This is a genomic window from Bradyrhizobium japonicum USDA 6 (assembly GCF_000284375.1).
Taxonomy (GTDB): Bacteria; Pseudomonadota; Alphaproteobacteria; order Rhizobiales; family Xanthobacteraceae; genus Bradyrhizobium; species Bradyrhizobium japonicum.
The window spans coordinates 6,255,001-6,370,343 of the sequence record NC_017249.1; the positions used below are offsets into that span (position 1 = coordinate 6,255,001).

Sequence of the window (115,343 nt, forward strand, 5' to 3'; positions counted from 1 at the left end):
AGAAAGGAGGTGATCCAGCCGCAGGTTCCCCTACGGCTACCTTGTTACGACTTCACCCCAGTCGCTGACCCTACCGTGGCCGGCTGCCTCCCTTGCGGGTTAGCGCACCGTCTTCAGGTAAAACCAACTCCCATGGTGTGACGGGCGGTGTGTACAAGGCCCGGGAACGTATTCACCGTGGCGTGCTGATCCACGATTACTAGCGATTCCAACTTCATGGGCTCGAGTTGCAGAGCCCAATCCGAACTGAGACGGCTTTTTGAGATTTGCGAAGGGTCGCCCCTTAGCATCCCATTGTCACCGCCATTGTAGCACGTGTGTAGCCCAGCCCGTAAGGGCCATGAGGACTTGACGTCATCCCCACCTTCCTCGCGGCTTATCACCGGCAGTCTCCTTAGAGTGCTCAACTAAATGGTAGCAACTAAGGACGGGGGTTGCGCTCGTTGCGGGACTTAACCCAACATCTCACGACACGAGCTGACGACAGCCATGCAGCACCTGTGCTCCAGGCTCCGAAGAGAAGGTCACATCTCTGCGACCGGTCCTGGACATGTCAAGGGCTGGTAAGGTTCTGCGCGTTGCGTCGAATTAAACCACATGCTCCACCGCTTGTGCGGGCCCCCGTCAATTCCTTTGAGTTTTAATCTTGCGACCGTACTCCCCAGGCGGAATGCTTAAAGCGTTAGCTGCGCCACTAGTGAGTAAACCCACTAACGGCTGGCATTCATCGTTTACGGCGTGGACTACCAGGGTATCTAATCCTGTTTGCTCCCCACGCTTTCGTGCCTCAGCGTCAGTATCGGGCCAGTGAGCCGCCTTCGCCACTGGTGTTCTTGCGAATATCTACGAATTTCACCTCTACACTCGCAGTTCCACTCACCTCTCCCGAACTCAAGATCCTCAGTATCAAAGGCAGTTCTGGAGTTGAGCTCCAGGATTTCACCCCTGACTTAAAGACCCGCCTACGCACCCTTTACGCCCAGTGATTCCGAGCAACGCTAGCCCCCTTCGTATTACCGCGGCTGCTGGCACGAAGTTAGCCGGGGCTTATTCTTGCGGTACCGTCATTATCTTCCCGCACAAAAGAGCTTTACAACCCTAGGGCCTTCATCACTCACGCGGCATGGCTGGATCAGGGTTGCCCCCATTGTCCAATATTCCCCACTGCTGCCTCCCGTAGGAGTTTGGGCCGTGTCTCAGTCCCAATGTGGCTGATCATCCTCTCAGACCAGCTACTGATCGTCGCCTTGGTGAGCCATTACCTCACCAACTAGCTAATCAGACGCGGGCCGATCTTTCGGCGATAAATCTTTCCCCGTAAGGGCTTATCCGGTATTAGCACAAGTTTCCCTGTGTTGTTCCGAACCAAAAGGTACGTTCCCACGCGTTACTCACCCGTCTGCCGCTGACGTATTGCTACGCCCGCTCGACTTGCATGTGTTAAGCCTGCCGCCAGCGTTCGCTCTGAGCCAGGATCAAACTCTCAAGTTGGACTTGAACTTTGAACCGGCTGATCACAACGTTTGACGAGGTCCCACCATTATTTCGACAACCGAAGTCGTCGAGCTGCCCGCGATTCACATCGCTGGCAGCGATGGTGTTTCCTTTAAAACGTGTACCGCCGAAGTCTTTCGTCCGGTCTCGATCAGAAAAGCCGAAGCTTTCGAGATGCGAGACCCGCAAGGACTCCGCCGTCCACGTTTCTCTTTCTTCATCTTCACTTGTCAAACAGCCCGGGACCGGAGAGGCCCCCAACCTTCCTGAGAGGAAGGGTTCCGACACCCCTACCGACGATGGATGAACCCCAATCGACTTACGTCGATTGTTGTGTCACTCAACAAGGTGAGGAGCATCAGTGGCGCGTTCGCTCGCCCTGGTCAGTGACCCGGCGGCGCCGCGCTCAGTGGTCGGTGAGATAGACGCTCGCTCATGTGACTTCAAGCGAAAAATGAAAAAGTTCTCCACATCGCCCATTCTCTCGTCTCCGCGTAGCCGAGCCGCAAGCCTGCTCGTCCTGGTTAGCCCGGACGCTCATCGCCCTTCCACCCGCGCACTCAGATAGCCAGAACCGCAGCCCCCCTTCTCTCTCTGATCGACGCCCGGTTCACCGTGTTGCCGCGCGGTGAGGCTAGACATGCGAACGCGCGCCTTCGGTTGATCATGACCGCAGATTGAATGAGCCGCGGAAGGCCCCTGCCCGCTCAGTTCTCATCATCCAGTGCAAGCACGGCAAAGCTCGCGAGCCAGTGCTCTCCCATGTAGTGACCGGTGATATGGGGGAGGCCCGCGGCCAGATGCTCCCGCGCCGCTTCATGGGCAGCGACGCGGCGGGGTCGCCTGCCGGCAAGGCCTCGCCGAGAGAACGCCAGCACCAGGCGCGGCTGAGATTGAGCCCATCGAGATGAGCGATCTTGCCGTCGGTGCGATCGGTGACCGTCGCAGGCTTGAACAGCGTTGTCGGCCGTCGTTCGACCAGCCGCGGCAGGAACCGATCGAACCAGGGCAGGAACGCGTCCGAGGGCAACAGGCGCCGCATGCACTCGGCCTCGATAAGAGCTGAGGACTGGAAGTCGTCGCCGCTCGGCTCTCCCCAGGCGGGGCAGTCGGTGTCCTCACCATACCAGCGCTGGCCAGTCTCGTGCAGCAACCTGGCGAGCGCTTCATCCTTTTTGATGCCGGCGTAGTCTGCCGCCATCCGCAGGCCAAACGCCGTATTGAAATGGGTGCCGACGCGTACGGGATAGAACGCCAACGGCAGGAAGTCGCGAAAGCGTTGCGCGATGATGTCGGCCAGCGGCGCGAGATTGCGGCTCCAGCGGTCGTCGGTCTGGAGCGCGAGCTCGGTCGCGAGCTTCAGCAGCCAGGCCCAGCCATACGGCCGCTTGAAGCCGCGGGCAGTCGGGCGAGTGAAGTAAGCGCGCTCGGCGGCAACCTTCTCGGGCACGAACTGCGTGTCGAACAACGTGCGGATGTCAGCCGCCGCCGCGAAATCGGGAAACCGGCGCAGCAGCCGCGCCAGCATCCAGTAGCTGTGGACGCAGGAGTGCCAGTCGTAGCTGCCGTAGAAGATCGGATGCAGCTGGCTCGGCGTGCGGGCATCCGCCGGCTCGGCCAGCGCGTGGTCCACATTGTTGGGATATTCACGCCCGACATGGCCGAGCGCGATACGAGCGAAATGCTGGGCCTGTTCGGGAGTGAGACGGGGCGTGGTCACGGCTTGGCCTTTCCAGTGTTCCGGCCGATCAATGTCTCGATCAGGCGCGGCAGGAGGTAGATCGGAAATTGCGTCGCGGCGAAGTATAGCGCCATGCGTGGCGAGGCGGCAGCACCCAGCGCCGACCAGACCAGGCCGACATTGCGGTTGCCGAGGATGAGCCCGACGGTCAACCGCTGGCTCAAATTGCCCGGCAGCAGCACGACACCAGCTGTTTGAAGGGCGATATTGCAAGCGAAGGCGAGCCCGAGGCAGAGCGTGGCGGCCTGCACATCCGCCGCGATCTGCGCACGAATGTCAGCCATCGTCGCCACCGCAAAGACGAGAAGTGCCGCGACGATGATCCCGTCGACCATCCCGCCATGGGCCGCCAGCACCGGGGCTGCGTGCCGGCGGACCAGGAAAGCCACGCCTTCGGCGCCGCCGATCAACAGCGCCAGGCGAAGCGCGAGCTCGAGCGCGCTGATCTCGAGTCCGCCGAACCAGCCTGCAAGAAGCGGCACGGTGACCGGAGCCAGCACCATGGACAACACCGTCACCACGAGCGGCACCGCACCGTCGAGCCCAAGCATGCGTGCCACTGCTGCCGTTCCGCTCGATGGCGGCGCCGAGACGGCGAGCACGGCCGCAAGCGCGATCTCCGGGCCAAGGTTCAAGGCGTGACCGGCAACACCGATCACGAGCGGACAGGCCACCATGACGACGGCCGGCAAGAGCACGGAAAGCGATGGCCGTCGCAGCGTTGCGACGACGGCCTGACTGTCGATCCGCAACAGCGTTCCCAGCACGATCAGGAAGATCGTGGTTGGCATCAGGGGGCGAGCGAGGTCCGCAAGCGCCGGAAAGGCCAATCCAAGCAGGACGCCAAGCGCCAGCAATGTCGGTCCGCGCGGGATGAAGTGCAGGAGTGAGGATCGCATACGCCGCGCCCAATCATGTCGTCTTCGCCAGGAGACCACACCCCGCATCATTCTTGAAATCGATTATTACCATATCTATCATTGTTCAAATGAATTTGGCTTCCGTCGACCTCAACCTCCTGGTCGCCTTCGAGGCGCTGATGGAGGAACGCCATGTGACCCGAGCCGGCCAACGCATCGGCCTGGCGCAACCGTCCATGAGCAGCACGCTGACGCGGCTGCGGGCGCTGTTTGGCGATGAGCTGTTCGTGCGCTCGGCCTCCGGCATGCAGCCGACGGCCAAGGCGCTGGCGCTGGCGCGGCCGATCAGCGACGCTCTGGGGCAGATCAGGGGCGTGCTTGAACCCACATCGGCCTTCAATCCGGCAACAGCCCGCCATCGCCTGTCCATTGCGGCGACCGACTATGGCGACCTCGTCGTGGTGCCGCGACTGGTCGAGGCGTTGCGGCGGGAGGCGCCTGGTATCGATCTCGTGGTGCGCCCCATCATTGATCCGGCCGCGAGTGTCGCGAGCCTGGAACACGGCGATGTCGACGCGCTGATGGGTGGCCATCTTCCCGCTTCCCCGCGCATCATCCGATCTACGCTTTTCACGGAGAGATTCGTCTGCATTCGCGACGCCAAACGCGCCAAACTGAAAGCCCGTCTCACCAAGGACGATTACACGCGGCTCCCGCATGTGCTGTTCTCCTCGGCCGGCGGCGACGGACTTCCCGGCGCAATCGACACGATGCTGAGCCGGCACGGACGCAAGCGCCGGACCGCGATCACGCTTGCCCATGTCGTCGCGGTGCCGTTTGCCGTCGCCGGCACCGATCTCGTGGCAACCATGGCCGAGCGCGTCGCGCGCCGCTTCGCGACAGCCGCCGGCGTGTCTGTCGTTCCGATTCCCTACGATGTGGAGGCGTTCCCCATCGACCTTCTCCACACGCGCCGCGCCATGGCCGATCCGGCGTTGCGCTGGTTCATCGAACTGGTCAATCGCGTCTGCGGGAGGCTGTAGCGATCGGCGGGCCGGCGCCAGCCGCTATTTCCGCTCAATCAGCTGCGCGATCTCCCAGACATGGCCTGAGGGGTCGGCAAAGGACGCAGTTCGTCGCCCCCACGGACGGTCGATCGGGCCATTGAGCAGATCGACGCCAATCTCCCGCAGGGCTGAGCAGACCTGATCGACGTCGACGACCCTGATCGTCAGGAGTGCGCGCGCCCCTGCGGAGGACTGCGCGACACGCAGCGGCTCGACAAGCGGCGGTGCCTGAGACGCGTCGAGAAGATTGACCAGGAGCCCACCAAATCGAAGCACGGATGAGACCGCATCTTCCCAGACCGTCTCGGATGTGAAAACCCTGGCGTAAAACGCTTTCGACGACGCAATGTCATCGACGAACAATGTGATGACTTCAACTTCGCTCGGCAGACCATTGACCATGTCGCCCTGCTCCTCACCGTTGCGGCGGCGGCTCGCACAAATGCGATAAGCCGCCCGCTGTTATATCTCACGATGTCTGGGCGCGGCGCAATTCGGCGAGCCGGGCAACTGCCCCGCCCCGAGGTCACGATCCTAGTTGAACAGGTCCGGCTCGGCCTCGGTGATCCAGTCCCACAGGGGCTGGAAGCCGAGATAGCCGCCCGCAGCACAAAGCTCAATTTCGCGACAGCAGGGCATCACTGATCTTCTCGGCCGCCATGATCACGGGGATATTGGTATTGGCCGTCGGCAGCCGCGGCATGATCGAGGCATCCGCCACAAAGATGTTCTCGCTGCCGATCACCCTGCCCCCGGAATCGACCACCGCCATCCGGTCGGCGGGATCGCCCAGGCGACATGTCCCCACCGGATGCCAGACTCCGAACACGCTTTGCCGTACGAAGGCTTCGAGGGCACGGTCGTCTTCAAGCGTCGCTTGGAAGGCCGTGCCGTTGAGCAGCACGAGCCGGATCAGAAGCGCCCTGAGGCCCGCGGGTATGTCGAGCATCGGCCCGAGGATGGACGCAACGATGCGATTGACGGTGCCGTACCGGCTCAGCCGCTTGATACGCGGAGAAAAGGAGGCCGGGAAGAAATCGTCCGCCTCCGGGTTGAGCGCGGGATGGACGAAAAGCTTCGCGAGCACCCGGACGGCCGCGACCATCCGTTCGAGATCGCGTCGGTCGGAGATCAGGTTGAGATCGACAACAGGATGGGTTTTCGGGTCGCGGCTCGCCAGCGTGAGCGAGCCGCTCGAATACGGCCGGTTGCACCACAGAAAGTAGAGACCAAGCCGCGTGCCCAGCGCATGCCACCCGCCGCGCGCCGAGGCCGTGATGTACATGTCGGAGGCGTCGCAGCCGGGATGTTCGGACGAGAAGCGCATCGCCGCGAAATTGGGGCGCCGCCGGGCAAGCGGCAACCGCAACCGCCGCGGCAAATATTGACAGAAGGTCAACGCGGGATGATCGCGCAGATTGCTGCCGACGCCGGGGAGATCGATCGCCACGGGAATGCCGAGCGCTTGCAGCGCCGCACCCGGGCCGATGCCCGCCCGCATCAGGATCGCAGGCGATTGCACCGCGCCTGCCGTGAGAATCACGCGGCCAGCGCCAATGGTGAGCTTATGACCGCCCCGCGCGACCACCACGCCCGTCGCGCGGCGGCCATCGACCTGGAGCTGTTCGACCTCGCTGTCCGCCCAGATGGTCAGATTCGGCCGCGCGCGCGTTGCTGCGTCGAGATATCCGGCTGCGGTCGAGACGCGCCGGTCGTTGCGATTGGAGAAGGCCGGCGGAAAGATGCCGTCCTCGAACTCGCCGTTCTGGTCCTTTCGGAACGGCAGGCCGGTCGCCGACAACGCTTCGCCGACGGCGTGGCCAAACGGCGGCATCGCCTCGCGCGCGATGCGGCGGATCGGGATCGGGCCGTGCTTGCCATGCAGTGGGCCGTCGAAATCCAGGTCCGTTTCGAGCTTGAGGAAGTACGGTAGCACATCCGCCCAGCCCCAGCCCCGGGCGCCGAGATCGCGCCACTCGTCATAGTCGCGCGGCAGGCCGCGATTGGCCGATTGCACGTTGATGCTGGATCCGCCGCCCATCACCCGCCCCTGCTCGTAGGCGCGAACGACCGGCTTGCCCTCGGCGTTGCGGCCGGCCGCCGCTGACAGGCCCGGCCAGATGTATTTGTCGCCGAAGAACAGCGTCATCGGATAGCTGTCGAGGATTTCCGGCGGCGTCGCCTCCGGCGGCGTGTCCATCCCGGCTTCGATCAGAAGCACGCGGCGGCTTCCGTCTGCGGAAAGCCGATTGGCGAGCACGCAGCCCGCCGACCCGCCACCGACGATCACGTCGTCGAAATCCAGCCCATCCATTCCCGTCTCATCGCGCAATTCGATGGATCGGCGCGGCCACGAATGCGGCCGCGCCGATTTGGCTCAGCGGAAGTTACCCTTGGTCTCGGGGATCACGACCGCACCAATCAGGTAGATCACGAACACGCCGACTGCGAAGTAGGCCAGCGACATCGGGATCTCCGCCGGGCTGCCGCTCACCAGCGAGACGAAGGTCGGCATCATACCGCCCAGCGCAAAGCCGATGTTCCAGGACAGACCCGTGCCGCTCGCGCGCAGTGCGGTCGGAAAACGCTCATTGAGGAAGATCAGCACCGGCGCATAGCCGGCATTGCCGATGAAGGCGATGGCCAGCGCATAGAGCGCGATTTGCGTCGTGTCCTTGGTCGCCGCGAGATTGAGGTAGCACAGCGGCAGCAGCACCGCGGCCAGAACACCGATCAGGAGGAACGTCTTCTTCCGGCCGATACGATCGCTCAGCGCGCCGACCAGCACGGCCGAGAAGAACGCCGACACGCTCGCGCCCATCAGGATCAGCGACGAGGTCTGGTTCGGGACCGCATTGATGACTTTCAGGAAGCTCGGCAGATAGCCCGAGGTCAGGTAATAGCCGGCACCACCGCCGAAGGTGATGAGAAGGTTGACCAGCAGCACGCCGCGATATGCGCCGGAGAACACGTCCTTGACCGGTGCCTTCGAGACCTTCGCCTGCTTGTTACCCTGCTGACGCTTGAGCTCCTTGAAGTACGGCGATTCCTCGAGGTTGCGGAAAATGAACCAGCCGAGCAGCGAGCTCAGCAGCCCCGAGAAGAACATGAAGCGCCAGCCCCATACCGCGAAGGCATCACCGGGGAAGATCGAGGACGTGATCAGGAAGATGAAGGACGCGAGCAGCGCACCGATCCCGGCGCCACCGCCGCCGACCAGGCCAGACATCGCGCCGCGCCATTGCGCCGGCACCGATTCCGTGCCGATGGTGTGGGTGGAAGCCACGACGCCGCCGACGAAGATGCCCTGCACGAGGCGCAGGATCAGGAAGATGATCGGCGCGATCACGCCGACCTGGGCGATGGTCGGCAGCAAGCCGAACGCCGCCGTGCTGACGCCGACGCCGATGATGGCGATCAGCATGGCCTGCTTGCGGCCGTGCACGTCGGCATAATGCCCGAACACCGCCGAGCCGAGCGGCCGCATCAGGAGCGTCACGGCGAACGAGCCGTAGACCGCAGCCAGCGACAACGCCGGGTTGCTCGACGGAAAGAACAGTGCGCCGACGACCGGCGCCACGTAAAGCAAAATGAACAAATCGAACAGATCCAGCGCCCATCCGAGCACCGATGCGATGATCGCATTGACCATCTGCTTGTTATCCGCCGACGCTTGCGCGCCGGCGACCGGCATATCCATCTCAGCCATGTTGTTTTACCTCCCCCGTTTTGAAAGAGCCGCGGCTCGCGTCATTGCGAACCACGGCGGTTTTTGTCGCGCATCAGCGCCCGGTGAACTTCGGCGGACGCTTGGCGTTGAAGGCTTCGACGCCTTCCTTGAAGTCTTCCGACTGGCGCAGGCGGCTGTAGCAATGGCCTTCGAGTTCGATCGCGATGGCGAGCGTCGAATCCTCGGTGTCGTTGAGGAGCTTCTTGGCCGTGCGCTGCGCCAGCGGCGAGAAGGTGCGGAGCTCGTCGACCAGCTTGTCGGTCGCCTTCTCCAGCTCGGCATCGGGCACGCACTCGGTGGCGATGCCCCAGTCATAGGCCTGCTTGGCCGAGATGCGCTTGGAGCGCATCACGATGTCCTTGGTGCGGGTGATGCCGACCATTTTCTGGAGACGCGCAGAGCCGCCCGAGCCCGGGATCTGGCCGAGCTTCTGCTCCGGCAGCGCGTATTGCGTGGTCTCGGAGGCGATGCGGAAGTCGCAGGCCAGCGACAGCTCGAAGCCGACGCCGAAGCAATAGCCGCGGTTGGCTACGATCACGGGCTTGGCGCAGCGCGCGGGCGCGGCGATGTTCCAGGCGAGCTTGGATACATGCTCGGGGCTCGCCTCCATGAAGCCGCCGATATTGCCGCCGCTGGAGAAATGCTCGCCCTCGCCGCGCACCACGATCACGCGGACGCGCGGATCCTCGTCCAGCGTCTCGAAGGTCAGGCGCAGCTGGTCGCGCTGCGGCATCGCCACGACATTGTAGGGCGGCCTCCCTAAGATGATGTCGGCGCGCTCATGCACCTCGTCGATCTCGACCTTGAACCCGTCGAGTTTTGCGAGTCGGGGATCGGTAAACGTATAGGCTGACGGCATTTGTGCTTCCTTCTGTTGATGGTTATTGATCAGGCCGCGTCTGATGGCGGCAGGCGCTCGGCTTCGTATTCACCGGCGACGAGCAGTCGCCGCAGCAATTTTCCGACCGGCGATTTGGGAATGGCGTCGACGAAAACGTAGCGCCGAGGCCGCTTGAAATTGGCAAGCCCCGTGGTCCGGCAGAACTGCTCCAGCTCGACGTCCGACACAGGGCGATTGCGCTTGACGAAGGCGGCGACGACCTTGCCCCATTTCTCGTCGGCAACGCCGACCACCGCGACCTCGTCGACCGCGGGATGCAACGACAGGCAGCTCTCGATCTCCACCGGCGAGACGTTCTCACCGCCGGTGATGATCATGTCGTCGACGCGGCCGGTGACGAAGAGATCGCCGTCGGGATCGACGAAGCCGGTATCGCCGGTAAAATACCAGCCCTCGCGCAGCGACTTGGCGTCGGCCTCGGGGCGGCGCCAGTAGCCTTCGAAGGCCTCGTCACCGGCGAGCGTGGCGATGATCTCGCCCTCCTCGCCGACCGCGGCAAGCTCTGCGACCGACTTCGCGCCGATGCGCACGACCTTGACGTGCTGGTTCAGCCCCGCCTTGCCGGCCGAGCCGGGCTTTGCGGCGGCGTTCTGGTCGATCGTAAAGGTGTAGATCTCGGAGCTGCCGTAGTGATTGACGAACAACTCCGGCTTGAACGCCTCGTTCAGCTTCTTGAGAAGGCCGTCGGTCATCGAGGCGCCGGCAAAGCCGAGCTTGCGCACGCTGGAGACGTCGGTCCTGGCAAAGGCCTCGTGATGAACGAGGTCGTGATAGAGCGTGGGGACCAGATAGAGGTTGGTGATCTCCTCCTGCTCGATCAGCGTCAGCGCCTGACGGCTGTCATAGCGCGGCAAGCAGATGAAGCTGCCGCCGATCAGCGACATCGCCAGCAGCGAGCGGACGCCCATGGTGTGGTAGAGCGGCATGACGCCGAGCGTGCGCTCGCCGCGGCCGTAGAGATTTTGCGCGACATGGGCGATCGCCGCGGCGCGTTCGGCGCGATGCCGCCGCGGCACGCCCTTCGGCCGCGAGGTCGTGCCCGACGTGTAGAGCATGATCGACCAGGCATCGGTGCCGACACGCGCCTCGGCGTCCGGCGCGCTGTCCTTGATCAGATCGGCAAAGCTGGTGGCCTCCCCCGTCCCGGGATCGACGGACACACGCAGCAGCTTGGCTGCCAGCGCCGAGCCCTGCACCGCCGCCGCGGAGATGTCCTGATAGACGATCGCGCAGGCCTCGGCGTTCTCGATGCAGTAATCGAGCTCGTCAGCCTTGGCGCGCCAGTTGATCGGCGTGATCACCAGCCCTGCGAACTGGCAGGCCCAGTGCAGCGTCGCCGCCTCCCAGCGGTTTTGCAGCAGCGTGACGACGTGATCGCCGGGCTTGAGGCCAAGGCGATCGAAGGATGCCACCAGCGCGGAGATCTTGTCGTACCATTGCCGGTAAGTCAGGCGCAGATCACCGTCGACCAGCGCAATCGCATGGGGATCGCGCGCGGCGCTGGCGATGAAGCTGCTGGCGAGATCAAGCATCGGACGTCTCTTTTTTGGATGAAGCGAGTTCGGCGGCGGCTTCGAGCGCCGCCTGGATGATCGGTGTGTAGCCGGTGCAGCGGCAGATATGCCCGCTGAGGAGGTCGCGGATCTCGGCCTCGGTCGGCGCCGGGTTCTTCGCGAGATAATGGTCGAGCGACATCAAAATGCCGGCGGTGCAGAAGCCGCACTGGAGCGCGTGGTTGCGGCGGAACGCCTGCTGCAGCACGCCGAGCCGGTCCGCCGACGGTGCGAGCCCCTCGACCGTCCTGAGCTCGCAGCCATCGACCTGCGCCGCGAGCGTAAGACAAGATCGCGTCAGCATACCGTCGACGACGATGGTGCAGGCACCGCAGACGCCATGCTCGCAGCCGACATGGGTGCCGGTCGCGCCGAGCTGGTGGCGCAGAAAATCGGACAGCAATGTGCGCGGCTCGGCCTCGCCCTCGACAGGCTTGCCGTTGAGCGAGAAACGGACGGCATGACGCCGATCTGCCTCGAGGCGGGTCATTGCAGCACCTCGCCGATCAGATCGCGGCCGATCATGCGCACGAGGTCGCGGCGGTAGCGCGCGGTGGCGTGGACGTCGTCGCGCGCGCCGAGCTCGTAGGCGAAGGCATTGAGGGCATCATCGAGCGCGCTGCCCTCCAGCCGCGGCCAGTCGCGCGCGGTCGGAACGTCGGCGACACCGCCGACGGCGAGACGCACGCCCGTCGGCGTCTTCATCGCGGCGCAGGCGACGATGGCGAAGTCGCCGTGACGGCGTGCGACCTCGCGAAAGGCGAAGCGCGATCCCCTGACGGCGGGCAGCGAGATGCCCTCGATCAGTTCGTCATCGGCGCGCGCGGTCAGCATCATGCCGGCGAAGAAGTCCTTGGCGGCAACGCACCGCCGCCGCTTGGCGCTGCGCAGCAACACCTCGCCACCGAGCGCAACCAGCGTCAGCGGCATCTCGGCGCTGGGATCGGCGTGCGCGAGCGAGCCGCAGATCGTGCCGCGGCTGCGGGTCTGCATGTGCCCGACCCAGGGCAATGCCAGCGCGACCAGCGGCAGCGCCTCGGCAAGGTCAGGCCATGCCAGGAGATCGGCCTGGCGCACACCGGCACCGATGGTGACGGCATCGCCGTTCCGCTCGATCTGACGCAGCTCCCTGATGCGCATGATGTCGATCAGCAGTTTTGGCTTGGCGAGGCGCATGTTCAGCATCGCCATCAGCGACTGCCCGCCCGCGAGCACACGGGCATCGCCGCCCTGCTGCGCGAGTCCTTCGAGGACGTCGCCAAGGGTTTCGGCACGGAGATAGTCGAATGCGGGCGGCTTCATCGGCGCCCCCGAACAAGCTGGCTAGTTTTGCAAGCAGCGCGAAGAGCGAGACGCCGCCCTCCGCGCCACCACCGCCAACCTTGCGGGCTAGTGCGGTGAAGAACTGGCCGATGATGACGCGCGTCGCGCCGTCGAGCAGGCGGCCGCCGATGCTCGCCACCTTGCCGCCGATCGCGGCGTCGTAGCTGTAGGTCAGCTTTGTCCCACCCTTGCCGTCGGGCGCGAGTGTGATGCGCCCCTCGGCGTTGCCGAAGCCGAGCGCGCCGGTGGCACCGCCGCGCAAGGTGACTGCACGCGGCGGATCGAGGTCGAACAGTTCGACATCGGCGCGATAACGCCCGCTGACCGGGCCAATGCCGAGCGTGACGTCGGCGCGGAAATGCGTGTCGGTGATCTTGTCCACGCTCTGGCAGCCGGGAATGACGGATTGCAGGGTGGCGGGATCGAGCAGCATCGCCCAGACCTGCTCGGGTGCGCCCTTGACCGAGGCCTGTCCCTCACCGCGCAAACGCCGGTCGCCTTCGCGCACAGGCGCAGCAGTCGCACCGCCAGCGGGAGGCGGCGGTTCGGCACCGCGCACCAGCTCTGCAAGCCGCGCCGGCACCAGCGGCAAGGTGATATCGGCAATGCCGAGCGCATCCGCAACCGCATTGGCTATGCAGACAGGTGTGGACATGCAATTGCCCTCACCGACGCCTTTTGCGCCGAGGGGCGTGAACGGCGACGGCGTCTCCATGTGGATGATCTGCGGCTCCGGCACCTCGGTCGTGGTCGGCAGCAGATAATCGGCGAGCGTTCCCGTCAGGAAGCTGCCGTCCTCGGCGTAGGCGTATTCCTCGTAGAGCGCCGCGCCGAGCGCCTGGGTAAAGCCGCCTCGGATCTGGCCGTTGACCATGCCGGGATGCAGGATGGTGCCACAGTCGTGCATAGTGACGTAGCGATCGATCCGCGTCTCCAGCGTCGTCGGATCGATCTCGACGCCGCAGAAATCGAAGATGAAGCCGTGGCAGAGCGAGGAGTTGATGCGGTCCTCGTCGTCAGGCGGCGTCAGCTCCGGCGGTGTCCAGAACACGGTCTCGCGGATGGTCTGGCCGGCATCATCAGGCAGCGAGCCCGGCGACCAGTGGCTGAGCGCTGCGACGCGTGAGAACGCGATCCGGTTCTCCGGATTGTGCCTGGAGGCGACGAAACCTTTTGCAAACACGATGTCGGCGGCTTCGACGTTCAACTGGCTGGCGGCGATGCGGGCAAGACGGCCGGCGACGCGCTCCGCGGCGAGCTTTGCCGTGCCCGCCACGGCTGCGGCGAAACGGCTGGCGTAGTTGCCCGAGGCGATCGACCAGGCATCCTTGGCGGTGTCGATCTCGGTGTTGACGCGGATATCCCTGGGCTGGAGGCCGAAGACGTCGGCAACCACCTGCGACAGCACGGTGCGATGGCCCTGCCCCTGCGGCACGGACGCGACGTGGACGGTGACGCTGCCGACCGGATCGAGGCCGACGGTGGCCGTCGCCTGCGCGCCGTTCTTCGGACCCGCCTTGCGGCGCTCCGCCGCCGTCAGCACGGTGGTGATGTAGCCCATGTTGGAGACGCTGGGCTCGACCACCGCGGTGAAGCCGATGCCATAGAGACGCCCCTGCGCCCGCACCTCGTCGCGCTTCGCCTTCAGTTCCGCGAGCCTGCCCTGCTCGACTGCGAGCGCGACGGCGTCCTGGTAATTGCCGGAGTCGAGCAAGGCACCGGTCGCAGTGCGATAGGGAAACGCGCCGGCGTCGATCAGATTGCGCTTGATGACATCGAGCGGATCGAGGCCAAGGCCGATCGCGATCCGCTGTACCAGGCGCTCCAGCGCGAAATAGACCTGCGGGCCGCCAAAGCCCCGATTGAGACCGGTTGGCGTCTTGTTGGTGACGACGACACGGTTGCGGATGTTGACGTGGCGGATGTCGTAGGCGCCGGTCAGGTTGCCGTGCATGCGGTAGAGCGTGGCAGGCTCAGGCGCGCGCAGATGCGCGCCGCAATCCTCGACCTGGTCCCAGTCCAGCGCGAGGATCTTTCCGTCTGCTGCGACCGCCGCCGACAACGTCGTCGCGCGGTTGGTCGCCGAGACCGACGCGGTAAGATGCTCGAGCCGGTCCTCGATCCACTTCACTGGCCGACCCGTGACGCGCGCGGCCGCCGCGATCAGCACGATGTAGGGAAACACGCCCTGCTTGACGCCGAAGCTGCCGCCGGAATCCGGCGGTGTGCGCAGCCGCAACCGGTTGCCCGGCACTTTCAGCGCCCGAGCGATCACGGTGTGGATGCTGAACGGCCCCTGGAAATTGGCCAGAACCTCATAGGCATCCTCGCCGGCATCGTGCGAGGCGACGACGCCATAGGTCTCGATCGGCGTGCAGGAATTGCGGGGATAGCGGATGTCGATGGAGAAGCGATGCGGCGCGTCCGCAAAGGCTTTCTCGGGATCGCCGTAGCGGAAGGCACGGTCGCTGGCGAGATTGCCTGGAAAGCCGTCATGCAGGACGGGCGCGCCCTGCGCGAGCGTCCCGAGCGGATCGATGACGGCAGCCCGCGCGCGATACTCGACGTTGATCAGCTCGGCCGCATCCTCGGCGCGTGCACGATCAGTCGCGACGATCACAGCGACCGGCTCGCCGACATAGCGCACGCGGTCCATCGCGATCGGCCAACACTCCACCGGCGCCTTTACGCCGACGACGAGGCTCGTCGTGACGGCCTTGACGTCGCTGCCGGTCAGAACCGCGGCAATGCCCGGCAGACGCTTCGCGGCTTCAACGTCGATCGAAAGAATATCGGCATGCGCATGCGGCGAGCGCAGGATCGTCGCGTGCAGCGTGCCGGGCTGGACACCGAGATCGTCGATGAAGCGGCCGCGGCCGCTGAGCAATGCGGCATCCTCGACGCGCTCGATCGAACGCCCGACCCACGGCTCATCGCCACTTCCCGGATTTGCGGATTTGACCGCCTGCAACATGTCCCGGCATACCTCCCGACGCGTTCTTTGACGCGACGATGACGTTTGTCAGGACTGGGGGTGCGGGAGCCATACCGCCCGCTCTCACGACTTACCAAATCGTCTCATTCGAGAGCGTGCAGCGCAATATCAGCCCGAAAGACTCAACCCGCGAGACGCGAGACGTTGCGAAACTCGCGCGGGCTGACGCCGGCGTGATCGCGGAAGAAACGCGTGAAATGCGCAGGCTCCGGAAAGCCAAAACGCTCGCTGAGCTCGCCGAGCGGCGTGTCCTCGCGCATCACAGCATCGAGCGCGCGCTCCATGCGGACGACGTTGAGATAGAGCTTTGGCGAGACGCCGAGCGAGGTCTCGAACAGGCGGAAGAACTGCGCGCGCGAGAGGCCTGCGCCCTTCACGAACTGATCGACGTTGGCATAGGAATCGTGCACGCGCATCGCATCCATCGCGCGACGGATGCGCCAATCGCAGCTCACCGCGCTCATGCCGCGGATCGAGGTCGGGAAGCTGCGCCAGGGCGTGAAGCGCTCGATCACCGCGATCATGAGATCCGAGAGCGTCTGCTCGTGGGTCCGCACCGCATCCGGATTCGCCATCATTTCGGCCGCCAGATGCAGCGTGAGCTGACGGATGCGCGGCGACACCTCGCCCGACGGCCGCTCGAAAAAGCCCGGCGCGCCGCTGGCCGCCCAGCCGGGACGGAACTCCTTCAGCCATTCCGGCTCAATATAGAGCGCCATGATCAGCGTGCGCGGACGGTTGGCGTCGTGCACATAGGCATGCGGCTTCCAGCCGTCGACGAGCACGGCGGCCGTATCCGTCAGCGGCGTGACCTGGTCGCCCACCAGAAACTGCGTGTCGGAGCCCTCGACCTTGAGCAGGACGTGGCAGTGATGATGAGCGTGGCGGACGAGCGAACGGTCCATGTCGAGCAGAGCGACCCTGCCGAAAGCGCCATGAGCGATGCGCAGGGCCGTCGACATCAGTTCCTTCCTCCCGGCAGCGTTGCGCTGCAAAATGATTGCTTCGTTGGCGCGGCACTATAAGCGGCACCCGCTTCATATTCCAACGGTGCAAACCGACGCAAGTTGCTTCCGAGTGGTAATCCGCTCATGCACGCGTCTCCGAAAGAAGCCGCGCGACCGCAGCGCCGGGGTCGGCCTGCAAGGCGGTGGCGAGATCGACCTCCTCCTCGCCCTTGACGCGAATGCGCTTGAAAGCGAGCTCGGGCGCGCTGACCGGCGCGGTCGCATCGAGACCCATCTTGGCGCTGATGCCATTGTCGGTGGTCGGATCGAGCTTCGAGCCGAGCGCGCCGGCGACGACCATGAGGTCGCGGTCGGCCTGGAAGCGCGTCGCCACTGCCCATTCGATTTCCTCGGACGAGGAGATGTCGACGTCCTTGTCGACCACGACCACCTGCTTGATGTCGTAATGGGCGCCGAAGGCGCACATCATGATGTTCTTGGGCTCGCCGTCGTTCGCCTTGTCGATCTTGATCGCGAGGTGGTAGCGGCAGGTGCCGCCGCGCGTGAGGCGGACGTCGATCACGCCAGGAAAACTGCGTCGCAGATGCTGGAGCAGCGTCGCCTCGCGCGGCACGCCGCCGAGGATCAGGTGCTCAAAACCGCCGCCCACGATGGTATGGAAGATCGGCTTCGCACGATGCGTGATCGCATCGACCTCGATCACCTCGCGATTGGCGCGCGGACCATAATATTGGGGGAATTCGCCGAACGGACCTTCCGGTTCGCGCACGCCCTGAAGAATGCGTCCCTCGATGACGATCTCCGCGTGGGCGGGCACGCGGACTGAATTGGTGCGGCACTTCACGACGTCGACGGGCGCGCCGAGCAACGCACCGGCAATCGCCATCTCGTCCTCGTCAAGCGCGGCAATCGCCTGCGAGGCCAGCATCAAGGCGGGATGGGCGCCGATCACGATCGCGATCTCCAGTGCCTGGCCCAGCTCTTCCGCGAGGCGGTAGTAGGAGAAGGTGTGCCGCGGCAGCAGCAGCACGCCGATGCGGTTCTTGCCGCTGATCTGGCAGCGGTGGATCGAGACGTTCTGTACACCTGTCTTCGGGTTGCGCGCGATCAGCAGCCCTGCCGTGATGTAGGGGCCGCTGTCCCGCTCATTGTGCTTGGGCACCGGGAGTTGACGCAGCAGATCGACGTCCTCGTGGACGACGTCCTGCACCGGTCCGCTCGCGACCTCATGCGTCGGCAGCGGATGGGTTGCGGCAGCCAGGAACCGTGGCAGCAACTGGTCCTCTGTCACGCCGATGGAATCGGCGACCCAGTCACGGCCAGCAAAGAGGTTTGCGACAACAGGAATCTCGTGCCCATCGGGGCGCGGAAACAGCACCGCGCTATCGCGCTCCAGCCGCTTGGCAACGGCGGCGAGCTCGTCGGCCAGCTCAATGCCCTCGCGGGCGATCGCGAGCTTGCCGCGCTCGGCGAGAAACGCGAGCCAGGCGCGCAGATCGGCGGGCGCGTTCGCGCCTCTCCTCGCAACATTTTCCATTCGCATACGGGTCATTCCTCAGGTCTTCAGGTCAGGGCGCGATCTTGCGCAGCGGCGGTACGCGGCGCTTGAGCGCCTCGTCCTCACCCCAGCGGCGCACAACGCCGATATCGATGTCGAAAAGGTCGAGCACACGGCCGACGGTGTGCTCGACCATGTCTTCGAGGTTCTCGGGTTTTGCGTAGAAGGCCGGCACGGGCGGGGCGATGATCGCGCCCATCTCCGACAGGGCCGTCATCGTCCTGAGATGCCCGGTGTGCAGCGGGGTCTCGCGCACCATCAGCACCAGCCGCCGGCGCTCCTTGAGCACGACGTCGGCGGCGCGAGTGAGCAGCGTCGTGGTCACGCCCGAGGCGATCTCGGACATCGAGCGCATCGAGCACGGCGCCACGATCATCCCGGCGGTGCGGAACGAGCCGCTGGAGATTGCCGAGGCCATGTCGTCGATCGCATGGCAGACATTGGCGAGCTCCCTCACTTCCGCGATCTTCAAATCGGTCTCGTAGGCAAAGGTCAGCTCAGCGGTCTTCGACATCACCAGATGCGTCTCGACGCCGGCATTGCGCAGGAGCTGCAGCAGGCGCACGCCATAGGTGACGCCCGAGGCGCCGGAAATGCCGATGATCATCCGTTTGGGTGTGGCGTCCTGCATATGTCTGATTTCGCTCCCAGACGGCCCGACCCTCGAGGCCGCGCGGTCCGCCACGAGACTAGGCAATCCCGCCCATCACTACAAATAATGATTGATTATATCATCCATCATCTGTGATGATGCCAGCGAGCAGGACCGGCGAACGAAGGACAGGCCCCGTGGAACTCAGGCAGATGCAATATTTCCTATGCCTGGCGGAGGAAAAGAACGTCACCCGCGCTGCGCGCCAGCTCAACATCGTGCAGCCCGCGCTGAGCATGCAGATCGCCAAGCTCGAGGCCGAGCTCGGCCAAAAGCTGTTCGACCGCAGCGTCCAGGGCATGAATCTGACCAGCGCCGGCGAGGCGCTGGTGCGGCTGACCGCTCCGATCGTGCGCGACGCCGAGCACGCGCGGCAGGAGATGGCGCAGCTCGGCGGGCGCATTTCGGGGCGGGTCTCGGTCGGCCTCATCACGTCGGTGGCGCAGAGCACGATGGCCAGTTCGTCGGCGGCGGTCGCCAGTCGTTATCCCGAGATCACGCTGTCCGCCTGCGAGGGCTATACCGAGACGCTGGTCGACTGGGTCAACACAGGCCAGCTCGATTTCGCGCTGATCAACGTGCCGCGCCGGAAGACGCCGCTGGCCGCGCATCACATCATGGACGAGGAGATGGTGTTCGCCTGCCGCAAGGACAGCCCTATCAAGCCACCGGCAAAACTGCGGTTCGACCACATCGCGAATTTCGACCTCGTGCTGCCGTCCAAGCGCCACGGTCTGCGGCTGATCCTGGATGAGCACGCCGCCGCAATCGGCATCGACCTGCGGCCACGGCTCGAGCTCGACACCCTCCCCGCGCTGTGCGACGTGATCGCGACCACCAATTTTGCCACGGTGCTGCCGACCATCGCGCTCCGGCAATCGCTCGCGAGCGGCGCCATCCGGGCGCATCGCTTCGACCAGCAACGGATCGTGCGCTCGATTGCCTGGGTGCATCACCCGCGGCGAGCGGTGTCGGTCGCGGCCAAGGCGGTGCTCGATGTCATCAGCCACGATCTTGCGCAAGCGGCTGCCGTGGCGAGAGAGTTTGTGGAGCCTTTCATTGGCAGCACGACCTCATCGCCCCGCAAGACGCGCAGCAAGAGGCGGCGGAAAGCGTTCTCTTGAGTGCAGAATTCCTGCTCGGACAAGATGTCGCGCCCACCGCAAAATGAGACGGGTTGGTAAGTTTTGAGACCTGCAGGCATGACGGTCGTAGCAGCCTGCTAACTACGGTCCAGGCGCAGAAAATCGCGACCTGGCGCTCATCCCCGACGACTCCCGTCCCGGACGCTCCCTGGGCTCGCAGAACAAGACACAGTCGGGAGATTCAGTCCGAGATGGCACGGTTCGGTCGCAGCAAGATCACAGATGGCGCTCATCAGCAGAGCGAGGGATTTCGTCCTGACCGGAGGTCGCTGCTCTCGCTCGGTGGCGCCGCCCTGCTCGCAGCAACGGGAATGCGGCATGCAAATGCGCAAGACTATCCGACCCGCCCGGTCCAGGTGCTTGTGCCCTTCGCCGGCGGCAGCGCCAGCGACGTCATCACGCGTATTCTGCTCAACCGCATGTCGATGTCACTCGGACAGGCCTTCGTGGTCGACAATCGTCCCGGCGCCGGCGGCAATATTGGCACCGCGGCCGCGGCGCATGCCGCACCCGACGGTTACACGCTGCTTATGAGCACCTCCGGTCCGCTGGCCGCGAACAAGTCGCTGTACAAGGAGCTGCCCTATGATCCGCAGAAGGATCTCGTCCCGATCGGCCTGTTCGCGACGTTACCGAATGTCATCGTGATCAATTCGAGGCTGCCACCGAAATCGCTGAACGAGCTGATCGACTACGCCAAGGCGCATCCGCGGGAGCTGAACTACGGAACGGTCGGCGTCGGCTCGTCGCAGCATCTGGCGGCCGCCTATTTCGAGCAGCTCACGGGCACCGAGATCACGCACGTTCCCTATCGCAATATCGCCGCCTACACGCCGGACTTCATCGCGGGCCAGGTCCCGCTTGGCTTCCAGCTATTGCCGAACGTCATCAGCCTGATCAAGAGCGGCGATGCACGCCCGCTCGCGGTGGCCAGCGACAAGCGCATGACCGCGCTGCCGGATGTGCCGACCGCCGCGGAGGCGGGCCTCAAGAATTACGAGAGCGCCGCTTGGCTTGCTCTGCTCGCGCCCGCGAGCACGGGAAAGGCCGTGCTCGACAGGCTCTATGCGGCAATGGCGGAAGCCGTGAACGATCCGAAGGTGCGCGCCCTCTTCGTCGAGCAAGGCGCCGAGCCCATGGTGATGGACCCACAAGGCCTGAAGGACTTCATGACATCGGAAACGACGAAATGGGCCGCGGTCATCAAGAAGATCGGCATCGAGCCGATGTAACCTCGAAGCCGTGGCGCGGGCCAGCCGGATCAAATTGCTCCGGGACGCAGCAAATGTGCAGACGTGGCTGGCCGGCGTTCATCTAGGTCGACCAGGCATCGGCAGAGTGGTCGAAGAAGGGCAAGGATATGCGTTCATTCCGGTCGCGTAGCGGCCCATGGGCCCTCGCGACGGGCGGCGGCACCTTCGCACACGCCCTCGTCAGCGCGGGACCACGGCAGTCGCTTCGATCTCGACGCGCGCGGATGGCTCGACCAGGCGCACCACCTGCACGAGCGCCATACTGGGGTAGTGGCTGCCGACCACCTCGCGATAGGCCCTGCCGAGCGCCTTCAGATTCGCGGTGTATTCATCCATGTCGACGACATACCATGTCAGGCGCACGAGATGGTCCGGCCGGGCGCCGCCTTCCGCCAGGATCGCAACGATGTTTTCGAGCGTCTGCCGAACCTGCGCGACAAACCCGTCGGCAAACCGGCCTGCGATATCCCAGCCGACGACACCACCCGTCACAACGAGACGTCCATCGGCCATGATGCCGTTGGCATATCCCTTCGGCTGCGGCCAGCCGCTGGGCTGAAGCACTTGAAGGCCGCCAGTAGCGGCGGCTTCTGATTTCATCATTGTACTCATGCGGGGTTCTCGATCCTCTCAGCGCGGCTTCAGGAGATCGCGCGCGACAATCAGTTTCTGGACCTCGGTCGCGCCCTCGTAGATGCGCAGCGCGCGGATTTCGCGGTAGAGGCTTTCGACGATCTCACCCTTGCGCACGCCGCGGCCGCCGAACATCTGGACGGCGCGGTCGATGACGCGCTGCGCGGTCTCGGTTGCCGTCAGCTTCGCCATGGCGGCTTCGCGCGTCGTCGGAAGCTTCTGGACGTCGCGGCGCCAGGCCGCGCGGTAGGTCAGGAGCGCGGCGGCGTCAGTCTCCGTCGCCATGTCGCCGAGCGCGACCTGGGTCAGTTGAAGATCTCCCAGCGTCGCACCGAACATGTGCCGGCTGCGCGCATGCGACAGCGCTTCGTCCAGTGCCCGCCGCGCAAAGCCGAGGGCCGCGGCTGCGACCGACGCACGGAAGATATCGAGGGTCTGCATCGCGAGCTTGAAGCCGCCGCCCGGCGCGCCGAGGCGACGGCTCGCCGGAATCCGGCAATTGGTGAAGCGCAGCGTCGCCAGCGGATGCGGCGCGATGACGTCGATGCGGTCGGCGATGTCGAAGCCAGGATCATCCGGGAAAACGACAAAGGCCGAGATGCCGCGGGCGCCCGGGGCCTCGCCCGTTCGCGCAAACAGCGTGTAGACATCGGCAATACCGCCGTTGGAGATCCAGGTCTTCTCGCCATCGATGACGTAGTCATTGCCATCGGCCCGCGCCGTGCAGGACATCGCCGCGACGTCCGATCCCGCCTCCTTCTCGGACAGCGCGAAGGCCGTCAGCCATTCGCCGGCGCGAACTTTCGGCAGCACGGCCTTGCGCAGATCCGCCGAGCCGCCGAGCGCGATCGCGCCGGAGCCGAGCCCCTGCATGGCGAAGGCGAAATCGGCGAGGCCATCGGCATAGGCGAGCGACTCCCGCGACAGGCAGATCGAGCGGGAATCGATCGTCGTCGCATCGCCGTCGGGCGCCGCGACGGCGCAATCGAGCACCCCCGCCTCGCCCATCGCGCGCACCAGCTTGCGGCAGGCGCCATCGACATCAGTGTGATCGATTATGTCGAGAGCCCCCGACTGCACGAAGCGGTCGAGCGCCTCGCCGACCGCATGATGACGCGGCTCGAAAAACGGCCAGTCGAGCCAGTCGCGCCGGATCACTTTCGCCGTGGAGCTCATCTGATCTCTCCTCCGCTCATTGCCCGGCCGTAGCCGCCGCGCGCGCCAGATTGGTTTCATATTGTCCCTTGGCGGACAGATATTGCTTCGGCCACTCGACCTTGGTGATGCCGATGCGCGCGGCTTCGTGCAGCGTCCAGGCCGGGTCGGCAAGATGCGGCCGCGCGATGGCGCAGAGATCGGCGCGGCCGGCCGCGAGAATCGAATTGGCGTGATCGGCCTCGGAGATCGCACCGACTGCAATGGTCTCAATGCCGACCTCGTTGCGGATCAGGTCGGCGAACGGCGTCTGGAACAGGCGTCCATAGATCGGCCGCTCGTCCTTCCAGACCTGCCCCGACGAACAATCGATCAAGTCCGCTCCGGCCTCCTTGAACATCGCAGCGAAGACCGCCGCATCGGCCGGAATGTTACCGCCGTCGGTCCAGTCATGGCAGGACAGGCGCACAGACATCGGCCGATCGGACGGCCACACCGCGCGCATCGCTTCGAACACCTCCAGCGGAAAGCGCGCGCGGTTTTCATGGCTGCCGCCGTATTCGTCCGTGCGCCGGTTGGTCAGCGGCGACAGGAAGCTCGACAGCAGATAACCGTGCGCGCAATGGAGTTCGAGCCACTCGACGCCGGCGGCAGCGGCACGATGTGTCGCGGCGACAAAATCGTCACGCACGCGGTCCATGTCGCCGCGGTCCATCGCCCGCGGCAGCTGACCGTGCGGAAGATACGGCAAGGCCGACGCCGAGATCAGCGGCCAGTCTCCGGATTCAAGGGGTTGATCGATCCCTTCCCAGGGCACCCTGGTCGCACCCTTGCGCCCGGCATGGCCGAGCTGAATCCCCACCTTGGCATGCCCGACGCCATGGACGAGCTCGACCAGACGGCGCCACTGCGCCGCCTGTGCATCGTTCCAGAGCCCGAGGCAACCCGGCGTGATCCGCGCATCCGGGGAGACGCAGGTCATCTCGGCGAAGACCAGCCCGGCGCCGCCCATGGCGCGCGCTCCGAGATGGGCGACGTGGAAGTCGTCGATAAGCCCGTCCTGCGCCGAATACATCGCCATCGGCGAGACCATGATCCGGTTCGCAAGCGTCAGTCCCCGCACACGGTGCGGTGTCAGCATCGGCGGCGGCACCCGCTCGCCATCCTTGACCGCGATGCCCGACCGCGTGGCGAACCAGCGCTCGAAGCCTTCGAGCCAGGTACGATCCCGCAGCCGAAGGTTCTCGTGGCTGATGCGCTGTGAGCGCGTCAGCATCGAATAGAAGAATTGCGGCGGCTCGAGCGTGTCGGCATAGCGCCGGCCGACGACCTCGAACCATTCCATGGCGTTGCGCGCAGCATTCTGGATGCGCGCGACATCGACGCGGCGCACCTCCTCGTACGCGTCCAGCACGGTCTCGATGCCGGCGCGACCGTGGCCATGGCGATCGAACTGGTTGGCGAGCTCGATGGCGTCGTCGAGCGCGAGCTTGGTGCCCGATCCGATGGCGAAATGCGCGGTGTGCGCGGCATCCCCCATCAGCACGACATGAGACTTGCCGTTGAACACGCTCCATTTGCCGCAGATCAGGCGGCTGAAATTGAGCCAGGCCGAGCCGCGCAGATGGCGCGCATTGGTCAGGAGCTTCGCGCCGTCGAGCGTCTCGGCGAAGATTTTTTCGCAGAACTCGATCGAGCTCTGCTGATCGAGCTTGTCGAGCCCGTGAGCCTGGTAGGCTGCTTCCGTAGTCTCGACGATGAAGGTCGAGGTCTCCGCATCGAATTTGTAGATGTGCGCCTGAAACCAGCCGTGCTCGGTCCTCTGAAAATCGAATGTAAAGGCGTCGAATGCCTTCTTGGTGCCGAGCCAGATGAAGCGGTTGGGCCGGATCACCATGTCGGGCTGGAACTGCTCGGTATAGCGAGCGCGGATCCTGGAATTGACGCCGTCACAGGCGACGATCAGGTCGGCATCGGGAAATTCGAGATCGGACTCGACCTCGCGCTCGAAGACGAGCTCGACGCCCAGCGCTTCACAGCGCCGCTGAAGAATATTGAGCAGATGCTTGCGCCCGATACCGATGAAGCCATGGCCCGTCGTGCGCTGGCGCGTCCCCTTGAAGACGAGCTCGATGTCGTCCCAGTGATTGAAGGCGTCCTCGATCTCGGCCGCGCTCTCGGGGTCGGCAAGGCGCATCGAGGACATCATGGCATCCGAGAACACGACGCCCCAGCCGAACGTATCGTAGGGCCTGTTGCGCTCGACGACCGTGATGACATGCTCCGGGTGCCGGCGCTTCATCAGCAGACCCAGATAAAGACCGGCCGGGCCGCCGCCGATACAGACTATGCGCATGATCCCTCGCTTTCGCGCGTCGCACCGTGTGCCGAGCTTTCACCCAAATTATTTTAAGCATAAAATATTTCCTCGGCGCGCATCTTGTCAAGGTGGTTGTGCGAAGCCCCCGGCCCACGGGCTCGCCTCCGCGGCGTCGATCCTGAGATTCAGTGTAAATTGGACACATTGCAGTGCCGATTCCGAGCCGCTCGGGCGCAGCCTTGAATTTACTTTTGGCACGAACTATCTTGCAGTGACCACGACAGCTGCGCCGGCTTTCGTCAGGCCACCAAGCCCGGGAGATTCGATTGGCACTCGCGAAGGAGTCCACGCCTGTTTCAGTCAAGAATGGGGCGGATCAGGAGGCCGAGTACAGGGCTCAAACGCGGGTCTGGCTCCGGCTGCTCGCCTGCACGACCCTGATCGAAGGCGAGTTGCGGCGCCGGTTTCGCGACGAGTTCGATTTCACGATGCCCCGCTTCGATGTGCTCGCTCAGCTCGACCGCGAACCGAGCGGGCTTGTGCTGGGAGAATTGCCCAAGCGCCTGATGGTCTCGGCCGGGAACCTCACGCCGATCGTGGATCGCCTGGTCGCGGATGGATACATCACGCGCACGCCGTCGAACCTCGACCGCCGCGTGCAGATTGTCTGCATGACGGTCGAAGGCCGCAAGACCTTCAGGCGAATGGCCAAGAGCCACGGCGCGTGGCTTGCCGAGCTGCTGGCGGATTTCCCGGCGGACCGGTTCGACGGATTGATCGGCGAGCTCGACGACCTCAAGGGCGCCGTCAGGGACGCCCTGCAAAAACCCTGAGCGGACCGACAGTCAGCGCCGCACCCTCACTCCGGCCGCCTCGCGATCCCAGGTATCCGTGGTGATGCCCGCCTCGCGCAGCACGCCCTTCTTGATCTTGCCGTTCTCGGTCAACGGCATCTGGCTGAGAATGCGCACATAGCGCGGGATGGCGAAATAGGCGATCTGCCCTTCGCAATGCCTGACGATGTCGACGGGCTCCAGCGATTGGCCCGGTTCGAGCAGGATCGCAGCGGCAACCTCGTCCTCTCCCAGCTCGGACGGCAGCGGGTAGATCGCGCAGGCGGCGACCGCGGGATGGGACTGGATGGTCTGCTCGACCTCCCATGAGGATACGTTCTCGCCACGCCTGCGGATCGAATCCTTCATGCGGTCGATGAAGCGATAATGTCCGTCAGCATCCCGAACGACCCGATCGCCCGAATGGAACCACAGATTCCGCCAAGCCTCGACCGTCTTCTCCGGCATGCCGAAATAACCGGTGGCAAAGGCAAAGGGTTCTCCGGCGCGAAGCACCAGCTCGCCGGCCTGCCCGTCGGGAAGCGCTGAATCGTTTTCGTCGACGATCCGCGCCTCGATTCCGTCGGCGAGATAGCCCATCGTGCCCGGACGATCCGACGGGATCGTACCCGCGAACACGAAATTGGTCTCGGTCGACCCGTAGCCGTCGACCAGCGGCACGCCAAACCGCTCGAGGAACGGACCGTGGATTTGCGGCGGCACGCCGCCACCAAGCGCAACGCGAAGACGGTGCGCCCTGTCGTTCGCATTGTTCGGCTGCGCCAGCAGCATCGACGCCATCGCGCCGAGCAGATAGCCGACCGTCGCCTTGTGCCGTTGCGCGGCGGCCCAGAAGCCGGAGGCGGAGAATTTCGGCTCCAGCACGTAGGTGCAGCCGTTCAGGAGCGCCTGATAGAACGCATTGAGTGCGTTGGTGTGGAACAGCGGCAGTGTCGTGAACAGCACATCGCCCTCGCGGATGCCAAGCGCCCGCGCCGAATAAATGCCCCACCAGAACAGCTGCGCCTGCGGACAGCACACCCCCTTCGCTGGCCCCGTCGTGCCCGACGTGTAGAGGATCGCAACGGTATCGCCGGGACGCACGGCACCCGCCGGGGCCGCGGCTCCGAGCGCCGGCAACGGTACCGCGGAAAGCCGGGCATCGACTGCGCCGGCGGCAGCTTCGACGATCCAGGTGCGAGGTGGCAGGTCGACACCTGCCTCGACACTCTCGATCGCGTCGACGAACTGAGCCTCGACGACGAGGAGCGCGGGACGCGAGTTGCGGAAGATGTGGGACAGCTGGAAGCCGCGCAGCGCGGTATTGATCGGGACCGCAATGGCGCCAAGCCATGCGCAGCCGAGATAGACCTGCAGGAACTCCGGAAGGTTCGAACACATCAACGCGACCCGATCGCCCGGACTGATCCCGGCATCGACGAGCGCCTGGGCCGACGCGGCCGCGATCGCCGCGGTCTGCGCAAAGCTCCAGCGCGTCTCCCCCGCGACAAGCAGGACACGATCGCCATGGCGCTCGGCCTGCCGCGTGAGGATCGTTGACAGGATGCGGTCCGACGGCGGAAACGACGTCACTGCACACGCCCAGGCCGGCGTCACGTTCTCACGGCCGACCGCGTCGCTGACGTTCACCGGCGCGTTCTCCGTCACGATCAGGCTCCCGTCTCAGGGCAACAGCTTGTATTTGCCGTTCTCGATCTGCACCAGGACGCGCGAGCGATCATCTACGCCATGCCGATCCGCCGGCGTATAGGTGTAGACGCCCTGCGTCCCGACGACCTCCTTGGTCGTGAACAGCGCCTGACGAAGCGCGGTGCGGAATTCCGGCGTGCCGGGTTTGGCACCGGTTGCCATCGCGCGCTTGGCGGCATCGGCGAAGACGAGCCAGCCGTCGAAGGAATAGGACGAGAATGAATCCGTCGGCGCCTCGCCGTTCGCCTTCTCGAAGGCAGAGCGGAAATCCAGGGCCACCTTCTGGATCGGATTGCTGGACGGAAGCTGCTCCGCCGCGGTCACGGGTCCAGTCGGGCAGATGATGCCGTTGGCGGCCTTGCCGGCGAGACGCAGGAAATCGGCGCTGATCAGCCCATGATTGCCATATAGCGGCCCTTTATATCCGCGCTCGGACAAGGCGATGACCGGCAGCGCGCCGGGCGTTCCAGTGCCGCCGAGCATGATGGCGTCGGGACGTGCGGCGAGTGCGCGCAGCACCTGAGCCGTCACCGAAGAATCCGATCTGGCGTAGCGTTCGTTGGCAATGATCTTGATGTCGGTCGTCTTCACACTCTGCTCGAGCGAGTTGTACATGAGGTCGCCGAACGCATCGGAGAAGCCGATGAACGCGACGGTCTTCAGGCCCTTCGCCCTCATGTGATCGACGATGCCTTGCACGAGAAGCGGCGTCGGCTGCGGCGTCTGGACGACCCAGGGGCCGCCGTCGCCCGGCGGCACCGGCGCGATCGGTGACACCGCGATCATCGGCACCTTCATCTCGATCGCGGCGGTCGCCATCGCCAGGGTCTGCGGCGCGCCCGACGTTCCGATCAGGATATCGACCTTCTCCTGCTCGACGAGCTTGCGCGCATTGCGCGCCGAAGCGGTGGCATCGGAAGCGTCGTCGAGTTGGATGACGCGGACCTTCTCGCCGCCGATCTCACCGACATAGGCCTCTCCCGCGGCGATGCCCTTCGCATTCGGGATGCCGATCGAGGATACCGGCCCGCTGAGACCGGTGACGAAGCCGACGAGGATCTCGGCCTGCGCAAGTTGCGGGACGGCGAGAAGCATTACGGTGGAAGCCAGCAGGCTCTTGATCAAGTTCATGGCACCTGTCTTTCGTGAGGATGTCTTATTCCGATTGGCAAGCGCCATGGATTGGACTCAGGTTGACGCCACCAGCGCGATGACGCGAAGCGGACTGCCGGAGCCGTTCTGGATCTTCAGCGGCGAAGCCACGATGACCGCCCCGGTGGGTGGAAGCTGATCCAGGTTGCACAGGCATTGCAGGCCATAGCGGCCCGCGCCGTGCAGGAAGTGATGCGCCGGATAAGGCGGCTCGAAATGGCCGGCCTGCCCCGCATCCGTGCCAATGGTCTCGGTGCCGAACCCGATGACGCCGCGTTCCTCGACCAGCCACTTCATGACGGCGGAGTTCGGGCCCGGCGTGTGTGCGCCGTCATCCCTCAGATTGGAATAGTCGCGCCAGCCCTTCTTCGACCAGTCGGTCCTGAGCAGCACCCAGTTCCGCTCGGGGATCCGGCCGTGCTTTGCTTCCCAGGCCTCGACGAGCGGGACGGTCAGCAGGAAATCGGGATCCTGCGCCGCCTGCGCGGAGCAGTCGATCACGCAGGCCGGCGCGATCATGTCCTTGGCCGGCATCGTGTCGACGGCATTGTTCGGCAGGTTCTTGCCGGTGAACCAGTGGATCGGCGCGTCGAAATGCGTGCCGGTGTGCTCGCCGAACGTGACGTTGTTCCAGTACCAGGCCGGACCGCGACCATCGTATCGCGAGATTTCCTGGATGCGGACGGGGGCGGCCTGGCCGAACTCCGGCGGCAGCACGATGACCGGAAAATCCGGACTGAGCGTAAATGTCAGGTCGACGACGCGCACCGCGCCGGAAGAAACCGCACCCGCCAGCTCCAGGAGATTGTTGCTCTGCATCGTCACGTCCTCCGGCTTGGTTGAAATCCCGCTTCTCACCTGTCGAGCTCGCGCTCGAGCGCTTTCGGATTGGCCGCAAGACGTTGCCGGATCTCTTCGGCGACATCTCCGACATACACCTCCTCGAGCCCGCCTTTGAGACCCGACACGATCGCCTGCGCGATTGCGCGCGGCGCGACCTTCGGCGGCGGCACGGTCTGGAACCACTCGGTGTCGGCGGGCCCGGTGAACAGATTCATCACCCTGACGCCGCCGGGCCTGAGCTCGGCACGAAGGCAGTGCGAGAGCGACAGGCACGCCGCTTGCGAGGCCGAGTAGGCGCCAAAGGCAGGCCAGTTCGCCAGCGCATAGACCGAGAGAATGTTGACCCAGGCGGCACTGCTGTTGATGCCATCGGCACCCCGCATCCGCATGGCGGGGCCGAAGGCCTGTGCGAGGTTGATGAAGCCGAGATAGGCCTGGTCGATCTCGTCGCGCGCGATGCTCGTGCCCCTGCGGTCGAGCAGGCCGCCCGGTCGCACATATTCCGTCGTGTTGACGAGGATATCGACCTTGCCGCCGATGTCGGCTGCGAGATCGGCCGCAGATTTCTCGTCGGCAGCGTCAAGGGTCACGATCTCGATTCCGTCCTGGCCGCGCAGCAGCTGCTCGCCGGCGAAAGGCCGCCACGGTTCGGCAATGCCGACGAAGACCGTCTTGGCGCCCGCGGCCTTCAAGGCGGCGACGGCCTCCTGACCGATCACGCTCCGACCGTTGGTGACCAGCACCCGCCGGAATTTCGGATCGGCCGTCATTTCCCGCCATTGCTTGTCGTCTGCCATGTTGGGAGTCTCCCCCTCGGGATGGGCAAAGGCCACCGCCTGGCCGCTCTTGTCGAGTTGAAACGACATGCGGACGGGTGCGCCCTCCACGCAGTCGGCATGGAGGTGCGTCACAATCGTCGGACCGCAATCCATCTTCACGAGGCCGATGCGCCAGGGCGCCCGCTCGCGGAAATAGACATCGCTCGGCACGCGCGCAGTCGTTTCGGCAAGAAGAACACCTCGTCGTGGCGCATCGACGAAGGCAAGGCCGGCCGACAGGCAAGACGGACAGGCCTCCCGCGCCGGATAAGCAAAAGAACCGCAGGCGTCACAGCGTTGCAGCATGAAGCGGCCCTCGGCGGCTGCCCGCGTAAACCCATGCGACGTTCTGCTGCGCGGTCGCGGCGGCGAAGCAGGCAGCCGCGTTCGCAGCAGCGGATTCTTGCGCCGGGGCGGCTTGATCGGCTCTATCATCGCGACGGCCCTACAAAGATCGCGGCGCCCGAGGCGAGACCACGGTCATAGTTGATCATACCGAACCCCGAGGCCAAGGCGAGGCTCGCATTCCTGACCTGGGTGGGGCCTGCAGTCCCCAGAACCTGTCGAAGTCCCTCGACGAGACCGAGATAGGCGCCGGCGGCACCGGCCTGTCCGGCCGAGAGCTGTCCGCCCGACGTGTTGTGCGGAAAGTCGCCGTCGATGGTGAGATCGTGCTGGCGCACGAACTCGGCCCCCTCCCCCTTGTTGCAGAATCCGAGATCCTCGAACTGCATCATCGTGATGACGGGGTAGTCGTCATAGGTCTGCACGATATCGAGATCATCGGGCTTCACGCCGGCCATCGCATAGAGCTCGCCGACGTCCATTGCCCAGCCGCCGCGGACCTGCATCGGATCGTCGGCAAAGGCATTGTGCCGCTCGATCGTCGAAAGCAGCCGTGCTGCTGTCAGCCCGAGCGAAGCCGCGGTCTCGTCCCGCATCACCAGGAAGGCCTCGGCGCCGGCGCATGGCATCACGCAGTCGAAGAGATGGATGGGATCGGAGATCGGCCGGGCCGCCAGATACTGCTCCATCGTCAACGGCGTCTTCATCAGCGCATGCGGGTTGCGCAGGGCATTGGCGCGCTGGGCGACGGCGATCCTGCCGACATCTTCACGCGTGACGCCGAAGGTCCGCATATAGTTGCGCGCAATCAGCGCGAAGCTCGCATTGGCGCCGCCCGCGCCGTAGGGATAGACGGCGTCTTGGTTGAACCGCGAAAAGTTCTCCAGCGTCAGCCGGAAGGAATCGACATGGTTGGTGTCGCCGGCGATGCACGCCACGATGTCGGCGTCGCGCGCCTGAACCGCGCGCGCCGCCTTTCGCAAGCCTGCGATGGCGCTGGCGCCGCCGAGCGGAATCGTATCCAGCCATCGCACGCAGAGCCCGAAATGTTGCGTCAGCCCGATCCCGCTGTCGGTACCCATGGTGAAGCTGGAGACGCACAGACCGTCGATGTCGGAAGCCTTGATGCCGGCCCGCGCAACCAGCGTACTCAGTGCCCGGCCGATCCACCATTGCGCACTCTCGATGGAGTAGCGCACATAGGGAATCGTGACGGGCGCCGCAATCACGACGCCGTCGTACGGTGTGCGTAAGGAATTGGTCACCGACCGCCCGCCTCGTTCATCCGCTTCAGAGCACCGTCAGCTTCACGGCAATATTGCCGCGGGTTGCGTTCGAATAGGGGCAGCGCTCATGCGCACCCGCGACGACCTCCTCGGCCACTGATGTCTCGACACCGGGCAGATTGACCTTCAGTTCAACGGCGAGCGCATATCCGACTGGAACCGGACCCATCGCAACCTTCGCGGTCACTGACGGCTCAGCGGATGGGACGACCTTCCGGGTGCGCGCGACAAGCTTGACCGCACCGAGAAAGCACGCGGCGTAGCCGGCCGCAAAGAGCTGTTCGGGGTTGGTGCCTTCGCCCCCGGGACCGCCCAGCGATTTCGGCACGGACAGCGATACCGACAACAGGCCGTCGGCGCTGGCGGCCTTGCCGTCCCGGCCGCCGGTCGCCGTCACCTCGGTCTCGTACAGGATCTTTTCGGGAGTCATCATGATTCATTCTCCAGTCCTAGCGGCTGTCGCGAGCAAGCAGTGCGCGGAAATCGTCGCGCGCCTGGGCGCTGGCCCGCTTGAAGCTCGGCCCGCGGCTGGGCTCGGTGCCATTGAGCTGCCGGAGCTGCACCCACATCTCGGCACTTTTCAGCGCCACCGCCGCGCAATTGACCACCGGCGCGTGCCCGACTTTCAGGCCATGCTCCCTGCCGATCAGAAGGCCCGGCAGTACACCGGCGGGGATCACGACGTCGGCGCCGTGCTCGACCAGCGGGCGTGCGCAGGCGACGAAGTCCTTGATCATGCGGGCTTGCGCGGCCTGATCTCCGTCAAAGGCATCGGCGAAATCCGCCGGCTTGCAGCCAAGGCCGGTCACGTGGGCCACGCGATCGCCGAGGCCATAACGCTCGGCCTGCTCGTAGTGCCAGACCTCGAAGACGGGATCGAGGGTCACAAGGCCGAGCCTCCGGCCGAGCTGAGAGGCCGCCAGCAACGTCGCCTCGCCGGTCCCGATCACGGGAATGTCGAGCGTCGAACGCAACTCGTAGAGTCCGGGATCCTGGAAATGCCCCATCACGAAGGCGTCGAACCCGCCCTCCTCGGCTGCGATGCCGTTGTCGATCGCCTGGACGGCGCAGCGCAATTCCGCGAGCCGTCCGAACTCCCGGTCCGGCGGCGAAATGCCCTCGACGTGAACGGTCGTGCCCGATGCAGCGATGTTGTTGAGGTATTCCGACAGCCGCGCCATGTAGGGCGCGTTCACGCTCGCATCAACGAAGCTCTGCCAGAAGATGCGCATCGTCCTTCTCCTCAGGCGGTGATCGGAGGATCGGTCGTCGACGGCCGATAAATATATTTCAATCATAAACTAATTCACGCGTCAAATGCGCGCGGCGTCGCCGCCGACGGTTACCGTCGCCGCAGGGCGAGCATGGCCATTTCGTACGCTCGATGGGCACAGATGCGCCGCACTCAGGCGAAATTGTATGCAACAACATTTTTTCTGACAGGGCCGTGACACGTGTTGACGGCTCCACCAACAATACTTTAGGCTTTAAGTAATTCCTCGCCGGTCAGGGGCCGGTGGCCATAACAATGATGTTGCAGGGCACCGATTTTGAGAGACTCGATCGTGTGGACAGTCGCCGTGCTCGAACAGCCGGCAGCAACAGCATCGCCGGCCGCGCATCGCGGCCGGGCCCACGGCCTTTCGTTGCTTCGGGAAAGTCCCGCCCGCATCTGCCGATGGGCCTGTCGTTCGAGCGGCAACCAGCGCCATGGCCGCTGAGATCCGGCCGAGCAACCCCTCTTCGGTCGCGCCCGGATTTCGGCGCTGCAGCAATGCTTTCAATCGGTTCGTTCGTCGTTCGGGCTCCCCGCACGGCAGCTTCGAGGCATTCCTATCCAGCACCAACGGAGGAGAACGCGTATGCGCAAGACTCTGAGCCTACTCGCACTTGTCGCCGGACTCTTCGCGGCGCCGGCTGCGCAGGCCGACATCACCATCGGCTTCGTCACCTCGCTGAGCGGCAACGGCTCGTCGATCGGAATCCCTTATGGGCGCGGCATCAACGCCGCTTATGAGTACAAGAAGACCATCAACGGCGAGACCATTCGCCTGATCCAGCTCGACGACGGCTCCGACCCGTCGGCCGCGACCCGCAATGCGCGCAAGCTGGTCGAAGAAGAAAAGGTAGACCTCCTGATCGGCACGGCCACGGCGCCCTCGACCATCGCCATGGCGGCGGTGGCGAGCGAGCTGAAAGTGCCGATGATCGCGGTCTCGCCGATCGGCAAGCTGCCGGATACGCCGGAGCAGTGGGTGGTGTCGGTGCCGCAGCCGGCCTCTCTCCTCGTCAAGATCGTCGCCGACCGCATGAAGCGCGACGGCATGAAGAACATCGGCTATGTCGGCTTCTCCGACGCCTGGGGCGACCTCGTCTACAACGGCGCCAAGGCCGCCGAGGCCGCCGGTGACATCAGGATTCAGACCAACGAGCGCTATGCCCGCACCGACACCTCGGTCACCGCGCAGATTCTCAAGGTGATGGCCGCACGTCCCGACGCCGTGCTGGACGGCGGCTCGGGTACGCAAGGCGCGCTGCCGCTTCTCACGCTCGCCGAGCGGGGTTTCAAGGGCAACACCTACGGCACGGTGGCACTCGTCAATCCGGACTTCGTCAACGTCGGCGGCAAGGCGGCCGAAGGCATCCAGGTCTCCGCGGGTCCCGTGATCGTCGCCGAGCAGCTTCCCGACGAGCACTTCGCCAAGAAGATCGCGCTGGATTTCCGCAGCGTCTACCAGAAGACCCATAACATCCCGACCACCGACGGCTTCTCCGCCTATTCGTTCGACGCCTGGCTGATCTTCGCCAACGCTGCCGAGCGCGCGCTGAAGACCGCCAAGCCCGGAACGGCGGAATTCCGCACGGCGCTGCGGGACGCGATCCTCAGCACCAAGGAGCTGCCGGGCGTGCATGCCGTCTACAATTTCAAGCCCGGTGCGGTCACCGGCGTCGACGAGCGCTCGCTCGTCGTGGTGCGCCTGACCGGCGGCGCCTGGAAGTACGCGCCATAACCGGATCAATGGCCCCGGCATCACAGGGAGCAACGACGTCTCAATGACGAGCGACATTGCAGCCATTCTCGCGATCGACGGGATCGCCACAGGGGCCGTCTATGCCCTGGTGGCGATCGGGACCGTCCTGATCTTCACGGTGACGCGGGTCATCTTCATTCCCTTCGGCGACATCGCGGCCTTCACCGCGCTGACGCTGGCTGCCCTCGATGCGAAGCGCTTTCCGGGCACGGGAGCGCTGGTCGTGATCCTGGCCTGCCTTGCGACCCTGATCGAGATCATTTCGCTGGTGCGCTCCGGCGAACTCCGCCTGCTGCCCCGCGCGCTGTCCTTCTATCTCCTGCTTCCGCTCGCCGTGGTCGGTGCAGCCTGGCTCGTCATGCGCCTGGACCCGCCGCTTGCCGTCAGGCTCGTGCTCGCGCTGATGCTGATCACGCCGATTTCCCCGCTGCTGGATCGGATCGTGTTCCGTCCCATCGCTGACGGCACCGTGCTGCTGTTGCTGACGGTATCCGTGGCGCTGCATTTCGCGCTGGTCGGCCTTGGCCTGTTGTTCTTCGGGCCCGAAGGGGTCCGGACGGAGCCGCTGACCTCGCTCTCGACCGAGTTCGCGGGCGTGCTGATCTCGGGCCAGACCATGCTGATCGTGATCGCGGCCCTCGTTTTCAGCGGCCTCCTCTACCTCTTCTTCGACTTCACGCTGGTCGGAAAATCGCTGCGCGCCACGGCCGTGAACCGGACCGGCTCCCGGCTGATGGGAATACGCCCCGCCCGCGCCGGCACGATCGCCTATCTCCTGGGCTCGCTGATGGCCGGCGTATCCGGAATCCTGATCGCGCCGGTGAACACCGTGTTCTACGATTCCGGCTTTCTGATCGGCCTCAAGGCCTTTGTCGGCGCCATCGTCGGCGGCATGACCAGCTATCCCGGTGCGGCGATCGGCGCCGTCGGCGTCGGCATCCTCGAAAGCTTCGCCTCCTTCGAGAGCAGCGCGCTCAAGGACGTCATCGTCTTTTCGCTGCTGATCCCGATCCTGATCTGGCGATCCCTCGCCTCGCTGCATTCCGAGGAGGAGATCGAGGAATGACGCGCCGCCACATTCAGCTTGCCGCCATCCTCGCCGTGCTTTGTCTCGCGGTGGCTCCCTTCGTGCTCAGTCCGTTCAGCATCACGCTGATGAACTATATCGGCATCTATTCGCTGGTCGCCATCGGCCTTGCCCTCCTCACCGGCGTCGGCGGCATCGTGTCGTTCGGTCAGGCGGCGTTCGTGGGCGTCGCGGCCTATGCAACCGCGTGGGTCTCTGCGTTGAACGGGTACTCCCCGTGGCTCGGCCTCGTTTTCGGCGTCGTGCTGACCTGCGCCGTCGCAACGGTTCTCGGCGTCGTCACCCTGCGGCTTCAGGGCCATTTCCTGTCGCTCTCGACCGTCGCCTGGGGCCTTGCGATCGGCTTCCTGTTCGGCAATGTCGAGGGGCTCGGCCGCTTCAACGGCATCTCGTCGATCCCGCCGATCAGCTTCGGTTCGATTGCGCTGGTCACGAGCGCCCAGATCTATTTCCTGATCTGGGGCATCGTCGCCGCGGTGCTTTTCCTCGGCTACAACCTGCTGGACTCCCGGCTCGGCCGCGCCATGCGCGCGCTCCGCGGCGGCAATACGCTGGTCGAGAGCCTCGGCATCAACGCGTTCCGCATCAAGCTCGTGACCTTCGTGATCGCGGCCTTCCTCGCCTCGCTCTCCGGCTGGCTCTATGCACATATGAGCCGCTTCATCAGCCCGGGTCCGTTCGATGCCGGCATGGGCATCGAATATCTGATGATGTCGATGGTCGGCGGCGCCGGCAGCCTGCTCGGCGGCGTCGTGGGGGCCGCGGTCGTCACGCTGCTCAAGAACAGCGTGCAGGACTATCTGCCGTTGATCGCCAAGGGTGCCTCCGGCCAGCTCGAGATCGTCGCCTTCTCCGCACTGTTCATCCTGTTCCTGCAATGGGCCCGGCAAGGCATCGTTCCCTTCGTCGCCCGCTATCTGCCCAAGGCCAGGCGCGAGCGACCTCAACCGGCGCCGCCCCTGCCCCGTCGCGCGCAACCGACGCCCGGGGAGCTTCTTCTGAAAGTGGATGGCGCCGAGCGCCGGTTCGGCGGCCTCGTCGCGGTCAACAATGTCAGCTTCGAGGTCCGCGCCGGTGAAATCCTTGCCGTCATCGGCCCCAACGGCGCCGGCAAGAGCACGATGTTCAACTGCCTGACCGGGGCGCTCCGGGTCAACAAGGGTGAGATCGTCTTTGCGGGACGCCCGATCACGCATGACGCGCAGTCCCGCATCGCCAGGGCCGGTGTCGCGCGGACCTTCCAGCATGTGAAGCTGAGGCCGCGCATGAGCCTTTTGGAAAACGTGATGCTCGGCACCTATGCCCGCACGCGCAACGGCCTTTTCGCCGGCGCCTTCCGCCTCAACCAGCGCGAGGAGGCCAGCGCCCGGCACGAGGCCATGATGCAGCTCGAACGCGTCGGGCTCGGCGACAAGCCGTTCGAGCTCGCGGGCAATCTGCCGCTCGGCAATCAGCGCATCCTCGAGATCGCGCGCGCGCTCGCCGCCGACCCTGCGCTGCTGGTGCTGGACGAGCCGGCCGCGGGGCTTCGCCGCCAGGAGAAGCTGCGGCTCGCGGAGCTGCTCCGCTCGCTGCGGGCAGACCATCTGACCATCCTGATCGTCGAGCATGACATGGAGTTCGTGATGTCGCTGGTCGACCGCATCGTGGTGCTCGATTTCGGCTCAAAACTCTGCGAAGGCGCGCCGGCCGCGATCCGCAGCGACGAACGGGTCCAGGAAGCCTATCTCGGAGGCGTCGCGTGAGCGAGATGCTGTCCATGACGGATGTGACGGTTTGCTACGACAATGTCGAAGCGGTCCGCAACGTGTCGCTGTCGGTCGAGGAAGGTCAGATCGTCACCGTCATCGGCCCGAACGGTGCCGGCAAGACCACGCTGCTGATGGCGGCCATCGGCCTGCTGGCCTCGCGCGGCCGCATGGTCTTCCAGGGTCACGACATCGGCAGGATGTCGGTGGAAGACCGCGTCGAGCGCCGGCTGTGCCTCGTGCCGGAGAAGCGCGAGCTGTTCTCCGACATGACGGTCGCTGACAACCTGCTGCTCGGCTCCTACAGCCTGCGTGACCGCTCGGGAGTCCAGAAGACACTGGACGAGGTCTATGACCGCTTCCCCCGCCTGAAGGAACGGCAGCGCCAGGCGGCAGGCACGCTCTCCGGCGGCGAGCGCCAGATGCTCGCGCTCGGCCGCGCGCTGATGGCCAAGCCGAAGCTGCTCATGCTGGACGAGCCCAGCCTCGGTCTCGCGCCGCTGATCGTGCGCGAGATCTTTCGCACCATCGCGTCGCTACGCGATCTCGGCGTGTCGATCCTGCTGGTCGAGCAGAACGCCCGCGCCGCGCTCGAGACGGCCGACTACGGCTATGTGCTCGAAACCGGCGAAGTCGTGCAGTCGGGCCCGGCCAAAGATCTCATCCACGATCCCCGGCTGATCACGGCCTATCTAGGTGGACACTAGCCGGTTCGGATCAGGGCCGGCGAGCCGCACAACAAAAATACTCGAAAACAACCCCATGCACAGTAGCCGGTGACAGCGATATCAATGGCTTAATCGGCGACAACTGCGGATTTTACGAAATCCGCTTGATCCGTCGGGCAAAACAGTGGCATGATGCCATCGTCGCCGCTTACGCCGCTATCTTTTCGGAAGCTGAGGGACGCCTGCACTCGCGGGATTCCCCACCAGCGAGACCGAGTACAGCGCCCGGGAAGCTGAGGTACTTGCCTCCTCAATCGAGCAAACAAAACTTCCCCCAAACATCAGAGCCTCGCTAAGCTGCCGGAATCGCTGGTTCGCGCCTCGGCCGACATGGAGATGGATAAGTTGGCGTCAGCTTCTGGCCGATCCGCGAAGTGGCGACACCTTTCATTGAGGTCCGCTTGGTGGGGTAGAGCGGACTGACTTTGCTCACTCTGAGTTCTTCGCATTTTGACCCCAAGCGGACCTTTACTGGCGGGCGTCCACTGCTGGTCCAAAGCGGCGTTCACCGTACAAAGCAACCGCTCAGCTGAGCGCGACATCGACAAGCTCAAGCAAAGCAGCGCGAGACCGCCGCCGTTACCCGAATCCGCCAGCACCAAGTCATGGTTGCGCATCGCCCGCGACTGCTTGGGTGGTCTTCTGAGCAAGATTAGCAAAACAGCATCAATGGCGGGCAAGCGATTGATGCAAGGCCCTGGTACGATCACTCTCAAACCCAGCGGCGCGCTGTTGCGCAGGCTTCGCGGTGTCGCTGCGCCCAAATGTAAACGGGAGAGCGAACATGATCTCTGCGGCATTTCCCTACAAGAAGCAGCGGCGGCGGGTCCTCGGCCGCGAGATGGCGTATGTGGAGGTGGGAAAGGGCGACCCCATCGTATTGCTGCACGGCAATCCCACTTCGTCGTATCTCTGGCGCAATGTGTTGCCGCACCTGAAGCCGCTGGGTCGCTGCATCGCCCCCGACCTGATCGGCATGGGCGATTCCGACAAGCTGCCTGACAGCGGTCCCAACTCGTATCGCTTCGTGGAGCACCGCCGCTATCTCGACGCCCTGCTCGAGTCCCTGGACGTGCGCGAACGGGTCACCCTCGTCATCCATGACTGGGGTTCGGCGCTCGGCTTCGACTGGGCCAACCGCCACCGCGAGGCCGTGAAGGGTATCGCGTACATGGAGGCGATCATGGGGACGCAATACTGGGACCACTGGGACAAGTTCGGAATGCGTCACGCCTTGCAAGGGCTGCGTTCCGAGAAAGGCGAGGAAATGGTCTTGCGAGACAATTTCTTCATCGAGAAGATCCTGCCGGGAGCCATCCTTCGCAAGATGTCCGACGAGGATATGGCGGAGTACCGACGGCCGTTCGCCGAGCCCGGCGAGGGCCGGCGTCCGACGCTGACGTGGCCCAGGCAAATCCCCATCGAGGGCGAGCCCGCCGACGTGACTGCGATCGTGACCGCCTACGCCGACTGGCTTAAGACGAGCCATATACCCAAGTTGTTCCTGCGGGCGGAGCCTGGTGGGATCCTCGCCCATGGCCCGGTTCTCGACTTGGCCCGCAGCCTCCCGGCACAGACCGAGGTGACGATCTCGGGACTCCATTTTGTCCAGGAAGATTCGCCGGACGAGATCGGACGGGCCGTCGCCGGCTGGATGGAGGCGTCGGGCTGATGGCGGCCATGTAGGGCTTCGATGTCAGGATCATGAAACAGCGATCGGCGAAGATACCGCGAGGAGAGAGGCAGAATGCTTCGTTGATATGGGTCTCAGACAACCACCCACACAATGAGCCTGACAAGATCTCACATGACAGATCAGCGTCGCCCGATTCTCGGTCAACCGCCAACCAACAGGTTTGCGATAGACGCACCTCGCAAATGCGGCGCGATAAATCGAACGTCAGTTGCGCCCCCATCTTGAATCCGCATTTTGGCACAAAGTGCATATTACGTCCGGTCTCGCCGAGGACCGCTATTGGCTCATGGCAGACCTATCGTGGCCGTCTGCTTGATGCCGGCGTTTGACCCAACTGCGACATCGCTTGGCAGCATCCAGTTTTCGCCGGAGCCCTTTCAATTGGACGAGAGGTCCGGCGATCTGCGCTTCCGGCGATAGATGCGCCTTCGCAGGCTATGCCAATGTGCTATTCTTATCGCATAGGCCATAGGTATCCCATGACAGGTACTGCAGAGTGGCTCGCATCGATCGGTTTGGGGGAGTACGCCCAGCGTTTCGCCGAGAACGCCATCGATTTCTCGGTCGTTAGCGATCTCACGGAGCAGGACCTCAAGGACCTTGGAGTCCTGCTTGGGCACCGGCGCAAAATTCTGCGCGCAATTGCAGAACTCAAGAGTGAAGCCCTCGTATCAGCCCGAACGGCCGCCAAACCAGCGCCGCGGGACAGTGCCGAGCGGCGCCAACTGACGGTCATGTTTTGCGATCTCGTGGATTCGTCGGCGCTTTCGGTCCGACTGGATCCAGAGGACTTGCGTGCAGTCATCGGCGCCTATCACGACTGCATCGCGGATGTTATCGCCCGGAGTGAGGGCGTCATCGCGCGATACATGGGGGATGGCGTGCTTGCCTATTTCGGCTATCCCCAGGCGCACGAGGACGATGCCGAGCAGGCGACACGTGCGGGGCTGGCACTGGTCGATGCCGTGGCCAATCTCCAGACAGATATCGGTACGAGACTACAGGTCCGCGTTGGCATCGCCACCGGAATGGTCGTCGTGGGCGATCTGACCGGCGAAGGCGCCGCCAAGGAGCAGGCGGTGATTGGTGAGACACCGAACTTGGCCGCTCGCTTGCAGCAGTTCGCCGAGCCCGGCATGGTGCTGATTTCCGAGAGCACGCACCAGCTCACCGATGGACATTTCGAGTACCGCGATCTCGGTTCTGTCGCGCTCAAAGGATGGGCGGAACCAATACCTGCATGGCAGGTGCTCGGGATCAGTGGAGTGGAAAGCCGCTTCGAGGCCCAGCACAAGACGCGGTTGACACCGCTCATCGGGCGTGACGAGGAGATCGAGCTGCTGTTGCGGCGCTGGCGGCATGCCGCGTCGGGCGAAGGTTGCGTCGTGGTTCTGACTGGAGAGCCGGGTATCGGCAAGTCGCATATCGCGCTGGCGCTTCAAGAGCGGCTCCAGGCCGAACCGCACATTACGCTACGGCACTTCTGCTCGGCACACCACGCCAACAGTGCGCTGTATCCGTTCATCGCCAACCTCGAACGTGCCGCCCGGTTCGAGCGAGGCGAGACGCCGACGGAGAAGTTTGCCAAGCTTGAAGCTCTGCTTTTGCGGTTTGGCGCCGATGCAGACCGCGTGGTGCCGGCCCTGGCTAATCTTATGTCGCTTCCGCTCTGCGACCGCTATCGCCTTCCCGACATGACTCCGCAGACCCGCAAGGACATGACGCTGGCGGCGTTTCTGGCCCAGCTCGAAGCATTGGCGGCGCGTCAGCCGGTGTTCGTCATATTCGAGGATGCCCATTGGGCGGATCCGACTTCGCTGGAGCTGCTCGCGGTTACACTGGAAAAGCTACCGCGGCTTCGCGTGCTGCTGCTGATCACGGCGAGACCGGAGTTCGCGCCGCCCTGGCCTGGTCATGCCCATGTGACGACGATCTCGCTCACGCGGCTCAGTCGGCGCAACGGGGCGGCATTGGTCGAGCGCGTCACCGCCGGCAAGACGCTCCCCGAGGAGGTCATGCACCAAATTCTCGCCCGTACTGATGGCGTACCCTTGTTCGTCGAGGAACTGACGAAGGCCGTGCTCGAAACCGGGCTGCTACAGGAGCGGGACGACCATTACACGCTCAGCCGTCCGCTACCATCGATGGCGATTCCGACGACGTTGAGCGCATCGCTGATGGCCAGGCTCGACCGATTGGCTCCGGTGAAATACGTGGCTCAGATCGGCGCCGTCGTGGGGCGCGAGTTCTCCTACGAACTACTGAGCGCGGTTGCCGAGTTGCCAAGGCAGACGCTGGAGGAGGCGCTTGCCCAGCTCGTCAGAGCGGAGCTGATATTCTGCCGGGGCGAGATACCCCGGGCGGTCTATACTTTCAAGCATGCGCTGGTACGTGACGCAGCAGAATCCGGGCTTCTGAAGAGCCGACGCGCTACGCTGCACGCCACCATCGCGGACGTGTTCGAGCAACAGTTCCCGGAAATCGTGGAGGCTCAACCCGAAACTCTCGCGCTCCACCTAACGGAGGCGGGACTGTTCGAAAAGGCAGGAGAATATTGGCTCCAGGCGGGGAGAAAGGCGGCCATGCGCTCCGCCAACCTCGAAGCTATCGCACACTTGCGGAAGGGCATCGAGGTCTTGGCCCATCTGCCCGACGGTGCTCGAAAGGACAGACGGGAGCTCGATTTTCAGTTCGCGCTGGGGCCATGCCTGATCGCTACCCAGGGGCCGGCGTCGCCACATGCGGTGGCGATCTTCGTTCGGGCGCGCGAGCTGTGCCAGCGCCTCGTAGATCCCCCCGAGCAACTACAGATCATGTTCTGGTTGACCACCGCCAGCGTCATTCGCGGCGAGTTGCCGGTCGCCGAGGAAATGATCTCGGCGCTGCTCGAACTCGCGGAGGCGCGCGGCGATCGACCGACGCTGCTCAACGCGATGCGTGGACAAGGCATGATTCGACTTTTCATGGGACATCTCACAGGGGCCCACGAAGTGATCGTACAGGCCTTCGAAGCGTTCGAGGCAAGCAATGAGCAGGACAGATTGGCGGCGCGTGCCGCCGGCCAGGATGCGGGCGTAGCCGACCTTGCCCTGATGTCATGGGCGCTCTGGCTGCTGGGCCGCCCCGATACGGCGCTCGCTCGACTGGACACCGCCATTCGGCGTGCCGACGCTATCGGTCATCCGCATTCGCAGGCCTATGGCTGCTATTATGCGTCCATTCTCCACGCTCTTCGGGGCGAATTCCTGACTGCGCACGGCTATGCCGAGCGCTGTCTTGCCTTGTCGGAGGAGCACGGATTCCGGCAATGGCGAGGATTGGCGCGCGCCGTCCGGGGGATAAGTGCCAGCTTTCTCGATCCTTCGTCCGCCGCGCTCGCGGAAATCCAGGCTGCGATGAACGAATATCGCAACGCGGGCTATCAACTCGGCATCACCGCCCTATACGTGCTCCTCAGCCCGGCCTTGTTGTCGAGCCATCAGCGCGAAGCCACGCTCGAGCTGATCGAACAGGGTCTTGCCACAACCAGCCGCAATAGCGAGCGGATATTTGAGGCCGAACTGTATCGCCTGAAGGCGCGCGTGCTGCTCTTCGATGACGTACCGGGAGCCGGCACCGAGGCGCAATCACTGTTTGATCACGCATTGACAGCTGCAAGAAGCCAGCACGCCAAGGCCCTTGAACTTCGAGTTGCAGTGGACCTCGGCGCCTTGTGGGTCGATCAGGGCAGACGCAAGGACGCGCTCAATCTGCTCGCGCCCATCTACGCCGGGTTCGCCGAGGGTTTTGAAACGCAGGATCTAAAGCAAGCGAAGGCACTGCTCGATCGACTGCAGTAACTCCGCCCGGATCACAGATATTGGCGTCTGGTTCAGCGGTCGCGGAGCTACTTGCCTTTGGCACTAGGCATCCGCTCGCTCTTGGCATTTACGATACGTATCTTTCACCTTTTGCCATCCCTCCTTGTCGTTCTTCTCTGGATGCTCATTTATGAAGTGTGGCCCATCATGCGGGTCGAGGTCTGCATGTGCGTGATACCTCTTGATTGCTTGTTCCGCAGCGGCTCTTCCCAACACTCGCCCGTTATAGAGGTTGCTGTGATTCCATTTGAAATTGATGTGCCCCGGCACCTGGATCTCGACGATTATGCCTTCCCATTTGGGTTCGTCGTACTGCACGTGATATTTGAAGATCCTGACGTCATCTTCGCCAACGGTCGCTGCGAATAATTGGCAGAGATTCGCCAGGGCATCATGAAGGTCTTTCGGTCTGCGGACCTGCTTCGAGTCGACGATCCTGCTCACCCATATTTCGTCCAGATCACGATGCTCCTCGAGCAAGCTCTCGAAGTTGACCGTATCGATCAGCGCTCCTTCGCAGTACGTAACTCCGTCGATCTCAACTGTTTCTTCGATGAAGGGAAGAGCTGAGCACGCGCATAGGCTGGACGCGCTGATTGGCCCTTTGTACTCCTTCTTGTCGACTTCCTGGATCATTGGTCGGTTGGAAAACAACGCGAGCTTATGATCATCAAGATTCCAGGCGTTGTGAAATATGATGGGCTTTCCAGGCTCTTTGAGCGCTTCGAAATTTATGCTCTTCATGAACTGGCTCTTCGGATAGTTGATCTTGGAGAGGCCAGTGACATGGGACAAGTACATCATTGACGTGAGATAGCGAACGAAGGGATTGGGTGCCAGGACCTGATTAAGGATCCATCTGTTGATGTCTCCGTCGTCCGGGATCGTGAACTTCTGTTGAGGGAACCAGAGCGACACAGACTCCCTGAAGGCGTTCACCATGGTCGATGGGTCCCATAAATGCAGATAGTTCTTGGGATCTATGACGAAGCTGGTCAGAGCCCTGCTCATGCTTCCTGCCCAATCCGGACCAAATACGGTGTTTATGGGAAAGCGCCTATAGCCTTCGTCGTCTCGAAACACGCCATTCTTGAAGAATTGATAGGTCTTTTCCGCCCTGGCTTTGTTTTCAACTCCATCAAACTGATTGTACACGATCCCAACCCAGGCGCCGATGCAGGACAAAGCCCACACGTCAAACTTTATTTCTGCGTTGGCAAGGGCTTCCAGAACCCCGATGTGCAATCCTGCTGCCGGACCGCCTCCGCCGAGCGCAATCGCTCTCTTTACCATCGGATCCTCCATCTGATTTATCGTGCGGCTTGTTCTCCAATCAACTTTCTGAATCGCGTGAAGAGATTGGGTCGTGAAGAGAGATCGGTCGTTCTTGGGCTCTCGGCCGCACAGAATGCCATCGAACCAAATTTCGACAGCTCATAGAGCCAGCATTGCGAAATACGGTACGTGCGACAGAGCGGTGGACGCCGATGTTCGAGCTCGAATCTGCTGATCCCACTGGCGCACGAAGAGCCCGCCTAGCCTATCGCGGTCCGAACCGTCCATTTGTGAACCACTTCACGTACGATATTTATTGCCGACCATGGCCGCGGACCTGTTGTCCAATCGCGACTTTCGTTACTGGCCTAAAGCGGACGCTTTGTAGTCTTTGCTCAGATGTCGGCCTGTGACCCGAAGCCGCCCTGCCTCACCGTGTCGCCCTCGATACTCGCCCGCGCCGACGAGGTGTTCGAGTAACCGGTAACCTGCAAGCGCACATCGTTTTGGTGCAATGCATGAGTCCGGAAGTGGCCCATAGCTGTCCTGCCCGATCGGTTCAGCCGAGGACTGCATTTGACCCAAAGCGCTCTCCCTGCCGGAAGCCACTGGAACTCGTGCTAACGAGAAATATCGAAGTGTACCGCTTTGATAGTGTGAACTGCTTCCAACGGACGACGCTCGGAGACGTCAGGCGCAGGTGTCGTGCGCAGAAGCATTGTTGCCTGGAATCATGGGAGAGCCGAGCATGGATTCCATTTCTCGTCGCCATATGTTGGCAGCGACCGCTACCGGAGGTCTTCTCACGAGCGTTGGGCTGGCGCACGCGCAAACCGCGGGCAGCCCGATTCCTCAGCCACAGCGACCGGGTCACGGCGGCACCGATCCCGGTCCACGCAATCTCATGCGGGATCGGCAGAACCCGGATCTCCTGGTACCGCCGTCGAGCGATCATGGCACCTTGCCGAACCTGCGCTTCTCGTTCTCGGATGCCCATGTGCGGCTTGAGCCGGGCGGCTGGACCCGCCAGGTCACGCAGCGTGAGCTGGGCATTGCCAAGTCCATGGCCGGCGTGAATATGCGCCTGAACGCGGGCGGTGTGCGTGAGCTGCATTGGCATAAGGCGTCAGAATGGGCCTACATGCTCTATGGCACGGCTCGCGTGACGGCCGTCGATTCCGAGGGACGCTATTTCGTCGACGACGTCGGCGTCGGAGATCTGTGGTTCTTCCCGGGCGGAACTCCGCACTCGATCCAGGGCCTCGGCCCCGACGGCTGCGAATTTCTTCTCGTGTTCGACGATGGCGATTTCGACGAAGACAACACCTTCCTGCTCAACGACTGGTTCAAGCACATACCGACCGATGTGCTGGGGAAGAATTTCGGAGTGCCTGCCTCGCTGTTCGGCCACACCCCCGATGAAAGCGAGCGCTATATCTTCCTGGCTCCGTTGCCGGGACCGCTCGGATCAGAAGCCATAGCGGGCGCAAAGGCGTCGGAGACGAGCTACACGTGGCGGATGATGGAGCAGGTGCCCATCAAGACGAAGAGCGGAACGGTCCGGATCACCGATTCCCGTTTGTTTCCGATCAGCACCACGACCGCAGCAGCCCTGGTTGAAGTCGAACCTGGCGGATTGCGCGAGGTGCACTGGCACCCTAACGGAGACGAGTGGCTCTACGTCATCGAGGGGCAGGCGCGCATGGGTGTGTTTGCCGGCCAGGGGCAGGCGCGCACATTTGATCTGCAGGCCGGCGACGTTGGTTACGTCCCGGTGGCGATGGGCCACTATCTCGAGAATACCGGCTCGACCAAGTTTCGATTTCTCGAGACGTTCAAGAGTGACCGCTTTATCGATTTCTCTCTCGATACCTGGATGGCGGCAACGCCTCCGGGACTGGTGCAAGCCCATCTCAAACTCGATCCGAAGGTGATGAGCGCGCTGCGCACGAACAAGGCTCTGGTCGTGCCGGAATAGCCGCCTAAGTCGGAGTGCATCGCGGCGCACTCGTTGGGCGCCCGGTGGGCAGCGAGCCGGCGCTTGCGCGATGAAGTGGATGGCGCGAACGCCGCACGCGATTTTTTTGCGGAGTCACGTCATTCCTGAAGCTGATGGCCAGAGAGTTTGGCTTGCGATCGCAATGCATACGACAAATGGAATCTCCCCGCATCTGTACCCCATCGCAGCACTGATGGAAGTGAGCATGCTGGGCCTGGGGCTGACACCGACCTGCGCTCCCCGAAGAACGGAGATTGGCTCAACCGAGATCACGCAAGAGACCTCTTGCCCGCTTAAGGTCGGCGGTGTCGAGACCTTCGGTAAACCGGTCGTAAATCGGTTGTAGCAGCGCCTTCGCGTCAGCCGGTCGGTCCTGATCGCGAAACAACTGTGCCAGGCTTGTGGCGGCGCGTAGTTCCCAGGACAGGGCGCCTTGCAGGCTCGCCCACTTCAACGCCTGGTAAAACTGATCCTCGGCCGTCGCCGCGGCGCCCGGCGCACCTTGCAACAGCAGCAGTTCGCCCTTGATGCGCAGCAGCTCGGCGATGCTCAAGCGTTCTTCGGTCTCCTCTGCGCGCGCGATCGCATCGTGTACCACCGAAAGTCCTTCGCCCACCTGCCCGACGCGCCCCAAGCCTTCCGCCATCTCACCAACGAACAGGAAATAGCGATGCGATGCGTTGACTTCGTCGCCGAGTTCGTCGATGCCTGATCGCAGCAGCAGCAATCCGCCGGGGGTATCTCCGCGCTTGATCGCAAGCAGTCCTTGATGGCTGCGGGCAAAGGCAACATAGCGCATCAGCGAATGCCTGGTCGCTAGGTCGATCAGCCTTGTCACGTAATGGTCTGCGAGATCCATATCGCCGCTCCACAGCGCGATCGGGCATGCTGCGTTGGCGACGATGTAACACACCGAGTTGACGTGCCTGCTGGCAGTTGCCTCACGCAGGTATGTTTCGGTGACGCGCATTGCGCGATCCGGAGATCCCTGCAGCCACAGGGTCCGGCCCAGAAAGGCGCCGGCGGTCACCCGCTGGTTGCTCCGGAAACGGCTGATCCGCGACGTTTGGACGGGAGGAACATAGTGCGCGAGCATGCGTTCGAGGTGATACCGCGCGCTCGGTTGATCGCCGAGGCAATGCTGCGAGATGCCGATCAATCGCTCACCGATCAGCCGATCGTTCGAATTTGACCGGCTGGCCGCAAGGGCGTTGAATCGTTGCGCGGCGGTCAAGGAGGCGCGAAGGCGGCCGGCAACCCGGTGAAAGAACCACAGGCCTAGCAGCGACCGCAATTGGTGCTCGACATCGTCAAGCCTCTCTGCAAGCTCCAGCGCCTTTGTCCAGGCTTCGCCGAGCGCGGGAATTTTCGCGTCGGTGACAAATATCAGGGTCGTACCGAGCGCGGTATGCAGCTTCATCTCGAGGCGCGCGTCGCCATTGACGGCAGCCCCAAGGGCGGCGATCGCCCGCTCCACGCGGCCGTGGCATTCCTCCAGCAACGACGAGTGGACGCATAGGGGCACTGCGGCCGCGGTCAGCCCCGCGCCAATCTGCACGTCACCGCTGGGTGAAAAGGCCCAACCCAGCGCCGCGCGCAGGTTGTCGATGTGCCGTCCGTAGTCGCCCATCCAGTCGACCGTGGGGCGCATCTCCAGCTCCGCTTCAGCCCGCTCGAACAAGTCCCGGTAATATTCGGCATGGCGGCGCGCGAGCCGTTCCCGCTCCCCGCTCTTGTCGAGCTTTTCGAGGGCATACGTATGGGTCGTATCCAATAGGCGGTAGCGCGCCGTGGTGGCATCGATTTCCGCCACAACGAGCGACTTCGAAACCAGGCTTGAAATTCCATCGACCACTTCCGGCAAAGCGATCCCGGCGCCCGTTGCCACCGCGCAGATCGCCTCCAGGTCGATGGCGCCGGCGAAGACCGCGAGCCGGCGGAGGAGCACCAGCTCAGGCTCCGTCAGTAGCTCGTAGCTCCAATCGAAGGTCGCCCGCAGAGTTTGGTGCCGCGGCAGCGCCGTCCGCCCTCCGGTTAGCAGCTGAAAGCGATCGTCAAGGTGAGCGGCGAGTTCTTCGACACCGAGAGCCGTGACACGTGCCGCCGCCATTTCAATCGCGAGCGGTATGCCATCAAGACGCCGGCAGATCGCCGCGATCGTCTTGGCCCGATGGCCATCCAGAACCGCCCCTGGCTCGGTCGCTCGTACACGTTCGATGAATAGTCTGACGGCGCCGTATTCCAGGAGATCGTCCGCGTCCTCCGTCGGAATCGAGAGCGGCTGCACCCAGGAGACCTGCTCCCCCTCGGCCCGGAGCGGCTCGCGACTGGTTGCGATGATCTGAGCCGAGGATCCGGCTCGCAGCACGCCCTCAGCCATCCTCGCCGCGGCGTCGATCACATGCTCGCAGGTGTCCATCACCACCAACAAGCGCCGCGCTGCCAGTGCCAGCGCCACGCGCTGCGTCGAAATTTCACCTCCGCCGAACTTGAGTCCGATCGCGGCAGCGAGCGCTATGGGAACCAGACTGGGATCAGCGAGCGGCGAGAACTCGACCAGCCACACGCCCTCTGGAAAATGCGGCAGCAATTCACGAGCGACCGCGAGCGCGAGCCGTGTCTTGCCGATGCCCCCCGCCCCGGTCAGGGTGACGAGCCGGTGGGCACGGACAAGCTTCGAGATTTCCTCGACCTCGGCGGTGCGGCCGATCAACGCCGAAGCCGGCTGCGGCAGGTTGGTCGACGCTAATGGTTGCGCCGATGCACTTTCCTTTGGGTAGAGTAAATGTCCCGGTCCGGTTGCCGGCCGCACGGTCCAGATGCCGAGCAGGCGATAGCCGCGGCCGGACACCGTCTTCAACAACTCGCGATCGGCGCCGAGTGCCTTGCGAATGGCGGATATATGAAAATGGAGCGTGTTTTCTTCGACCGTCGCAACCGGCCACACCTGATCAATAAGGTCGCGCTTCTTGACAAGCTCGCCGCCCGACCGAACCAGAATCTCCAGAATCTCGAATGTGCGGCTCCCGATCGGAACGGAAACACCTCGGGACCGCAACTCACGCTGGGCAAGATCGATCTCCCACCCGTTCGACTCATAGACGGCTCGTAGGCCTTGCTCCACCATCACGGCCTGCCCCGTCGGTTGAGTAGTCCTAAGAAAATCTCAGCATCAGATCAGGGAACCGCTCCAGGAAATCAGCTTAAACGCTGATCTGGGCAGTGGGCAAGCGCCGTCGAACTATCCGGTTAGCGCGCGGCAGCCCCCAGGATCCCACTTTCGGGTTTCGGTCAACACAACCGAGAGAGATCGATTCATGCCGCAGGCGCAATCACTCGGAAACGACGAACCCCGCTTTACAAGCGAACTGGTACCCATGCGGAGGCCAAAGGTGGCGCGACGCGAGAGCTCACGACCCGGCGCGCCGATCCGCAGCGAACCACGCCGGACTTCGACTCAATTCCTGACTTGGGTTGGTGTCCCAAGCCGGACATCAGCTGCCTCCAGACTTGGTGGCTTCCCGCACGAGGAAGTCCATCAACATTCTGGCGGGCATCTCGCGGGCAAGCGCGGCCGCCTGACCTGACCAGAGTGGCGTGAAATCGGAGCTTCCATTCTGCTCAGCCGCAGCACGCAGCGGCGACAATTCGCCCATGGGCAGCGGAAAGTCCGGCGCCGCGTCCGACCAGGGACCAATCTCGGCGGCAAGGCGATTGACCAGAACCCTCGCCGGTCGCCCGGAGAACACGTTGGTCACGACAGTCTGGTTCAACCGCGCATTTCGCAGAGCCTCGCGATGGAGCGGGGGCGTTGCCGACTCGGCACAAAGCAGAAAGGCGGTTCCAACCTGCACGCCGGCGGCCCCGAGTGCGAACGCCGCTGCGATCCCTCGCCCATCCCCGATCCCGCCGGCTGCGATTACGGGCACGCTGACGGCGTCAGCGACTTGTGGCACTAGGGCGAACGTGCCGGCCTGTGAGGCGATCGCGCGCTCGCCGTCAGAATCGAGGAATAGGCCTCGATGTCCTCCGGCTTCGTACCCCTGAGCGATGATCGCATCGGCACCATGCTTTTCGAGCCAGCATGCTTCGTCGACTGTCGTCGCCGATGAGATCACCTTGCAGCCAGCTGCCTTGACCCGGTCGACCAATCCGGGCCCGGGCAAACCGAAATGAAAGCTCACCACCTCCGGCCGGACCTGCTCGACTACGGCGGACGCGGCATCGCCGAACGGAGCGAGATCGAGGCGCGGTGCAACCGTTGCGGGGGCGATGCCCAGCTCGCGATAATACGACGAAAGCTTCTCATGCCAGGCACGCTCGCGAGCGGCGTCCGCCTTTGCCGCATCGTGGCAGAAGAAGTTGAGATTGATTGGTTTCTTCGTCAGTCGCCGTAGCTCGGCAACGGTCTTCGCAATGAGCTCAGGCGTCAAGACAGCGCAGCCGATCGAGCCCATGCCGCCGGCATTCGAGACCGCGGCTGCAAGGTCTACCGTGCCCAATCCGGCCATCGGTGCCAGCACGATCGGATGCTCGATGTTGAACAATTCAACAAGACGTCGGTTAGACCACATCGCACGCCTCCTACCAGTGGCCGGCGGACGCGCCGCCATCGACATGCATGATCTCGCCGGTGACGAAAGCCGCTCGCTCAAGATACATCACGGCGTCGACGACCTCCTGTATCTCGCCCATGCGGCCCATCGGCTGCAAGCTTGCGAGGAAGGCATGCGTCTCCGGCGCATGCATTGGGGTCGCGATCGCACCAGGCGATATGGCATTCACGCGGATATTCCGGCTTGCGTACTCGATCGCGAGCGAGCGGGTGATCGCGTTGAGCCCGCCTTTGGTTAGCGCCGCGAGCGCCGCCGCCAGGGACGCCATCGGCTGCTCGGCGATCGTGGCCGTGATATTGACGATGTGACCCGAACCCGCGAGCAGCATCCTCGCCGCCACCCGCTGCGTCAGATTGAAAAACCCCGCGAGATTGACCCCGACCATCTTGGCGAAGTCGGCCTCAGAATACTCGGTAAAGGGCTTCGCAATGAACAGGCCGGCATTGTTGATGAGCGTATCGATCCGTCCGAAGCGCTCGATGGTCAGTTCCACGATGCGATCGGTCGTCTTTGCGCTGGCGATATCGCCATCGACCGCGAGCATCGACGGATCGTCGCTCCTGCCGATCGAACGAGAACTGGCAACCACGTGATAGCCGATATCCCGGTAGGCTTCGAGCAATCCCGCGCCAATGCCGCGCGATGCTCCGGTGATGATGGCAACCTTCCGTTCGGAAGTCATATTCGCTTCTCCTTCACGCAAAGTGCATGGATGGGCGAACAGTTACCCTGATCGAGGCAATGCCGCTTTGCATCGCCTGCTCAGCTATTGTCATTTCCTGCCATCGGTGGATGCAGATCGTTACATCGGTAACAAGGTCAGGCCAGCCGGTTTCGCCGATATTGCGCCGGTGTCTGGCCCGTGGCTCGCCGGAATGCACGGGTGAAATTGGCCTGGCACGAAAAACTGAGCCCGAGGGCGATATCGACCAAGGCCCGGTCCGCATCGCAGAGCAGATCCTTGGCGCGCTCGAGGCGCCTTGCACTGACATGCCGATGCGGCGATTTGCCGATGGCAGCCTTGAACGCGCGCGCGAAATAAAACTCGCTCAGGCAGGCAACCGAAGCCAGCCGCGCTACCGTCAGATCGCCCTCCAAATTGGCTTCGATATAGTCGAGCACGCGCGCCAATCTACGTCGGTCGAGCCCTTCCCCTGCGGCCGGCGTGACCAGGCCGGACCGCGGCGCCGCATGGCTCTGGATCAATCTTGCCACCAGACTCAATGCCAGGGTTTCGGCGAGCAGCCTGCCCGCGGAAGTCTCGTGTTCCAGTTCGAGCATGATGGCAAAGGCAATCTCGGCAAGCAGTGGATCGCGGAAGCCGCCCTTGTGGCGAAGTGAATCGATCGCCGTCGCGTCGAACCCTTCACCCAGATCATGCGACAAGAACAAACCGGTCGGCAGGTAAAGATGCAAAATCGCGGGCACTGGCTCGGACATGTCGATCAGGCCTTGCTGCACGCCGGCCGGACGAAACCAGATGGTTCCACGTTCGGAGATGGTCGAGTCGATGGCCCCGTCCAGCCGACGCGTGACAACGGACCGGCTACCGCGCACATCAACGCAGATCTCGGCATCAGGCTGGGGGTTATTCCAGGCAACCGTACCGCGGTGGCTGCGAAGCTCCGCCGTGAGATTTGACCAACCTCGCGTGGCGGATGAGGCCAGCAGCCCGGCGACGCCGTATTTATTGGAGCTGCGTTCGCCTGACGGCGTCGGCCGAGATGTCAATTCCTGATTTCGGCCAAATAAATTCACGCGGGCGTGACCTTTGGACAGGCTGCGGGCTCGACGGCGTCAATGTGGTCGGACTCGTGGCTGACCGCAACTCTCGCCTCCGCCCTATCACGCATCTGCGATCAGGCAGTGTAGCCGCTCACTTCCGTTATCGCCCCCCAACCGACGTTGCCACGCTGCTGTCGACCGCCAGCTTTTGACCCACCATCATAGGGGCAATATTTCTGTTTCGGTGCTGCGGCACCCCGTCGGGCTCTCGTTCGTCAACCAGCCCGCCTCCCGCACGACGGCGACGGCTGACCGGGCGACGGGGGCCGAGATTCCATTGACGAGCTGCAGTCGCAGATTGCGGCCCTCGGTAACGGCCCGCACAACCGCCTTCCTCGCGACCCACCAGGAGCGATGTACCTGCAGGCCATTGGCATTTTCGAGCGCCATCATCGCCTGGTTGAGCGTTGCCAGTACAAGCCGAGAGTTGCCGGCGGTGTGGACACGCACATAGTGGTCCTCCATCTGCAGGCAAAGCACCGCGGAAGGTGGCGCGCCGAGTAGCCCGAAAGCGGTTGGCGGCGCTTCGCCGGCTTCCTCGGCCTGTTGCCGGCGATGTAACCGGGCCTGCATGAGAAGGGTGAAACCCAGCACAATCGGCAAGGCGGTGATCAGCCCCTGCAAGTACCAATCGAGTGGTCGCAGGATTTTCAGGAAGGGCCATATCGATAAGGCGATCGACACGACCCAGATCTGGAATGGCGCGTTCAGGATGACGACGCCGAGGAAGATCGACATCCAGGTCATCGCCGGGTTCAGGCCGAGCCGCAGCACCACCCGGATGAGCGATCCGAAAAGGAGGATACCGGGTAGGAAGCAGGCGAGTTGAAACACCACGCGCTGCCAGGTCGGTCCGTTCAGATAGCTACCAAACGGTCCGATCAGGCCGAAAAAGATGGCGCAGACGCTCGCGATCGCGAGGTCAACGGCCCAATCCCGCAGAAAGTCACTCCGGCGCGCTTCACTCATAAGGCCATTATAGTGGCGGTTTGCCCGCCGGCGAACCCATTCGCCCGTTGGCGAACAATTGCTGGCGCAGGCCTGTGCCGTTTGCTGGATCCCTGGCGTCCCACTCGCCGAGAGGTTCCCATGCGCTACACGATTGCATATTTTTTCGCCGTACTCATCGCAGTCACCGCCGGCCAAGCCGACGCCGCGGTCGGGTTCCGGCATTTCAGCATCGACGATCCGCAAGGCCGACCTATCGAGGTGGGCGTCTGGTATCCGACCACGATGACGCCGAAGCTGGAGGCGGTCGAGACTGATCGACAGATGGTCGCCCGCGACGCGCCGGTTGAGGGCACCGGTCTTCCGCTGGTGGTCATATCGCACGGTCACGGGGGGTCCTATGCCGGGCACCTCGACACCGCCACGGCCCTGGCCAATGCAGGGTTCGTCGTCGCCGCTCTTACGCACAATGGCGATAGCTGGCGCGACCAAAGCCGTCCTACCGCAATCTGGGAACGGCCACGGCAATTGAAGCTGCTCACGGATTACATGCTGGGCGCGTGGAGCGACCACGGGCGCCTCGATGCCAATCGTGTTGGCGCGTTCGGCTTCTCGGCTGGCGGCTTGACGGTGCTAGCGGCCGCCGGCGGCGAGCCGGACCTTCGGACCCTTCCAAGTCACTGCAAGGCGCATCCCGCCTTCGAAGACTGTCAGATCATGGAAGAGCACCCGTTGCTGCCGGATACCGATATCGTCTGGACCCACGATCCGCGAATCAAGGCGGTGGTCTCGGCCGCGCCCGCTCTCGGTTTTGCCTTCGGGACCAACGGCCTGGCGGCGGTCCTCCAGCCAGTACAGCTCTGGCGGGCCGAGGATGATCAAGTGCTACCACACCCCTATTATGCGGAAGCCGTTCGGCTCGCTTTGCCGACGCCACCCGAGACGCACGTCGTGGCTGACGCCGGGCACTACGACTTTCTGAAGCCGTGCTCTGCGGACCTGGCAACCCGCATGCCGGCAATCTGCACAAGCAAGCCGGGCTTCGACCGCGCTGCGTTTCATGAGCGTTTCGACCACGACATCGTCGCCTTCTTCAAGCGGACGCTGCAGTAGCAGGCATTGAAGTGGGATGTCCGTTGTTGGCCGTTAGTTGCCATTCCCGCGCTCAGAGCGAACGTCCCCTCGTGCGCCGAAGCGGACATTGCGGATATTGGTGGCTGCGGAAATCGACGTGAGTCAATGCTCGCCTCCTGAGTTGCAAGCGGAACAACGCAAAGCATGAAGAGCGGCACAGAGTCGCTGCACCCATGTGCCCCGTGCTTCATCCGAACAACAGGAGAATTGCATTTTTCACAGCGCATTCGGTCAGGACAGCTGACGGTGCGCGGCGGATTCCGGGCATGACGCTGACGTTCGCCGCGTTCCATGCTATGATGCAAATATTCCAGGTCGTTCGGTCGAACCTTGTATTGAGGTCAAAACCGATGATTGGAGCCACCATCCCCACATACTTCGTCAGTCCAAGGCGAAGCATCAAGAATACATGATCACGTTGACGCTCGGCGCCGACGCGCAACTCGATTTGACAGGAGAAAGGATACGCAGGTCGATTTCAACTCGCGGCAGTTCACGGCGGAGACCTGAACCGCCGCTTGATCTAAGGAGGCACTCATGAACTTCATCAACGTGCGCATGGTCCCCACAGTCGCCGCAGCGATGAGACTCACCAAAGCAACGGCCTTTGCTGCAGCGCTCGTGTCCTTTGCCCCCGCGGCTGTCGCGGGAGAGCCGATTGAAAAGAAGGGGACTACTCCTTATGTGACGCACTTTATTTTTCGGCCCTTGATGAGCATTGACACCGGCGAACTCGGCAAGGCCACTACGCTCGAGGCGGTCGGGACCACTCAAAACCTGAAGGGAGAGAAGATGCTGGACAAGATGTCAGCACGCTGCGTGGCGCTGAACGTCGCGTCCGGAGACAAGAAATACATTGACGGCGCTTGCGTGCTCGCCGACAGCGACGGCGACAAGATTTTCTCGACCTTCGATACTCGAGACCTCGACAAGGCCCAGCCGAAGATGGATTGTGGAACGCATATCATCACCGGCGGCACCGGCAAGTATAAGGGCATCACCGGGAGCGAACCATTTGCGTGCATAGCTATGCCTGCGCTGGCTGGCTCTGGCGATTATTTTGCGATGGACATCCCGCACAACACGTCCTGGGAAATCAAATGATCCTGAACCCGATGTCGCTGTAGAGATAGTTATTGAGGCGGCCATCAATCGCTGAACGAGAGCCTAGCCCACCACAGCTGGGCTCTTCTTCTGTTCGTAATTTGGGTCAGATGGTCCGCTTGGGCCCAAGCGGTCGACCCGGCATGTCCGCTAGATGTCCGCTCCTTGGGAGTGAAGCAGACTTGATATGCCCAGCCCGAGTTCTTCCGGGTGTGACCCGCTGCGGACATTGACCGTCTCATAAGACAACATTGCTGTCACACCAAATCTCGTTTTTCTAAATACCTTTCCAGGAACGTTTGGGGTAAGCCGGGTTAACATGTTCGGCTGGATCGGGAGCTCGAAGGCGTAGCTTGCAGGAGGTTTCCATGGCCAACTTGATAATCAGGATTGTGACACTGGCGACGTGTTCGATTGCGCTGATCGCTGCGTTCTCGGTCACTCCGGCTGTTGCGGCCCCGGGCACTGAGCCAGGTGGCAGTGAGGCAGACTATGGCGGGATGGGGCAACGCTCCGCTTATCCGCCTTCGTCATACCCGAAGCGGTCGGGCAACAAGGCCACTCACGCGCCCAAGGCCAAAAAAGCCAAGCAGTCCCTGTTCGACGACCCCGCCTTTGCTCATGGGTACCGAGCAGCATATTCGGCGGTCTACGACCGCACTGACTATGCCTCTGCGATTGAGCAGTTAAAGACGCTCGGCCACGACGACCATCCAAACGTCGCCAACCTCATCGGCTACTCCTACCGCAAGCTCGGTGACTACGAGCAGTCGCAGGTCTGGTACGAGCGCGCGCTCAAGACCGATCCGAACCACGTGCTGACGTGGCAGTATTATGGACTGTGGCAGATCGAGCGGGGCAACCGCGAGCAAGCGCTCTATCACCTCGGCCGGATTGCGTCCATTTGCGGGACTGGCTGCGAGGAGTACCGGTCGTTGGCCGCCGCGCTAGAGAAGCCGCCCGGCACTAGCCTGGTTTATTAGGGACGCTTTGCAACGGCGGTCAGAGCTCGGCGCTAACGCGACGGGTGAGGCCATGTCTGTTGATGGCCCGAAGGCGAAGATCGTTGAAACCCGCATCGGGTCGGCTGTTTAGGGCGGACCGGACTTCGGCGGCGCGGCCCTCGACCAGCGCTTTTGACCCGAAGCGGACATGTCACTTGAGAACGCCGTCTTGCTTCATTGTTCGCATAGAAATCTGCAAGCACTCTTGCTCAAATCACTCGAATTATCTGCATCGCGCGCTTTGGCGCCCACCTTCGCCTTCTGGACCCATTGCGGACTTTCGAGCTGGCGCCACCCTAACCTAAGCGGTGCTCGGGCGAGTTGGTAGCCTTCGCTCAGAGAGCACGGGAATCGATTCGGCTCTTGCCGTCTGCTGTCCGCCTCAATCTCTCACCTCCGGCAGACCCGCCTTGCGCAAACCCTCGGCAATGCGCTGAAACTCGGCTAGGAAGACGGCGTTGTCGGACCACCCCTTGCCATCCTGCAACCACTCGGTGACGGTGTAGTTCGGCCTGAGCCGACGAAGCTCGGCGACGGCGGCGTGAGCTTCACGCTCATGTCCTGTCAGTGCGTGGGCGGCGGCGAGATCTGCGTAGGCAATCCAAAGAGGCTGCACCGCGATGGAGCGGCGGCACCAATCAATCGCCTCCTCATGATGCCCGAGATGAGAGTGTGCATGGCCGATATAGAAGTACCACGTGCTTAGCAGAGGATCACGGGGACTGAGCTGGATGGCCATTTGGAGCGGCGCAAATGCCTCCGCGGAGCGGCCGACGCGGATCTTGGCGGCGCCGAGCGCGCCATGGGCCGGGGCCAGGCTGGGGTTGATCGCGATTGCCGCTTCGTACTCGCCGACCGCGGCCTCAACATTCCTGCCCCCGGCCCGCAGGATCTCTCCCTTCACAAAATGCGCCATCGCATCGCTGGGAAACTTAGACAGGACCTGGCCTACGGCGTTCTCAGCACGCCGCAGCCGATCTGCCGGCGCATAACGATAGTTGACCTCCATTGCCAGAGTCTCTGCCAGGCCAACCAACGCCTTCGGGAAGCCTGGATCGATTTGGAGCGCACGTTCAAAAAGGGCACGCGACTGCGACAACTGCTCGCGCGAATAGGGTTGGTTGAGCACGGCCCACCCGCGCATCGTGAGATCGACCGCGTCAGGGTTGTTTGGCCGCATAACCTCCGCGTCGCGGCTTTCCTGGTTTGTCAGTTCAAGATCAAGCCGCCGCGCCAGTCGACCGGTGATGATATCCTGAAGCTGCATCGATTTGGACCAGTCACCGTCGACGCGCTCCGACCAGATCTCCGCGCCGGTCCGGGCATCAATCAGCCGGGCATTGATCCGGACCAGTGAGTCCGTTCTGCGCAGGCTGCCGTCGAGGATGTAGCGTACGCCGAGTTCGCGGCCAACGCGCTTCGGGTCAACATTCTTGTAGGCGCGGGCTGTGCTGGGCGCGATCACGAAGCTATCCTCAATCCGTGAAAGATCCGCACTCAGGTCGTCGGTAATACCTTCAGCAAAGTACTCCTGCTCGGATGCGCTGCTTAGATTCGTAAATGGCAGCACGACGATCGACAGGCGATGGTTAAACGGCTGCGGCTCGCCCTGATGAACATACCAATATGCTACGCCGCCGGTCATGACGAGCAGCAAGGCAATCACTAAAGCCATCCGAGCGCGCCGCCCACCAAGCGCCGGCCACGGGCGGAACGGAAAAAACGAAGCAGTCGGCGGCCTGTCGGGGAGCAGCAGCTGGGACTGTTTGCTTGTTGCTGCATCACTCGGCCGCATTCGATAGACCCTGACCGGACGGGCGATGTTCTTGAGGTTCTGCTCGCCCAGATCTCCGAACTCGACTCCGACCTTGCCTTGAACTTGATCGTAGGCAGAAGACGAGATGTAGATGCCGCCAGGTTCTGAGATGCCCTCAAGTCGCGCCGCAATATTTACGCCATCGCCAAAAATGTCATGCGGCTCAACAATTACGTCGCCGATATTGATGCCCACACGGAAAGCAATGCGCCTGTCTTCCGCAGCATCGATTGTAAGTTCATGAATACGAGTCTGGAACTGCATCGCGGCTCGAACCGCCTCGACCGCGCTCGCAAACTCTGCCAAGAACCCGTCGCCGGTGTTCTTCACGATGTGGCCACCGTGTTCAGAAATTGCTGGCTGGACAGCTTCCGTTAACAGCGCGGTTAACTTGGCGTGGGTCGCCTCTTCGTCATTGTGCATGAGCCGCGAATAGCCAGCCACGTCGGCAGCCAAAATCGCCGATAACTTGCGCTCGACTCGGACTGGTCGCTCTTGCACCATGGCCAGCAATCCAACCCGGCGCATTTGTACGACGGATCGCAGACAGTGCCAAACGCGGGATGCCTACCTAGAAGTTGATATCGGTTATTGTCATCCAGTCGAAATGACAGCCGCGTTGACGGATGTCCGCTCCGGCACGACGTCACGTCCGCTGTTGGCCCGTTTGAGACCTGGCGAGGGATACTAAAGATGTCCGCTCACTGGGGCTGACCGGAAGTCGTCTCGGGAGAACCAAACCGACGCGATTGCCCCGAAGCAGACCCAGGCTTGGGGAATGGCACGACCGCCGAACCGTTCGAGCTGGACCAGGGCACGGACGCGGAGCGTAACGCCCGTCGTGGTTGGTGCTTAGCCCGTGTTCCTGACCGCCTCAGCGAGAATGGCGTACAGCTGCTGCTTGCTGAATTCCTTGGGCTGCTGCTTCTCTGCGGTGCTCCGCGACACTTTCTTTTCTACTCGACGTACCAAGGCGGCCGACGACGTCGGCCTTGGCTTCGGGGGCGGCCTTATCTTGGGTCTTGCGGTTGGCGGCTTGTGGCCACGCTTCAAGCCTGAACGGGTCAGCATCCCGCAGACCGCGTTACGGCTACACCCGAGACGGCGCGCAATCTGTGCCGCGCTCTGTCCTGCGGCCCAGAGCCTTTTGAGCAGCGCTACGTCTTTCGCATCCCAGCCCATGAGAGATTATAGCGCGGACTGGCCGACATTGGCTAGTCCAGGCCGCTCGTGGGAATCCCTTCTATGGATTCACGACTTGGCTCTACAACCCCGGTGATCTCTCCGCCCAAGCCTTGGTGGCTTGGCAGATTTCCATCGCTCGGGCGTAGGCGGGGCGTGTCGTCGTGCGGGCGAGATAGGCACGCTCGACTGAACCCGGGGCATAGTTGCCGGTTCGCAGACCAAGCAGGAGAGCGTAGCTCACTGAAATATCAGCAGCGGTGAACCGGTCTCCGGCGAGAAATGAACGACTTGCGAGATGTTGGATGACCAATCCCAGCCGGCTATGAAAGGTCTCCAGTGCCCAGCATGTGACCCGGGCGTTTCGCTCCGCTTCGGGGGCGAGTGCGCGACCGACGATGACGGCGTTCATTGGTCCAGCGAGCCCAGCCTCTCCCAAATGGAGAAATTGCAGATAGGCGGCGAAAGCCGGATCATCCGGGCCGACGGCGAGCGGGCTCGGGCCGTGGCGGGCGAGCAGGTATTCGAGGATCGCGATCGACTCGACCATGATCATCTCGCCGTCCTGCAACGCCGGGATAAAGCCGGCGGGGTTGATCGCAAGAAAATCGGGATCATTCTCGACAGCGAACAGATCGACCGGGCGCAGCCGATAAGCCACTCCCAATTCCTCGAGCAGCCAAACGACACGGAACCCACGACCTTCGCCATAGACGGTGAGCATGATTGAGCGTCCTTAAGTTGGCTTAAGTGCTTTAATTCGCAGGAGCGAGATTGCCACACCTACTGCTATCGCTCTGACGCAATATGCTCAAGGCTCGTCGAATGCTCGGCGTCATGCAGCGCCGGTCCTCCTCGCTTTATGGGTTCACGGCCTAGTCTTCATCCGGCTCGCGTACGACTGCCGGTTCGTCGTCTTCATCCTCCTCTTCGTCGTCCTCTTCGTCGTCCTCGTCTTCATCAGGATCTCGGGGCGGCATCGCGGTGCCCATAGCTACGAGCGGCGTCCAGAAGGTCGCTGTGATGAAAAATGCCTCGAAATCGTGTTGCCTCATGTCGTTGTTACTCCTCGAAAAGCATGCGCAGTCGAATATGCCTGACTGACGACATCCGGATGTCCAGGGCACGATCGCTCCTCCGCGACGGCGATCGGATCGACAGCAGCGGCAAGGGGCGGCCCCCCACAACTGGCGGCGTTTACGAATACTTTATGCCCGAGGACGCATCAGGTTCTATATTGACCAACACTTCGCCGGCAGTGATTTGGGGATCCCCAAGATCGAGGTCATGCAGACTTGCCTGAATAAACTCCATTATCCTGGCATTCGCTGCATTGGCGCTTTCGCGGTCCTCGAATATCATCACGGCGACACCGACGCCGTCGCCCCCATCCAGCACGTAGTACGATCTGAATCCGTGCGACTGCTTCAGGATCTGACCGACGCCGCTCTTGGCGCGGCGGGCGGCGTCCGCAACCGAACGAACCTTGGTGTACTTGCGAATGACGATGTACATGAGGTCACCACGCGTTGCAGTTCCCGTCCCACGCATCAAAGCATACCGGCCCCGGTTGGGCCAGGGCGCTGCTCCGGATGGCCGCGCGCCTTTCTCCAGTGAGCCAACCTCGCCCCGCAAGCGGGGGCGAGGTGCCGAGGCTCAGGACCCCTCGAACTTGAACGAGACGTTGAGCTTGGCGCGATAGGCCTCTACGTTTCCCTTCTCATCCAGTTGCACATCGAGCTTGACGACCTCTGCAATGCGAAGATCCCGGAGAGATTTTGCAGCTTGCCCGACCGCATTGGCGGCCGCCTTCTCCCATGAGTCGCTGCTGGTACCGATCAGTTCAATGACCTTGTAGACGCTATCAGGCATGTCGTCCTCCTGTTCGGTCTGAAGCAGGAAGCAGGTGCTCCCTGCCGTTGTGAAATCTAGCATCAGGATGTCGGCGCTGATACGACGCGATAGGGACTCGGACGCCGCCCGGGGGCCCGATAAGGACAAACCGCATTTGGCGGAGATCGCGGCTTGTGGCCCGAAGCCGCGGTGCGATCAGGTCGTCGTCAGGCGGCTCTCAGAGGCCTGGACCTGACCACCCGCGTCAGCATCGGGAAATGCTTGTTGCCGCCTGCGAAGGGCGGGAACTGAACGAAGTCCGCGCGCATGCGCTTGATCACGTCGGAGCCGAGCGCGTGCGCGAGGGCTTGCGGGCTGTCGAACACCAGCTTGTTGCGCTGCATGTGCTCGACGCGCTGCGACGGCAGCCGGTCGACCCAATCGATGCGGGTGTAGATCTCGATCTGGCGAACATCAGGGAAAGTTCGCATGATCGATGGATGATGCTCGAGATAATGCAGGTTCCAGGCGTTCATGTCTTCCGCCGGGCCGGGATAGTGCACGAGGTAGCTGCACGGAGTGGTCGTGCCTGCCGGATGCGCGGCGACGTCGACGGGAAACGCGCGTGTCAGCATGACCTGGTGCGTGACGTCCAACCCGGCGAGGCTCGCCAGTCCGGCCCCCATCGCGAGAACGGTAAGGATACCACCGCGGTCCATTGCCGCCTCGCAGGCGAGCAGGTCCGGAAACCGTAGTTGAAGCGCAAACACCGGGCCGGATCCATCGGCCTTGTAGGGATGATCGACCGACTGTTCGAGCGGCGTGAACAGCAGGCTCTCGGTCATGTCAGGGATCGATCCGACCAACTCCGCTACGGCGTCAACCTCGTCAGGATGAATTCGCCGTTCGCCTGCCGGATCGGAGAATGTCATGAAGAGCGAGATCATGTGGGTGCTGCCTCGGTGCCCTCGCCCACGCTCATATGCGCCATCAGCGCGGCGCGAATGTCATCCGGCCACGGGATCGCATGATGATCCACCAGCGACGTCGCGGCCAGGATCTGCCGCGCGCGCCAGCGCATGCCGTTCGCGCCGGAGACGACATGCTCCAGATGGAGCGACGATCCACCGACCCGGCCGATGCGCAATCCGAACGTCAGGCGATCGCCGAACATCGACGGCCGGGAGAAGTCGCAGGTCAGGTGCACCGTGGGCGTCCCGATCTTCCGGACCGTGATCAATTCCGGCCATGGAAAGCCGATCCTCGCCCAGAAGTCTTCGACGACGCCGTTGAGGATGTTCAGGTAGGACGGGAAGTACGCGATCCCCGAGGGATCGCAGTCTCCGAACCTCAGCTCGCGGTCGAACGAGAACGACGTCATCAGATCGCAACGACCGGATGCCGGATCATGCCGACGCCATCGATCCCGGCTTCCACCACGTCGCCCGGCCACAGCCATTCCTGGGGATTCCTGCCGGCGCCGACGCCTTCCGGCGTTCCCGTTGCGATGATGTCGCCCGGCTCCAGCGTCATGCCCGATGAAATGTCCGATATCAGGACCGGAATGTCGAAGATCATGTATTTGGTGTTGGAGTCCTGCTTCATGACCCCGTTCTTCGTCAGCCACAGCCGCAGGTCATGCGGGTCGGGGATCTCGTCCGCGGTCACGATGCAGGGGCCGAACGGCGCATAGGTGTCCATGCCCTTGGAGAAGATCCACTGCCCGGCGCGGCGATTGTCGCGCGCGGAGATGTCGATCATCACCGAATAGCCGAAGACGTGGTCCATCGCCTTGTCGGTCGCGATGCGGGTTGCGGTCTTGCCGATGATGACGGCGAGCTCTACTTCCCAGTCGAGCTGCTGCGTCATCTTCGCATTGTGCTGAATCGCGCCGCCGGGGCCGATCACCGACGTCGGCGGCTTGGAGAACACGACCGGCTGCTTCGGCAGATCCTTGTCCGTGTCCAGGCTCTTCGCGGACTCCGCCACATGCGCGCGGTAGTTCAGTCCGATGCCGAAGATGTTCTTGCGGGGCCGCGGGATCGGCGCCTGCAGCCTCACGTCTTCGACCGGAACGGCGGAGCCGGCCGGCAAGCGTCCATCGGCATCGTCCAGACGCTCCTTCAGCGCCGGCAGCAATGTCACGCTGTTGTCGACGAACGACAGCATGTCGCTCGGCCATGCAAAGCCATGCGACGCACCGAGGTGCTCGACGTCCACGACCAATCCGTCAACGAGGACCCCGAGGCGGGCACCGCTGGAGCCCAAGATGTAGGTAACAAGGCGCATGAAGCTCTATCCGGCTCTTTCGGTTGAATTCTATGCGGGGACGTCAGGCGGCAACCGGCTGATGGCCGGCGTTGTCGCCATAGGCCTCTTCCCGGTAGAAGCCGAGACTCTCGATGACGGGCAGATCGTTGAAGCAGAACAGGCACGCGTCCTCGCTGCCCGAGGCATTGCCGTGCTCATGCCAGGCCCAGGAGGGAACGCAGAAGATGTCGCGTTCCTGCCACTCGAAGCGCTGGCCGGCGATGATCGAATAGCCGCGGCCCTTGGCAACCTGGTAGATGAAGCTGCCGGTGTGCCGGTGCGACTTCGTCTTCTCGCCCGGCCGCAGCAGCTGCATGCTCGCGCCGATCGTCTGCATCACGTGCCCGCCGGTGATCGGATTGACGTAGTTCATGAGAATGCCGTCATAGGGCGAACCGTCGGTCGCGGCGGCGTATTTGCGCAAGGACTCGTAGGTCGGCTCCCATTCGTATTTGAACATGGGCGAATAACCCTTCGACCATTTCGAATCCGCCGGCCGAAGCCCGGGATTGCCCCAGGTCTTGGTCATGTCGTCCACGGGATAGCCGGAATCTTCCTGCTGCACCTTGGGATGGACCGCGAAAAAGTTCGCCTCCAGTGCGTTGACGAGCGGGATATCCAGGCCGTCCTGCCAGATGCAGACCGAGCCGTTGCCTTCGACGCCATGCTCGTGCCAGGTGCCGTTCGGCGTGAGCACGAAATCCCGCGCCCCCAGCGTCATCTTGTGCCCATCGACGATGGTGTAGGCGCCCGCCCCCTCCATGATGAAGCGCAGGGCTGAAGCCGAGTGCGCGTGCGCTGTTGCTACTTCGCCGGGATGCATCACCTGCAATCCCGAATAGAGCCAGCCGACCGCCGCCGACACGTCGCGGCGGCCGGGATTGTTGAGGTAGATCACCCGCCGCCCCGCCTTTTCCGGCGAGACCAGCTCGACCGAGCGCAGCACGTGCTCGCGCAGATCGTTGTAGCGCCAGAGCACGGGAACGGACGCCGATTGCGGCGCCCACGGCTCGATCTTGTTGGCGACCGTCCACAGCGCGCCCGCTTCGTACTTTTCCAGGTCCTTGTAATAGGCCTTGAGCTCAGGGGTATCTTCGACATTGGCCCGGCCGACGACGTTCTCGCGCATCCTATCCTCCAAGTCCTGTCCGACGACGTCCTGTTTGGTAGCGTTGCATCGCGCCCCGAACCGTCATTCCAATTTGCCGGGAATCGACGAGAAGCCCACCTGCTCGTCTCCCGCGGCACGCTCTGTCTCCATCAGGCCGAGCGGCGCCAGAGGGCGGCGGTTGACCCGCAAATCGAAAATGTCGAACCGGTTGTAGTGCCCGACGATGTCATGCATCTGCTTCGGCTGGATGCAGCGGTCGAGGTCGATGTCGGCGTAGACGATGCCTTCGTCGTCGATCAGGGGATCGCCGACCACGCGGCCGTCAGGTCCGATGATGCCGGAGAACGCGCTTGATTTGCGCTGCAGGCGCGCACGCGCGTCGGGGACGACCGTTTCCATCGCCGTGATGATCTCCTCCGACACGGTCGAGCAGGAGACGATCGTAAAAATCTTGCCCTCAAAGGAATGGGCGATCGCGCGCAACTTGATCGCCTCCGCCATGTCGTAGTCGGGGGCGCGACCGGAAGCGAGATGTAGCTGGCGACATGCACGAGCTCACCCTGACCCAACAGCGCAAAGCGCGCGAGCGTGTTGGTGTTCTCGCCGCAGGCGAGCCCGCCGAGACGCCCGATCTCGGTATCATAGACGCGCAGGCTCGATCCGTCACCGCCGGTCCAGGTCAGCTTCTCCGCCCAGGTCGGCACCAGCTTGCGGTGCTTGCCCAGCACCGCGCCGTCCGGCCCGATGAAGACCAGAGTATTGTAGATCGCGCCCAGCGACACCGGGCTGCGCTCGTTCACGCCCAGCACGACGTAGCATCCGGTATCGCGCGCGGCCTTCCTGACGGCATCGACCTCCGGACCCGGCACCAGCACCGATGCCTTGGCGAGCTTCTCGAACCATGCGCTGCCCGTGACGGGATCGGTGATCCAGTTCCAGTAGGGATAGCCGGGAACGAACACTTCGGGGAACGCGACGAGCTTCGCGCCATTGGCTGCGGCTTCACGGATCAGTGAAGCCGCCTTGTCGGCTGTCGCGCCCGGGTTGAGGTAGACAGGTGAAGCCTGGACGGCGGCAGCTCTAAAGCGAGGCAGCTTCAGCATTGGCCCTACCCTGTCGCTGGCTCATGATCGCCTTGCCGGAGCAGAGGTCCGCAAGCGTGATAGCATGGCGCGGCGTTGACTTACTTCACATATAAACGTATGCTATCGCATATTTCTGGAGGGTGCAATGGCTGAACGGTCTTTTGCTCGGGAAGTCGAGGATCTCCGGCTCGGCGACGGCGATACGTTCCGCGGCGAAGGCATCCTCGCCATCACCAAGGCGCTGCTGCAATCCGGCGTCGCCTATGTCGGCGGCTACCAGGGCTCGCCGATCTCGCACCTGATGGACGTGCTCGCCGACGCCAAGGACGTGCTCGACGATCTCGGCGTCGTGTTCCAGAGCTCCGCCAACGAAGCGGCTGCGGCGGCGATGCTGTCGGCCTCGGTGATGTATCCCCTGCGCGGCGCGGTGGCGTGGAAGTCGACGGTCGGCACCAACGTCGCCTCCGACGCGCTCGCCAATCTCGCCTCGGGCGGCGTCACCGGCGGCACCATGATCATCGTCGGCGAGGACTATGGCGAAGGCTCCTCCATCATGCAGGAGCGGACCCACGCCTTCGCGATGAAATCGCAGATGTGGCTGCTCGATCCCCGCCCCGATCATGAGTGCATCGTCAATCTGATCGAGAAGGGTTTTGAGCTCTCCGAATTCTCGAACACGCCCGTGATGCTCGAGGTTCGCGTCCGCGCCTGCCACATGCACGGCAGCTTCGCCTGCAAGGACAACGTCAAGCCGGCGCACACCATCAAGGACGCGCTCAACAGCCCCAGGCGCGACGTCAACCGCATCGTGCTGCCGCCGGCGGCCTATGAGCACGAGCAGGAGAAGATCAAGACGCGGATGCCCGCCGCGATCGGCTTCATCCGGGACAATAGGCTGAATGAATGGATGGGGCCGAAGCAGGGCAAGGTCGGCATCATCATGCAGGGCGGCATGTACAACAACGTGATCCGCGCGCTGCAATATCTCGGGCTGTCGGATGCCTACGGCAACACACAGGTTCCGCTCTACGTCATGAACGTCACCTACCCCGTGATCGACACCGAGGTCGCGGAGTTCTGCGTCGACAAGGACGCCGTCCTGATCGTCGAGGAAGGCCAGCCTGAATATCTGGAGCAGGCGATCAACACCGTGCTCCGCCGAAGGGACATCCAGGCGCGCATCCACGGCAAGGACGTGCTGCCGATGGGCGGCGACTACACCGCGCAGGTCCTGCTCGGCGGCGTCAGGGACTTCCTGGAGAAGACCGAGCCGCGGCTGCTCGGCAACCGGCCGCCGGCGCCGGACGCCGTTCCCGTGCTCAATCACCCCGCGGTCGAGAAGCTGAAGCAGGTCGTGCCGGCGCGCCCGCCCGGGCTCTGCACCGGCTGCCCGGAGCGGCCGATCTTCGCCGCGATGAAGCTCGTCGAGGAAGAGCTCGGCCAGCATCATGTCTCGGCCGACATCGGCTGCCATCTGTTCTCGATCCTGCCGCCCTTCAATATCGGCGCGACCACCATGGGCTTCGGCCTTGGCCCGGCCTCGACCTCGGCCTTCAACGTCAAGGCCGACAAACGCTCGATCGCGGTGATGGGCGACGGCGGCTTCTGGCACAACGGACTGACCAGCGGCATCGGCAATGCCGTGTTCAACAAGCACGACGGCGTGTTCGTCATCGTCGACAACTATTACACCTCGGCGACCGGCGGTCAGGACATCCTGTCCTCGCGCGCGATCAACAAGCGGCGCGACACCAACAATTCGATCGTCAAGGCCGTGAAGGGCATCGGCGGCCAGTGGGTGCGCCAGCTCGACCGCACCTATGATGTCGGCAAGATGCGCGACACGCTGAAGGAAGCGCTGACGACCAAGGAGGAAGGCCCCAAGGTCATCGTCGCGTCCTCCGAATGCATGCTGAACAAGCAGCGCCGCGTGAAGCCGCAGATCAACAAGGCGATCAAGGACGGAGTGCGCATCGTCAAGGAACGCTTCGGTGTCGACGAGGACGTCTGCACCGGCGACCACGCCTGCATACGGCTCTCGGGCTGCCCGTCGCTTTCGGTGAAGCAGCTGGACGATCCCTTGCGCGACGATCCCGTTGCGGCGATCGACAATTCCTGCGTCGGCTGCGGCAATTGCGGCGAGGTCTCCGAGGCCGCCGTGCTCTGCCCCTCGTTCTATCGCGCGGACGTCATTCACAATCCGACCGGCTGGGACAGGTTCAAATCCAGGGTCGCGATGGCCATGATCGGCTGGCTGCAACGGCGGCGTGATCGCCGGCGTCCGGCACTCGAGGCGTTGGCATGAGAGACGAGACGGTCCGGCTGGCCCTCCCCGCCGGCGGCGAGGCAACCGAGCGGCCGATCTCCATCGCGATCGTCGCGATGGGTGGCCAGGGTGGCGGCGTGCTGACCGACTGGATCGTTCAGTTGGCCGAGAACCATGGCTGGGTCGCGCAATCGACCTCGGTGCCCGGCGTCGCCCAGCGCACCGGCGCCACGATCTACTATATCGAGGCGATGCCGCCGCTCGACGGCCGCAAGCCGATCCTGTCGCTGATGCCGACGCCCGGCGACGTCGACGTGGTGATGGCGGCGGAATTCATGGAGGCCGGCCGGTCGATCCTGCGCGGCCTCGTGACGCCGGATCGCACCACGTTGATCGCATCCAACCACCGGTCGTTTGCAATCGGCGAGAAGATCGCACCGGGCAACGGCATCGCCGACGGCGGCGCCGTCACCGGCGCCCTCGGGGTTGCCGCCAAGACCGAGATCATCTTCGATCTGAATGCGCTGGCGATCGCGCATGGCAGTGTCATCTCGGCCGCGATGTTCGGCGCGCTCGCGGCGGCCGCTGTGCTGCCGTTCAGCCGCGACAGCTATCTCGACGTGATCCGCGCAGGTGGGAAAGGCGCCAAGGCCAGCGTGGAGACGTTTGAAGCCGCGTTTGACCGGGTCAAGACCGGCTCATCCGAGGTCACAGCGCCGGCGCCATCAAAGCAGGCCGGTCACGTCCCCTCTCCCGCGACGCCCGATCCAGATCTTGCCGGGCTCATCACAAGACTGAAGCAGGAGCTGCCCGAGCCTGCGCTCACCATGGCCCGCGCGGGCTTGAGGAAGGTCGTCGACTTCCAGGACGTCGCCTATGGCGCCGAGTATCTCGACATTCTCAAGACGCTGCACGCGGCCGACCGAAACGCCGGCGGTGGTGCGCGCGCCTATGCCTTCACGGAGGCGGCGGCGAAGTACCTCGCCAACGCCATGACCTATGACGACGTCATCCGCGTGGCCGACCTGAAGACACGCGCCGGTCGCCGCGCGCGCATCGAGAGCGAGCTCGATATGTCGCAGGGCCAGGTACTCCAGACCACCGAGTTCATGCATCCGCGCATGGAGGAGGTCATGGGCGTGCTGCCCGTGGGCTTCGCTCGCTGGCTCGGCGCGCGGCCACGCCTCCTCGGCTGGCTCGATCGCCGCGTCAACCGGGGACGCCGGGTGCGGACCTACTCGCTGCCCTGGTTCCTGACGCTCTATGTCGTGGCCGGACTACGCGGCCTGCGGCGCCGCTCGCTACGTCACGCCGTCGAGACCGCGCATCGGGACGGATGGCTCAAGGCCGCAACCGACGCGGTCGCCGCCAACTACCAGCTCGGTGTCGAGCTCCTGCAATGCCGACGCCTCGTGAAAGGCTATTCCGATACCCACAGCCGCGGGCTGTCGAAATTCGACAGGACACTGGAGGCGATCAAGCTGGTCGAACGACGCGAGGATGCCGCCGATTGGGCCCGCCGCCTGCGCGAGGCCGCGCTGAAGGACAGCGCCGGCAAGGAGCTCGACGGCGTGATCCAGACCATCAAGACCTTTGCATGATTCCATCGGAGGGGACGCCGGAGTGGATTGCCGTTCGCCCCCAAGACGTCAGGATCAGGCGACTTGACTACGATTCTCAAATTGTTAATCGGAGCGAAAGACCTGCGATAATCCCTCCAATCGACGAGACATCTTGTACTCGATGGTCATGCGATGCCAGCAGCACTCAAAGAGAACATTGCTCCCGTCCCTGGGCAGATCGAAACCCGGCTCTGGCTGCAATTGCTGTCGCTGCATGGCGAGCTGTTCGCGTCGCTGAATTCGACGCTGAACGCCGAGTTCGGCCTGTCGCTCGCAAAATTCGACGTGCTGGCCCAGCTCGATCGCTACCGGGATGGCCTCGCGCTCGGGCAGTTGTCGCAAAATCTGAAAGTCACCGGCGGCAATGTCTCGGGGCTGGTGCAGCGTCTTCTCGCCGACGACCTCATCAGCAGGGAAATGTCGAGCGAGGACCGGCGGTCCTTCATCGTGCGCCTGACGCCGAAGGGCGAAGCGCTGTTCAGGAAGGCGGCCGACGTCCACAAGAAGCATCTCGGCAAACGGCTCGAGAACGTTTCGGCCCGGGAGCTGGACGGTGCGCTGTCCGTACTGAAATCGCTTTCTTCAAAACTTCATACCGAGAGCAAGAAGCAAAGTCGCAAGAGATAATGGCCAGAGAATCCAAGAGCAGATGGAAGTCGGGTCCGCCGAGGACGAGGGACCAGCTGCAAACCTACATCCCGTATCTGTTCAACCGGCTCGCCAATCGCTGGAATCTCGATCAGAACCGCGACCTGAGCGACCACGGCATCAACAATGTCGTGTTCCGGACGCTGTCGGTCCTGTTCATCTACAAGACCCTGACGGTCAACGAGGTCGCCGTTCTCGCGGTGACCGAGCAGTCGACGGCGAGCCGCATGGTCGAGTCCATGGTGTCATCGGGCCTCGTCAAGCGCGAGATCGCGGAGGAAGACCAGCGCCGCCGCGTCGTGGGTCTGACCCCGGACGGCGAGGCGCTGCTGCGCAAGATCTGGCCGATCATGGCGAGCAACTACGACAAGCTGATCGAAGGCATCGAGCCCGACGACATCGAGGTCTGTGCGCGCGTGCTGGCCAGGATGGTCGAGAACATCCGCCAGAACCAGATCTAGGTGACGGGCGTTACGGACCGAGCCCGACGAGGCTGGTGCCGCCGCAGACGTAGAGCACCTGGCCGGTGACGAAGTCCGAGCGCTCATCGAGGAAGAAACTGATGGCGTGCGCGACATCCTCGCGCGAGCCGAGCCGCCCGACCGGGACGTTGCGCGCCATCCGCTCCTGCTGCTCGGAGCCCTTGGGAATGATTCCCCAGAAATTATCGGTCAGGATCGGCCCTGGCGCTACCACGTTCACGGTGATGCCGCTCGCGGCGAGCTCCAGCGCCCAGGTCCGCGCCATGCCGTGCACGCCGGCCTTGGTCGCGGAATAGGCCGACCGCGTCGCCGCGCCCATCGCGGCCCGCGAGCTGACGAACACGATGCGGCCGAAGCGGCGCGCACGCATCCCCTCCAGCGCCGCCTGGGTCAGCAGCATCGGCGCGCCCAGGTGCAGCTGCGCCAGCATCAAGATGTCCTCCGGCTTCGCATCGGGCAGCAAATTCGGCAGGATCACGCCGGCATTGTGCACGAGGCGATCGACGGGGTGATCACGGCAGATCTCCTGCGCGATCGCGCGCGTCTCCTCGATATCGGAGAGGTCAGCGCGATAGGCTGCGAGCAGATCATGCGTCCAGTCCGGCTTCTCCAGACCGACCGAGACCACGCGCTGCCCGCTCTCGACGAGCTTCTTCGCCAGCGCCTCGCCGATCCCCGAATTGCCGCCGGTGATGAGTGTGGTGCGGATCTCGCTCATGATCAAAGCTGCCGCCGCTTGAGGTCGCGAAGGTCGAAGAACGCACCATCGCGCATCAGTCTGGCGACGAAATCCTTCAGGCCGCCGCGCTGGATCTTCTCGGTCGCGGTCAGCGGCAGGCTGTCGACGAAACAGATCCAGCCCGGCGCCTTGTAATAGGCCATCTGCTCCAGGCTCCAGCGCACGATCTCCTCGGCGCGCGCGCGGTCGGCACCGGCCTCCTCGGCGATGATGACCGCCGCAACCTCGTCGCCGCGCACCTGATCGGGCGTCGCGGCCACCGCGGCCTGCCGGATCGCGGGATGGCGGTTGAGGACGGACTCGACCTCGACCGCGGCAATGTTCTCGCCGGAACGGCGGATCACGTTCTTCTTGCGGTCGACGAAATGGAGGTCGCCGTCCGCATCGCGCGACACGATATCGCCGGTGTGCAGCCAGCCGCCGTCCCAGGCCTCGGCGGTGGCGGCCTCGTTCTTCAGGTACTCGCGGAAGAAGCCGTAACGCGGGTCCGCACCTGCGCGCCGCACCAGGAGCTCGCCCGGCGTCCCGACCGGCACGTCGTTGCCGCTCTCGTCGACGATACGAATGTCGACCTCGGCGGCCGGACGTCCGAAACAGCTCGTGCCGATCTTGCGCGGCTCGACATTGGCGGCGATGACGCCGCCGCTTCCCGTCTCGGTCATCGCCCAGGCCTCCAGCAGCGGAAAGCCGAAGCGCTCCTCGAACGGCGCATGCAGGAGCTTGTCGACGCCGGCGCCGAAGCCGAAGCGCACGGTGTGCGCCCGGTCCTGCTCGGACGGCGGCGCGCTCATCAGCATCGAGGGCATGACGCCGAGATAATGCAGGCAGGTGGCGCGGCTGTCGCGGACGGAAGCCCACCAGGTACGCGGATGGAAGCGATCGAGCATGGTGAGGCTGCCGCCGACCGACAGCATCGCCATCAGCGACACCGCCATCGCGTTCATGTGAAACAACGGCAGCGGCGTGATCATGCGCTCAAAATCGGGCTTGAGATCGATCAGCCCGCCGACGTCGCGATACCAGTTTCCGGAATACAGGAAATAAGTGTTGGTGAGCACGCAGCCCTTGGGCTGTCCGGTCGTCCCGGACGTATAGAGCAGCGCACATTCGGTCGCGCCGTCACCCGTGGCGGCCGGCCGCGCGCCACCGAATGGCGCGGGTACATCGTCTTCGCAGGTCACGACCGGGATCGGCCGGCCGGCCTGGCGCGCCGCAATCTCGACCTCGTCGCGCCGCTCGGCGAGGACGAACGCCGCATTCATCTCGGAATGCGCAATGATGTATTCGAGCTCGCTGATCCGCAAATCGGGATTGATCGGCACGACGGACACGCCGAGCCCGTTCAGCGCGAACCACAGCTCGACGAACACCGGCCGGTTCTGGAGCAGCAGCCCGACCCTGTGGCCTTCGCCATAGCCCCGGCTTGCAAAAGCCGAGCGCCAGCGCTCGACGCGATCGAGCATGGCGCGGTAGGAAATCTCGCCCGCCGCGATGCCATAGATATCGGCGGTCTCCGGCAGCACGTTGAGGAAGCCCGCCTCCTCCCGGCGAAGGGCGGTGTCGCGAAAGCGGGCGTAGACTGTGGTCGCAGCGGTCAAGGCGTGCTCACATGAAAAGCTGGATGTTGCCGAACGGCGCGTCGAAATTGACGAGATCGACCCGCTTGAGCTTGATCTTCAGGGCATCGCCGACCTCTACGAATTCGTGCGACGCCCATCCCGAATAGCGCTCCAGCAGATCACCGCGGGTCTCGGTGTAGATATAGGACGTCCGCGCCTTGTAGACGCCCGCAGCCGGGTCGCACGCCACGATCCGCGGTGCTTGGAGAAGATGATGGCAACGGCTCTTCGGCTTCTGGCTGAAGGTCCGCTCGCCGGCGAGCCGCTCGACCCGCACCTTCAGGAGCAGCAGATCCTCGTACATCAACGACGGCTGCAGCACCGGATCCTGCTGCTGCCATTCGAGCGGCATCCAGTAGCGCCCTTCGGGGTGAAACAGATCGAGCCAGGCCTGCCATTGCATCGTGTCGAGCAGCTCGGCTTCCAGATAGATGAAGTCCGTGATGGCCTTCTCGTCGATCATTCCGCGGCCTCGACACACTTGTCCATGTCCATGGTCATGAATTTCGACCAGGCGTGGAACTGGTTTCGCATCTGTCGCTCGGACGTGCCGTTGATCACGGCCGTGACGTCCTGCTCTTCATGGCTCTCGTAGAGGCGCCGCAGATTGACCCATTGATTGCCGTTGGACTTCAGCCCTTCCTGCGCCCGCTCGTACATTTCGAGATCGTCGTGCCCGACGATCGAGGTCGGCGCGTTGATGAAGCGGTTGTACATCAGCGCCCGCTCGTAGAGCTTGTCCGGCGCGCCGACCAGGCGATAGACCCAGCTCTCGACCAGCGTCCTGTCGACCGCGATCGGGATGAAATTGCGCAGGATCTGCACGGCACCCTTGACCATGATGTTCGGGAAATACACCGTGTTGTGCCTGACCTCGCCGAGGATCGAGTGCGCCCGCTCCTCGCCATAGGCCGCGACCATCCGGCCGAGATAGCCTTCGATGTCCGAATAGTTGGAATGGATGGAGTTGGCGACGCCGGTATGGCCATGGCCGTTCGGCCAGATCCTGATGCCGCTCTGTTCGTAGAACTCGTACGGGCTCATGAAGGGACCGTAGAGCTGCACCGCCATCGGTGTCTCCGTGGAAGAGCCCTGCTCGCGCTTCCAGACCTTGACCGCGGTGCCGGCCGAGCTCTCATGCGCCACCATCGGATGGCAGGTGTCGGTCTGGTTCTCGACCAGCATCTTCCAATTGCAGGTGTGCATGTAGCGGATCGGCGTCGCCTGGACTGCGAGCTTCCCCTCCGGCGAGCGGTCGACCATGTTGTCGATGGTCGAAAGGCTCTCGCCGAAATAATCCTCGAAGGACACGCCTGAAACGCTCAGGCGGGCGAAGATGAAATCGCGATAGATCACGACGTTCCTGACCTTCGACAGTCCCTCATTCGCCTGCGTGTCGCCAAAGCCGGTGCCCTCGTAGCCCTTCTTCAAAGGGATCGCGAGCAACGAGCCGTCGGTCTTGAACGACCAGGCGTGATAGGGGCAACGGAAGAACTTTCCGGTGTTGCCGCAGGGCTCGGAGGCGATCTTCACGCCCTTGTGCGGACAGCGGTTGTAGAAGACGTGGATGGAGCCGTCGGTGTGGCGGCTCGCCAGCACCGGCTGACGGCCGATATTGGCGGTGATGAAATCGCCGGGCTTTCCCAACTGGCTCGCGTGCCCGACATAGATCCAGCTGTTCGGGAACAGGTGCTCCATCTCGAGCTCGAAGATCTCGGGGTCGACATAGACGTCGCGGTGCACTTCGGCCTCGCGCACCAGCGCCGCGATCGCGTCGGCATTCTGTCGGTATTTCGCCATGACGTCCCTCGCCTCCCCTAGAGATCCAGCACCAGACGTTCCGACTTCGCGCGTGACACGCAGATCTGCATGACCTTGTTGGACGCCCTCTCGTCGTCGCTGAGGATGACGTCGCGATGGTCGGGCACCCCTTCGATCACGCCGCACTGGCAGATGCCGCAATCGCCGCGCTGGCAGTCGTAGAGCACGTCGAGACCCGCGGCCTCCAGCGCCTGGATGATGGTCTGACCGGCCGCGACGCTGACGACCTGCCCGGTCGATTTGAGCTCGACCTCGAACGGCAAGTCGGGCGAGGACGATTGCTCGGCCTTGAAGAGCTCGTAGTGGATGCGGTCGGCCGGAATGCCCCTGCCGAGCGCAGCCGCCTTCACCGCATCAATCATGCCGGCCGGGCCGCAGACGTAGATGTGGGCGTTTGCGGCGGCATCGCCGAGCGTCGCTGCGATGTCCAGGCGGGACTCGTCGCTGTCGTAGTGAATGGATAGCCCGTTGGCGCATATCTCCTGCAGGTGCGGCAGGAACGCGAGCAGGCCTTGCGCGCGGCCCGCATAGTGCAAGCGATACGGGCTTCCCCGGGCCGCGAGATTCGCCGCCATCGACAGGATCGGCGTGACACCGATGCCGCCGGCGAACAGCAGCGCGGGCGCCGCTTCCTCATGCAGATGAAAATTGTTGACCGGCGCCGTTGCCTTCACGACATCGCCGATCTTCAGCGCGTGCATGAACTGCGAGCCGCCGGTCGAAGCCTCCTCGCGCAGCACCCCGAGCGCCAGCGTACCCTCGGGAAGGCCCGGCAAAGCCATCAGCGAGTACGGCCGGTCGCCTCCATTCGGGAGCGCCACGCGGATATGGGCACCCGCCTGCCATCGCGGCGCAACGCCGTCCTCCACGCCAAACACAAGGCTCCGTATGAACGGCGTCTCCGCGGCATACGATCTGACCTTGAGCTTGAGCGGATGCGTGTCCATTCAGGCATCTCACGAATTATATGAATTTGCATATTTTTAGACATGTAATAATTAGCTGTCAATCGCTGGCGCAGGCTCAGGCTCGGATTGCAGTCCGAGGCAGGTCTCGTTGGTGCAGGAGTGGCACTGCCCCCTCCGAGGTTGCCCACGCCTCAGCGGAAGACGGGTCACTCCGAAGAACGACCGGCCGTGCTTTCAATGGACTTTGCTTGATCCGCCCGTGCGCACGGCGCCTTTGAGCGCCCGCCCCGATCCATCATGGGCCGCTGGAAGATTTCAACTCAAGCCATTAATTTTGCTGAGATATTACATCGCCGGCACCGTGTTCAGTGCCCTGGTGACCGCGCAAGAAGACAGCAATCGCGCTGCAAGCATAGCAATCGCTCTGGAGCGGCGAAGCATCCACGCCGCTAAGGGTTGGGGTAGCAAATCCAAGACCAAGCCATGTCCCTGTTCCCGAGCGGCACCGCCACACCCGCCTCCATTGTCGAGGCTCAGAAGGCCGTTCTGGGCAATCCACCAAAGGCACGCGCGAGCTTTGCCAAGGGCCGCTGCGTCCGGGGGACCTACATCCCTTCGGATCGGGCCGACGAGGTCACGAAGTCGCGGAGCTTCACGACACCATCGCGCGTGCTGGCGCGCTTCTCGGTGGACGGCGGTCCCCACGAATCCGAGACCATGGATCTCGCGCTACGCGGCTTCAGCTTCAGGCTCGGCAACGACGAGCATCGCTCCGACATCCTTACACAGAGCGCTCCGGTTCATTATGCGAGGACGCTCGATCAGATGCTGGCGTTCCTCACCTCGCGTATGCCTGGTCGCGACGGAAGGCCGGACCTGGAGAAGATCAAGGCCTTCTCCACCGCCAATCCCGAAACGCTGCGTCAGGCGAACTACATCGCCGCGCATCCGCCTCCCCCGAGTTTCGCCGGCACGACCTACTGGGCCGTCCACGCCTTCCCCGCAACGAATTCGAAGGACGAGACGCAGTTCATCAAATTCAAGGTCGTCCCGGTCGGTAGCGAGCTCGCGGCGATCGGGGGCAAGGCCAGGACGACGTCCGCCGATGTCCTGCGCGACGATCTCAAAGGAAGGATCGCGACGCGCGATATCCGGTTCAGCCTGATGGCGCTGCTCGGTCGTCCTGACGACCCGACGCGGGATGTTACGATCCGGTGGCCGGATGAGGACATCCGGGAAGCCGTACGGCTCGGAACGATCGTGATCACCGCGATCGAAGCGGACGAGACGTGCGATACCTCCGGCTTTGATCCGGCAAATCTTGCGGAAGGAATCGGTTATCCGCCGGATGAGATCTTCGCGGCGCGCCGCGCCGCCTACGCCAATTCACTGGCGCAGCGCCGCTGATCGGACGATCACGTCTCGCTGTCCCTGATGCCGAGCGCTTCGCGGCGCCATGCCGCCGGGCTGACGCCGACCTGCGCCGAGAACACCTTCGTCAAATGGCTTTGATTGGCGAACCCGACCGAGATCGCAATCTCCGACAGCGGCAGGTCGCGCAGGGTCATCAACTGCTTTGCCGCCTTCACACGCTGGCGGAGCAGCCACTGATGAGGCGGAAGGCCGGTCGAGATTCGAAACGCGCGGGAAAAATGGCTAACCGAGAGATCGAACTCGGCCGCGATCTGTTGCAGTGAAAGCGTCCCGCCAAGATCCGAGTCGAGCCTTTCGCAGGCTCGCCGCACCTGCCATGGGGAAAGACCGCCCCGGGCCGCATCCGCGACGCGCTGCCATCCGCCATAGGTCTGGGCAATGTGGGCCGTGAACGCGAGCATCATGTGGTCGATGAAGAGCTGGTTGGCCTCCGCCGGACGACGCAGCCCTTCCAACATCAGGGCGCCGACATGGCGCATGATCTCGTCGTCATGGCCGAAACCGTACCGGCATGCGAGGTCGCCAATGGGCGGCGTGCGGGCTTCGCGCGCGATGCCGTCGAGCGTCAGACGGGGAAGATAGAAATGGACGGAATGGAACGGCTTGTCGATGACGAAGCGCGGATCGTGCCGGAGATCGTACAGATATGTCGTACCGGCCCTGACGTCCGTCTTCGTGAAGCATTTGCCGTGCTCCCAGAGCTCGCAGTCAGGATAATCCTGCAGCTTCAGGCTGACGAGATAGGCGTCGTCGGCAAGCGAGCCGGAAAGACCCTCTACCGGCTCACTGTTCAGGGTTTCGGTGACCGCAACGTCGACGCCTCGCCGCGACCGCGCGATCAGCGAAGGCGGTGCATCCGCCAGGCTCAACTGCCGCTTGACCCTCTGTCCGAAGGTGCCAGCCAGTGCCATTCGATCGACCCATCCGTGGAATTCCGACCAGGCAACCCGTCTGACTGCCGTCGCCCTGGAGGTCGGTAGCATTATCCGCTTCGGAGTACGGCGGTCCAGTCGCGTCGCGGAGTGATTTGCGATTGCGGCGGGCCGCCGCTTCGATTGTGGCAAAGTCGTTTTCAGAAGCGATTTCAATATCTAATGCGCAAATTGTGAGCCTAATTCTCCGCAGTCGTCCGGGGATCGCCGATCACAAGATGTCGCGTCCGAGCGCTTTGAGCAGAATCAGGACAAGCACCGCGGTTTCAGGAAAGACCCCGTAGTCCCACGTGCCTAGAAACCCTCACCAAGAGTTCGCGGCGCCCTGCGGCACCGGTACGGGCGCAAAAGAAGCGATGGCTTCACGCCGGGCGCGCAAATCGCCCCAGCGCCGCGAGTGCGAGGCCCCTGAAGCGAGCACTTCCAATGAGCAAACCGACCTCGCACAATTCTGCGCGTGAAAATCCTCCGGCCGCATCCGAGCCGAGCCAGGGCCAGTCGTCGACGACCGGGCGGCGCGCCGCTGATGCAGAGATGGCGCGTGTGCTCCACACCGAACCATTTCGCGTGGCATTGGACTCCTCCGGTGCCGGGATCGCCCACTGGAAACACGAACCGTTGCACGACGTCGTCGAGCCCATGAACCACCACGTCATCATGGCCTACAACGGCGCGATGCAGCACATGGAGCGGCGGTCAGGACGGTCCGTTGCGATCGGAACGTTTCGCCGCGGGGTCGTGATCATCATTCCCGAAGGATCGAGCTCCCGATGGGATATTCCGAAGCCTGTCGATGTCGTTCAGCTCTATCTCCCTCACACAACGCTGAAACGCGTCGCCGACGAAGCCGCGAGCGGCACATCGAGCGAACTCCTGGAGCGAACGGCGCATCCTGATCCCATCACGTCCCGATTGATCCTGAGCGCGGTCAACACGCTGGAGAGCAATGGGGCCCTGGACACGCTGTTCAGGCATCAGTTGATCGATCTCCTGGCGATGCGTCTCCTGGTTGCCCATACCGGCTCGCGAGCCCCATTCCAGCCGACCATCGGTGGGCTTTCGCCCAAGGTCCTGGCCCGTGCCATCGAACGCCTGCGCTCGGACAGCGATACCGACGTCTCCCTCGATGCCCTCGCCTCTGATGCCGGTCTGTCGCGCTTCCACTTCTGCCGCGCATTCAAGGAAAGCACCGGGCTCTCGCCTCACGCCTGGCTGCGCCAATACCGGCTCGAGCAGGCCATGAGCCTGCTTCGCGATACCGACGCATCGATCGCCCTGGTTGCGGCAGAGCTTGGTTATGCCTCGCAAACAGCCTTCGCCGCGGCGTTCAAGCGATTGAACGGCGAAACGCCGAGCGATTGGCGACGACGCGTGCGTTAGCGGCAATCGCTCCTCAGGTCCCGAAGTGCCTTCCGAACGCGAGACTGACTCCATGGACAAGCCCATCCTGCACGATCCTTTGGGGGCTCTGCTTGCCGCACCCGGTGCGCGCCACAGCGACTCGCCGAACGTCGAGCGGCGGCCTGCCGATGTGGAGATGGCGCGCATCCTCAAGACCGCGCCGCTCCAGATGGCTTCGGACCCCTCCAATGGCGGCATCGCGCATTGGAAGCACGGCGCTCTGCACGACGTCGTCGAGCCCATGACCGACCACGTCATCATGACGTACCCCACAGGCGTTCAGCGCCTGGAGCGGCGCGCCGGAAAATCGGTTGCGATCGGAACGGCCCGTTCCGGAGTCGTGACGATCATTCCGGCTGGTTCGAGCGCGAGATGGGATATTCCCGGTCCTGTCGATGTCGTCCAGTTGTACCTTCCGCACGCAACGCTCGAACGCGTCGCCCGCGAAGCCGACGCGCCCATTCCCGGTGATCTTCTGGAGCGAACCGGGCATCTCGACCCTGTCACATCCGGACTGCTGATGAGCGGGGCGGATGTGTTGGAGGGCAACGCGGTTCTGGATGCACTCTTCAGGCAGCGACTGACCGATATCATCGCCACGCGCATCCTGGCCGCGCACATCGGCGAGCCAACCGCCATCGAGCCGATCGTAGGCGGGCTGGCTCCCCATGCGCTGCGACGCGCGATCGAACGCTTGCGTTCGGACAGCGATTCCGACGTCTCTCTTGCGGCGCTCGCCTCGGACGCCGGCCTGTCTCGCTTCCACTTCTGTCGTGCCTTCAAGGAAAGCACCGGTCTTTCGCCGCATAGCTGGCTGCGCCAGCACCGGCTCGAGCAGGCCATGAATACGCTCCGCGACACCGACATCCCGATCGCCACGGTGGCGGCTGAGCTTGGCTATGCCTCTCAAACCGCCTTTGCCGCCGCATTCAGGCGATTGACGGGAGAAACGCCAAGCGATTGGCGACGTCGCATGCGCTAAGCAGCAATCACTCTGCAGGCAGAGCAATCGCTCTGGCGCAACCGCAGGTCCGCTCCGCTAAACGATCAGGGTGCCCTCGATCCAATAGACGGAGACGAACAATGACCTGGGAGAACTTCGTTAGTCCGGTCAAACTCGTGCCGCGACGAAGGATGGCAGCAAGCGCCATCATGTACGGACTTTCACTAGCCGTTCGCTTCACCTCGGCAACCGGCGAGGAAGTGGAAATTCCGGCGCAGTCCGTACACAACGCAAGTCCGGTGATGCCCGTCATCGACAGGGATGGCGGCCAGCTTCCGTACGCCGACTGGCGTCCGAACGCCATCGAGCCCATTTTCTTTCGTCACCGCTGGCCGCCGCCGATGGCTTCGATGCCAGGCTGCCCCTCTCCCTGAGAATTCGCGATCTCACTTCACGTTTTCGCGCCATCGACCTCGACGATCCGCCACGAGAGTGGCGGGGGCGATGACGCACCCATGCCCGGAAAGCTCAATCCACAGGAGATCATCAAATGCGACTCGTCATTATCGGCGCCGGCTTTGCCGGCATGTACGCCGCACTTTCCGCCGCGCGCCTGCGGGACATTCAGGGCGCTTCGCCCGAGCAACTCGAGATCGCGCTTGTCGCACCGGAGCCGACGCTCGTGGTCCGGCCGCGCCTCTACGAAAGCAAGCCCGAAACCCTGACGGCACCTCTGCAAGACGTGTTGAAGGCCATCGACGTCGTCTACGTGCAAGGCAGCGCCGGGACCATCGATACCAAGTCTCGTGCGATCGAGCTCGTCACGGCCGAAGGCGCGAAGCAGACTCTCTCCTACGATCGGCTGGTCGTTGCCACCGGCAGCCGGCTCTTCAGACCGAACGTCCCCGGCATTGCCGAGCACGCTTTCAGTGTCGACAAGCTCGACGATGCGATTGCGCTCGAGCGGCATCTCCATGATCTGGCCGATCGGCCTGCAAGGAACGGACGCGATACGGTCGTCGTGGCCGGCGGCGGGTTCACCGGTATCGAGACGGCGACGGAGATGCCGGCGCGGCTGCGTGCGGTCCTCGGCAAGAACGCCAAGACGCGCGTCGTCATCGTCGATCGCAACAGCACGATCGCTCACGATATGGGCGCAGATTCCCGGCCCGTCATTGAGGATGCGCTGCGCAAGCTTGGTGTGGAGACCCGCCTCGGCACCGGTGTCGCGTCGCTCGACAAGTCTGGCGTCACGCTTTCGAGCGGCGAACACATCGAGGCGGAGACCGTGATCTGGGCCGCGGGCATGCGCGCTGCTCCTTTGACCGCGCAGATCCCGGCCGAGCGCGACAATCTGGGCCGCCTCCTCGTCGACCGCGACTTGCGCGTCCCTGGTGTCGCCGGCGTCTTTGCCACCGGCGACGCCGCCAAAGCAGCGTGTGACGACATCGGCAACCACGCGCTGATGTCGTGCCAGCATGCCACGCGAATGGGCGCGTTTGCCGGCAACAATGCCGCTGCCGAGCTTTTGGGTGTCGCGACCAGGCCTTACCACCAGAAGGCCTACGCCACATGCCTCGATCTGGGAGAAGCCGGCGCGATCTTCACGCGAGGCTGGGATCGGAAGCTCGAGCTCGTCGGCGACGAGGCGAAGCGGACCAAGCAGCAGATCAATACCGTCTGGATCTATCCGCCCCGAGCGGAACGTGCGGCCGCGCTGGCCTCCGCCGATCCGGAGCACGTCGGCGAGGTCTAGCTGCCTCACGCGAAACCGGGCCGCGCCGACCGTGCGCGGACCCGGCCCGATCACCCCATACCAACCGGAGCCGACCATGATGAAACTCGAGACCGTGCGCGCGAGCGCGTTCGCCATGCCGCTGACCAGCCCGGCTTTCCCGCCTGGCCCCTATCGCTTCATCAATCGCGAATACTTCATCATCCAATACCGGACAGATCCCGAGGCACTGCGCCGGATCGTGCCGGCACCACTCGAAATCACCGAACCGGTGGTGAACTACGAGTTCATCCGAATGCCGGACTCGACCGGATTCGGCGACTACACCGAAAGTGGGCAGGTCATTCCGGTGTCCTATCAGGGCAACGCCGGCAGCTTCGTCCACCAGATGTTCCTCAACGATCATCCGCCAATTGCGGGCGGGCGCGAGCTCTGGGGCTTTCCCAAGAAGCTGGCGCAGCCGAAACTCGAGGTCGAGACCGACACGCTGGTCGGTACCTTGAACTACGGCTCGGTCCGCATCGCGACGGGCACGATGGGCTACAAGCACCGGGCCCTCGACGCCGCGGCCGAAGCAAAAAGCTCGCCGCAGCGAATTTCCTGCTCAAGATCATTCCGCATGTCGACGGCACGCCGCGCATCTGCGAGCTGGTGCGCTTCCATCTCGAAGACATCACCGTGAAGGGCGCCTGGACTGGGCCGGCTGCGCTCGACCTGTACTCGCACGCCCTCGCTCCCGTCGCCGAGCTGCCGGTCCTCCAGGTGCTCTCGGCCAAGCATATCGTTGCCGACCTGACGCTGGGGCTCGGCACCGTGGTCCACGACTACCTGGCCCCGAGCGAAATCGTGCGGCGGCGCGGATCCTCCGAAACCCTGGTCGACGCGAATGCCGGCTGATCGACATCATCCGTACCATCGGGAGTCCTCAAAATGCTGAACGTGATGCGCGAGCAAACCAATCCTGTGCCGCAGCGGAGCAATTCGCTGCCCTACGATGTCGTCGCCCTGGTGCTGCAAGGCGGCGGCGCACTCGGCGCCTATCAGGCAGGAGTCTATGAAGGCCTGCACGAGGCCGGCATCCGGCCGAACTGGCTGGCCGGCATCTCGATCGGTGCGCTCAACGCCGCGATCATCGCGGGCTCGCCCGAGGACGAGCGTGTTGCGCGGTTGCGCGAGTTCTGGGAAACCATCTGCGCGTTTTCGATCGAGTGGCCCGCCGGCGAAGGGCTCGCCAACGCCCTGCCCTTTGCGTTCGACATCAACTCGGTACGCAACGCGATGGCGGCGGCGCGGGCCTTGATCCAGGGTCAGCCTGGCTTCTTCAAGCCACGCTTCCCCTCCCCGCTCTGGTCACCGTTCTCGGGCGACTCCGCGACCAGCTTTTACGATACGGCACCCCTGCACCGGACGCTGGAACGGCTCGTCGACTTCGACCGGCTGAACTCGGGCGACGTGCGCGTCAGCGTCGGCGCGGTCAACGTCCGCACCGGCAACCTGACCTATTTCGACACCGCCGAGCGCCGGCTGGGACCGAAGCATTTCATGGCATCGGGTGCGCTGCCGCCGGGCTTCCCCGCCGTCGAGATCGAAGGCGAGCACTATTGGGATGGCGGCGTGGTTTCGAACACGCCTTTATCTCGCGTGCTGTCCGGCGAGCCGTGTGACACGCTGACGTTCCAGATCGATCTCTGGTCGGCCAAGGGCCACGTTCCCCACGACATGATGGAAGTGTCGAGCCGGCAGAAGGACATCCAGTATTCGAGCCGCACACGCGCCGTGACCGACCAGGTGCTGCGGATGCAGAAGATGCGTCAGGCCTTGCAGCGCACGATTGCGAAATTGCCGGACGCCGCCAGGCACGATCCCGAGATCCGCGCGATCGCGGAGATGGCGCGCCATCGTTGCTACAACATCGTGCACCTGATCTATCAGACCAAGATCCACGAGGGCCATTCGAGGGATTACGAGTTCGGGCTGAGCGCGATGCGCGCTCACTGGCAGAGCGGACTGGACGATATCCGCCGCACGCTGGCCGATCCGCGACGCCTGGACCCGCCGGCTCCCGAGCTCGGCATCGTCACCCACGACGTCCATCGCCGCGACTGAATCTCACCGCCCACCTCGTTTCGGAGAATACCATGTCTTCCATTTCCTATGCTCCCGAGCAGGACGCCAAAACCAGCCTTCGGCCATCCGGGCAGGCGATCAAGCGAGCCGCCCTCGCCTTGGCACTGGCCCTGGGCGTCGTCGCCGCAGCCGAGTTCGGCCACCACTATCTCACCATCGGCCGCTATCTGGAGACCACGGACGACGCCTACGTGAAGGCGGATTCCACGATCATCTCGCCGAAAGTGTCGGGCTATATCGCGCAGGTCCTGGTCGGCGACAACGAAGCGGTGAAGGCCGGCCAGTTGCTGGCAAAGATCGACGATCGCGATTTCCGCGCCGCGCTCGATCAGGCCGGCGCCGACGTCGCCGCATCCGACGCCGCTGTCCGCAATCTCGATGCACAGCTTGCCCTGCAGCAGCCGATCATCGAGCAAGGCACGGCCGATGTCGCTGCCGCCACGGCCAATCTGAAATTCGCGCAGGAAGAGCAGGTCCGATACGACGGGCTGATGAAGACGGGCTCCGGCACGGTGCAGCGCGCGCAGCAGACCGATGCGGCGCTGCGCGCCGTCGCCGCGCAATTGCAGCACGCCAAGTCGGGCCTGCTCGCGGCCGAGCGCAAGGTCGACGTGCTCTCCACCGAACGCGCCAGGGCAGTCGCGCAGCGGGACCGCGCCCGCGCGGTCGAGCAGCAGGCGGCATTGAACCTCTCCTACACCGGCATCATCGCGCCGGTCGACGGCACCGTCGGTGCGCGCTCGCTCCGGGTCGGGCAGTTCGTCCAGGCCGGTACGCAGCTGATGGCCGTCGTCCCGCTCGATGCCGTGTACATCGTCGCCAATTTCAAGGAAACCCAGCTCACCCATGTGCGCGGCGGCCAGCCCGTCGAGCTGACCATCGACAGCTTCCGCAGCACCAGACTGCGCGGCCATGTCGACAGCCTGTCCCCGGCAAGCGGCCTCGAGTTTGCGCTGCTACCGCCCGACAACGCGACCGGCAACTTCACCAAGATCGTACAGCGCATGCCGGTGAAAATCGTCCTCGACGACCGCAGCCTGACCGGCCTGCTCCGTCCCGGCATGTCGGCCGAGCCGACCATCAACACCAAATCGGCGGCGATCGCCGAACGCGAAAGCAAGAAGCGCCTCGCATCGCGCCGCCCCGAGCCTCGCAGTTGAATGAACACGCGTCCCTGGCGGTTGTCTCCTCCCCGGACAGTCCGTTCAGGCAATGCTTCTCTCGCAAGCGACGAGCAGACAACCATGACCACACTGCAACCGGCCATCGATGCCGTGCCCGCCGGCGAAGGCGAGCGGTCCGTCACCACACCGGCTCCGGCGGTCTCCGCCAAGACCTGGATCGCCATCGCCGGCGCCACGCTCGGCGCCTTCATGGCGGTGCTCAACATCCAGATCGTCAACGCTTCGCTGGCTGACATCCAGGGCGCGATCGGGGCCGGTATCGATGATGGCGGCTGGATCTCGACCTCCTACCTGATCGCCGAGATTGTGGTGATCCCGCTGTCCGGCTGGCTCGCGCAGGCGTTCTCGATCCGCATCTATCTCCTGACCAATGCGACGTTGTTCCTGGTGTTCTCCGCGGCCTGCGCGCTGGCGCAAGACCTGTCGCAGATGATCGTCTTGCGCGCCGTGCAGGGCTTTACCGGAGGCGTGCTGATCCCGATGGCGTTCACGCTCATCATCACGCTGCTGCCAAAGGCGAAGCAGCCGATCGGGCTGGCGCTGTTTGCGATCTCCGCGACTTTTGCGCCCGCGATCGGGCCCACCATCGGCGGCTATCTCACCGAGAACTGGGGCTGGCAGTACATCTTCTACGTCAACCTCGTGCCGGGCGCGGTCATGATCGGCTTGCTGTTCGTCTCGCTCGAGTCGCAGCCGATGAAGCTGTCGCTGCTGCGCGAGGGCGATTGGGCCGGGATCGCCACCATGGCGATCGGCCTCGCCGCGCTGCAGACCGTGCTCGAGGAAGGCAACAAGGACGACTGGTTCGGCTCGCCGTTCATCGTCAAGCTGTCGATCGTCGCGGCGATCGCGCTGTCGGCCTTCCTGTGGATCGAGCTGGCGGCAAGGAAGCCGCTGCTGAACCTGCGCCTCCTGGCGCGTCGCAATTTCGGCTTCGGTATCCTCGCCAATTTCCTGCTCGGAATCGCGCTCTATGGCTCGGTCTTCATCCTGCCGGTCTATCTATCGCGCATCCAGGGCTACAACGCCGAACAGATCGGCATGGTGCTGGCGTGGACCGGGCTGCCGCAGCTGTTGCTGATCCCGCTGGTGCCGCAGCTGTTACGGCGCTTCGACGCGCGGCTCATCATCGGTGTCGGCTTTGCGCTGTTCGCAGCCTCCAACTTCATGAACATCTCGATGACCAACGACTACGCCACCGACCAGCTGTTCTGGCCGAACGTCGTCCGCGCCTTCGGTCAGGCGCTGGTGTTCGCCCCGCTGTCGGCTGTCGCGACATCGGGCATCGAGGCGGAGAACGCGGGTTCGGCCTCGGGCCTGTTCAACATGATGCGCAACCTCGGCGGCGCCGTCGGCATCGCGCTGCTGCAGACGCTGCTCACCAAGCGCGAACAATATCACTCCAACGTGCTGATGCAGTCGGTCTCGCTGCTGGAGCAGGCCACACAAGCCAGACTCGAGAAGCTGACGCAGTATTTCATGAACCACGGCGTGACCGATCGCATCGACGCCGCCCACCGCGCCTATGTCGCGATCGGCAAGATCGTGCAGAAGCAGGCCTTCATCCTGGCTTTCGGCGACATGTTCTATCTGCTCGGTGTCGCGCTGATCGTCGCACTCGCCGCCTCAATGATGCTGAAGAAACCCGCCCAGATCGAGGCCGGCGGCGCCCACTAGTCCCCCACCCCACCTGACGTCGAAAGGAACTCCCATGTTGAAGGATAAGGTCGCTATCGTCACCGGATCGACCAGCGGTATCGGGCTCGGAATCGCCAAAGAGTTGGCAAGGCTCCGCGTCAACCTCGTGTTGAACGGCTTCGGCGACCCCGGCGAGATCGAATCCATCCGCAGCGGGATCGAACGCGAGCACGGCGTGCGCGTCGTCTACGATGGCGCCGATATGTCGAAGAGCGATGCCGTGCGCCGATTGATCGCCGCGACAATCGAGACGTTCGGACGCCTCGACATCCTCGTGAACAATGCCGGCATCCAGTTCACCGCGCCGGTGGAAGAATTTCCGTCGGCCAAGTGGCATGCGATCCTGGACATCAATCTGTCGGCCGCGTTTCACGGCATCGCGGCGGCGGTGCCCCAGATGAAGGAGCAGCGCTGGGGCCGGATCGTCAACATCGCCTCGACCCACGGCCTCGTCGCATCGACGCACAAGGCCGCCTACGTCGCCGCCAAGCACGGGTTGATCGGCCTGACCAAGGTGGTTGGCCTGGAGACCGCCGGCAGCGGCGTGACCTGTAACGCAGTCTGTCCCGGCTGGGTGCGGACGCCCTTGGTGGAAAAGCAGATCAGCGACATCGCCGCACAGAAAAACATCAGTCAAAAGGACGCCGCCCAGGCACTCTTGGGCGAGAAGCAACCGTCGTCCGAGTTCGTCTCTCCGGAGCAGCTTGGAGGGACAGTAGCGTTCCTGTGTTCGCCTGCGGCGGACCAGATCACGGGCACCGCGATCGCGGTCGATGGCGGATGGACGGCACAGTAGCCGGCAGTCGGCCGATGCAAATGGCCTGATCGTGCTGGCCGCCGCCGTTGCCGTCAACGGCGGCTCGTTTCACTGGACACAGTTGTTGGCCGTGACGACGGTTCGGCAGAAATCGAGAATGAACCGGCCATGGAGAGCACCGGATCCTGGATCTGAAGATGCCAGGCGATAGGAGTGGCCGAGAGCACGGGCGATCTCCAGCACGCCCGTGACTTCATGGTACGTCATCGCCAGGTGAATGCCGGCCAGCGGCAGCATCAGGACCTGAATGCCAACACTGCTCATGACGGCCCCGCTTCGGCGCGAGGCAGCGGCAGGAATTGCGCAAGATAGGCGCTCCTCCATTGATAAGGCGTGTCGCCGACGAAACGCTTGAACACCGTCGTAAAATGCGCCTGAGTCTGGAATCCGACGGTCAAGGCGACGTCGACGAGCGAGACGTCGGCGCGCCTCAGCAGTTCCTGGGCGCGTTCGATCCGCCGATTCAGCAGATAGTCGTGAGGCCGCATGCCGACGGCCGCGCGGAACTGCGCGGCAAAGTGCATGCGGCTGAGGCCGGCGACCGCCGCCAGTTGCTGCAAGGTGATCTTGCCAGCCAAATTCTCGTCGACATATTGCAGCACGCGCTTGAGGCGCCATTTTTGCAACGACCGCACAGACCGGCAGCGCTCGTCGTCGGCCTGATCGGTCTCGTTGCGCTCGACGGCCGTCGGCCGGCTAGCCCTGCGGGTCAGGATGGCAAGACGCAGGGCGTCCGCAAGGATGGCGGAGTGAGGATGATGGGCCGCTTCGGTTGCCGCGAGCGCATCGGAGAGGCTTCGCATCACCGGATCCGGGAACTCGCCTGCATCGGCCTCCTGGTCGGTCTCGACGGGGACGCGTGCGAGGCGCTTCGCCGATACCCTGAAGCTTGGCCCGTCGCCGGCGGATCTCCGCACACCCGGCGGGCGAGTTTCGATGGCCAGGGCCACATCGAGGTGAACGAGGGAAAGCGTCATCGCCTTTTCGCCGGTGCGATCCGGACGTTCCGCAAGGCCGGACTGCCGACCATCGATGGCCGAGACGCCGATCGAGCCGACGACATGATCCTTCGCGCCTTGCGGGTGTGACATCTGTAGCGACATCGTCGAACTCCTTGTCCCATTTTCGATCCGGCGAAGCCCAATGGCTCGTCCGAATGTGGGAGCAGAGTAGTTCGGTGGTCCCCGCGCTCCATTCTACGCGCGGGTGTACCGGATAGGTTCTCGGGGTGATCGCGTCATACCTAGGTATGACCGCGGCGCCACTGGCCGCGTGGACGTCCGGTTCGCAGCGATGGTGGAACTGGTCTCGCCCTGCGGTAAGTTGACGCGCTCGCCAATGGTCGGAAAGTCACGCAAAACCCTGTTTTGCCGGGGAATGTGCCTCATCAGCACGCGCGCGGGATCGAACCGCGGCAACGTCTTTCAAGAGAGCACGAAAATCATGTTGCCGCATGTTGTCGGCACGATCAAATCGCGGCATCAACGTGACCGAAAATGAGCAGAGCGACAACCAGCGACGATGACCAGTCTTGATCGGGCCACGGGTTCATCCATGAGCCGCGACGGCTTGCGGTTCTGGTCTGCTGTCCTCACCTTCGCCATTTTCCTGGTTGACGTGCTGACACCCCTCGAGGGCGCGGTTGCGGTTCTATACGTCATTGCGATTCTGCTCGCGGCGAGGACGAACCGGCGTAACGACATCATCGTCGCCGCGGTCGGCTGCAGCGTCCTGACCATAGCCGCCTATCTGCTATCGCACGATGTCGAGGTGGTCGCCTCGCCCGCTCTTCGCGCGCTCATGAGCCTCGCCGCCATCGGGATCACGACCTTGCTGGCGCTTCAGAATCACTCGGCGACGAAGCGCCTCGCGGCGCAGGCGCGCCTGCTCAATCTCTCGCATGACATGATTTTCGTCAGGGATCGCGGCGGCGTGATCACGTTCTGGAACAGAGCCGCGGAACAGGCCTATGGCTGGTCGGCCGACGAGGCTGTCGGGCAACACGCCGACGCGCTGCTGAGAACCAAATATTTTGACCGGCGAGAGGACATCGAGACCGGCCTGCTCGACACCGGCCGATGGGAAGGCAGGCTAGAGCAGCGGACGAAGGCCGGCAGCGCACTCGCCGTCGATGCAAGATGGGCGCTCCAGCGCGACCATCTCGGCAAACCCGTTGGAGTCCTTGAAACACACACCGACGTCACGGACCGCGTGGCGGCACACAACGCGCTGGTGCAGAGCGAGCAGCGATATCGCCGAATGTTCGACGCAAGTCGAGTCGGCGTCATCGAGGAAGACTGGAGCGCAGTTCGAACCGCGCTGAACTCGCTGGAGACTGGAGACGTCGGCCTGCGGGACTATCTTGCAGCAAACCCCGAATTCGTGCGGCATGCCCGCCGGCTCGCCAGTATCACCGACGTCAATCCGGCCCTCCAGAAGATGGCGGGAGCAAGCGGTTCTGCGGCTTTCATCGCGAGCGTGGACAGGCTTCTGGGCGAGAACGACCGCAGTTTCCTCGGCGCGCTGGTTGCATTCGCGGAAGGAGAACGGTTCCACGAAGGCGAGACCGATCTCGTGAGCTTCGACGGGCGCAAGGTTCCCGTCCTGTTTACGATCAGCTTTCCGGCCGAGCCCCACGGAGATCGCAACGTGCTCGCTTTCGTCATCGACATCACCGAGCGCAAGCAGGCACAAGATGCGCTGCTCGCGGCGCAGGCGGAGCTGGCGCATGCCGCGCGCGTCGCCACCCTCGGCGAGTTCAGCGCGTCCATTGCCCACGAGGTGAATCAGCCTCTGGCAGCGATCGTCACCAGCGGCGAGGCTGGCTTGCGGTGGCTACGCCGCGACGTGCCCGATCTCAAAGAGGTTGCGACGACGATCGGTCACATCGTTGCTCAGGGTCGCCGCGCCAGCGAGATCGTGACGCGGATCCGGACTTTCCTGAAGAAGGCCCCGCCCCAGCAGGATCTGCTGCAGATCGACGAGATCATCGAGGAAGCGACCCTTCTGATCGAGCGCGAACTCGTCAAGGACGACATCGCCCTCATCGTCAAGATGGAGCATGGCCTGCCGCCGGTTCGCGGCGACCGGATCCAGCTTCAGCAGGTCCTGGTCAATCTTCTAATCAATGCCGGCCAGGCCATGTCAGGCCGGCCCGGTTCGCACACCGTCACGCTGCGCGCCGGAACCGTCGACGGTGAAAACCTTGCCATCACGGTTCAGGACAGCGGTCCGGGCATCCAACCTGACGACCTGCCGCGCCTGTTTGATCCGTTCTTCACCACCAAGGATGGCGGCATGGGTATGGGACTTGCGATCTGCCGAACGACGGTGGAAGCTCACGGCGGCCGATTGTCCGTGGAGAGCCCTCCAGGCTCGGGCGCAACATTCCACCTGACACTGCCATTTGGCCAAGAACTCGCCTTGCCATGACACGACCAAACCAAGCGCAACCGCCGGCCCAATCCTCCAGTGCAGTCGTCATCATCGTTGATGACGACGCGAGCATTCGGGCCTCGCTCGACAGCCTGTTCCGATCCGTCGGCCTCGAGACATGCCTTTTCGGCTCTCCGGCCGAGCTGCTTGGCGGCGTCATGCCCGACGGACCGGCCTGCATCGTGCTGGACGTCCGGCTGCCGGGCGTGAGCGGCCTCGACCTCCAGGGTCAACTGACCCGCCAGGGCATCAGATATCCGATCATCTTCATGACCGGTCATGGGGACATTCCAATGTCGGTGCGCGCCATGAAGGCCGGCGCCGTGGATTTCCTGTCCAAGCCGTTTCGCGATCAGGACATGCTCGACGCCGTGACCGCAGCGCTCGAGCGCGATGCGCAGCGCCGCGCGGAAGCCGCGACGAAGGAAGATATCCGCCTCCAATATGAGAGCCTGACGGCGCGCGAGCGCGAGGTGATGGGCCATGTGACCGCCGGCTTGATGAACAAGCAGGTGGCAGGCCTGATCGGCCTCAGCGAGATCACCGTCAAGATCCACCGCGGCAACGTCATGCGCAAGATGGAGGTCCGGTCTCTGGCCGACCTCGTTCGCAAGGCCGAAGCGCTCGGGATTTCCCAGAACCGAAAGACTACGGACCAAACCTGAGTATAATTTCGGCGGGACTGCCGCACGGTGCATAAGGCGCCATCGGCCGCCCAATGGGAGATATCCTCCCTGCGGAACACAGCGGTCAGGATGTGTGCCAATGGCCAAAACCCCGGTGATTGCGATCGTGGACGACGACGAAGGCGTGCGCGCGTCGCTGGCGAGCCTGGTGCGTTCGCTCGGCTATGAAGCCCACGCCTACGAGTCCGGCGTCGCCTTCCTGCAGGAACCGGCGGGAGAAGATCCAGCCTGCATGATCGCCGACGTTCAGATGCCGGTCATTACCGGCGATGAATTGCAGGCGCGCCTGGTTGCCTCCGGCCGCCATTTCCCGATCATTTTCATGACCGCTTTCCCGAGTGAACCCGTGCGCCAGCGCGTCATGGCGGCCGGCGCGCATTGCTATCTCGGCAAGCCATCCAGCGGCGACGAGATCATCCGCCGCCTCGAAGAGGCGCTGGCAGGCCACGCGCCGCAATAGTCGGGCTCCAGCTCGGGCAAACTGCGTCTTCCCGGCGTGCGTTCCCGAAAGCAGGTTGTTGGACCGAAAATACGGCCGGCACAGCTCATGCTCCCCTTTGATTTCGCGACGCCGGCAGGCCGCGCGCTTTGCCGCGCATGGAGGGAGCACAATTGCCAGGGGACGCCACCAGCGCTGACATCCGCCCGCGGTTCTTCGCCGGCTTCCCGGTGAGTTCCTGGGCGTTCGCGCTGCGCGTCCTGCTGGCAATGCTCCTCGCACTCTATGTCAGCTTCTGGCTCGAGCTCGAATCCCCCACGTCGGCAGCCATCACGGTGGCAATCCTGGCGCTGCCCACGCGCGCGCAGGGCATGGAAAAGGCGGGCTACCGGCTGCTCGCAACCGTCATCGGCGTGATCGCATCGATCGCCATCGCCGGCACCTTTTCCCAAACCGGCGCGCTGCTGCCCGCAGTGTTGGGCATCTGGGTCGGACTTTGCGTCTACGTCGCCGGGATGCTGGACGGCAATCGCGCTTATGCGGCGGCTCTCAGCTGCATCACCGTTGCCCTGATTGCCATTCAGCAGATCGACAGCCCGTTGCAGGTGTTTCCGACCGGCGTCGCCCGCGGCGCCGCCATCGCCATCGGCGTCCTCGCGGTCGCTCTGGTCAACGAGGTGCTCGCCGCGCCGGACTATCATCCGGTTCTGGCGATCCGCCTCGAAACACTGCATCGCCGGGTCACGGAGTTCGCGGAACGCGCCGTCCGCGGTGAAGCTTCATCCGCAACCGCTGCTGCGGACATGTTGCGCGATGTCGCGACCCTGCATCCGGAGATCGCGAGCCTCGTCACGGAGTCGATCAGCGGCCCGGCCAGAACCGCAGCTGCACGCTCCGCGATGGTAGGCCTCGTGAGCGAGCTGGCGCTCGCCCGTACGCTTGCCGCGCTGCCGGCCGCATCCGCGACGTCCCGGGACGACCGAAACCCCGGTGCCTCCGGCCAGGTCACGATCTGCCGGACCCATCTGCGCGATGAGATCATCCGCAGGAATGCAGGCGTGCGCGACAGTCTCGAGGCACTGCGGGCCGGAGACTATCCACTCCGGCAATGGCGCGCGCCGCTTTACCGCTCGCCTCGCATTGCAGCGGAGGCCGGCGTCAGGGCCGCGATCCACTTCATCCTCATTGCAATCATCTTCATAATGGCGGGATGGCCGACCACCGCGCTCTGCCTCTCGCTTGTCGCGGTCATCATCGGCCTGAGCGCGACGGCTCCGGATCCGCGCGCCTTCACGACACTGGCGGTTTTTGCCATGCCGATCGCATGCCTGCTCGCCGGCATCCTGAAATACCTCGTCTTCAACGGCGTATCCGAGTTTCAACTGCTGGCGATCGGCCTTGCGCCTCTCGTGATCGGCGCAGCGCTGCTGATCACGCTGCCGAGCGGCATCCTGCCGCCGCTCGGCCGGCTCTCCCTCGTGTTCACGCTTGTCATTCTCGCACCGAGCAATCCGCAGAGCTACGACCCCGACGTATTCCTTGTGACGTGTCTGTTTGCCCAGCTTTCCTCGGTTCTGGTCTTCGCGGCGCAGCTCCTGCTGCCGTCCTTGTCCGGCGAACGGAGGATCCGGCTGCTGCTGGACGAGGCCTATCGCGAGCTGAGCCGCCTCGATTCCGGGCGAGCCCGGCATCTCGCGCCGGAGGAAGCCGCGTTTCGCGATGCCGCCCGGATCGAGCAGATCCTGACGGCGAAGGGCGCCACGGCACCTCCCCCTCAGGTCGTCGCGGAAGCGCTGCGCTGCTTCGACGAGGCCGTGGTGCTGCGACGTTGCCATGCCGAACTGGACCGCCTGGCCGAGACCTCACTCGGCGAGGCGGTGCGTGCCGCGCGAGCCGCGCTCACCCTACGCGATGGGGGCGCAATCCTGACTGCGGCCGAGGCGCTGCGCCAGACGGCTGCCCAAGAGAACCTGTCCATCGAGCCGGTGCTCGCCGCGCTCGTTCCGGCCAGCATCGTCTTCGAACCATCGCAGAGTTTCGCCGGTTCCGGCCAGGGGACGCATCCGTGACGAACACTTATCGTGAACTCGTCGTGGGTGGCGTGTTGATCGCCCCGATCGTGTCCTATGCGGCAACGGCGCTGCTCGCATTCCTGCTGCTCCGCCCGGTGCTGCGCTTCGTCGGATTTACAAGATTCTTCAGCAACCCGTCGCTGGCCGAGCTGTGCCTCTACGTGTCGATCTTCGGCCTGCTCGCGCTCTTTTGCTAAGGAGAAAGCCATGGACGCGGCTCTGCCTCGAGATGCGGCTTTTCCGCCCCACCCCGAATCTTCAGCCGAAGCACGGACGGACGCAGCCGATGCCGTCGCGTGTTCCAGCCCGACGGAGGCCGCCGCGCGCGCGACCAGCAACCGCGCCGCGAACGACGGCAAAGCTCCCCGGCAGGCGACGCCATTGATGCGGTCGCTGCGCAAGGCCACCGGACGGTTCATGGCCGGCGTCGGCAAGCATTTCGCCACCCTTGCCATCGCCCTGGTCGCCATCCTGATATCGGTTGCAACCTGGCAGCACTATGTCACTGCACCCTGGACGCGCAATGGCAGCGTACGCGTGCAGGTCGCCAATGTCGCGCCGCAGATCGCGGGCAAAATCGTGGAGCTGCGGGTGGCCGACAACCAGTTCGTCCACAAGGGTGACGTGCTCTACGTCATCGATCCCTTCGACTTCGACGTAGCCGTCCGCATCGGCAAGGCCCTCGTCGACCAGCGGGCGGCGGACCTCGAGGTCAAGCAGGCCGAGTTCGACCGGCGCCGGCGTCTGTCCGACCTCGCGACCACGCCAGAGGAGCAGCAGATATTCGCCGGCAATGCCTCGCAGGCGAAGGCCGCCTACGCAGCGGCCGCTCACCAGCTTGCACAGGCGGAATTGAACCTGAAGCGCACCAATGTGCTCAGCCCCGTCGACGGCTATGTCACCAATCTCCTGCTACGTGTCGGCGACTATGCGCTGACCGGCGTCACCAACGTCTCCATCATCGATTCCAGCAGCTTCTGGATCGACGGTTATTTCGAGGAAACCAAGATGGCGCATGTCTGCGTCGGCGATCGCGTCGAGGCACAGCTCGTCGGCTACTCCAAGCCGATCCTGGGACACGTGAAAACCGTGACCCGTGGCATCAGCGCGTCAAACGCCGCGGCGGGCACGCAGGGTTTGCCCAGCGTGGACCCGATCTACACCTGGGTGCGGCTTGCGCAGCGCATACCGGTTCGCGTCGCCATCGACACGGTGCCGCCGGGCGTGCCGCTGGTCTCCGGCATGACGGCCACGGTGACCATCCGGCAGCCCAATGCGGTCGATCGCCAGACCTGGTCTCATCGGCTCCGCACGACCTTCGTGGACCCTATATTCGATGTGTTCGGCGCAGGAGATCCGCCCCGCCCCAACTGCCTCCAATCCCCATCCCAGCAGCCTCCCGAGGTGTCAACGCTTCCCTACGCGCGGGTGCCCGCAATTCCGTCGGCGGAGAAGATCGCGCCCGGCCTCACCCCCGGCATCGATGCCTCGCCACGCCTTCCCTGAATCCGGTCAGATCGCCCGACCTGAAGAGAGCCGCATCGCGCCGCAACATCGGAGCTCACAGCGCAGGCCTTTGATTCTTCGTGCTTAATTCGGAGTTTTGCGACGTTCCGACGCACCTGCAGCTTTCGCAAAATCTAACACGATTTCAGCAACTCTAACGGGCCTTGTGGCGGCTTCAGACATATCGTTCGAGCGTCAACCAGTGGCATTCAGCAGCCGTCACGGCGGCAGCGGAATCCAAAAGACGGGACGAACGATGCTCACCGATATGCAAGCGGCCGGCGCCCGATTGACACATCAACCCGGCGCCCGCGAACCGGATTTCTCTCAGGGGGCACGCGCATTCCCCCACGAACGAAAATGGCGCCAGCCCGAGCAACGCGTCGCGCGCGAGGACATCACGATCTCGCGCTTTACCTACGCGCAGACGGCCGCCAGGCGCGAGGACGCAACGACGCCTCCCGACCGGTATTTCTTCGCCATCGCCCTGAAGAGCACACGTCTCAAGCTGACCAGAGGCAGTCAGACCATTTTCGACGGCGCCATGCCGGCGGGCACGCTCTATGTCGGCGCACCGTCGAAGCCGCTCCGCGCGCAGTTTCTTGCGCCGTGCGATTTCCTGCACTTCCACATCTCGGCCAATTGCTTTCCATCTCCACAGCAGGGAACGGAGCCACTCGCGCCCGAATGCCTGAACGATCTCCTTCTGTTGCGCGACCCGTTCGCCGAGCAGCTCGCAAAGGCGCTGACCGAGCAAGGCCACTCGGCCGATCGCGAATTTGCGTGCTGCATCGCCCAGACGCTGGTGATGCACGTCGCTCGGCGCGAGCCCCCGCGAACGAAAGTCAACGCCTTGCCGAAATGGCGGCTCCGACGCGTCGAGGAGTATGTCAAGGCGCGCTTCGACCACTCCATCAGCCTGTCCGACCTCGCCGGCGTCGCGGGATTGTCCCGGATGCACTTCGCAGCGCAGTTTCGCGCGGCGACTGGATACCGGCCGCGCGAGTATCTCCTGCAACAGCGCATCGAGCATGCAAAGTCTCTCCTGTCGAATACCGAGACGCCGCTGGTCGAGGCGGCGCTGGCCGTCGGTTTCTGCACGCAGGCGCATTTCTCGACCGTCTTCAAACGTCTGACAGGCGACACGCCGGCACGTTGGCGATGCACCAGCCGGAACGCGCTGGCGTCACCCAGGCTCGCTGAATGCGACCCGGTTCCGTCACGCGAGCCGGTGTCTCATGTCCTGCCGGCGGACCTTCGTGAATCATGCGAAATGAGAAACAGCGTGGGGACGTGAAATACTTTGCACGCCGGATCGGCGACGCTGGCAGTGTTAGTGACTGAGACCCCCAAGTCACGGCTCGAGCCTTCTCCTCCCAGGCATGCGAGCATTGGGCCGTCCTCCCCACAAGGACGGCCCCTTTTTTTGCCTCGCCGCACGTCGATCCGGAGCGCGCCGTCCGTCGGATTCCGGAACGAAGTGTTGCCATTTCAGTCGCTGAGATGCCGCGCAAGCCAGTTACGCACGCCCTGGAGACTCCTGAAATCGTCCAGCGCCCGCACCGGAAGGCCGGGCTCGATGCTCGCAACCATCCGGCTCAGCGCATGTCCCGGTCCAAATTCGAGAAATGCCGTGGCACCCGCTTCGAGACAGCTTTGCAGGCAATTTCCCCACTGCACGGTTTGCGAGATCTGCGCGGCGAGCTTGTCGTGGCCCGTCTCGGCGGAGACGACCGAACCGCCATCGATGCCGCTCAGGATGCGCGCACCGGCGGCCGACGGGAACGCCACCGGCGCCGACCGCAAGACTTCGCGAAACACGACCGACGCCTCGGCGAGCCGTCCGGTGTGGGAGGCAACCCGAACCGGCAAATCGACGATCCTTGTGGCGCGCATCGCCCTCGCCTCTCCGGCAATCCCGTTCAATGCCTCCCGGCCACCACCGATCACGAAGGCATCGCCTGGATTGACGATGGCGATCGCCGCGCCGTGGCGTTCGCAAAGCCGGGTCATATCGTCATGTGAAAGGCCACGGACAAAGATCAGCCCGTCACCGGCGCAGGTGGCGGCGTCCATCGCTTCCGCGCGGCGCACAGCGAGGTCGAGCGTGAGGACCGGTTCGAACAGATCTCCCACGCCCCATGCCGCCACCTCACCGACGCTGTAGCCTGCGATGATGGCGCCATGTGGAATGATGTCCCTGAGCCCGGCAGCGGCGGCCAGTGCCTGCAACGTGCATAGAATCTGGCCGGACCGGTTGCGATGCAGAGCCTCGTCAGATTCGCTGCGCACGAAATCGCGCGGATCCCAGCCGCCCAGCAACGTTGCCGCGTGTGCAAACAGGTGCGTCGCTTCCGGCGCATCGCCCGTCAGGGCGAACATGTCCCGATGCTGTCCGCCTTGTCCCGAGCACAGGATCGCAAGTGTCATGATTGCCGCCTAGTGCGGAAAGAGCACGGCGATCGTGACCGCGATGGTCGCGACGCTGAATCCAGTGCTCGAAATGACCATCGATCCGACCGCGGCCGAGTCCAGCCGGTAGTTGACCGCAAACAGGATGCCGAAAAAGCCGGAAGGCACCGCAGCCAGCAGAATGGCCGTCCTCGCTGTGTCGGGAGCGATTGGAATGACGTGAGTGACTGCAACGGCCGCGAGCGGCCGAACCATGTCCGCGGCCACGGTTGCGGCCGCGATCTTCCAGTTCAGGCGGAACGACTGTGCCGACAGGATGGCTCCGGTCAGGAACAGCGCGACGCCGGCGGCCGAACTCCCGATCAGCGCGAGGCACGCGTGAGCTAGCGCGTTGAGGCTCAGATCCGACACCGAAAACAGGATGCCGAACACGGGCGCGAGCACCACCGGCTTGATGATCGCACGCCCCACTGCCGTCAGCATCTGCCGCGCCGCCAGTTCCTCGCCACGGGCCCTGGCGGCGTCCATTTCCGCCATGATCAGGGTCACCGGGCTGATGAGGACCGAACCGGTCGCCAATGCGACGGCGACCGGAACGGCGCCCGCCTGTCCCGCGACGGATGTCAGGATTGGAAGACCGACGCCGGCAAGATTTGGAAAGCCAACCGTGAGTGCCTGAATCGACGCATCGGGCCGCGACGCCTTGAACAACCTGCGCGCGGCAAGATACCAGGCGGCATAGAGCAACGACATCGTTATGCCGAGCACCAGAAAGAGCGGAACCTGCTCGATCATCTCGCTGCGCGACGCCGAGGCGGTCGCAGCGAACAGCGACGCCGGCACGGCGAAATCCATCACGAGTGCGTTGAGAGCATCGACATGGAGATTGTCGACGACATGAAACCTTCCGGCGGTGTATCCCAGCAGCAAGACGAAGAACACCGGCACCAGCGCCATCAGGATTGCATTGGACATCATGACCTCGGGGCGTCGTGGGCATCGACGAAGAGTGACATCGCAAGCAGGTCAGCCGAGCCACCCGGACTGAGACGACGGGCGACGAAGCTTTCATGGACCCATCGCGCGCTGACGCGCCAGCCGGGAGCGCGCACGCCGCCGGCGTCGATGAAGCGACGTGCCGCGCGACGCGCAAAGCGAAGCCCCTCGAGCCCGCCACGATGCAATAGATTCGTGTCTTCCACGGACGCAATCAGGGCAAAGCACGCTTCGACCCGAGCCGCTTCCGCGTCTTCGGCCGTGGCAGGCATTGTTCTCCGCAGGGCCGGCAAGCCGATCCGGTAGACGCTGGGAAACCCGCTGGCCGCCTCGATACGGGCTCCGCCTGCGCGAAAGCGGCGGCGAGCAACGCTGCCATGGCTGTGCAGCAGCACCGGACCGTGGAGTATGCTGGCGCCCCAGAGGCGTGCCACGACGTCGCCGAGCGGACGTGCCGGATCGACCAGCCCGCCGGCTCTCGCACCCGCCGCCGCGCACAACAGGCCAAGGCCGAAGATCGCGCCGCGATGCGTATTGACGCCCGAGGTCGCCTCGAGCATCGCCCGCTCGGCCTCCAGGCCGATGACCCGCAACACTCCCATGCCGCAGCCGAGCGCGCCCGCTTCGGCAAGACTTTGAAGGTAAGGCCTGATGGCCGCAGCGCTGCGACGAAACGTGCCGGCATCCATGTCGACGTGACTACCATTGTCGACATGGCTCACGAGCCCCGGCTTGGGCCAGGTTTCCAGCTCCATGGCGAGGCAATCGGCAGCGAAGCCGCCGATGGCCCGGATACCGGACGGCATTTGCCCCCGGCTGGCAACAAGCGGTTCGATGTTTCGCGCGGCCGCTGTGATCATGATCCCATCGCTCCCGAAATGAATCGATCCCTGTCGAGCAGGACCACGCCCCCGATGGTCTTGACCAGAAGCTGGTCCGTGCCGGCATGGAATTCGCGCCAGTTCACCGCTGCACCATCCGCGCGCATCAATTCGCCATCGAGCCGCATCGGCGCATCGGCCTCGATCGCAGCCACGTCGGCGGCGAGCCGATCCAGATCGGTTTCGCGGCGGAACGCGCACAGCACATCGAGGTCGGAACGAGCGGTCACGTAATCGAGCCCGGTCAGCGACTGCCATGCGAGGCTGCCGAACACGCGCACGTCCACCGAATGACGAAGCGCGAGCTCGTCGAGCCGATCGAGCGTCGGCCACCAGTTGCGCGGCGCCGAGGCGCGCACCTGCCGCAGCGCGGGCGGCCTCGCGACCGAGGTGACGTGGTCGATATCCGCGAGAAACGACAGCCGCTTCTTGCCGGCGGAGGGCGGCAACGGCAGGCCGAGCGCAAGGCCGGTCGCTTCGCAAGGCAGAGCGCGCCGCCTGATCGTCGGCCATCCCATTTCGGACCAGCGCGAAACCAGCGGGTCGGCTGCGAGATCGCCGCGCACCCCGATCATCGCGCGCCAACCAAGCGGGCTGACAAAGACGAGGTCGTGGCGACCGGCCGGCGGTTCACCGGGTTTGCAGGGCGAGATCACGAACGCGCTCCGCGATATCGGCGGCCTTCGGCCGGCCACCGCGCTCCTTGCCGAGCGCATCTCTTCGATCCCGCGCAGCCGGCATGTCGGCGAGCAGCGCCTCCAGCTGGTCTGCGAGCGAGGTGGCGTCGCTCCATGTCATATGAACGGCACCCATCTGCTCGAGATTGGAGAGCCCCGGCGCGAACACCGGCGTCGATTTGGCCTTCTCCTCAAGAGCGGTCATCGACAATTTGGTGACCTTCGCCATCGACGGCAGATCCATCACCGCGGGAGAGGCGCCGGGCAATCCGACCAGCACGCGCGTCGCAAGGCCCGTCGCAAGCAGGGCCCCCGCCGCCGAGTGGCCGTAGAGAAGACCGATGGTTGGGCGACCGTGCATGTCCGCGTGGATCAGCACTTTCGCCAGATGCGCCAGGAATTCATTGAGCCCGAGCAACTCGTCACGCTTGCTCATGCGCTGGCTGTCGCTGTCGACGAGCACCAGGATCGGCCCGCTCCCCCGGTCGATCGACTCCAGGACGTGCGCGGAAAGTCTGATCGCCTCGTCGACGCCGAGCGCAGTCCGATCCGCAACACCAATCACGAGTATCCTTCCGCCGGACCGCAGTGTCGCCGCGCCGGCAAGGACGCCATTATCGTTCCTGACCTCATGGCCGTCGGGAAACAGCGAGGCGAGAATGTCATCGAGCGTCACGGCTGCTCCTCCCGATCCTGCTAGCGAGTGCAATAAACTGGTCGGCCGGCAATTCCGGAACCGTTTCCGCGTGCGCAACACCTTCCACCGTCCAGATATCGACCGCGTCCTGGCAAGTGCCGAAGCGGCGCAACCTGTCGGCCAGACGCCCCTGCTCCGCCCTGAGCCGGTCGAGGCCGAAGGGGCCGATCAACCCGATCAGCTCGAGTGCGGCCTCGCGAAAATCCTGCACGGTATCATCGGCGAAGACGTCGGCTGCGCCGAGCAGCCGCCGGTGCTTGCCGCCCATGGTGCGCCAGACCAGGGCGCGATCACGGGAGTCGAACTCCTCGACGCCGCGATTGGTCTCGATCACCTCGGGGCCCGAAACCGCGATCCGTCCCGCCTCCGATACGGCGAGCGCGGAGCAACAGCCCGCGATCAGACCGCCGCCGCCATAACAGCCTGAGCGCCCGCCGATCAGGCCGATGACCTTCACGCCGGCACTGCGCGCCTCCATCACCGCGCGCATGATCTCGGCGATGGCGAGCTCACCGGCGTTGGCTTCCTGCAACCGGACGCCGCCGGTATCGAGCAGCATCAGGACGGGGATCGATCCGATCTCGCGCGCTGCGCGAAGCAGACCCGTCAGTTTGGCGCCGTGCACCTCGCCGAAGGCGCCGCCCATGAAACGTCCTTCCTGCGCGGCGACGAACACCGGCGCGCCGCCGAGCCGGCCATGGCCGACGACGATGCCGTCATCGAACTGCTCGGGAAGGCCGAATATCTCCAGATGCGGACTGACCTCGCGCTGTTCCGGCCCGATGAACTCGACCAGGCTGCCGGCATCAAGCAGCAGATCAAGCCTCGTCCGCGCCGATGCCTCGTTGAAGCTTGTGCTGCGGGCCCGTTCGGCCGGGGCGACGTGCTGGAGCGGCGCGGTCATCGGTCGCTCCCCGCGATCAATCGCACCGCCTGCGCCAACCGAAGCGAGACCGTGTCGGGGCGCGCGCCGCCGTCATTGATGGAGAATTTCAGCCCTCCGGGCGAATAGCGCTCGACGAAATCGCCAATGACGGCGCTCCAGACTTCGCCGAAGCCCATCGCCGCGGTTTTGATCTCGACCGCGCATTCCGCATCCGGCAGGACGCGCTCGACCAGCACTTCCAGATTGCCCGACGCGACCACGCCCACGATCGCGCTCTGCCTGATGCCGCCCGCGCGCTCGCGAACCGGGTGATGAAAGCTGAGATCTTCCATGGCCTGTCCTCACCAGTTCCTGAATTTCGATGGCGGCGCGTAGAGCCCGCCCGACCAGCGCACGAGATCCTTGATCGAGCGCGCCGCCAGCATGTTACGATCCGCATCGAGCGGATTGATGCCGATATCTTCCGGCCGCCGGATCACCCCGCGCTCGCGCAGCTGCGCGACCATGCTGCGATCCCGCCCGCGACCGACGTCGGTGTATCCGGCGACGCCGCGGATCGCCTGCTCGCGCTCTTGCGCCGTACGGCATAACAGGAGGTTCGCCACCCCCTCCTCGGTGACGATGTGCGTGACGTCGTCGCCGTAGATCATCACGGGGGCGAGCTCGAGGTTCAGCTTCTCCGCGAGCTCGATCGCATCGAGCTTCTCTACGAACAACGGGACGTTCTTGTCGCCGAAGGTCTCGCCAATCTGCACCACCAGCTTGCGGCCCCGGCGCAACGGCGCCGGGCTGTCCGGATCGGCCTCCGCGCCGGCCTTCAGCCAGGGCTCGCTCGGATGCCTGCGCCCGCGCGCATCCGCGCCCATGTTCGGCGCGCCGCCGAACCCGGCGATGCGCGAGGTGGTGACGGTCGAGGAATTTCCCTGGAGATCGATCTGCAGCGTGGAGCCGATGAACATGTCGCAGGCGTAGAGCCCGGCGGTCTGGCAAAAGGCGCGGTTGGAGCGCAGCGAGCCGTCGGGGCCGGTGAAATAGACGTCGGATCGGGCCCGGATGTACTCGTCCATCCCGACCTCCGAGCCGAACGAGTGGATCTGCCGGACCCAACCGGACTCGATCGCGGGAATGAGCGCGGGATGCGGATTCAAGGCGAAGTGGGTTGCGATCCTGCCCTTCAGGCCCAGCCTCTCGCCGAACGTCGGCAGCAGGAGCTCGATCGCGGCCGTGCTGAAGCCGATCCCGTGATTGATCCGCTGCACGCCATAGGGCGCGTAGATGCCCTTGATTGCGAGCATCGCGGTCAGGATCTGCCCCTCGGTGATCGCCGCCGGATCGCGCGTGAACAGTGGCTCGACGAAAAACGGCTTGTCGGACTTGACGACGAAATGGACGCGGTCCGCCGGGATATCGACCCGCGGAACCGTCTCGACGATCTCGTTCACCTGGGCGATCACGACGCCGTCCTTGAACGCCGTTGCCTCCACCACGGTGGGCGTGTCCTCGGTGTTCGGACCGGTGTAGAGATTGCCGTCACGGTCGGCGCTGACGGCGGCGATCAGGGCGACGTGCGGGGTGAGATCGATGAAGTAGCGCGCGAACAGTTCGAGATAGGTGTGAACCGCGCCCAGCTCGATCTTGCCACCGAACAGCATGCGCGCGATGCGCGCCGATTGCGGCCCGGAATAGGCATAGTCCAGCCGCTTCGCGACCCCCCGGTCGAACAGGTCCAGATGTTCGGGGAGAACGACACCCGACTGCACCATGTGCAGATCGTTCACCCTGGACAGATCGACCGCCAGCAGCGCGCGGCTCAGGAGATCCGCCTGCTTCTGGTTGTCGCCTTCGAGGCAAACCCGGTCACCCGGCCGGATCACGGCCTCCAGCAGACGCGTTGCGTCGGACGCTTCCACGACCTTGCCGTGGGCAAGTCCGGCACCGGCCGCAATGCGCGCATCGCGCGCGGCGCGGTTATTCTGCCAGCTTGTCATGACCCTGGCCCCTTTGCGGCGTTGGCTCCTCTCCAGAGCGATCCCGGATTGGCACGGTCAGGATGAAGCGCGAGCATCGCCTCGTAGAGCTCGCGCGGAGATATCGTCGCCTGGTCGAGGCGGTTGAAATCGAGCAGATATTGCCGGGTGTCCGCGATGCTGCGCGGATCGTCATCGTTCTCCGGCTTCTTGTGTCCGGCCACCACGAAGCGCGGCTTCAACGCTTCGAGCCGATCGAGCGCGGCGATCCATTCCAGCCGGCTCTGCGTGTCGGTTTCGGCGAGATAAGGATGAATGCCGTTGTATACGGTGTCGCCGGCGACGATCAGATCGAGAGACGGGACATGAAGGGCGGTGGAGCGCGCCGTGTCGGTTCGTCCCATGTCGATGACGACGAGCTCGTGTCCCTCGAGCGTCAGCTCGCCTTCAAGAGGCTCTGCAGCGACCAGGCGCTGAGCGATCTCGCCCGGAAAGCGCTTGCGCCAGAAACCGTCGAGCGATGCGGGCGAAAGCTGCGTCTTCATCTCGTCGACAACCTCGGGAACGGCAACGGCCTTTGCCTGCGGAAAGCAATCGAGCAGCGGCGCGAGGCCGAAGAAATGATCACCGTGGCCGTGCGTGACGTAGATCGTGGTCAGATTTCGCTCCCGCGACACGACCCAATCCCGCAACGTCTTCGACTGCCCGGCGGTGAGGAACGTGTCGACGAGGATGGCATCCCGCTCGCCGTAGATCAGCGTCGACGAATTCGCGACCCACATCAGGTCCGGATTGCCGGAGGGCAAATCGCGGCTCAGTCCGGCCCGCTTCACCGTCGTCACGTCCCAGTCCAGGATCGTGCTGGTCGTCTCGATCATGCTCATGGAATTCTCCGGAGGGGCAGTCGGGCCGGCGGGAGTGCTGTCTCTCCCGCCGTCCTTCCTTCTGCCGGCCGTGCGTCAGGACCGGCAAAACGCGTCAACGGGTGGCCTGTTGATCGATGCTGCGCGCGGCACGGGTGATGACCGCTGCCACTTCCTTCGGATGCGACTCGTAGACCGAGTGGCTCGCACCCGGGATCACGGTGGTCTGGGTCTTGGCGCGTTCGTAATACCAGCGCTCGAGATCCGGATTGATGATCTGGTCGTTGCCGGCGACGATGCCCCAGCTCGGCTTGGTCTTCCACGCGGCCGCCGTCAGCGGCGTGCTGAACACCTGGGTCGCCGCCAGCACCTGGGAGCGTGCGGCAAACTCGGCCCGCTCGCGGGGCAGATCGGGCGCGAACAGCTTGGGGAACTCCACGGGATTGAGATAGGTGAACTTGTCGGGCGTGACCTTGATGGCGCCTTCGGTCTTTGCAAGCACGCTCGGCGTCTTCTTGCCCAGCTCCGCTTCGTCCTCGCCGACGTCGGGCGCATGCGCGGCAACGTAGACCAGACCAACCACGTTGGGATGGACGCCGGCCTCGGTAATGATCGAACCGCCGTAGCTGTGGCCGACGAGAAGCGTCGGGCCATCCTGGAGATCGAGAATCCGTTTCGCCGCCGTAACGTCATTGGCAAACGACGTCTCGGGCTCCTGCACCATGGTGACGCGGAATCCTTCCTTGACCAGGATCTCGTAGACCGGCTTCCAGCCTGACGCATCGACCCAGGCGCCGTGCACCAGGACAATGTTCTTCGGGGGTTCGGCGCGCGCAGGGGCGACGGTCGCGAACAGGGAGAGAGCGGCGGCGAAGGCGAGGCCAGCGTTGAGGTGTTTCATGTCGGGATCACTCCGGGTTGGAATGGTGCAACAGTAGTGTCGACGCTTGGGCGCGTATTTCGGCAAACAACGGCCGTTGCCACTTCGCACGTTGGGACATGCCGATCGCGACGACGGCTGCTCGTGCATCCTCGGGACACCTCCTAGCTAAGGCGCGCAACTTCAAAACGCAGCTTATATGTCAGGCGTACAGACCTCTCATGACTGTGAACGGCCGGCGTTCATACGCGAAAGACGAACGATCCGCTTTGTCATTCAAGAGGTCGCATCTGATGCTGCTTGAACTCCATGCAAGGGATCGGACACATGACATCCACGGCGAATCTCCAGATCGCGTTTCTCATCCTGTTGTGCGCAGCTTCGCCCGCGCGTGCAGGCACTTGTGCGGACGACATCACGAAAACCCAGATCCAGCTGGATCAGGCCATCGAAAAAGACGCGGGCGCCCACGGCTGGCAGCGGGAAAGCCTCAGCGCGCTGCGCAGTTATCAACCGACGCCTCGCTCGATTGCAGAGGCCGAAGGTAGCCGCGGAGCGGTTTTCACGGATGCGCTGGACTCGCTTGATCGCGCGCGTACCGCCGATCAAAACGGCGACACAGGCGCATGCAGCCGGGAACTCGCGCATGTGCGGGCCATTCTGAAATAGCGAAATCGAACCGAAGCGAAAGCCGGCCAACGGCGCTGTCATCGGGCGAGGTAACTCGGCGACGCGGCCGAACGAAGACGAATGCCCGCTCACGATGCGTCGAATGCCCTTGCCGTCGTGCTGCCGGGTAGCGGGACGTGCGTTCTGGAAATACCCCGCCGTTCCGCATCTCTCTAGTGCTCGACAGCATTCAACCGGAGCATTTTCCATGCGAGAGCAGCACTCATCGAACGACGTCGGCTCGGGGAGATCCTGCTCGCGCCGGTTCAACCTGATACAGCCCGCCGTGGCACTCACGGCGGGCATGCTTTGGCTCGTCCCGGCTGCGACGTCCGCTCAAACGACCATGCCAGGAATGCAGCCTTCCACCGGCATGCTGGCGACGTCGCCGCTCAATCCGCAATCCACGCGGCCCGTCGGCGTTCCACTGGGATCGACCGAGATCGCAACGCCCGGCATTTCGCCGCTTAATCCGGCGCAAAGCACGGCGGGTTGCGCCGGATCCGGCAATACCGCCTCGCCCGGAGCGTTGTTCGACGGCGGCGGACTGTCCGGAGGCTCATCCGTCACCTGCAACAGCAGCATCACGGCGGCGTCTCCCCTGCCTTCGGCATCGACGGTCGGACGCGTCGGGATACCGCTCGGAGCCACCGAGCTCGGCGGCGCCGGAATCAGTCCGTCCGTCCCGGTGCAAGGCCCTGCCGCAACGGACAGCACGCCTTCGATCGGCGGCTCAAGCAATCCCTGACAGCCAGGACGGGCTCATGAAACGAAATCTCGCCATCGCGCTTGTCGCTCTCGCCGCGATCCTCGTCGGAGCCGGCCTCTGGTACTTCGCCGCGGACCGGAAGCCCGTCGTCGCCGCCGCGCCAGTGCCCGCGGCCATACCGGTGGTCACCGCCGCGGTCACCGGCAAAGACGTTCCGATCTATCTGCGCGGCATCGGCACCGTGATCGCCTACAACACCGATGTCGTGCGCAGCCAGATCCAGGGACAGATCGTCAAGATCGCCTTCACCGAGGGACAGACCGTCAAGGCCGGCGATCTGCTCGCCCAGATCGACCCGCGTCCCTACGAGGCCCAGATCGAGCAGCTGACGGCCAATCGCGACCGAGATCAGGCCCAGCTCGCCAATGCCGAAGCCAATCTCTCCCGCTACAATCAACTCGGCGCCAAAGGCTATGCGACCCCGCAGCTGATCGAGACGCAGACCGCGCAGGTGGCGCAACTCAAGGCCGCCGTGAAAGCGGACCAGGCGCAGATCGACGAGGCCAACGTCCAGCTCAGCTATACGCGCCTGACATCGGCCATTCCCGGCATCACCGGCGTTCGCCAGATCGACGTCGGCAACGTGATTCATCCGACCGACGCGAACGGTCTCGTCGTCGTCACCCAGATCGAGCCGATCTCGCTGCTGTTCACCCTTCCTCAGACGGATCTACCCGTGATCCAGGAACACGCTGCAAAGGGACAGTTGAAAGTCATCGCCTACAGCCAGGACAACAAGGTGAAGCTCGACGAAGGCACGCTTCTGCTGGTCAACAACGAGATCGCGGGCACGACGGGCACCGTCCAGCTCAAGGCGACTTTTCCAAACCACGAGCACCGGCTGTGGCCGGGACAGCTGGTGAACGCGCGCCTGCTGCTGGAGACGCGGAAGGACGCGCTGACGGTTGCGGGCTCGGCGGTGCAGCAGGGGCAGAAGGGCAGCTATGTCTATGTCGTGGGCTCCGATCTGACCGCGTCCTTGCGTCCCGTTCACGTCGCGCAGATCAGTGATGGTCAGGCCCTGATCACCCAAGGGCTGAAATCGGGCGACGTCGTCGTAGTCGACGGCCAGTATCGCCTGACGGAAGGAAGCCGCGTGCGGGAGCTGCACGGCAAGGCCGCGCGCGAAGCCGACCTGCAAAGCTCGGTGCAGGACGCGCTCCCATGAACCTCTCCGCGCCCTTCATCCTGCGGCCGATTGCAACCGCCCTGCTGATGGCGGGCCTGCTGTTGTGCGGCCTCGCGGCCTATCCCTTGCTTCCGGTGGGAGCCCTGCCGAACGTCAACTTCCCGACAATCCAGATCTCGGCGCAATTGCCGGGCGCCGACCCGGAAACGATCGCCTCCTCGGTCGCAACCCCGCTGGAGCAGCAGCTCAGCCAGATCCCCGGCGTCACCCAGCTCACCTCGTCCAGCGCGCTCGGCGTGGCGCAGCTCACCGTGCAGTTCGAGCTGTCGCGCACGGTGGACAGCGCAGCCGTCGACGTGCTGGCCGCGATCAATGCCGCGAGCCCGTTTCTGCCGCAGAACATCCCCTACCCGCCGACGATCCGCAAGGTAAACCCGGCGGAAACGCCGATCATGCTGATCGCGCTGACGTCGGAATCGCTGCCGCTGACCACGGTCGACGCCTACGCGGAAAACATCCTGCTGCCGAAGATCTCGCAGATTTCCGGCGTCGGCCTCGTCGGAATCGGCGGCCAGCAGAAGCCCGCGATCCGAATCCGCGTCAATCCGCAAGCGATCGCCGCCCGCGGCATCGGCCTCGAAGACGTGCGCAGCGTGATTGCCGGCGCCAATGTCGATCTGCCCAAGGGCACGCTCAACAGCCCGCGCGTCACCTACACGCTGAACACCAACGACCAGCTCCTGAAACCCGAAGCCTATGAGAGCCTCATCATCGCCTATCGCAATGGCTCGCCGGTGCGGCTCCGCGACATCGGCACGGCGATCGAAGGGCCCGAGAACGATCTCCTGGCCGGCTGGTACAACAAGGATCCTGCCATCATTCTGGCGGTGCAACGCGTCCCCGGCGCCAACGTGATCGAAACGGTCGATCGCATCAAGAAACTGCTGCCGACGCTCCAGGCCTCGGTTCCGCCCGCAATCAAGGTGACGATCGCGGCCGACCGCACCGCCACCATCCGCGCCGCCGTCTCTGACGTCCAGTTCACGCTGATGCTGACGGTTGCGCTGGTGGTGATGGTCATCTTCCTGTTCCTGCGGAATTTCTGGGCCACCGTCATCCCGGCCATCACGGTTCCGCTGGCGTTGATCGGTACGTTCGCGGTCCTCTACGTGCTCGGCTATAGCCTGGACAATCTCTCGCTGATGGCATTGTCGATCGCGGTCGGCTTCGTTGTCGACGATGCCGTGGTGGTCATCGAGAACATCGTGCGTCATCTCGAGCAGGGGATGACGCCGATGGAGGCGGCGCTGAAGGGCTCCAGCGAGATCGGCTTCACCATCGTTTCCATCACGCTGTCGCTGATCGCGGTGTTCATCCCGCTGTTCCTAATGGGCGGCTATGTCGGGAAGCTATTCCAGGAATTCGCCATCACGATCACGGCCTCGCTGCTGCTGTCACTCATCATCTCGCTCACGCTCACCCCGATGATGTGCGCGCGTCTCTTGAGAGATGACTCGCGCAAGAAGCACGGCCGGCTCTATCTGATGTTCGAGCGCGGCTTCGACGGGCTGCTGGCGCTCTATGCGCGAGGCTTGCGAGTCGTTCTGCGCCACCAATTCGCGACGCTCCTCGTGATGCTCTCGACCATCGCGCTGACCGGCTACCTCTATGTGATCATCCCGAAGGGCTTCTTCCCGCAACAGGACACCGGACAGATCGTCGGCATCACCGAGGCTGCCCAGGACATCTCCTTCCCAGCCATGTCCGAACGCCAGAGGTCGATCGTCGACATCCTGCTGAAGGATCCGGCGATCCAGTCGGTCGCGAGCTATATCGGTCCGGGCGGACCGACGGCGACGCTCAACCAGGGTCGCATCTTCATCGTCCTGAAGCCGCAGCCGGAACGCAAGGCCAGCGCGGACCAGATCATCAACCGGCTCCGGCCCCGGTTGGCCCACATCCAGGGCATCACGCTCTACATGCAGGCGGCGCAGGACATCACGATCGGCGCACGGCTGTCGAAGACGGAGTATCAGTACACGCTGACGGACGCGGATTCCAACGAGCTCGCCCACTGGTCCGCGGTCTTCCTGGAAAAGCTCCGCGCACTCGACGTCATCACCGACGTCGCCAGCGACCAGGCCAATGCCGGCCCGGAGCTCAATGTCACTGTCAATCGCGAAGTCGCCTCCAGCTTCGGCATCCTGCCCACGACGATCGACAACGCCCTCGACGACGCCTTCGGCCAGCGCATCGTTTCCACGATATTCACCTCGCTGAACCAGTACCACGTAGTCATGGAGGTCGATCCGCGCTTCCAGTACGGACCCGAGGCTCTCAAGGACATCTACCTGAACTCGGCCACCGGCCAGCAGGTGCCCCTGAGCACGCTGGTTCACAGCGTCATCGAGCCCGCGCCCATCCTGATCAATCACCAGGGCCTGTTCCCCTCGGTGACGCTGTCGTTCAACCTGCGCCCCGGTATGGCGCTCGGCGATGCCGTGACGGCGATCCAGAAGATCGAGAAGGACACCGGCAAGCCCGCATCGCTCGCGACCTCGTTCCAGGGCAATGCCCAGGCCTTCCAATCCTCCCTGTCCGGCACACCGCTGCTGATCGGGGTGGCGCTGATCGTGATCTACATCATTCTCGGCGTGCTCTATGAGAGCCTGATCCACCCGATCACGATCCTGTCGACGCTGCCTTCCGCCGGCATCGGCGCGCTGCTGCTGCTGCTGGCGGTCCACATGGATCTCAGCGTCATCGCCATCATCGGCATCATCCTGCTGATCGGCATCGTCAAGAAGAACGGCATCATGCTGGTCGACTTCGCCCTCGAGGTGGAGCGCAAGCACGGGCTCAGCCCCGAGGAGGCGATCTACCAGGCCTGCACGCTCCGCTTCCGTCCGATTCTGATGACGACCATGGCCGCACTGCTTGGCGGCGTGCCGCTGATGCTCGGCAACGGCACCGGCGCCGAACTGCGCCAGCCGCTCGGCTACACGATCGTCGGCGGTTTGATGGTCTCGCAGATCCTGACGCTCTACACCACGCCCGTGGTCTATCTCTATCTCGACCGGCTCGGCAATTGGCTCGCGGGGCGCAAGCCGCGGGCGACCGAGACACCCACCCCCTCCACGACCGAAGCAGATACGGGATTGGGGCATGAGCCCACTTGACAAGGTGACCGTCGGCTTGATGGCGGAAAAGCTGGTGACCATTACGCCCGAGATGACGGTCGGCCACGTGGTTCCGGGAATGCCTGAAGTCTACGGGACGCCAATGATGATCCTGCACATGGAGATGGCGGCGGGATCGGCGATCCAGCCGTCCCTGCCGGCCGGCTATGTCAGCGTCGGGATGATGGTCGACGTCCGTCATCTGGCGGCGACGCCGGTCGGCCGCACCGTGCGCGCGGTCGCACGGGTCGTCGCCGTCGAAGCCAGGAGCGTCCTGTTCGAAGTCGAGGCCTGGGACTGCGGCCGCAAGATCGGCGACGGGACCCATCGGCGCGGCGTTGTCGATGTCGCCGAGTTCGAAAGGCGATTCGGGGTGACGAGGCCCGCGTTGGCTTAGGGTCGCGGAATCCTTCCCGCGGCAACATCCCGGATCTGCGCAGGCTCGCATGGCGACGCCGTGCGTTTTGACAAAGGGTCCGCGAAAAAGCAAAAGACCGGTTTTCCACGGTGCGGTACATCGCTTGCATCCAGCGTCCGGACATCCGGGCTCGGGAATTGGTCTCATGCCCGGCGAGTATCACTTGGACCTCTTCAATCTGCTGGCGCGGCTCCGATCTGCCCATAGAGGCCGGGTATCTGCGACAGCCCGCCGCACTGGAACGATCTGTCGGGCATCGTCGGCCGATCGTCCGCGGCACGCTTCATGACGGTCGAGAGTCCGAGGCCGGCTGCAACGTCCCAACGCCTGGATGACCCTCGCCGGGTGCAGCCCAGGCGACGGTGGCTTCGCCTGTTGCCGATCCGAACCGAACACCGCAAGGATCGCGCCATCGCTCATGCCGCCCTTTGGATCCTGGGAAGCGCTGCGCTGAGCCTGCTCTCATTCGTCTGCTTCCTGCTCGGATTCAACTTCACAACCACCGCTTTCATCCTCCTGGTCGCCATCGTCCTGTTGTCGCTGCTCGGCAGCTTCGCGTCGGCGGCGATCTTTTCCGCGGTCGCGGTTGGCTCGCTGGTCTTCCTGTTCGTCGATCCTGCATTTGCAGCGGATAACCTTCAGGACACCGTCGCCCTGGTCGCCTTTCTCGTCACGTCGCTTGTGATCGCGAACCTGGTCAGTCGACTGCGCGTCGAGG

General features: G+C 63.9%; 96 protein-coding genes, 1 rRNA gene and 4 pseudogenes (1 of these 101 running past the window's edge). 40 read left to right on the forward strand and 61 right to left on the reverse strand.

The window, feature by feature from the left end; all coding sequences use genetic code 11:
* Positions 1-2 precede the first annotated feature (2 nt).
* The 3 genes and pseudogenes from BJ6T_RS29715 to BJ6T_RS29725 all read right to left on the reverse strand — a co-directional run bounded on the left by BJ6T_RS29715 (position 3) and on the right by BJ6T_RS29725 (position 4,134).
* A 16S ribosomal RNA gene (locus tag BJ6T_RS29715) occupies positions 3-1,491 on the reverse strand.
* 710 nt (positions 1,492-2,201) lie between these two features.
* Positions 2,202-3,214, reverse strand: a pseudogene (locus tag BJ6T_RS29720) (DUF2891 domain-containing protein).
* Positions 3,211-4,134 (reverse strand): hypothetical protein, encoded by a 924-nt coding sequence (locus BJ6T_RS29725; RefSeq protein ID WP_014496247.1) that lies wholly within the window; start codon positions 4,132-4,134, stop codon positions 3,211-3,213. The pseudogene BJ6T_RS29720 and the gene BJ6T_RS29725 overlap by 4 nt, the downstream one beginning before the upstream one ends.
* 89 nt (positions 4,135-4,223) lie before the next feature.
* Here BJ6T_RS29725 and BJ6T_RS29730 point away from each other — a divergent pair, with 89 nt between their 5' ends.
* Positions 4,224-5,138 (forward strand): LysR family transcriptional regulator, encoded by a 915-nt coding sequence (locus BJ6T_RS29730; RefSeq protein ID WP_014496248.1) that lies wholly within the window; start codon positions 4,224-4,226, stop codon positions 5,136-5,138.
* Between the two features lie 24 nt (positions 5,139-5,162).
* On the opposite strand, the gene BJ6T_RS29735 is transcribed toward BJ6T_RS29730, so the two are convergent.
* From BJ6T_RS29735 to BJ6T_RS29785, 11 genes and pseudogenes are all read right to left on the reverse strand, one after another.
* Entirely contained in the window at positions 5,163-5,564 is a 402-nt protein-coding gene (locus BJ6T_RS29735; protein WP_014496249.1) for a VOC family protein, read from the reverse strand.
* A gap of 214 nt (positions 5,565-5,778) precedes the next feature.
* Positions 5,779-7,476, reverse strand: a complete 1,698-nt coding sequence (locus tag BJ6T_RS29740; protein ID WP_014496250.1) for a GMC family oxidoreductase — start codon at positions 7,474-7,476, stop codon at positions 5,779-5,781.
* Positions 7,477-7,539: 63 nt separating this feature from the next.
* A complete protein-coding gene (locus tag BJ6T_RS29745) occupies positions 7,540-8,871 on the reverse strand; it encodes an MFS transporter (protein WP_014496251.1) in 1,332 nt (443 codons plus the stop codon).
* Between the two features lie 73 nt (positions 8,872-8,944).
* The gene (locus BJ6T_RS29750; protein ID WP_014496252.1) at positions 8,945-9,751 is read right to left on the reverse strand and encodes an enoyl-CoA hydratase/isomerase family protein; all 807 of its coding nucleotides are present in this window, start codon (positions 9,749-9,751) and stop codon (positions 8,945-8,947) included.
* Between the two features lie 29 nt (positions 9,752-9,780).
* The gene (locus tag BJ6T_RS29755) at positions 9,781-11,325 is read right to left on the reverse strand and encodes an AMP-binding protein (protein ID WP_014496253.1); all 1,545 of its coding nucleotides are present in this window, start codon (positions 11,323-11,325) and stop codon (positions 9,781-9,783) included.
* On the reverse strand, positions 11,318-11,836 hold the full coding sequence (locus BJ6T_RS29760) for a (2Fe-2S)-binding protein (RefSeq protein WP_014496254.1): 519 nt from the start codon (positions 11,834-11,836) through the stop codon (positions 11,318-11,320). The genes BJ6T_RS29755 and BJ6T_RS29760 overlap by 8 nt, the downstream gene beginning before the upstream one ends.
* Positions 11,833-12,648, reverse strand: coding sequence for an FAD binding domain-containing protein (locus BJ6T_RS29765; protein WP_028169657.1), 816 nt, complete (start codon positions 12,646-12,648; stop codon positions 11,833-11,835). Before BJ6T_RS29765 ends, BJ6T_RS29760 begins: the two co-directional genes overlap by 4 nt.
* Positions 12,649-12,652: 4 nt before the next feature.
* Positions 12,653-15,643 (reverse strand): annotated as a pseudogene (locus BJ6T_RS29770) (xanthine dehydrogenase family protein molybdopterin-binding subunit); the annotation flags it as partial.
* A 143-nt stretch (positions 15,644-15,786) separates the two neighbouring features.
* Positions 15,787-16,626, reverse strand: coding sequence for a helix-turn-helix transcriptional regulator (locus tag BJ6T_RS29775; RefSeq protein ID WP_014496257.1), 840 nt, complete (start codon positions 16,624-16,626; stop codon positions 15,787-15,789).
* 127 nt (positions 16,627-16,753) lie between these two features.
* The gene (locus BJ6T_RS29780) at positions 16,754-18,175 is read right to left on the reverse strand and encodes a UbiD family decarboxylase (protein WP_039228313.1); all 1,422 of its coding nucleotides are present in this window, start codon (positions 18,173-18,175) and stop codon (positions 16,754-16,756) included.
* Positions 18,176-18,200: 25 nt separating this feature from the next.
* On the reverse strand, positions 18,201-18,821 hold the full coding sequence (locus BJ6T_RS29785) for a UbiX family flavin prenyltransferase (protein ID WP_014496259.1): 621 nt from the start codon (positions 18,819-18,821) through the stop codon (positions 18,201-18,203).
* Positions 18,822-18,994: 173 nt separating this feature from the next.
* Here BJ6T_RS29785 and BJ6T_RS29790 point away from each other — a divergent pair, with 173 nt between their 5' ends.
* Together BJ6T_RS29790 and BJ6T_RS29795 are read left to right on the forward strand one after the other, a co-directional pair.
* Entirely contained in the window at positions 18,995-19,966 is a 972-nt protein-coding gene (locus tag BJ6T_RS29790; protein WP_038959548.1) for a LysR family transcriptional regulator, read from the forward strand.
* 212 nt (positions 19,967-20,178) lie between these two features.
* Complete coding sequence (locus BJ6T_RS29795) at positions 20,179-21,219, forward strand: Bug family tripartite tricarboxylate transporter substrate binding protein (protein ID WP_014496261.1); 1,041 nt, start codon at positions 20,179-20,181, stop codon at positions 21,217-21,219.
* A 201-nt stretch (positions 21,220-21,420) separates the two neighbouring features.
* Here BJ6T_RS29795 and BJ6T_RS29800 read toward each other — a convergent pair whose 3' ends face one another.
* From BJ6T_RS29800 to BJ6T_RS29810, 3 genes are read right to left on the reverse strand one after another with little or no spacing between them, the layout of a single operon-like run.
* Complete coding sequence (locus tag BJ6T_RS29800; RefSeq protein ID WP_014496262.1) at positions 21,421-21,840, reverse strand: RidA family protein; 420 nt, start codon at positions 21,838-21,840, stop codon at positions 21,421-21,423.
* Positions 21,841-21,870: 30 nt separating this feature from the next.
* Entirely contained in the window at positions 21,871-23,049 is a 1,179-nt protein-coding gene (locus BJ6T_RS29805) for an acyl-CoA dehydrogenase family protein (RefSeq protein ID WP_014496263.1), read from the reverse strand.
* Positions 23,050-23,065: 16 nt separating this feature from the next.
* A complete protein-coding gene (locus tag BJ6T_RS29810; RefSeq protein WP_014496264.1) occupies positions 23,066-25,384 on the reverse strand; it encodes a bifunctional salicylyl-CoA 5-hydroxylase/oxidoreductase in 2,319 nt (772 codons plus the stop codon).
* A gap of 290 nt (positions 25,385-25,674) precedes the next feature.
* Here BJ6T_RS29810 and BJ6T_RS29815 point away from each other — a divergent pair, with 290 nt between their 5' ends.
* Entirely contained in the window at positions 25,675-26,181 is a 507-nt protein-coding gene (locus tag BJ6T_RS29815; protein WP_014496265.1) for a MarR family winged helix-turn-helix transcriptional regulator, read from the forward strand.
* A 12-nt stretch (positions 26,182-26,193) separates the two neighbouring features.
* Here BJ6T_RS29815 and BJ6T_RS29820 read toward each other — a convergent pair whose 3' ends face one another.
* From BJ6T_RS29820 to BJ6T_RS29850, 7 genes are read right to left on the reverse strand one after another with little or no spacing between them, the layout of a single operon-like run.
* Positions 26,194-27,849, reverse strand: coding sequence for an ATP-dependent acyl-CoA ligase (locus tag BJ6T_RS29820; protein WP_014496266.1), 1,656 nt, complete (start codon positions 27,847-27,849; stop codon positions 26,194-26,196).
* 15 nt (positions 27,850-27,864) lie between these two features.
* Positions 27,865-29,022, reverse strand: a complete 1,158-nt coding sequence (locus tag BJ6T_RS29825) for an ABC transporter substrate-binding protein (protein WP_014496267.1) — start codon at positions 29,020-29,022, stop codon at positions 27,865-27,867.
* 57 nt (positions 29,023-29,079) lie between these two features.
* On the reverse strand, positions 29,080-29,862 hold the full coding sequence (locus tag BJ6T_RS29830) for a cyclase family protein (RefSeq protein ID WP_014496268.1): 783 nt from the start codon (positions 29,860-29,862) through the stop codon (positions 29,080-29,082).
* 35 nt (positions 29,863-29,897) lie between these two features.
* On the reverse strand, positions 29,898-31,139 hold the full coding sequence (locus tag BJ6T_RS29835) for an SDR family NAD(P)-dependent oxidoreductase (RefSeq protein WP_028169654.1): 1,242 nt from the start codon (positions 31,137-31,139) through the stop codon (positions 29,898-29,900).
* Positions 31,136-32,314, reverse strand: a complete 1,179-nt coding sequence (locus BJ6T_RS29840) for a thiolase family protein (protein ID WP_014496270.1) — start codon at positions 32,312-32,314, stop codon at positions 31,136-31,138. The genes BJ6T_RS29835 and BJ6T_RS29840 overlap by 4 nt, the downstream gene beginning before the upstream one ends.
* Positions 32,315-32,339: 25 nt before the next feature.
* On the reverse strand, positions 32,340-32,768 hold the full coding sequence (locus BJ6T_RS29845) for an organic hydroperoxide resistance protein (RefSeq protein WP_014496271.1): 429 nt from the start codon (positions 32,766-32,768) through the stop codon (positions 32,340-32,342).
* A 16-nt stretch (positions 32,769-32,784) separates the two neighbouring features.
* A complete protein-coding gene (locus BJ6T_RS29850; protein WP_014496272.1) occupies positions 32,785-33,567 on the reverse strand; it encodes an aspartate/glutamate racemase family protein in 783 nt (260 codons plus the stop codon).
* 630 nt (positions 33,568-34,197) lie between these two features.
* On the opposite strand from BJ6T_RS29850, the gene BJ6T_RS29855 reads away from it, so the two are divergent.
* From BJ6T_RS29855 to BJ6T_RS29885, 6 genes are all read left to right on the forward strand, one after another.
* Positions 34,198-35,346, forward strand: a complete 1,149-nt coding sequence (locus BJ6T_RS29855; protein WP_014496273.1) for an ABC transporter substrate-binding protein — start codon at positions 34,198-34,200, stop codon at positions 35,344-35,346.
* Between the two features lie 43 nt (positions 35,347-35,389).
* The gene (locus BJ6T_RS29860) at positions 35,390-36,433 is read left to right on the forward strand and encodes a branched-chain amino acid ABC transporter permease (RefSeq protein ID WP_014496274.1); all 1,044 of its coding nucleotides are present in this window, start codon (positions 35,390-35,392) and stop codon (positions 36,431-36,433) included.
* A complete protein-coding gene (locus BJ6T_RS29865) occupies positions 36,430-38,199 on the forward strand; it encodes a branched-chain amino acid ABC transporter ATP-binding protein/permease (RefSeq protein WP_014496275.1) in 1,770 nt (589 codons plus the stop codon). The genes BJ6T_RS29860 and BJ6T_RS29865 overlap by 4 nt, the downstream gene beginning before the upstream one ends.
* Positions 38,196-38,909 (forward strand): ABC transporter ATP-binding protein, encoded by a 714-nt coding sequence (locus BJ6T_RS29870; protein ID WP_014496276.1) that lies wholly within the window; start codon positions 38,196-38,198, stop codon positions 38,907-38,909. The genes BJ6T_RS29865 and BJ6T_RS29870 overlap by 4 nt, the downstream gene beginning before the upstream one ends.
* Before the next feature lie 805 nt (positions 38,910-39,714).
* Positions 39,715-40,602 carry a haloalkane dehalogenase gene (locus BJ6T_RS29880; protein ID WP_014496277.1) on the forward strand — a complete coding sequence of 296 codons (888 nt, stop codon included), beginning with the start codon at positions 39,715-39,717 and terminating at the stop codon, positions 40,600-40,602.
* 503 nt (positions 40,603-41,105) lie between these two features.
* Entirely contained in the window at positions 41,106-44,465 is a 3,360-nt protein-coding gene (locus tag BJ6T_RS29885; protein WP_014496278.1) for an AAA family ATPase, read from the forward strand.
* A gap of 63 nt (positions 44,466-44,528) precedes the next feature.
* On the opposite strand, the gene BJ6T_RS29890 is transcribed toward BJ6T_RS29885, so the two are convergent.
* Entirely contained in the window at positions 44,529-45,791 is a 1,263-nt protein-coding gene (locus BJ6T_RS29890; protein WP_014496279.1) for a patatin-like phospholipase family protein, read from the reverse strand.
* A 718-nt stretch (positions 45,792-46,509) separates the two neighbouring features.
* On the opposite strand from BJ6T_RS29890, the gene BJ6T_RS29895 reads away from it, so the two are divergent.
* A complete protein-coding gene (locus BJ6T_RS29895) occupies positions 46,510-47,739 on the forward strand; it encodes a cupin domain-containing protein (RefSeq protein WP_028169650.1) in 1,230 nt (409 codons plus the stop codon).
* Positions 47,740-48,019: 280 nt separating this feature from the next.
* Here the strand turns inward: BJ6T_RS29895 and BJ6T_RS29900 are convergent, their stop codons facing one another.
* The 5 genes from BJ6T_RS29900 to BJ6T_RS29920 all read right to left on the reverse strand — a co-directional run bounded on the left by BJ6T_RS29900 (position 48,020) and on the right by BJ6T_RS29920 (position 55,130).
* A complete protein-coding gene (locus BJ6T_RS29900) occupies positions 48,020-50,887 on the reverse strand; it encodes an ATP-binding protein (protein ID WP_014496281.1) in 2,868 nt (955 codons plus the stop codon).
* Positions 50,888-51,254: 367 nt separating this feature from the next.
* Positions 51,255-52,334: an NAD(P)H-dependent flavin oxidoreductase gene (locus BJ6T_RS29905; protein WP_014496282.1), complete on the reverse strand. Its 1,080-nt coding sequence runs from the start codon at positions 52,332-52,334 to the stop codon at positions 51,255-51,257.
* A 10-nt stretch (positions 52,335-52,344) separates the two neighbouring features.
* Positions 52,345-53,058 carry an SDR family NAD(P)-dependent oxidoreductase gene (locus BJ6T_RS29910; RefSeq protein WP_014496283.1) on the reverse strand — a complete coding sequence of 238 codons (714 nt, stop codon included), beginning with the start codon at positions 53,056-53,058 and terminating at the stop codon, positions 52,345-52,347.
* Positions 53,059-53,195: 137 nt separating this feature from the next.
* Positions 53,196-54,134 (reverse strand): helix-turn-helix domain-containing protein, encoded by a 939-nt coding sequence (locus tag BJ6T_RS29915; protein ID WP_240537919.1) that lies wholly within the window; start codon positions 54,132-54,134, stop codon positions 53,196-53,198.
* Between the two features lie 186 nt (positions 54,135-54,320).
* The gene (locus BJ6T_RS29920) at positions 54,321-55,130 is read right to left on the reverse strand and encodes a LytTR family DNA-binding domain-containing protein (protein ID WP_014496285.1); all 810 of its coding nucleotides are present in this window, start codon (positions 55,128-55,130) and stop codon (positions 54,321-54,323) included.
* A 120-nt stretch (positions 55,131-55,250) separates the two neighbouring features.
* On the opposite strand from BJ6T_RS29920, the gene BJ6T_RS29925 reads away from it, so the two are divergent.
* The 3 genes from BJ6T_RS29925 to BJ6T_RS29935 all read left to right on the forward strand — a co-directional run bounded on the left by BJ6T_RS29925 (position 55,251) and on the right by BJ6T_RS29935 (position 58,330).
* The gene (locus tag BJ6T_RS29925) at positions 55,251-56,222 is read left to right on the forward strand and encodes an alpha/beta hydrolase family protein (protein WP_014496286.1); all 972 of its coding nucleotides are present in this window, start codon (positions 55,251-55,253) and stop codon (positions 56,220-56,222) included.
* A gap of 558 nt (positions 56,223-56,780) precedes the next feature.
* The gene (locus BJ6T_RS29930; RefSeq protein WP_014496287.1) at positions 56,781-57,347 is read left to right on the forward strand and encodes a hypothetical protein; all 567 of its coding nucleotides are present in this window, start codon (positions 56,781-56,783) and stop codon (positions 57,345-57,347) included.
* Positions 57,348-57,715: 368 nt separating this feature from the next.
* Positions 57,716-58,330, forward strand: a complete 615-nt coding sequence (locus tag BJ6T_RS29935; protein ID WP_014496288.1) for a tetratricopeptide repeat protein — start codon at positions 57,716-57,718, stop codon at positions 58,328-58,330.
* Between the two features lie 403 nt (positions 58,331-58,733).
* Here BJ6T_RS29935 and BJ6T_RS29940 read toward each other — a convergent pair whose 3' ends face one another.
* The 12 genes and pseudogenes from BJ6T_RS29940 to BJ6T_RS49260 all read right to left on the reverse strand — a co-directional run.
* Positions 58,734-60,671: an adenylate/guanylate cyclase domain-containing protein gene (locus BJ6T_RS29940; protein ID WP_014496289.1), complete on the reverse strand. Its 1,938-nt coding sequence runs from the start codon at positions 60,669-60,671 to the stop codon at positions 58,734-58,736.
* A 348-nt stretch (positions 60,672-61,019) separates the two neighbouring features.
* Positions 61,020-61,349, reverse strand: a complete 330-nt coding sequence (locus tag BJ6T_RS29945; RefSeq protein WP_014496290.1) for a GcrA family cell cycle regulator — start codon at positions 61,347-61,349, stop codon at positions 61,020-61,022.
* 82 nt (positions 61,350-61,431) lie between these two features.
* The gene (locus tag BJ6T_RS29950; protein ID WP_014496291.1) at positions 61,432-62,073 is read right to left on the reverse strand and encodes a glutathione S-transferase family protein; all 642 of its coding nucleotides are present in this window, start codon (positions 62,071-62,073) and stop codon (positions 61,432-61,434) included.
* Positions 62,074-62,224: 151 nt separating this feature from the next.
* Complete coding sequence (locus BJ6T_RS29955; RefSeq protein ID WP_014496292.1) at positions 62,225-62,404, reverse strand: hypothetical protein; 180 nt, start codon at positions 62,402-62,404, stop codon at positions 62,225-62,227.
* A 142-nt stretch (positions 62,405-62,546) separates the two neighbouring features.
* Positions 62,547-62,864 (reverse strand): hypothetical protein, encoded by a 318-nt coding sequence (locus BJ6T_RS29960; RefSeq protein ID WP_028169646.1) that lies wholly within the window; start codon positions 62,862-62,864, stop codon positions 62,547-62,549.
* 141 nt (positions 62,865-63,005) lie between these two features.
* Complete coding sequence (locus BJ6T_RS29965; RefSeq protein WP_014496294.1) at positions 63,006-63,221, reverse strand: dodecin family protein; 216 nt, start codon at positions 63,219-63,221, stop codon at positions 63,006-63,008.
* A gap of 188 nt (positions 63,222-63,409) precedes the next feature.
* Positions 63,410-64,129 (reverse strand): hypothetical protein, encoded by a 720-nt coding sequence (locus BJ6T_RS29970; RefSeq protein WP_014496295.1) that lies wholly within the window; start codon positions 64,127-64,129, stop codon positions 63,410-63,412.
* On the reverse strand, positions 64,126-64,563 hold the full coding sequence (locus BJ6T_RS29975; RefSeq protein WP_014496296.1) for an acyl-CoA thioesterase: 438 nt from the start codon (positions 64,561-64,563) through the stop codon (positions 64,126-64,128). The genes BJ6T_RS29970 and BJ6T_RS29975 overlap by 4 nt, the downstream gene beginning before the upstream one ends.
* Entirely contained in the window at positions 64,563-65,471 is a 909-nt protein-coding gene (locus BJ6T_RS29980) for a fumarylacetoacetate hydrolase family protein (RefSeq protein ID WP_014496297.1), read from the reverse strand. The genes BJ6T_RS29975 and BJ6T_RS29980 overlap by 1 nt, the downstream gene beginning before the upstream one ends.
* A gap of 43 nt (positions 65,472-65,514) precedes the next feature.
* Positions 65,515-66,621, reverse strand: a complete 1,107-nt coding sequence (locus BJ6T_RS29985; protein WP_014496298.1) for a cupin domain-containing protein — start codon at positions 66,619-66,621, stop codon at positions 65,515-65,517.
* A gap of 63 nt (positions 66,622-66,684) precedes the next feature.
* Positions 66,685-67,104: a nitrilase-related carbon-nitrogen hydrolase gene (locus BJ6T_RS49255; protein ID WP_283808193.1), complete on the reverse strand. Its 420-nt coding sequence runs from the start codon at positions 67,102-67,104 to the stop codon at positions 66,685-66,687.
* 89 nt (positions 67,105-67,193) lie between these two features.
* Positions 67,194-67,706 (reverse strand): annotated as a pseudogene (locus BJ6T_RS49260) (nitrilase-related carbon-nitrogen hydrolase); the annotation flags it as partial.
* A 127-nt stretch (positions 67,707-67,833) separates the two neighbouring features.
* On the opposite strand from BJ6T_RS49260, the gene BJ6T_RS29995 reads away from it, so the two are divergent.
* The 4 genes from BJ6T_RS29995 to BJ6T_RS30010 all read left to right on the forward strand — a co-directional run bounded on the left by BJ6T_RS29995 (position 67,834) and on the right by BJ6T_RS30010 (position 72,685).
* Entirely contained in the window at positions 67,834-69,993 is a 2,160-nt protein-coding gene (locus tag BJ6T_RS29995; protein ID WP_014496301.1) for a thiamine pyrophosphate-dependent enzyme, read from the forward strand.
* Positions 69,990-71,555, forward strand: coding sequence for an indolepyruvate oxidoreductase subunit beta family protein (locus BJ6T_RS30000; protein ID WP_014496302.1), 1,566 nt, complete (start codon positions 69,990-69,992; stop codon positions 71,553-71,555). The genes BJ6T_RS29995 and BJ6T_RS30000 overlap by 4 nt, the downstream gene beginning before the upstream one ends.
* Positions 71,556-71,708: 153 nt before the next feature.
* Positions 71,709-72,203, forward strand: a complete 495-nt coding sequence (locus BJ6T_RS30005; protein ID WP_014496303.1) for a MarR family winged helix-turn-helix transcriptional regulator — start codon at positions 71,709-71,711, stop codon at positions 72,201-72,203.
* The gene (locus BJ6T_RS30010) at positions 72,203-72,685 is read left to right on the forward strand and encodes a MarR family winged helix-turn-helix transcriptional regulator (protein WP_014496304.1); all 483 of its coding nucleotides are present in this window, start codon (positions 72,203-72,205) and stop codon (positions 72,683-72,685) included. Before BJ6T_RS30005 ends, BJ6T_RS30010 begins: the two co-directional genes overlap by 1 nt.
* A 10-nt stretch (positions 72,686-72,695) precedes the next feature.
* Here the strand turns inward: BJ6T_RS30010 and BJ6T_RS30015 are convergent, their stop codons facing one another.
* The 5 genes from BJ6T_RS30015 to BJ6T_RS30035 are packed head-to-tail and all read right to left on the reverse strand — an operon-like array spanning position 72,696 to position 77,832.
* A complete protein-coding gene (locus BJ6T_RS30015; protein WP_014496305.1) occupies positions 72,696-73,424 on the reverse strand; it encodes an SDR family NAD(P)-dependent oxidoreductase in 729 nt (242 codons plus the stop codon).
* A gap of 2 nt (positions 73,425-73,426) precedes the next feature.
* Entirely contained in the window at positions 73,427-75,043 is a 1,617-nt protein-coding gene (locus BJ6T_RS30020) for an ATP-dependent acyl-CoA ligase (RefSeq protein WP_014496306.1), read from the reverse strand.
* A 7-nt stretch (positions 75,044-75,050) separates the two neighbouring features.
* Positions 75,051-75,527 (reverse strand): aromatic-ring-hydroxylating dioxygenase subunit beta, encoded by a 477-nt coding sequence (locus BJ6T_RS30025; protein WP_014496307.1) that lies wholly within the window; start codon positions 75,525-75,527, stop codon positions 75,051-75,053.
* Complete coding sequence (locus BJ6T_RS30030) at positions 75,524-76,864, reverse strand: aromatic ring-hydroxylating dioxygenase subunit alpha (RefSeq protein WP_014496308.1); 1,341 nt, start codon at positions 76,862-76,864, stop codon at positions 75,524-75,526. Before BJ6T_RS30030 ends, BJ6T_RS30025 begins: the two co-directional genes overlap by 4 nt.
* Positions 76,865-76,881: 17 nt before the next feature.
* Positions 76,882-77,832, reverse strand: a complete 951-nt coding sequence (locus BJ6T_RS30035) for a PDR/VanB family oxidoreductase (RefSeq protein WP_014496309.1) — start codon at positions 77,830-77,832, stop codon at positions 76,882-76,884.
* 444 nt (positions 77,833-78,276) lie between these two features.
* Between BJ6T_RS30035 and BJ6T_RS30040 the strand changes: the two genes are divergently transcribed.
* Complete coding sequence (locus BJ6T_RS30040; protein WP_014496310.1) at positions 78,277-79,200, forward strand: catalase; 924 nt, start codon at positions 78,277-78,279, stop codon at positions 79,198-79,200.
* 8 nt (positions 79,201-79,208) lie between these two features.
* Here the strand turns inward: BJ6T_RS30040 and BJ6T_RS30045 are convergent, their stop codons facing one another.
* Positions 79,209-80,138, reverse strand: a complete 930-nt coding sequence (locus BJ6T_RS30045; protein WP_014496311.1) for a helix-turn-helix domain-containing protein — start codon at positions 80,136-80,138, stop codon at positions 79,209-79,211.
* Between the two features lie 447 nt (positions 80,139-80,585).
* On the opposite strand from BJ6T_RS30045, the gene BJ6T_RS30050 reads away from it, so the two are divergent.
* The 9 genes and pseudogenes from BJ6T_RS30050 (at position 80,586) to BJ6T_RS30085 (ending at position 90,043) form a co-directional block, all read left to right on the forward strand.
* A complete protein-coding gene (locus BJ6T_RS30050) occupies positions 80,586-81,539 on the forward strand; it encodes a helix-turn-helix domain-containing protein (protein WP_028169644.1) in 954 nt (317 codons plus the stop codon).
* A 52-nt stretch (positions 81,540-81,591) separates the two neighbouring features.
* Positions 81,592-82,542 carry a helix-turn-helix transcriptional regulator gene (locus BJ6T_RS30055; protein ID WP_028169643.1) on the forward strand — a complete coding sequence of 317 codons (951 nt, stop codon included), beginning with the start codon at positions 81,592-81,594 and terminating at the stop codon, positions 82,540-82,542.
* A 101-nt stretch (positions 82,543-82,643) separates the two neighbouring features.
* A complete protein-coding gene (locus tag BJ6T_RS43985) occupies positions 82,644-82,937 on the forward strand; it encodes a hypothetical protein (protein WP_014496314.1) in 294 nt (97 codons plus the stop codon).
* Positions 82,938-83,053: 116 nt separating this feature from the next.
* On the forward strand, positions 83,054-84,259 hold the full coding sequence (locus tag BJ6T_RS30060; RefSeq protein ID WP_014496315.1) for an NAD(P)/FAD-dependent oxidoreductase: 1,206 nt from the start codon (positions 83,054-83,056) through the stop codon (positions 84,257-84,259).
* Between the two features lie 79 nt (positions 84,260-84,338).
* A pseudogene (locus BJ6T_RS30065) lies at positions 84,339-85,135 on the forward strand (acetoacetate decarboxylase).
* Between the two features lie 33 nt (positions 85,136-85,168).
* Complete coding sequence (locus BJ6T_RS30070) at positions 85,169-86,344, forward strand: DUF3734 domain-containing protein (protein WP_014496318.1); 1,176 nt, start codon at positions 85,169-85,171, stop codon at positions 86,342-86,344.
* A gap of 32 nt (positions 86,345-86,376) precedes the next feature.
* Positions 86,377-87,525 (forward strand): HlyD family secretion protein, encoded by a 1,149-nt coding sequence (locus tag BJ6T_RS30075; protein WP_014496319.1) that lies wholly within the window; start codon positions 86,377-86,379, stop codon positions 87,523-87,525.
* Between the two features lie 84 nt (positions 87,526-87,609).
* Positions 87,610-89,226 carry an MDR family MFS transporter gene (locus BJ6T_RS30080; RefSeq protein ID WP_014496320.1) on the forward strand — a complete coding sequence of 539 codons (1,617 nt, stop codon included), beginning with the start codon at positions 87,610-87,612 and terminating at the stop codon, positions 89,224-89,226.
* 34 nt (positions 89,227-89,260) lie between these two features.
* Positions 89,261-90,043 (forward strand): 3-hydroxybutyrate dehydrogenase, encoded by a 783-nt coding sequence (locus BJ6T_RS30085; protein ID WP_014496321.1) that lies wholly within the window; start codon positions 89,261-89,263, stop codon positions 90,041-90,043.
* A gap of 69 nt (positions 90,044-90,112) precedes the next feature.
* Here BJ6T_RS30085 and BJ6T_RS30090 read toward each other — a convergent pair whose 3' ends face one another.
* Positions 90,113-90,328, reverse strand: a complete 216-nt coding sequence (locus BJ6T_RS30090; RefSeq protein ID WP_014496322.1) for a hypothetical protein — start codon at positions 90,326-90,328, stop codon at positions 90,113-90,115.
* A complete protein-coding gene (locus BJ6T_RS30095; protein ID WP_014496323.1) occupies positions 90,325-91,167 on the reverse strand; it encodes an AraC family transcriptional regulator in 843 nt (280 codons plus the stop codon). Before BJ6T_RS30095 ends, BJ6T_RS30090 begins: the two co-directional genes overlap by 4 nt.
* Positions 91,168-91,618: 451 nt before the next feature.
* On the opposite strand from BJ6T_RS30095, the gene BJ6T_RS30100 reads away from it, so the two are divergent.
* The 7 genes from BJ6T_RS30100 (at position 91,619) to BJ6T_RS30130 (ending at position 99,499) form a co-directional block, all read left to right on the forward strand.
* A complete protein-coding gene (locus tag BJ6T_RS30100; RefSeq protein ID WP_225894978.1) occupies positions 91,619-93,496 on the forward strand; it encodes a PAS domain-containing sensor histidine kinase in 1,878 nt (625 codons plus the stop codon).
* Positions 93,493-94,164, forward strand: a complete 672-nt coding sequence (locus BJ6T_RS30105; protein ID WP_014496325.1) for a response regulator transcription factor — start codon at positions 93,493-93,495, stop codon at positions 94,162-94,164. Before BJ6T_RS30100 ends, BJ6T_RS30105 begins: the two co-directional genes overlap by 4 nt.
* A gap of 100 nt (positions 94,165-94,264) precedes the next feature.
* A complete protein-coding gene (locus BJ6T_RS30110; RefSeq protein ID WP_014496326.1) occupies positions 94,265-94,645 on the forward strand; it encodes a response regulator transcription factor in 381 nt (126 codons plus the stop codon).
* Positions 94,646-94,782: 137 nt separating this feature from the next.
* The gene (locus BJ6T_RS30115) at positions 94,783-96,693 is read left to right on the forward strand and encodes an FUSC family protein (protein ID WP_043900266.1); all 1,911 of its coding nucleotides are present in this window, start codon (positions 94,783-94,785) and stop codon (positions 96,691-96,693) included.
* Positions 96,690-96,893 (forward strand): DUF1656 domain-containing protein, encoded by a 204-nt coding sequence (locus tag BJ6T_RS30120; protein WP_014496328.1) that lies wholly within the window; start codon positions 96,690-96,692, stop codon positions 96,891-96,893. Before BJ6T_RS30115 ends, BJ6T_RS30120 begins: the two co-directional genes overlap by 4 nt.
* 10 nt (positions 96,894-96,903) lie before the next feature.
* Positions 96,904-98,202, forward strand: a complete 1,299-nt coding sequence (locus BJ6T_RS30125; protein WP_014496329.1) for an HlyD family secretion protein — start codon at positions 96,904-96,906, stop codon at positions 98,200-98,202.
* Between the two features lie 256 nt (positions 98,203-98,458).
* A complete protein-coding gene (locus BJ6T_RS30130; protein WP_014496330.1) occupies positions 98,459-99,499 on the forward strand; it encodes a helix-turn-helix domain-containing protein in 1,041 nt (346 codons plus the stop codon).
* A gap of 194 nt (positions 99,500-99,693) precedes the next feature.
* Here the strand turns inward: BJ6T_RS30130 and BJ6T_RS30135 are convergent, their stop codons facing one another.
* The 10 genes from BJ6T_RS30135 to BJ6T_RS30180 all read right to left on the reverse strand — a co-directional run bounded on the left by BJ6T_RS30135 (position 99,694) and on the right by BJ6T_RS30180 (position 108,482).
* The gene (locus BJ6T_RS30135) at positions 99,694-100,632 is read right to left on the reverse strand and encodes an acyltransferase domain-containing protein (RefSeq protein WP_014496331.1); all 939 of its coding nucleotides are present in this window, start codon (positions 100,630-100,632) and stop codon (positions 99,694-99,696) included.
* Positions 100,633-100,641: 9 nt separating this feature from the next.
* Positions 100,642-101,592 carry an AEC family transporter gene (locus tag BJ6T_RS30140; protein ID WP_014496332.1) on the reverse strand — a complete coding sequence of 317 codons (951 nt, stop codon included), beginning with the start codon at positions 101,590-101,592 and terminating at the stop codon, positions 100,642-100,644.
* The gene (gene mdcB, locus BJ6T_RS30145; protein ID WP_014496333.1) at positions 101,589-102,470 is read right to left on the reverse strand and encodes a triphosphoribosyl-dephospho-CoA synthase MdcB; all 882 of its coding nucleotides are present in this window, start codon (positions 102,468-102,470) and stop codon (positions 101,589-101,591) included. Before mdcB ends, BJ6T_RS30140 begins: the two co-directional genes overlap by 4 nt.
* Positions 102,467-103,147, reverse strand: coding sequence for a malonate decarboxylase holo-[acyl-carrier-protein] synthase (gene mdcG / locus BJ6T_RS30150; protein WP_028169640.1), 681 nt, complete (start codon positions 103,145-103,147; stop codon positions 102,467-102,469). Before mdcG ends, mdcB begins: the two co-directional genes overlap by 4 nt.
* Positions 103,122-103,844, reverse strand: coding sequence for a biotin-independent malonate decarboxylase subunit gamma (mdcE, locus tag BJ6T_RS30155; protein WP_014496335.1), 723 nt, complete (start codon positions 103,842-103,844; stop codon positions 103,122-103,124). Before mdcE ends, mdcG begins: the two co-directional genes overlap by 26 nt.
* A complete protein-coding gene (locus BJ6T_RS30160) occupies positions 103,831-104,769 on the reverse strand; it encodes a biotin-independent malonate decarboxylase subunit beta (RefSeq protein ID WP_014496336.1) in 939 nt (312 codons plus the stop codon). The genes mdcE and BJ6T_RS30160 overlap by 14 nt, the downstream gene beginning before the upstream one ends.
* Entirely contained in the window at positions 104,766-105,083 is a 318-nt protein-coding gene (gene mdcC, locus BJ6T_RS30165; RefSeq protein ID WP_014496337.1) for a malonate decarboxylase acyl carrier protein, read from the reverse strand. The genes BJ6T_RS30160 and mdcC overlap by 4 nt, the downstream gene beginning before the upstream one ends.
* A 9-nt stretch (positions 105,084-105,092) precedes the next feature.
* Positions 105,093-106,739 (reverse strand): malonate decarboxylase subunit alpha, encoded by a 1,647-nt coding sequence (gene mdcA, locus BJ6T_RS30170; protein WP_014496338.1) that lies wholly within the window; start codon positions 106,737-106,739, stop codon positions 105,093-105,095.
* Positions 106,736-107,602: an MBL fold metallo-hydrolase gene (locus tag BJ6T_RS30175; protein ID WP_014496339.1), complete on the reverse strand. Its 867-nt coding sequence runs from the start codon at positions 107,600-107,602 to the stop codon at positions 106,736-106,738. Before BJ6T_RS30175 ends, mdcA begins: the two co-directional genes overlap by 4 nt.
* 94 nt (positions 107,603-107,696) lie before the next feature.
* Positions 107,697-108,482, reverse strand: a complete 786-nt coding sequence (locus tag BJ6T_RS30180; protein ID WP_028169639.1) for an alpha/beta hydrolase — start codon at positions 108,480-108,482, stop codon at positions 107,697-107,699.
* 306 nt (positions 108,483-108,788) lie between these two features.
* On the opposite strand from BJ6T_RS30180, the gene BJ6T_RS30185 reads away from it, so the two are divergent.
* Positions 108,789-109,130 carry a hypothetical protein gene (locus tag BJ6T_RS30185; RefSeq protein ID WP_014496341.1) on the forward strand — a complete coding sequence of 114 codons (342 nt, stop codon included), beginning with the start codon at positions 108,789-108,791 and terminating at the stop codon, positions 109,128-109,130.
* A gap of 336 nt (positions 109,131-109,466) precedes the next feature.
* On the opposite strand, the gene BJ6T_RS30190 is transcribed toward BJ6T_RS30185, so the two are convergent.
* Positions 109,467-109,718 carry a hypothetical protein gene (locus BJ6T_RS30190; protein WP_161170716.1) on the reverse strand — a complete coding sequence of 84 codons (252 nt, stop codon included), beginning with the start codon at positions 109,716-109,718 and terminating at the stop codon, positions 109,467-109,469.
* 176 nt (positions 109,719-109,894) lie between these two features.
* On the opposite strand from BJ6T_RS30190, the gene BJ6T_RS30195 reads away from it, so the two are divergent.
* The 4 genes from BJ6T_RS30195 to BJ6T_RS30210 all read left to right on the forward strand — a co-directional run.
* Positions 109,895-111,067 (forward strand): efflux RND transporter periplasmic adaptor subunit, encoded by a 1,173-nt coding sequence (locus BJ6T_RS30195; protein WP_014496343.1) that lies wholly within the window; start codon positions 109,895-109,897, stop codon positions 111,065-111,067.
* A complete protein-coding gene (locus tag BJ6T_RS30200; RefSeq protein ID WP_014496344.1) occupies positions 111,064-114,207 on the forward strand; it encodes an efflux RND transporter permease subunit in 3,144 nt (1,047 codons plus the stop codon). Before BJ6T_RS30195 ends, BJ6T_RS30200 begins: the two co-directional genes overlap by 4 nt.
* Positions 114,194-114,604 (forward strand): thioesterase family protein, encoded by a 411-nt coding sequence (locus BJ6T_RS30205; protein ID WP_014496345.1) that lies wholly within the window; start codon positions 114,194-114,196, stop codon positions 114,602-114,604. Before BJ6T_RS30200 ends, BJ6T_RS30205 begins: the two co-directional genes overlap by 14 nt.
* 396 nt (positions 114,605-115,000) lie before the next feature.
* A protein-coding gene (locus BJ6T_RS30210; RefSeq protein ID WP_014496346.1) for an ATP-binding protein crosses the window boundary here: on the forward strand, positions 115,001-115,343 show its beginning. 1,646 nt of this gene lie beyond the right edge of the window; only the first 343 of its 1,989 coding nucleotides appear in the window; its start codon is at positions 115,001-115,003; the stop codon falls past the right edge of the window.

Coding starts and splice junctions, on each gene's coding strand:
- BJ6T_RS30030 (WP_014496308.1), bottom strand. CDS start 76,864: ATGGCGAAATACCGACAGAATGCCGACGCGATCGCGGCGCTGGTGCGC.
- BJ6T_RS30055 (WP_028169643.1), top strand. CDS start 81,592: ATGGACAAGCCCATCCTGCACGATCCTTTGGGGGCTCTGCTTGCCGCA.
- BJ6T_RS29775 (WP_014496257.1), bottom strand. CDS start 16,626: ATGTCGACGGCCCTGCGCATCGCTCATGGCGCTTTCGGCAGGGTCGCT.
- BJ6T_RS30185 (WP_014496341.1), top strand. CDS start 108,789: ATGACATCCACGGCGAATCTCCAGATCGCGTTTCTCATCCTGTTGTGC.
- BJ6T_RS30005 (WP_014496303.1), top strand. CDS start 71,709: ATGCCAGCAGCACTCAAAGAGAACATTGCTCCCGTCCCTGGGCAGATC.
- BJ6T_RS29855 (WP_014496273.1), top strand. CDS start 34,198: ATGCGCAAGACTCTGAGCCTACTCGCACTTGTCGCCGGACTCTTCGCG.
- BJ6T_RS30050 (WP_028169644.1), top strand. CDS start 80,586: ATGAGCAAACCGACCTCGCACAATTCTGCGCGTGAAAATCCTCCGGCC.
- BJ6T_RS29985 (WP_014496298.1), bottom strand. CDS start 66,621: ATGCGCGAGAACGTCGTCGGCCGGGCCAATGTCGAAGATACCCCTGAG.
- BJ6T_RS29980 (WP_014496297.1), bottom strand. CDS start 65,471: ATGCGCCTTGTTACCTACATCTTGGGCTCCAGCGGTGCCCGCCTCGGG.
- BJ6T_RS30000 (WP_014496302.1), top strand. CDS start 69,990: ATGAGAGACGAGACGGTCCGGCTGGCCCTCCCCGCCGGCGGCGAGGCA.
- BJ6T_RS29865 (WP_014496275.1), top strand. CDS start 36,430: ATGACGCGCCGCCACATTCAGCTTGCCGCCATCCTCGCCGTGCTTTGT.
- BJ6T_RS29725 (WP_014496247.1), bottom strand. CDS start 4,134: ATGCGATCCTCACTCCTGCACTTCATCCCGCGCGGACCGACATTGCTG.
- BJ6T_RS29800 (WP_014496262.1), bottom strand. CDS start 21,840: ATGAAATCAGAAGCCGCCGCTACTGGCGGCCTTCAAGTGCTTCAGCCC.
- BJ6T_RS29845 (WP_014496271.1), bottom strand. CDS start 32,768: ATGATGACTCCCGAAAAGATCCTGTACGAGACCGAGGTGACGGCGACC.
- BJ6T_RS30105 (WP_014496325.1), top strand. CDS start 93,493: ATGACACGACCAAACCAAGCGCAACCGCCGGCCCAATCCTCCAGTGCA.
- BJ6T_RS29785 (WP_014496259.1), bottom strand. CDS start 18,821: ATGCAGGACGCCACACCCAAACGGATGATCATCGGCATTTCCGGCGCC.
- BJ6T_RS30045 (WP_014496311.1), bottom strand. CDS start 80,138: ATGGCACTGGCTGGCACCTTCGGACAGAGGGTCAAGCGGCAGTTGAGC.
- BJ6T_RS29920 (WP_014496285.1), bottom strand. CDS start 55,130: ATGAGTGAAGCGCGCCGGAGTGACTTTCTGCGGGATTGGGCCGTTGAC.
- BJ6T_RS30110 (WP_014496326.1), top strand. CDS start 94,265: ATGGCCAAAACCCCGGTGATTGCGATCGTGGACGACGACGAAGGCGTG.
- BJ6T_RS29910 (WP_014496283.1), bottom strand. CDS start 53,058: ATGACTTCCGAACGGAAGGTTGCCATCATCACCGGAGCATCGCGCGGC.
- BJ6T_RS29975 (WP_014496296.1), bottom strand. CDS start 64,563: ATGACGTCGTTCTCGTTCGACCGCGAGCTGAGGTTCGGAGACTGCGAT.
- BJ6T_RS29965 (WP_014496294.1), bottom strand. CDS start 63,221: ATGCCTGATAGCGTCTACAAGGTCATTGAACTGATCGGTACCAGCAGC.
- BJ6T_RS30130 (WP_014496330.1), top strand. CDS start 98,459: ATGCTCACCGATATGCAAGCGGCCGGCGCCCGATTGACACATCAACCC.
- BJ6T_RS30135 (WP_014496331.1), bottom strand. CDS start 100,632: ATGACACTTGCGATCCTGTGCTCGGGACAAGGCGGACAGCATCGGGAC.
- BJ6T_RS29940 (WP_014496289.1), bottom strand. CDS start 60,671: ATGGTGCAAGAGCGACCAGTCCGAGTCGAGCGCAAGTTATCGGCGATT.
- BJ6T_RS30115 (WP_043900266.1), top strand. CDS start 94,783: ATGGAGGGAGCACAATTGCCAGGGGACGCCACCAGCGCTGACATCCGC.
- BJ6T_RS29970 (WP_014496295.1), bottom strand. CDS start 64,129: ATGATCTCGCTCTTCATGACATTCTCCGATCCGGCAGGCGAACGGCGA.
- BJ6T_RS29850 (WP_014496272.1), bottom strand. CDS start 33,567: ATGCGCATCTTCTGGCAGAGCTTCGTTGATGCGAGCGTGAACGCGCCC.
- BJ6T_RS29805 (WP_014496263.1), bottom strand. CDS start 23,049: ATGAGCTCCACGGCGAAAGTGATCCGGCGCGACTGGCTCGACTGGCCG.
- BJ6T_RS29810 (WP_014496264.1), bottom strand. CDS start 25,384: ATGCGCATAGTCTGTATCGGCGGCGGCCCGGCCGGTCTTTATCTGGGT.
- BJ6T_RS29935 (WP_014496288.1), top strand. CDS start 57,716: ATGGCCAACTTGATAATCAGGATTGTGACACTGGCGACGTGTTCGATT.
- BJ6T_RS30010 (WP_014496304.1), top strand. CDS start 72,203: ATGGCCAGAGAATCCAAGAGCAGATGGAAGTCGGGTCCGCCGAGGACG.
- BJ6T_RS30040 (WP_014496310.1), top strand. CDS start 78,277: ATGTCCCTGTTCCCGAGCGGCACCGCCACACCCGCCTCCATTGTCGAG.
- BJ6T_RS29950 (WP_014496291.1), bottom strand. CDS start 62,073: ATGCTCACCGTCTATGGCGAAGGTCGTGGGTTCCGTGTCGTTTGGCTG.
- BJ6T_RS30075 (WP_014496319.1), top strand. CDS start 86,377: ATGTCTTCCATTTCCTATGCTCCCGAGCAGGACGCCAAAACCAGCCTT.
- BJ6T_RS29830 (WP_014496268.1), bottom strand. CDS start 29,862: ATGCAGAGCAACAATCTCCTGGAGCTGGCGGGTGCGGTTTCTTCCGGC.
- BJ6T_RS30080 (WP_014496320.1), top strand. CDS start 87,610: ATGACCACACTGCAACCGGCCATCGATGCCGTGCCCGCCGGCGAAGGC.
- BJ6T_RS30070 (WP_014496318.1), top strand. CDS start 85,169: ATGCTGAACGTGATGCGCGAGCAAACCAATCCTGTGCCGCAGCGGAGC.
- BJ6T_RS29880 (WP_014496277.1), top strand. CDS start 39,715: ATGATCTCTGCGGCATTTCCCTACAAGAAGCAGCGGCGGCGGGTCCTC.
- mdcA (WP_014496338.1), bottom strand. CDS start 106,739: ATGACAAGCTGGCAGAATAACCGCGCCGCGCGCGATGCGCGCATTGCG.
- BJ6T_RS30090 (WP_014496322.1), bottom strand. CDS start 90,328: ATGAGCAGTGTTGGCATTCAGGTCCTGATGCTGCCGCTGGCCGGCATT.
- BJ6T_RS29730 (WP_014496248.1), top strand. CDS start 4,224: ATGAATTTGGCTTCCGTCGACCTCAACCTCCTGGTCGCCTTCGAGGCG.
- BJ6T_RS30175 (WP_014496339.1), bottom strand. CDS start 107,602: ATGAGCATGATCGAGACGACCAGCACGATCCTGGACTGGGACGTGACG.
- BJ6T_RS30125 (WP_014496329.1), top strand. CDS start 96,904: ATGGACGCGGCTCTGCCTCGAGATGCGGCTTTTCCGCCCCACCCCGAA.
- BJ6T_RS49255 (WP_283808193.1), bottom strand. CDS start 67,104: ATGGCGGAGGCGATCAAGTTGCGCGCGATCGCCCATTCCTTTGAGGGC.
- BJ6T_RS29900 (WP_014496281.1), bottom strand. CDS start 50,887: ATGGTGGAGCAAGGCCTACGAGCCGTCTATGAGTCGAACGGGTGGGAG.
- BJ6T_RS29755 (WP_014496253.1), bottom strand. CDS start 11,325: ATGCTTGATCTCGCCAGCAGCTTCATCGCCAGCGCCGCGCGCGATCCC.
- BJ6T_RS29925 (WP_014496286.1), top strand. CDS start 55,251: ATGCGCTACACGATTGCATATTTTTTCGCCGTACTCATCGCAGTCACC.
- BJ6T_RS30200 (WP_014496344.1), top strand. CDS start 111,064: ATGAACCTCTCCGCGCCCTTCATCCTGCGGCCGATTGCAACCGCCCTG.
- BJ6T_RS30205 (WP_014496345.1), top strand. CDS start 114,194: ATGAGCCCACTTGACAAGGTGACCGTCGGCTTGATGGCGGAAAAGCTG.
- mdcC (WP_014496337.1), bottom strand. CDS start 105,083: ATGGAAGATCTCAGCTTTCATCACCCGGTTCGCGAGCGCGCGGGCGGC.
- BJ6T_RS29860 (WP_014496274.1), top strand. CDS start 35,390: ATGACGAGCGACATTGCAGCCATTCTCGCGATCGACGGGATCGCCACA.
- mdcB (WP_014496333.1), bottom strand. CDS start 102,470: ATGATCACAGCGGCCGCGCGAAACATCGAACCGCTTGTTGCCAGCCGG.
- BJ6T_RS29955 (WP_014496292.1), bottom strand. CDS start 62,404: ATGAGGCAACACGATTTCGAGGCATTTTTCATCACAGCGACCTTCTGG.
- BJ6T_RS30180 (WP_028169639.1), bottom strand. CDS start 108,482: ATGAAACACCTCAACGCTGGCCTCGCCTTCGCCGCCGCTCTCTCCCTG.
- BJ6T_RS29750 (WP_014496252.1), bottom strand. CDS start 9,751: ATGCCGTCAGCCTATACGTTTACCGATCCCCGACTCGCAAAACTCGAC.
- BJ6T_RS30015 (WP_014496305.1), bottom strand. CDS start 73,424: ATGAGCGAGATCCGCACCACACTCATCACCGGCGGCAATTCGGGGATC.
- BJ6T_RS29795 (WP_014496261.1), top strand. CDS start 20,179: ATGGCACGGTTCGGTCGCAGCAAGATCACAGATGGCGCTCATCAGCAG.
- BJ6T_RS30140 (WP_014496332.1), bottom strand. CDS start 101,592: ATGATGTCCAATGCAATCCTGATGGCGCTGGTGCCGGTGTTCTTCGTC.
- BJ6T_RS30195 (WP_014496343.1), top strand. CDS start 109,895: ATGAAACGAAATCTCGCCATCGCGCTTGTCGCTCTCGCCGCGATCCTC.
- BJ6T_RS29745 (WP_014496251.1), bottom strand. CDS start 8,871: ATGGCTGAGATGGATATGCCGGTCGCCGGCGCGCAAGCGTCGGCGGAT.
- BJ6T_RS29890 (WP_014496279.1), bottom strand. CDS start 45,791: ATGGAGGATCCGATGGTAAAGAGAGCGATTGCGCTCGGCGGAGGCGGT.
- BJ6T_RS29835 (WP_028169654.1), bottom strand. CDS start 31,139: ATGATAGAGCCGATCAAGCCGCCCCGGCGCAAGAATCCGCTGCTGCGA.
- BJ6T_RS29960 (WP_028169646.1), bottom strand. CDS start 62,864: ATGTACATCGTCATTCGCAAGTACACCAAGGTTCGTTCGGTTGCGGAC.
- BJ6T_RS30095 (WP_014496323.1), bottom strand. CDS start 91,167: ATGTCGCTACAGATGTCACACCCGCAAGGCGCGAAGGATCATGTCGTC.
- BJ6T_RS29945 (WP_014496290.1), bottom strand. CDS start 61,349: ATGGGCTGGGATGCGAAAGACGTAGCGCTGCTCAAAAGGCTCTGGGCC.
- BJ6T_RS43985 (WP_014496314.1), top strand. CDS start 82,644: ATGACCTGGGAGAACTTCGTTAGTCCGGTCAAACTCGTGCCGCGACGA.
- BJ6T_RS30060 (WP_014496315.1), top strand. CDS start 83,054: ATGCGACTCGTCATTATCGGCGCCGGCTTTGCCGGCATGTACGCCGCA.
- BJ6T_RS29895 (WP_028169650.1), top strand. CDS start 46,510: ATGGATTCCATTTCTCGTCGCCATATGTTGGCAGCGACCGCTACCGGA.
- BJ6T_RS29885 (WP_014496278.1), top strand. CDS start 41,106: ATGACAGGTACTGCAGAGTGGCTCGCATCGATCGGTTTGGGGGAGTAC.
- BJ6T_RS29765 (WP_028169657.1), bottom strand. CDS start 12,648: ATGAAGCCGCCCGCATTCGACTATCTCCGTGCCGAAACCCTTGGCGAC.
- BJ6T_RS29735 (WP_014496249.1), bottom strand. CDS start 5,564: ATGGTCAATGGTCTGCCGAGCGAAGTTGAAGTCATCACATTGTTCGTC.
- BJ6T_RS29825 (WP_014496267.1), bottom strand. CDS start 29,022: ATGAACTTGATCAAGAGCCTGCTGGCTTCCACCGTAATGCTTCTCGCC.
- BJ6T_RS29740 (WP_014496250.1), bottom strand. CDS start 7,476: ATGGATGGGCTGGATTTCGACGACGTGATCGTCGGTGGCGGGTCGGCG.
- BJ6T_RS29780 (WP_039228313.1), bottom strand. CDS start 18,175: ATGCGAATGGAAAATGTTGCGAGGAGAGGCGCGAACGCGCCCGCCGAT.
- BJ6T_RS29905 (WP_014496282.1), bottom strand. CDS start 52,334: ATGTGGTCTAACCGACGTCTTGTTGAATTGTTCAACATCGAGCATCCG.
- BJ6T_RS30100 (WP_225894978.1), top strand. CDS start 91,619: ATGAGCCGCGACGGCTTGCGGTTCTGGTCTGCTGTCCTCACCTTCGCC.
- BJ6T_RS30035 (WP_014496309.1), bottom strand. CDS start 77,832: ATGGACACGCATCCGCTCAAGCTCAAGGTCAGATCGTATGCCGCGGAG.
- BJ6T_RS30085 (WP_014496321.1), top strand. CDS start 89,261: ATGTTGAAGGATAAGGTCGCTATCGTCACCGGATCGACCAGCGGTATC.
- BJ6T_RS29930 (WP_014496287.1), top strand. CDS start 56,781: ATGAACTTCATCAACGTGCGCATGGTCCCCACAGTCGCCGCAGCGATG.
- BJ6T_RS29995 (WP_014496301.1), top strand. CDS start 67,834: ATGGCTGAACGGTCTTTTGCTCGGGAAGTCGAGGATCTCCGGCTCGGC.
- BJ6T_RS29790 (WP_038959548.1), top strand. CDS start 18,995: ATGCAATATTTCCTATGCCTGGCGGAGGAAAAGAACGTCACCCGCGCT.
- BJ6T_RS30160 (WP_014496336.1), bottom strand. CDS start 104,769: ATGACCGCGCCGCTCCAGCACGTCGCCCCGGCCGAACGGGCCCGCAGC.
- BJ6T_RS30025 (WP_014496307.1), bottom strand. CDS start 75,527: ATGATCGACGAGAAGGCCATCACGGACTTCATCTATCTGGAAGCCGAG.
- BJ6T_RS29760 (WP_014496254.1), bottom strand. CDS start 11,836: ATGACCCGCCTCGAGGCAGATCGGCGTCATGCCGTCCGTTTCTCGCTC.